Below are 115,343 nucleotides of genomic sequence, written 5' to 3' on the forward strand. Positions count from 1 at the left end.
GCGCCTGACGCCGACCGGGGTCACCGCCATCTCCGTGCTGTTCGCGGTGGCCGCGGCGGTGCTGTTTGGCGTCGGCGGCCGGCCCGCGCTGGTCGCCGGCGCGGTGCTGCTGTACCTCGGCTTCATGCTGGACTGCGTGGACGGGCAGCTCGCCCGCTACACCCGGCACTTCAGCGCGTGGGGTGGCTGGCTGGACACCATGGCCGACCGGGCCAAGGAGTACGTGGTGTACGCCGGCCTCGGCTACGGGGCGACGGCCGCCGGCTACCGGTACGGCTGGGCGCTGGCCATCGCCGCGATGACGTTGCAGACCGTCCGGCACATGACCGACACCTGGTACGGGGTGCTGCACGACGAGGCGGCCCGCCGGCCGAAGACCGCAGGCGCGGGCGGCGGCGGGATCGGCGACAAGCTGAACGCCGCGTCGACCCGGGTGCAGGCCGACACGGGGTCGCTGTCGTACTGGCTGAAGCGGACGGTGGTGTTCCCGATCGGGGAGCGGTGGGCGCTGATCGCGCTGGCCGTGGCGCTGTTCAACCCGCTGGTCGCCCTGGTCGCGGTGCTGACCTGGGGGGTGCTGGCGTTCGCGTACACGGGTGCGCTGCGTACCCTGCGGGCCCGCTGGATGCGGGTGCCGGTGCTGGACACGGTCGACGCCACCCTGCACCGCGACGACGGCCCGCTCGCGGCCCGGTTCCCGGCGCTGCGCCCGGTGGGCCCGCTGACGCTGGCGGTGATCGGCGTCCTCGGCCCGGCGGCGCTGCTGGTCGCGGCCCTGCTGCGGGCGGGTGGGGACGGCGACCCGGCCGGGCTGCGCTGGGCGGTGCCGGCGGCCCTGCTGGTGCTGCTGGTCGCCGGCCTGGGGGCCGGGGCGGCGCACGACGGCCCGCTGGACTGGCTGGTCCCGGCCGCGCTGCGGGCCGGCGAGTACGTGTTCGCCGTCGCGGTCGGCGTGGTCGCCGGGGTGCCGGCGTGGGCGGTCTTCGGGTACGTCTTCGTGCTCACCCTGCACCACTACGACCTCACGGCCCGGCTGGAGAAGCGGCAGGCGGCCCCGCCGCTGCACCCGTGGACGCTGGGCTGGGAGGGGCGTTCGGTGCTGCTGGCCATCGCGGCGATCGTCGGATTCGCGGCTGTTGTGATGGTTACACTCAGTGCGTACCTGTTCATGGTTTTCGTCGGGAGCGTGGTCCTGGCCTGGGTCGTCCTGCCCGCCCGCGCCCGGCGGGCCGCGGGCGTCCCGGCGCGCGGAGGTGTCCGCCAGCCGGGCTGACGTGGGGGGCCGGTCGATGGCGCTGATCAGCTTCGTCGTACCGGCCTACCGGGTGCAGGCGTACCTGAGCGAGTGTCTCGACTCGATCCTCGGCCAGCCGTTCGACGACGTCGAGGTGATCGGCGTCGATGACCACTCGCCGGACGGCAGCGGCGACATCCTGGCCGACTACGCGGCCCGGGACCACCGGGTCCGCGCCGTCCGGCTGGCCGAGAACATCGGCCTGGGTCCGGCCCGCAACGCCGGGCTGGACCTGGCCGGCGGCGAGTACGTGTGGTTCGTCGACGGCGACGACTGGCTGGCCCCGGACTGCCTGGCGGAGGTGGCCGCCCGGCTCCGGGCCACCCGCCCGGACGTGCTGCTCGTCGACCACGTCCGGGTGCGCTGGGACAACCGGCCCACCCACAGCGCGATGCGGGAGGTCTTCCCCGAGCCGCCCGGACCGGCCACCTTCCGGCTGCGCGAGCGGCCGGAGACGCTGCGGCTGCTGCACACCGCGTGGAACCGGCTGGTCCGCCGGGAGTTCCTGGTCGACCTCGGGCTGCGCTTCGAGCCCGGCTGGTACGAGGACGTGCCGTTCAGCTTCCCGGTGCTGATGGCCGCCGAGCGGATCGGCGTGCTGGACCGGGTCTGCGTCAACTACCGGCAGCGTCGGGCCGGCGCGATCACCCGGACCCGGGGGGACCGGCACTTCGAGGTGTTCGTCCAGTGGCACCGGGTGTTCCGGCTGATGGACCGGTGGACGCCGACCGTCGACGACCTGCGCCCGGCGCTCTTCGAGCGGATGATCTGGCACTACCTGACCGTGCTCGGCAACGGCGAGCGGATCGCTCCCGAGCTGCGGTCCGCCTTCTTCGCCCAGATCACCGCCGACCACGCCCGCTTCCGACCGCCCGGGGGCTACCCGGTGCCGGACGGGGTGGAGGGGCTCAAGCACCGGCTGGCCGCCGCCGGCCGGTGGTGGACGTTCAGCGCCCTGCGGGCGGCCAACCACACCCGGGACGCCGCCCGCCGGCAGGTCCGCCGGGCGAGGCCGGTGGTCCGCCGGGCCGCCCGACTGGGCCGCGACGCGCTGCTGCGCGAGTACTACCGGGCCGAGCTGCGCAGACCGCTCGACCCGACGCTGGCCGTCTACGCGGCGTACTGGTACCGCGGGTACGCCTGCAATCCGGCGGCGATCTACGAGGCGGCCCGCCGGCTGGCCCCGCAGGTGCGCGGTGTGTGGGTGGTCCGGCGGGACCGGGTCGGCTCCCTCCCGAGCGGGGTGGAGTTCGTGGTGGCCGGCAGCCGTGAGTACCACCGGGCGCTGGCCCGGGCCAGCTGGCTGGTCAACAACGTGAACTTCCCCGACTTCGTGCGCAAGCGGCCCGGCTCGGTGCACGTGCAGACCCACCACGGCACCCCGGTCAAGGTGATGGGGCTGGACCAGCAGCGCTACCCGGCCGGCGCGATGGGGATGGACTTCGCGAAGCTGCTCCGCCGGGTGGACCGGTGGGACTACAGCGTCTCCGCGAACAGCTTCTCCACCCAGATGTGGGAGCGGGCGTACCCGGCCACGTACACGACGCTGGAGGTCGGGTACCCACGCAACGACCGGCTGGCCACCGCCACCCCCGGCGAGGTGCGCGAGGTGCGTGCCCGGCTCGGCCTCGCCCCCGGCGACCGGGTGGTGCTCTACGCCCCGACCCACCGCGAGCACCTGCCCGGGTACCGCCCGCCGTTCGACCCGGACCTGCTGCTCGACGCGCTCGGCCCGGCCGGCCGGCTGCTGATCCGCAGCCACTACTTCCACGACCGGGACCGCCGGCCGTCGGGGTCGGTCGGGCCGGTCCTCGGCCCGGGCGGCGCCCGGATCCGGGACGTCAGCGGCCACGACCGGGTCGAGGACCTCTACCTCGCCGCCGACGTGCTGGTCACCGACTACTCGTCGGCGATGTTCGACTACGCCGTGCTGGACCGGCCGATCGTCGTGTACGCGCCGGACTGGACGGCGTACCGGCTGGCCCGGGGCGTCTACCTGGACCTGCTCGCCGAGCCGCCCGGCGCCGTGACCACCAGCTTCCCCGGTCTGCTCGACCTGTTCCGCTCCGGCGCGGTCGACGCCCCGGCCGCGACCGCGGCCCGTGAGCGGTTCCGGGCCCGGTTCTGCGCTTTGGACGACGGCCACGCCGCCGAGCGGGTCGTTCGCCGGGCTTTTCTCGGCGAACCGGGCTGAATCTGCTGGCCCATGTAATAGGCCTGTCACGAGCCGAACATGGCACGTTTACCCGATGCGCGGATTCGATGATCCTGGTCACATTCATTCGGGGTTCGGCCGACGAACTGGGGGAGGAGACGGTGACAACCGTCGCGCTCAAGGATGTGACCAAGGTCTTCCAGGACGGGACGGTCGCCGTAGACAAGATCAACCTGGATGTCAACGACGGTGAGTTCATGGTCCTGCTCGGGCCGTCCGGGTGCGGGAAGTCCACCGTGCTGCGGATGGTGGCCGGGCTGGAGGACCCGAGCTCCGGGGCGGTCCTGCTCGACGGCGAGCTGGCGAACGACCTGCAGCCCCGGGACCGGAAGATCGCCATGGTCTTCCAGGACTTCGCCCTCTACCCGCACATGACGGTGGGGGAGAACATCGCCTTCCCGCTGCGGCTGGCCGGGGTCGACCCCTCGCCGCGCGACGAGCGGGTCGCCGACGTGGCCAGCGCGTTGGGCATCGGCGACGTGCTGGGCCGCAGGCCCAGCCAGCTCTCCGGCGGGCAGCGCCAGCGGGTCGCGATGGGCCGGGCCATCGTCCGCCGACCGGGGCTCTTCCTGATGGACGAGCCGCTGTCCAACCTCGACAGCGGGCTGCGGGCGGAGCTGCGGGCGGAGATCTCCGGCCTGACCCGCGAGCTGGGCGTCACCACCATCTACGTCACCCACGACCAGGCCGAGGCCCTGACCATGGCCGACCGGGTGGCCATCATGCGCAAGGGCGTGCTCCAGGACGTGGGCACCCCCACCCAGGTGTACGGCCGCCCGGCCACCCTCTACGTGGCCGCGTTCCTCGGCAGCCCCCGGATGAACCTGCTGGAGGCGTCGGTCTACGTCCACCTCGACCGGTACGTCGCGCTGAGAATCGGCGAGCAGTCGCTCTACCTGCCCTGGACCGACATCCGCAGCCGGGCCGTCGCGCACTACCACGGCGAGCGGATCGTCGTCGGGATGCGGGCCGAGGCGCTCACCCCGGTCGCCCCGGACGCCCCCGGCGACGTGCTCCGGGGCCGGATCCGCTACCTGGAGCACCACGGCCACGAGTCGCTGGCCTTCCTCGACATCGGCGCCACCGCCATCGTGGTGGACGAGATGGGCAGCCGGCCCGGGGACGCCGACGGCGGCCAGCGCGGCCGGCGCCGGCTCGGGCAGGTCATGCAGCGGCTCACCGGCCGGGGTGCCGCGCCGGCACCGACTCCCGACGAGACCGTCGGGGGCAACCGGGCCAGCGTGCTCAGCGACCAGGGCCGGCACCACCGCCGCCCGGCGGAGCTGGGAGTCCGGCTCGCGCCCTACCCGGCGGTCTCCGCCGGCCACCCGCTGGCCGTCTCGGTGCGCATGGACGCGCTGCACTTCTTCGACGAGCGCGGCGACCGGATCGACGTGGGCTGGCGCTGACCGCCGGACGGGGTGGCGGGCGGGTAGGTCGGTGCCCTACGGTCAGCGGACTTCGTCCACAGAGCACGGTGTGAGAAAGGGGTCCGCCAGTGTCGGCTGACCGTCCCAGCCCGCTCGTCATCGAGCGCATCCTGCGCGACCGGCAGGGCATCTGGCAGCAGATCGTGGACGACCGGGACCTCACCGGCCTCACCCTGCGGATGCTGGCCGGCTCCGGCATCGCCCTCGCCTGCTACGGCGCGGTGCTCGGCGCGTTCCACAGCGTGCTGATGGCGCTGACCTCGGCGGTCAAGCTGCCGCTGCTGTTCCTGGTCACCCTCGCCATCTGCCTGCCCACGCTCTACCTGTTCAACCTGGTCTTCGGGGCCCGGCTGTCGGTGCGACAGTCGCTGGCGCTGGTGATGGTGGCGATCACCGTCACCTCGATGCTGGCCGTGGCGTTCGCGCCGATCAGCCTCTTCTTCCTGATCACCGCGCCCGACTACGGCTTCTTCAAGCTGCTCAACGTCGCCATCCTGACGCTGAGCGCGGTGGTCGGGCTGCGCTTCCTGACCGGCGGCATGCAGGTGCTCAACGCCGCTGGCCTGCTCGCCCCGGCCCCTGCTCCCGTCGCTGTGGCCCCGGCCGCTGTGGCTCCGGCTCCCGTGCCGGTCGCGGTCGGCGCTACGTCGGCACCGGCTTCCGTGCCGGTCGCGGTCGGCGCCAACGGAGCCGCCGTCGAGGCCGCGGCCCAGCCCGCGCCCGCCCCGGCGGTCGCGGCCCCCGCCCCGGTGGCCGTCGTGCCCGGGGCCGTCGTGCCCGGGGCTGTCGTGCCCGGTCACCCTGGGCCGGGGCTGCTTCCCGCCGGGTACCCGCCGGCGCAGTACCGCCACTGGCCCGAGCCGGCGGCCCGTCGACCGGCTGCCGAGCGCCCGGCGAGCATGACCCTGCTGTACGTGTGGATCCTGCTCTTCGGCTTCGTCGGCACCCAGCTCGCCTGGACGCTGCGGCCGTTCTTCGGCAGCCCTGGTGAGAATTTTGCCCTGTTCCGCAGCATCGAGGGCAACTTCTACGCCGAGATCATCCGCACCATCGGCCACCTCCTCTAGTTGTAATGCCCAGCACCGTTGTTGACGCGGGTGATGGGTGGTTTGCTGCCCCCTGTGCAACGTGCGCGGTGCGCGGCGTTCCCTGCCGTCCTTCGTCGCCCCGCCCCGCCCCGCACGCTTCCTCATGGGCCGCGCCTTGATCGTCTGCTGGTCACCGGCGCGACACGCCGGGTGGGACGCCGGTACGTGACAGACGATCTTTGTGGCTGACCGTCGGGCACCGTCGGCGTCGGCAGCGCAGCACCCGCGGGGCGGGGGCGGCAGGGTTGAAGGGCGGCGGCTAGCTGTAGCGGCCATGAGCGTTGTTGACGGCGTGGCGGCTTGAAACGAGGTGAGACCTCCGGCGAGGTGTGAGGTGCTGACGCCCACAACCGGACCAGAGGTCTCATGGCCCACCGTGATGCCCGTCTGACAGTGCACGGCCGGCGGCTGTTGACCCCGCGTGTCGTCGACGAGGGCCGACCCGTGGCCCACATCGTGAAAGAACTGGATTGTTCCCGCACCACCGGCTACAAGTGGTTGACCCGGTGGCGCGCTGAGGGAGATCAAGGACTACAAGACCGACCCAACACCGCTCACCATCTGCCCCACAAGACTCCAACCACGGTCGAGACGATTTGTCCACCACGCCAGAACCGCAAACCCGGACCTCGCCGGATCACACCGCTACTCGGCATACCGGCCTCCACGGTGCACGCGATGTTGACCCGCCCCGGCCTACACCGCCTGGCCTGGCTGGACCGGCCCCACACCCTCCTCAACGAATGGGCCTACCAACAGCCCTACACCAACAACCAACACCACACCGACGCCCCACCAACCCGAATCCACACCTACAACCACCACCGCAACCACACCTCACTCGGCGGCAAACCACCCATCACCCACGTCAACAACGGTGCCTGCTGGGCATTACACCTAGCGGGACCTTCCACCCTCCGGGGTGCTGTGAGGGGTCACACCATGATCGTCTGCTGACCTGTGAGACGACGCGTTGCGCGAGTTCTCCAGTCAGCAAACGATCATGGAAAGCCTGGCTCGACCCTGCTTACGGCGAGCAGGGCCACCGGCTTCGCCCCGATCACGAACGCCTGGGTCAACGCACTGTCGGTGCCGACCGGACAAAGCACTCCTAACCGATGTGCCACTTCTGATTTTCTCTGCCGTTGCAGTCCCAGATGTTGAGCCAGGCACCGTTGGTGGAGTCGCCGCCGGGCAGATCGACGCATTTGGCCGGGACCGTGCCGAGAGTGACCAGGTCGCCCGCGCTGTTCAGGTCGAAACGCTGCTTCGCGCTGCCCGTGCAGGTGGCGATCCGGAGGTGTGGGCCGTTGCTGGGGTCTGTGATCTCAAGGCACTTGCCGATCACCCGAAGCGTGCGGTCCGCGGCGAGGGTGAATTTCTCCCCGGCGGCGCCGTGGCATTCCCATGCCTGGATCTTGGCCGTTGTGTTCGGGTTGCTGTCCGGTACGTCGATGCACGTGCCGCTGCCGTTGTTGACGATGCGTTGGTTGGTGAACCGGGGCTTTGCCAGTGTGCCGCTCTTGGCGGGCTTCGGTGACGTGAGCGGGGTGACGCTGGCGCGAGGCGAGGGCGAAGCGCTCCTGCTCGGTTTGGCGGACGTCGACGCTCCACCCGGTGCTGCCTGGGCCTGCAGCGCGCGGAAGCTTCCCATGATCAGTGAAAGAGCGTCCTGCCCGGCCTCCCACGCATCGTCCGGTGTGGTCCATTCGATCGCGTATGCCTGGCCGTTCTCGGCGACGAAGGTGCGGCTGAGGGTGTGCATCCGCCTCCCACCGGCGCCGACATATGTCCATTCGCGGTCCACCGCGCGCGCCCGGTAGTTCACCTTGCGAAGGTGAACCGATTCGTAGTCCGGATATCTCCCGGTCTTGTGGTCCGCTGCCTCTGTGGCCCGGGCGTCCGCCAGGAGATCGGCCCTCGGCGCGCCGAGGGCGTCGATGGCCAGCACGCGACGGCTGTCCAGTTCGTGGAACTCGACGCGGGTGCCGTCGCGGAGCTGCTGCGAGCCGTCCGGCACCGGTATCGAGAAGCCGGGATCCTGGGTGTGGTAGTGCCATCCGGCCATCGGCGCGGGGGCCGGTGAAGCCGTCGTGCCGAGCACCGGATCGGGCTTGGCCTCGTCGGCCAGGGCGTTGCTGAAGAGCGGTTGAGCCGCGATGACGCCGACCAGGCCCACGGCCACGACGGCGGCGATCAGCCAGCGCTTTCGCCTCGTGGCGGCGGTGGCGCTCGTGGCGGTGATCGGCGTCTGGGTCGGCTCGTCCGGCGGGGCCGTGGTGGCGGACGGCTTCCGGGCTGGCTCCTCCTGCGTCGTCGCTGCCGTCGTGCCCGCCGCCGTCGCTGCCGCTGCCGTCGTGCCCGCCGCCGTCGCTGCCGCTGCCGTCGTGTCCGCTGCTGTCGTGCCCGCCGCCGTCGTGTCCGCTGCCGTCGTGCCCGTCGCCGCCGGCCTCGCCGACGCCTGCGAGTGCGTGTGTGCCCGGGACGGTTGCTCGGGTATCGCCTGACGCAGGAGTCGCTCGGCCTCCTCGGCGTCGATCCGCAGGCTCGGGTCCTTGCGCAGCAGCCCTTCGAGGGCCGGGGTCAGCGCCCCCGCGCGCTGGGGCGGGGTCGGCGGATCGGTCGCGATGGCGGTCAACGTCGCGATCGCCGACGACCGCGCGTACGGCGACTTCCCCTCCACGGCCGCGTAGAGCGTCGCGCCGAGCGACCACAGGTCGGCGGCAGGGCCGGGCACGCAGTCGGTGAGTCGTTCCGGCGCGAGGTACGAGGGCGACCCGAGCACGATCCCGGTTCGGGTCACGCTCGGGTCGTCAGGTGCGGTGGCCAGCCCGAAGTCGGTCAGCACCACCCGGCCGTCATTGGCGAGCAGCACGTTTGCCGGCTTGACATCCCGGTGCAGCAGCTCGGCCCGGTGGGCGGCGCGCAGCGCGGCGAGCAGGGCCAGGCCGATCCGCGCCACCTGGGCCGGAGCGAGCGGGCCGTTCTCGGTCAGCACCGCCTGAAGCGACCGGGATGGGACGTACTCCATCACGATCCATGGCTCGCCGTCGGCATGCAGCACGTCGAAGATCCGTACCACGTTGGTCTGGTCGAGCCGCGCGATCGCCCGCGCCTCGCGCATGGACCGCTCGCGCATCTCCCGTCGCTCGTCGTCCGTCAGACCCGGTGGCGGCACCAATTCCTTGATCGCCACATCCCGGCGCAGCGTCTCGTCGCGGGCGAGCCAGACCCGTCCCATGCCGCCCTGCCCGAGGGGACTGACAAGCCGGTACCGACCGGCGATCGAACGTTGTGGAGTGTCGAACACAAACAGGACCGTACCTGCACGGCATTCGACTTCATGCTCTGGCGGTCGCCTGAAAAGGCGACAGTCAGGCACATCACCTGTGGGGCGCAGCGGCGTGTGGGGCGTGGCGCGACAGCGGAGTACGTCAGTTGCCAGCAGGAGCGACCAGCATCTCAACGGAGCCGCAGGTCTCAGGTGCGTTCTTGAACTGTTCACCGTCGATGACGTAGCGACGCCACGCCACGATGAACACCTCGGCCACGAGATCTTGGGCATCCTCACCGCCCAGCCGGTCTGTGGCGTATGCGTAGATGGCGTCACCGTGGTGCCGGAACAAGTCGGTGAGGCGTTGCCGGTCCACAGCCGTCCTCCGGGCGTCCGGCACCGTTCCTCCAGGTGGTGGTGTCACACCAGCACTTGTCGCCGAGCGCCGACTTTCTTACCGCTTCTGATCGTCAGGTACGGGGTGCCACCAGCCCCGCTTCGTACGCGATGATGACCAGGTTCACCCGGTCGCGGGCGTTCAACTTGGCGAGCAGCCGGGTGACGTAGGTCTTGACGGTGGTGACGCTGATGAACATCTCGGCCGCGATCTCGGTGTTCGACAGGCCACGTCCGACGAGGGTCAGCAGCTCGCGTTCCCGTCCAGTGATCCCGTCGATCATCGGGAGCCGGTGAGGGGTGGGTTCGGGGCGTTCGACGAGGTGTTGAATCAGGCGGCGGGTGACGCTGGGCGCGATGAGGGCGTCGCCGGCGGCGACGACGCGGATCGCGTCGAGGATGTCGTCGAGGGCCATGTCCTTGACGAGGAATCCGGACGCGCCGGCGCGCAGGGCGGCGTACACGTGCTCGTCGTGGTCGAAGGTGGTCAGCACGATGACGCGGACTGCCGCCGTGCGCGGGTCGGTGGCGAGGAGCCGGGTGGCTTCGATGCCGTCGGTGCCGGGCATGCGGATGTCCATCACAACGACGTCGGGTTGCAGGTCGGTGGCGAGTTGGACGGCTTCGGCACCCGTGCTGGCCTCGCCGGCGACGTCGAGGTCGGCGGCGTCGGCGATGACCATCCTGAGGGCGGTACGCACGAGGGGCTGGTCGTCGGCGAGAACGACGCGGACGGTCATCGGTGCGCCGCCAGTACCGGTAGGCGGGCGGTGACGCGGAAGCCGCCCTCCGGGCGAGGGCCGGCGTGGAAGTGCCCGTGCAGCAGCTCGGTGCGTTCGCGCATGCCGGCGATGCCGTGGCCGGTCCCTCGGCGCTGGCCGTGACCCCGCCCGTCGTCGTCGACGGTGATGGCGATTTCGCCGTCCCGTTGGTCGATGGTTACCCGACAGGCGGTGGTGGCGGCGTGGCGTACGACGTTGGTGATCGACTCCTGGACGATGCGGTACGCGGAGATGTCGATATCGGTGGGCAGCGGCCGGTGGTCGCCCAGCCATCGCAGCTGGACCTGAACGCCGGCGGCGCCGGTCGCCGCCGCCAGCCGCTCGACGTCGGCCAGGCCGGGCGGCGGATCGAACGCCAGCGCGTCCTGAGGCTCGTCGGCGTGGCGGAGGATGCCGAGCATCCGGCGCAGCTCCGACAGCGTCTGCCGGCTGGCGGTCTCGACGGCGGTCATCGCGGACCGGGCGGCAGTGGGTTGGGTGTCGATGACCCGGCTGGCCGCGCCGGCCTGCAGGGCGATGATGCTCATGTTGTGCGCGACGCTGTCGTGCAGCTCGCGGGAGATCCGTAGGCGCTCGGCGGTGACCGCTTGGGCGGTGGCCTGGGCGGCCATCCGGTCGGCGTGGTCGCGGGACTGCCGAACCGAGTTGCCGATCAGCCAGGCGATGATCGCGCTGAGCGCGACGGTCAACTGGGTCGAGGTGCCGATCGGGTATCCGAGCAGCACTCGCACCGCCGAGTGGCCGGCCAGCACGGACAGCGCCATGGCGGTAGCCACGATCGAGGTTCGCCGGGCCTGGGCGGCCGCGAGGAAACCCAGGGCCACATCGGCCGCCAGGAACTGCAGGAACGCGATCCGGGTCGAGTTGAGCGCCATCGCCGCGGCGACCGACCCGGCCAGCAGCAGCGCGACGGCCAGCAGCGGCCGGCGGCGCAGCAGGACGCTGCCGGCCAGCGCCAGGGCGGTGGCGATGGCCAGGTACCACCATGAGGTGACGAAAAAGGGGTCCCACGGATCCCGGACCGGATTGACGGGTACCTCGCCCGGCAACCGGATGGACATGACGATCGGGTATGCCGTTCCGACACACCAGGTCAGCGCCGTCCACACCCCCGGTGGCACAGCCCTGAGCAGCGGCAACCTCGTCGTGGTGGGCATCTGCCGATCGTAATCTCGCCCGCTGTGCCGGGCATCGACCGGCGGTTGTACAACCAGGGTCGACAGCCGAGCGGGCGATTGTCACCGGCGGTGCGATGCGGCGCGGCCCCTTGCCGGGCGAGCGTTGACGGCATGATCGAAGTCAACCAACTGACCAGGCGCTACCGGAAGGTCACGGCAGTCGACGGCCTGTCGTTCAGCGTGCGCCCGGGGCAGGTGACCGGGTTCCTCGGCCCGAACGGGGCCGGCAAGTCCACCACGCTACGCATGATCCTCGGCCTGACCGAGCCCACCAGCGGCACGGCCACCATCGACGGGCGCCGGTTTCGCGACCTGCCCCGCGGGTTGCGGCACGTCGGCGCGCTGCTCGACGCCGGCGACGTCCACGGTGGCCGCAGCGCCAGATCCCACCTGTGGGCCCTGGCCGCGAGCAACGGCCTGCCACGCCGGCGGGTCGACGAGGTTCTGGCTGAGGTGGGGCTCAGCAGCGCGGCCCGTCGGCGCGTCGGCGGGTTCTCGCTCGGCATGAAGCAGCGGCTCGGCATCGCCACCGCCCTGCTCGGTGACCCGCCGGTGCTGCTGTTCGACGAACCGATCAACGGCCTGGACCCCGAAGGCGTGCTGTGGGTCCGCGGCCTGTTTCAGCGGCTGGCCGCCGAGGGTCGCACCGTGTTCGTCTCCAGCCACCTGATGAGCGAGATGGAGAACACGGCCGACCAGCTCATCGTCATCGGCCGGGGCCGGCTGATCGCCGCCGAACCGCTGGCTGACTTCACCGCCCGCAGCGCGAAACAGCAGGTGATCGTCCGTACCCCCGACACGGCGACGCTGACGGCCCTGCTGACCGCCGAGGGAGCCATGGTCAGCACGCACCGCGATGGCAGTTGCGCCGTGACCGGGCTGACGGCAGCCCGCATCGGTCAACTCGCCTTCGACCACCGGATCATGCTGCACGAGGTCACCACCCAGACCAGCTCTCTGGAAGAAGTGTTCATGGAACTGACCGCCGGCAGCGTCGAGTACCTCGCAGGAGACCAGCGATGACCACCACCGACACCCGCGCCCGGTTCCGCGACCTGCTCGCCGCCGAATGGATCAAGCTGTGGTCGCTTCGCTCGACCTACGGCGTGCTCGCGGCCGGCGCGTTGATCTGCGTCGGGATCACCACGAACTCCGCCCGCTCCAACGTCGCGTTGATCGCGCGGAGCACATCACCGTTGCAGCGCACGGCCCTCGATCCGATGAGCGCCGCCTTCCTGGATGAGGCCTTTCAGATCCTTGGGATCGTCGCCTGCAGCGTGGGTGCCATCACGGTCTTCGGCGAGTACGCGAGCGGCCTGATCCGCACCACGTTCACCGCCGTGCCGGCCCGCCGGCCGGTGGTGTTGGCCAAGGTGGTCGTGGTGACGGCGATCATGTTGGTCTTCGGCGCGATCGTCTCGGCCACCTCGTTCGGCGCCACCCAGGCCATCTACCACCAGGAGCACATCGGCCTGTCGATCACCGCACCCGGAGCGCTCCGCGCCGTAGCTGGGTCCGCGCTGCTCGCCCCGCTGTGCGCGCTGGTCGGCATGGCGCTCGGCGGGGTCATCCGGCATGCCGCCGGCACGATCGTCGCCGCCGTCGGGCTGCTGCTGTTCCTACCGGCGCTCTTTCAGGGCGAGACGTACCGCTGGGTCAAGGAGATCGGGAACGCCATGGTGTTCCCGGCGTGGCAGGCCCTGGTCAAGAACTCGGCGCATCAGATCCCAAGCATTCCTGGACGCCCGACCCCCGGCGTCGACAAGTACCCGGTGACCCTTACCGAAGCATGGATCGTCTTCGCGGCCTGGGCCGTCGCGGCCGTCGTCGTCGCCGTGGCGTCGGTGACTCGCCGCGACCCGTGAGGCCACGCCGGCCGCCGGGATCGCCGGCCGCCGTCGAGGTCTACGGCGGGTCTACGGCCCGCCGGCGGTACGGCCCCCAGGCCACGAACCGGGCGAACAGTTCGCCAGGGGCGGGTCCGTCGTCGGGGTTGAGTCGGTACAGGTCCCGGAGCGCCTCGTAGTACATCCCGCTCAGGTAGATCGACAGGCCGATCGGGTTGTCCTCGTAGTCCGCCTTGAGCAGCAGGCGGGCCAGCGGGCACGGCCAGGGCTGCCCGCAGGCGCGGCAGCACCAGATGGGGCGCAGCGGCGTGTGGGGCCTGGCGTGCGCCGGGTGCGCCCGGGGGCGGTCCGCGGCTGGCCCGTCGCCGGGCTGCGGGAGCTGGTGGCTGATCACGCGGGTCTCCTTCGTCGGTGGGAGGGGCCCGCCCCACCAGGGGGATTGGCGGGGGGCCGTGCGGTCGCGCCGCGTTCCCGGGGGTGGAAGCGGCAGCGGCTCCGCTGCGTGACAGTGTGCTGATCGCGGGACTACTGTCGGAAGCCGTTCCGCCCCTACCGGCCCAGCCGTCCGACTCGGCCGACGTGTGTGTGCAGAGGTGTGCAGATGAACCGGGTGCCCATGCTGGAACTGTTCGCCGGGGAGTTGCGCCGCCTGCGGGACGGCGCGGCGCTGTCGCAGGAGGCCCTCGGCGAGCGGGTCAACTACTCCGCCTCGCTGGTCGCGGCGGTCGAGCAGTGCCGCCGCCCGCCCCGGGAGGAGTTCACCCGGCGCTGCGACGACGTGCTGGGGGCCGAGGGGCTGCTGGTCCGGATCCGGGACACCCTGGTCAGGGAGAGCCTGCTGCCGTGGTTCCGCGAGTGGGTGACGATCGAGCAGCAGGCGACCGCGCTGCGCAGCTTCGAGCCGCTGGTCGTGCCGGGCCTGCTCCAGACCGAGGGGTACGCCCGGGCGCTGCACGAGGGGGCCAGCCAGCTCATCGGCGACGAGATGGAGCAGCAGGTCGCCGCCCGAGTGGCCCGGCAGGCGGTGCTCGACCGGCCGGCCCCGCCGCAGTTCGTGGCGGTGCTCGACTACACCGTGCTGGAGCGCCCGGTCGGCGGCCCCGACATGATGGGCGAGCAGTTGCGGCACATGGTCGAGGTAGGCCGCCGCCCCCGGGTGCACCTGCACCTGGTGCCGCGCGGCACGGGCGCCTACCCGGGGCTCAACGGCGCGTTCGTGCTCGCCACCCCGCCCGACGGCGACGATGTCGGCTACCTCGACAACCAGTTGCAGGGCACCATCGTGGAGCGCACGGCGGACGTACACTCGCTGCGGCAGGTGTGGGAGTCCGTGCGGGCCGAGGCGCTGCCGCATGGAGCCACCCTCACAGCGATCTCGGAGGCGGCAGAGGCATGGACCTGACCGGCGCGCTCTGGCGCAAGAGCACCCGCAGCAGCGGCAACTCCGGCAACTGCGTCGAGGTGGCCGACAACCTCCCGGGGGCGGTCGGGGTGCGGGACAGCAAGGATCGGCGGGGGCCGGCGCTGGTGTTCGCCCCGGCTGACTGGTCGGCGTTCGTCGCGTACGCGAAGCGCCGCTGAGGGCCCCCGGCCCCGGCACGCGCCGACGCCGGGTGACCGCGCCGCCTTCCGGCGGCCCGCCTTGCCCCGCAAGTTACCGGAGAGTAGCGTTCGGGCATGAGCATCGACTCTCGCCAGGTGGCCGCCGGCATGCTGGAGGCCGTGCCCTTCGCCCGTACGCTCGGCGTCGAATTCGTCGAGGTGGCCCCCGAGGCGGAGGGCGGCGTGCGCGCCGTGGTCCGGTTGCCCGACTCGCCGGCCACCCACAACCACGTCGGCGGTCCGCACGCCGGGGCGATGTTCACCCTCGGCGAGACCGCCTCCGGCGCGGTCGTGCTGGCCGCGTTCGGCCAACTCCTCGACCGCGCGGTGCCGCTGGCCGTGCGCGCGGAGATCGCGTACCGGAAGCTGGCGATGGGGCCGGTGCTGGCCACCGCGCGGCTCGGCCGGGTGGCGGCCGAGGTGATCGCCGAGCTGGACGCCGGCCGGCGACCCGAGTTCCCCGTCGAGGTCGAGATCGCCACCGAGGACGGCACGCCGACCTCGGCGATGACCGTGGTCTGGACGCTGCGCCCGAACCGCTGAGCGTGTCGCCACCCGGCTCCCCGCGCGTCGTGGGGTGAAACCGGTTTGCCGGGTCCGGCCGGTGGATAGATTCGTATTGTGCTGGGCCTGCCTGATCATGTGACCGCCTGTCTCTTCGATCTGGACGGCGTGCTGACCCAGACCGCCCGGGTGCACAACGCGGCGTGGACGCAGACGTTCGACGCGTTCCTCCAACGGCACTCGGCGGCCACCGGTGAGCCGTACCGGCCGTTCGACCCGGGACCCGACTACAACCGGTACGTCGACGGCCGGCCCCGGGCCGACGGGGTGCGCACCTTCCTGGCCTCCCGGGGGATCATCCTGCCCGAGGGCGTGCCCGACGACCTGCCGGAGGCGGACACCGTCAACGGGGTGGGCAACCGGAAGAACGTCGTCCTGCTGGAGCGCATCCGCACCGACGGGGTCGAGGTCTATCCGGGCTCGGTGACGTACCTGGAGGCGACGGTCGACGCCGGCCTGCGCCGCGCGGTCGTCTCGGCGAGCGCCAACTGCCGGCAGGTGGTCGTCGCCGCCGGGCTGGAGCCGCTGCTGGAGGCCCGGGTGGACGGGGTGGTCGCCCGCGAGCGAGGGCTGCGCGGCAAGCCGCACCCGGACACCTTCCTGGCCGGGGCGGCGCTGCTCGGGGTCGAGCCGGCCCAGGCGGCCGTCTTCGAGGACGCGCTGGCCGGCGTCGCCGCCGGCCGGGCCGGCGGGTTCGGCTACGTGGTGGGCGTGGACCGGGTGGGCCAGGCCGAAGAGTTACGCGCGCACGGGGCGGACGTCGTGGTGACGGACCTCGGCGACCTGATCGACAGGGGGACACCCGCATGATCCGTGAACGCGCCTATCCGGTGGAGCCCTGGCACATCCGGGAGACCCGCCTCGACCTGGACGTGCTGGCCCAGTCCGAGTCGGTCTTCGCGCTCTCCAACGGGCACATCGGCCTGCGCGGCAACCTGGACGAGGGGGAGCCCCACGGCCTGCCCGGCACCTACCTGAACTCCTTCTACGAGCTGCGCCCCTTGCCGTACGCCGAGGCGGGCTTCGGCTTCCCCGAGTCCGGCCAGACCATCGTCAACGTCACCAACGGCAAGCTGATCCGGCTGCTGGTCGACGACGAGCCGCTCGACGTCCGGTACGGCGAGCTGCTCGCCCACGAGCGGATCCTCGACCTGCGGGCCGGCACCCTGCACCGGGAGCTGCACTGGCGTTCCCCGGCGGGCCGGGAGGTCAAGGTCCGCAGCACCCGGCTGGTGTCGTTCACCCAGCGGGCGCTCGCCGCCATCAGCTACGAGGTGGAGGCGGTCGACGGGCCCATCCGGCTCATCCTCCAGTCCGAGCTGGTGGCCAACGAGACCCTCCCCGCCCAGAGCCGCGACCCCCGGGTGGCGGCGGTGCTGGAATCGCCCTTGGTGGCCGAGGAGGAGCTGACCACCAAGGACGGCGGGCTGCTGATCCACCGGACCAAGGTCAGCGGCCTGCGGGTGGCCGCCGCCATGGACCATGACGTGCACGGCCCGGAGCGCACCACCGTCGGGTCGGAGGGGTACGAGGACTGGGTCCGTACCACCGTCGGGTGCGTGCTCAAGCCCGGCGAGACGCTGCGGGTGATCAAGTACCTGACGTACGGCTGGTCGAGCAAGCGGTCGCTGCCGGCGCTGCGCGACCAGGTCGGCGGGGCCCTCGCCGCGGCCCGCCTCGACGGCTGGGACGGGCTGCGCCGCGAGCAGCGGGAGTACCTGGACGAGTTCTGGGACGCCGCCGACGTGCGGGTCGAGGGCGACCCGGAGGTGCAGCAGGCGGTGCGGTTCGGCCTGTTCCACGTGCTCCAGGCCGGTGCCCGGGCCGAGCGGCGGCCGATCTCCGCGAAGGGCCTGACCGGCCCCGGGTACGACGGGCACGCGTTCTGGGACACCGAGATGTTCGTGCTGCCGGTGCTCACCTATACCCAGCCGGGCGCGGTCCGCGACGCCCTGTACTGGCGGCACTCCACCCTGGAACAGGCGCAGGACCGGGCCCGGACGCTGAACCTCGCCGGCGCGGCCTTCCCATGGCGCACCATCGAGGGGCCGGAGTCGTCGGCGTACTGGCCGGCGGGGACGGCCGCGTTCCACATCGCCGCCGACGTCGCCGACGCACTGCGCCGGTACCTGATGGTCACCGACGACGAGGAGTTGGCCCGGGAGATCGGCCTGGAACTGCTGGTCGAGACAGCCCGGCTGTGGCGTTCGCTCGGGCACCACGACCGGAACGGCCGGTTCCACATCGACGGGGTGACCGGCCCGGACGAGTACACCGCGGTGAAGAACGACAACATCTACACCAACCTGATGGCGCAGCGGAACCTGCTCACCGCCGCCGAGTACGCGATGCGGTTCCGGGACGAGGCGATCGAGCTGGGGGTGACCGAGGAGGAGGCGGCGGCCTGGCGGGACGCGGCGAACGCGATGTGCGTCCCGTACGACGACGAGGTCGACGTGCACGAGCAGGTGGACGGGTTCACCCTGCTCCAGGATTGGGACTTCGCGCACACCCCCGCCGAGAAGTACCCGCTGCTGCTGCACTACCCGTACTTCGACCTGTACCGCAAGCAGGTGGTCAAGCAGGCCGACCTGGTGCTCGCCATGCACTGGCGGGGGGACGCGTTCAGCGACGACGAGAAGCTGCGCAACTTCCTCTACTACGAGCGGCGGACGGTACGCGACTCGTCCCTGTCGGCGTGCACCCAGGCGGTGATGGCGGCCGAGATCGGCTACCTGGAGCTGGCCCACCGGTACCTGCGCGAGGCCGCGCTGATGGACCTGCACGACCTGAACGAGAACACCCGCGACGGGGTGCACATGGCGTCCCTCGCCGGGGCGTGGATCGCCCTGGTCGCCGGGTTCGGCGGGCTGCGCGACCACGAAGGGCTGCTGACGTTCGCGCCCCGGCTGCCCAGCCGGCTCACCCGGCTGGAGTTCTCGTTGCAGTGGCGGGGCAAGCGGCTGCGGGTCGACGTCCGGCCGCACCAGACCACGTACGCGCTGCGGCACGGCTGCACCGACGACGTGGTGGAGCTGCGACACCACGGCGAGAAGGTGCGGGTCACCTGCGCCGAGCCGGTCACCGTGCCGGTGCCGCCGTTCGACCCGCCCGGCCCCGAGCCGGAGCAGCCGCCCGGCCGGGCGCCCCTCCTGCACCTGCCCGAGAAGGTCAACTAGCCGACGGCGGAGGGCCCCCGGTCGGGCGGGCGGCGCGCACCCGCCCGACCGGAGGGCTCAGAACTGCCGCCCGTTGGAGGGGCGGCCGGCCGCGTCGCGTGGGGGGACCGTCCGCGGGTCGTCGGAGGTGCGGGCCTGCGCCGCCTCGTCCGCCCAGTCCCGGCCGCGTTCGGCGTCCCGTTCCCGTCCTTCGTCCCGCTCGGCGGTCTGCTGCCTGGACCTGTCCTGCTGTCGGGCCATGACGATCCTCGCGATCCGTCGGGGCGCGGCTGCGCCGGTGCTGCGGTCACCCCGGGCCTTCCCGGTCGGCCGAAGCGCAAACGACGGCAGCGCGGCGCTCACTGCTCCAGGTGACGGGCGAAGCTGAGCCGCAGGTGGTTCTTCGGTCGGGCCCCGACGGTCGAGCCGACCACCTCGCCGCCCCGGAACACCAGCAGGGTCGGCATCGACATCACCCCGTACGCCCTGGTGGTCGCCGGGTTCTCGTCCGTGTTGACGGTGACCACGCGCAGCCGGTCCCCGAACTCCCCGGCCAGCTCGGCGAGGCTCCGCGAGACCGCCAGGCAGGGCGGGCACCACTCGGCCCAGAAGTCGACGACCACGGGCCGGTCGGCGGCCAGCACCGTCTCGGCGAACGTGGCATCGGTGACGGCGGTCAGCGGGGAAGTCCCCGTTTCCTGAAGCATGTTTCCTCCCGGTACGCGATGGCCTGGGTGAGCTGGTCGTGCAACTGCCGCCGTACCGCGCCCAGCCGGTCGAGGTAGGCATCCACCTCGGCGAGCTTGCGACGCAGCACGGCCACGGAGTCCGGGCAGACGTCGCCGGAGGAGTGGCCGGCCCGCAGGCAGGCCACGAACGGCCGGATGTCGTCCAGGCCGAACCCCACGGCCAGCAGGGCACGGATCTCGTGCACCACCCGCAGCTCCGCCTCGTCGTAGACGCGGTAGCCGTTGGCCGAGCGCTCGGGCCGGACCAGCCCCTGCGTCTCGTAGTACCGCAGCGTCCGGGTGCTCGTACCGGCGCGTTCCGCCAGTTCGCCGATCCGCATCCGACCCTCCTTCGCCCGCCCTGTCCGTCACGCTAGACCTTGTCGCCGGTGTCAAGGCAACGACGAATTCCGGCCGCCGGGGTGGGTAACCGGGCGGGACGAGGAACGGGAAGGGGTGGGCGGATGGCGGCGCGCGGAAAGGCTGGTACGACGACCCGGGGCGGCGAGGTCACGATCCCGGTGGGGGACGCCGGGCTGCCGGCCGACGTGCTGGTCCCGGACGGGGCGGTCGGGGTGGTGCTCTTCGCGCACGGCAGCGGCAGCTCGCGGCACAGCCCCCGGAACACGGCCGTCGCGGGCGTGCTGCGCGAGCGGACGCTCGGCACGGTGCTGGTCGACCTGCTCACCCCGGAGGAGGACCGGGTCGACGCCCGGACGGCCGAGCTGCGCTTCGACATCGGGCTGCTCGCCGACCGGTTGGCCGCGATCGTGGACTGGATGGCAGACGATCCGGCCCTGAGCCGGCTGCCGGTGGGCCTGTTCGGGGCGAGCACCGGCGCCGCCGCCGCACTGGTGGCCGCGGCGGCCCGGCCCGAGCGGGTCCGGGCGGTGGTGTCCCGGGGCGGCCGGCCCGACCTGGCCGGTCCCGCCCTGTCCCGGGTGCACGCCCCGACGCTGCTGCTGGTCGGCGGCCTGGACGAGCAGGTGATCGCGCTGAACGAGGAGGCGGCAGCCGACCTCGGCGAGGTGGCCGAGCTGCGGGTGGTGCCCGGCGCGACCCACCTGTTCGAGGAACCGGGCACGCTGGAGCAGGTCGCCGACGCGGCGGCGGGCTGGTTCGCCGCCCACCTGCGCGCCGGGGCCTGACTCAGTCGGTGGTGGTGGATCGCCCGGCGGCGTCCTGCCGGTGTCGCTGCACGGTGTCGATCACCCGGTACGCGACCGCGGTGATCGGCACCGAGACGAACGCCCCGGCGATCCCGGCGATCAGCGTGCCGGCCGTCACCGCCACCAGGATCACCGCCGGGTGCAGTTTGACCTGACGCTTCATCACCAGCGGCTCCAGCAGGTTCCCCTCGATCTGCTGCACGGCGACCACGGCGGCCAGGGCGAGTAGGGCGACGGTGGGCCCCTTGGCGGCGAGGGCCACCAGCACCGCCACCGCCCCGGCCACGGTGGCCCCGATGATCGGCACGAACCCGCCGAGGAAGGTGATCAGGGCCAGCGGCAGGGCGAGTGGCACCCGAAGCAGCATCAGGGACACGCCGATCCCGATCGCGTCGATCGCCGCGATCAACATCGTCCCCCGGCTGTACGCCCCGAGCGTCCGCCAGCCCACCCGGCCGGCCTCGGCGGTGACGTCCCGGTTCGGCCCGGTCATCCGGCGCAGCACCCAGTGCCACATCGTCCGGCCGTCCTTGAGCAGGAAGAACAGCAACACCAGGGAGAGCAGGACCGAGCCGAAGATCTCGGTGACCGTCCGGGCCCCGCCGACCGGGTCGGGGGCGGTGCCGCCCAGCCCGTCCCGGGCCTGCTGGACCAGCTTGTCGAGCTGGGCATCGGTGACCGGGAGCGTGGAGGTGACGAAGTCCCGGCTCCGCTGGAGGCCCTGGTCGAGTTCCTGGGTCAGCTCGCCGAACTGGCTCGCCGTCAGGTTCCACACCAGCACCCCGACGCCGACCAGGACGCCCAGCAGGAACAGCACGGTGAGCAGGGCGGCCAGCGCCGCCGGCAGCCGGAGCCGGCGCAGCAGGAGCAGCACCGGGTCGAGCAGCGCGGTGAGGAAGAAGGTCACGGCCAGCGCGATGGCCAACGGCGCCAGCAGCACGGCGATCTTCCCGACCAGGTACAGCCCGGCGACGACCACCACCAGGCAGGCGCTCCACAGCACCGCCGAGCGGACCAGCCAGGGCAGCCCGGCCCACGCCTGCCGCGTTCCCGCCCCGGCCTTTGGCGCGACCGTCCCGGCAGCCCCGGCAGTCTCGGCCGTCCCGGTACCCGGCGCGACCGTGCCGGCAGCCTCGGCAATCCCGGCAGTTCCGGTCACCGTAGGCCCCGGACGCGCCGTGGGGTTCCCGTCGTCCGTCGTCCCCTCGGGCGTCCGCCCGGCACCGTCCTCGACCACGTCGGTCCTCCTCGGTCTCGGCGACGTCCCTACCCGTCCGGCAGCTCCCCGACACCCCAACGTCCGCGCTCGGATCCCGACGGTGTCGCCTCCGGCGGGTCGGTATCCGGCCGGGCGGCGCCGGTTTGCGGCCGGCGGCCCGGGGAAGCCTCCGCGAGGACCGAGTGGAGGGGGAACGACGTGAGCAACTCTATGGGCAAGGCCAAGGCCCTGGTCGACAAGCACGAGAAGCAGGTCGACCAGGGCCTCGACCAGGCCGGCGACCAGGCCGACCAGCGCACCGGCGGAAAGTACGACAAGCAGATCGACAAGGGCGTCGACGCCGCCCAGCGGCGCACTGGAGAGGGCGACACCTCACCACGCTGACCGACGCCGGTCGCGGCCCGAGCGCCCGCGCCCAGCGCTGCCTTCCGGGGCCGCCGTTGCCGACGGCGGCCCCGGAAGTGACGTTTCCGCCCACCGCCGGCCGGTCCGGGCGGCCTTCACCCCTTCAGGGTACGAATCCATCCCGGCCACTGGCCGAGGATCGACCTCTCTCGCTACCATCCGCATTCGGGGCATGACTCACCGTGGAGTCGCGCCCAGCGGTCGGCGGCCCGACGGCGGGGCCGTGGAGGAGAGGAAGTCATCCGGTGGCCGACACATCCGAGGCGACGATCGAGCGCTACCCGTTCAGTGATCCCGACCGGCTCAATCTCGACCCGCGTTACGCCCTGCTGCGCCGCGACGAGCCGCTGATCCGGGTGCGGCTTCCCTACGGGGAGCCGGCGTGGCTGGCCACCCGCCACGCCGACGTGCGTACGGTGCTCGGCGACGCCCGCTTCAGCCGGGCGGCGGCCGTCGGCCGGGACGAGCCCCGCAACAGCCCTCGCCAGATCCAGGGCGGCATCCTGACCATGGACCCGCCCGACCACACCCGGCTGCGTCGACTCGTCGCCCGGGCCTTCACGGCGCGCCGGGTCGAGGAGCTGCGCCCGCGCACCCGGCAGGTCGCCGACGAGCTGGTCGACGGCCTGCTCGCCGCCGGGCCGCCGGCCGACCTGGTGGCCCACCTGGCCACCCCGCTGCCGATCCGGGTCATCTGTGACCTGCTCGGCGTGCCGGTCGCCGACCAGGACAAGTTCCACACCTGGTCGGAGGCGATCGTCTCGACCACCGCGCTGAGCGTCGAGCAGGCCCAGCGGTACATCGACAACCTGTTCGCGTACATGGGCGGGCTGATCGCGCAGCGCCGCCAGGAGCCCACGGACGACCTGATCGGGGCTATGGTCCGGGCCCGCGACGCCGACGACCGGCTCAGCGAGGAGGAGGTGGTGCAGCTCGCCGCGGGGCTGCTCGCCGCCGGCCACGAGACCACCGTCACCCAGATCCCCAACTTCGTGTACGTGCTGCTGAACCATCCCGACGAGTGGGCCCGGCTGCGGGCGGACCGGAGCCTGGTGCCGCACGCCGTCGAGGAGCTGATGCGGTTCGTCCCACTCGGCGTGACCGCCGCCTTCGCCCGCTACGCCAAGGAGGACGTCGAGATCGGCGGGGTGCTGGTCCACGCCGGTGAGCCGGTCCTCGTGTCGATCCCGTCGGCCAACCGCGACGAGACCGTCTTCCCGGACGCCGACCGGCTCGACCTGGGCCGGGAGATCAACCCGCACCTGGGCTTCGGGCACGGAGTGCACCACTGCGTCGGCGCGCAGCTCGCCCGGATGGAGCTACAGGTGGTGCTGGACGTCCTGCTCGACCGGGCCCCGGGGCTGCGGCTGGCGGTGCCCGAGGCGGAGCTGCCCTGGAAGAGCGGCCTGCTGGTGCGCGGCCTGACCGCGATGCCGGTGGCCTGGTGACGGGAAGGGGAGCCAGGTGAACGCGGAGGAGAAGACGACCGGCTCCGGGTGGCGGTTGCACGTGGACCCGACCCGGTGCATCGGCTCGGGGATCTGCGCCGGGACGGCGCCCGGGCACTTCACGCTGGTCGAGGGCCTGTCCCGTCCGTTGGCCGAGCGAGTGACACCCGCACAGGAGGTGATCGACGCCGCCGACTCCTGCCCGATGGAGGCGATCGTGGTCTCCGACGTGGAGAGCCGCCGGCAGATCGCGCCGGGGGCCTGACCCGACGGGATGTGGCGTACGCCGGCTGTCAGGCCCCGCGACGGGGGCGCGGCAGCCGGCGGCCGGCTGCGGCGCGTACCCGAAAGGGCCGGCCCCGGGTGGGGGCCGGCCCTGGTGGGTCGTGCCGGGTCAGGAGCTGTAGCCGCGGCCCGCGATCCAGTTGGCCAGCTCGGCGGCGTCCATCCAGTACTCCTGGATGGCCGGGTCCGCCGGGTCGGCGATCTTCACCGTGTTGCCGTCGTCCTTGTACTCCACCACGGTCAGGTAGTGGCCCGGGTAGCTGTGCTCCCGGCCCTCGGTGTCCACCGCGCCGCCGAGGATGTTGGCGACCACCGGCTCACCCGCGTCCACCGCGGCCTTCACGTCCACCCGCAGCCGCTCGATCTGCTCCTTGGACGCGACGTCCGAGCTGATCTCGGTGGTCTTGTACCTGCCGTCGGTGTACTCGTTCAGCACCCGGGTGATGTCGACGGCCGAGTCGGTGCCGTTCTCGGTCGTGCCGAGCTTGGCGGCCAGCTCGTCCTGGCTGACGCTCTTGCCCTCGGCCGACAGGGCGATCCGGGCCGAGGCCGGGCCGCAGTAGTAGAAGTTCGGCTGGGCCTGGTACTCGTAGCTGGCCCGGCGCTCGCCCTTGTCGTCCTTGCTGGTCTTGTCGTCCTTGCTGGTCTTGCTGGTCTTGTTGGCCTTGTCGACGCGGAGCGCGCCGGTGGGCCCGGTCTCGGCCGGGGCCGCGTACGCCGCCAGCGCGGGGCCGGCGACGGCACCACCGGTCATCAGCAGACCGGCGACGGACAGCATGCTCTTGCGCAGGATCGTGTTCATGTGTCGAAGCTCCGTTCGGGGGATTGCGGCCTCCGGCACCCGGAGGCACAAGGCACCGGGAAGGGTGCTCGGCTGTCACCGTCGGGGGGCCACAACGCCCCGGCCCTCGCCCGGCATGCCGGGGGGCGTCCACCCCGCCAGGGGTGGTCCTGCACGGTCGTACGGGAGGTTCAACGCGCCGTCGGTCGCTCCGATTCCGGCCCCGGGCCACCCCCGCTTCGGCGTCCCTCCCGGCTCGGGCGCGGAACTTGGACAGTTTCCGTTCCAGGCGGACGGCAGCTGTCCAAGATCCATGTTCTGGACGCGGCGGCGGCCGGTCGGTGGGCGCCGCAGCGGCGGCGGGGCGCGCGGCGAACCGGTCAAACGGCTACAGGCCGCCCAGGAGCGGGGGTGTGGTGATTTCGCTCTGAAGACCGTTCAGGCGGGGGTGTGGTGATCTCGGGGTAAACCGCTGCGGAACGGGACGCGGGGCGCGGTAGCGCTCGGTGCCGCGTTCGGCCTCGACGACCGTCGCCGGTGACGGAGTGGACCGGACCGTAGCCCGGCCCCTTACGGGGTCACAGGTCACACGGCACGTTCTGACGTGGGGCGGCCCGGTCAGGGAACCGGGCGTCGGGTCTTCTCGTCCCGGGGCTCCGGCTGGCCGGGCAGTCGCCGCTCGGCGGCGCGGCGCTGCTGGACGAGCCGGCCCAGGTAGATCAGGGCACCGGCGAGCACCCCGATGTCGTCCAGGTAGATCGGGTCGGGCAGCACGTCGATCGGGAAGATCGTGTAGGCCAACGCGCCCCAGAAGGCGACCTTGCCCCCCACGCCCAGCGTGCCGAGCATCTTGCGGGTGCGTACCACCCGCACGGCGAGCAGGATGGCGCCGGCCAGCGTCGCCACGACGACCAGGGCGGCGAGCGCCAGCAGCCAGTAGTGCTCGTTCATGCCGCCACGCTAGTCGACATAGCAAGATCACGCTCGATCGCGGGAACAGGGCAACCGCGTGGCCGGGGGGACCACTGCTTCCCGGTGGGACCGGTGCGTCAGACGTGGGCGGTGGTGCGGCCCTGGGCGGTGTCCCGGCCCCGGGCGGTGGCCCGACCCCGGGCGGTGGTGCGGCCTCGGGCGGTGGCGCGGTCCCGGGTCACGACGGCACGTCCCCGGGCCACGATCGGCAGGCCCCGGGCCATGGTCGGCAGGTCTTGGGTGGCGGTCGGCTGGTCCTGGGTCGCGGTTGGCAGGTCTTGGGTGGCGGTCGGCTGGTCCTGGGTCGCGGTTGGCAGGTCTTGGGTGGCGGTCGGCTGGTCCTGGGTCGCGGTTGGCAGGTCCCGGGCCATAGTCGGCAGGTCTCGGGCCATGGCCGGCAGGTCCTGGGTGGCGGTCGGCGTCTCACGGACGAGCACCGGCATTTCGCGGGTCTGTTCGGCGGCCGGCGACCGCCCGTCGGTCACCCCGGGCAGCAGTGGCTGCTCCTGCTCGGCGGGGGCGGCGGCGGCGAACGCTTCCTCCCGGAGGCTGCGTGCGGCGAGGACGGCCTGCTCGGCGGCCCGCCAGGCGGCCTGCTCCCGCTCCTGGGCCGTCTGCTGCCGGGTGCGCAGATGGTTCCGCACCGCGCGGCGCAGCACCAGTTCCTGCTCGACCGGGTGTAGCCGGGGATCCCAACCGTCGCGGTGCGCGAAGACGTCGCTGAGCTGCTCCTCCGACAGCTCCCGACGCCAGTATGCGTTTAGCGCGGCCCGGTGCAGGTAGCGCTCGCGGTCGACGTACTCGGAGGGGGTGCGCTCGGTATTCGGCTGGGGGAGGCCGGCGGCGGCTGCCAACCGGCGGACGTCGGCCTCCGCGACCTCGACCGCCTGCCAGACGGTCTCCACCTCCTCCTGGGCGGACAGCCACTCGGCCCGCAGCCGTTGGGCGGTGGCCGCCGCCCGCTCCGCTGCGGTCGCCATCTCGCCCGCGCAGCGGTGCCGTTCCTGGTCCTCCGCCGCCTGTTCCAGCCGGCTCGGCATGGCGGCCTCGCGGAAGCGCCCGCCGATCACGGAGCGGAACAGGTTCGGCCGGACGACCAGGGTGGTCACCGCGACGGCGACGACGCCGAGGAGGGCCAGCCAGATCGCGGCGGCCTGGGGCACGTCGAGCAGGACGGAGGAGAGCGCGGTCTGCATGGGGAGCACCTCGGGTGGGACGACGTGGACTGACGGTCGGGCCCGCTGTGCGGGCGGTGGGCCGCGTGTGGACCGGTGCCGGACGGGACCTCGCCGGAGTCGTCAGCGCTGCGGTTGACAGTGGGCGTGGTCGTCAGCGGCGCGGGCGGGCGCGGCCGTCGGCGGGCTCGCGTAGAGCGATGCGATGCCGGTGCCGATGCGATGCCCGTGCGGTGCCGGTGCCGGTGTGGTGCCCGTGTGGTGCCCGTGCGGTGCCCGTGCGGCCCGGATCGGTGCCTGATCGGCCCGGGTCAGTGCCGGGGCGGGCCGCGCCGGACGACGGTGCCGCCGGTCGGGTCCACGGCGGGGCGGTTGACCGGAACGGTCGCCGTTGCGGTCGCCGCCGGGGCGGTCGCCGATCGCCGGGCATCGTCGGGGGCCGGCCGGGCGGCTGGCTCGGTGCGCAGCTCGACGGCCGGGCCGGGCCCGGTGCGTAGCTCGGCCACCCGGCTGGTCACCACGGCGGGGCGGGCCAGCTCGGCGGCGAATGCGGGGGCGGCGGCAGTCAGGGCGGACACCCCGCCGAGGCCGAACGTGAGGACCAGGGCGGTCAGCGCGAGGCGGCCCAGCTCCCGGATGCGGCGCAGCTTTGCCTGCCACGACGGGTGTGCCCCGCGCAGCGTCACCGGCCGGGAGGGGCGGGCGAACGCTAGGGACTGCACGGGACCAATCTATCCCCGTTCCGGCCCACCCGCAGCCTCGGCCGAACGCCGTAGGGGTGAGCCGGGCCACGAACCGGCGTTGTGGACAGACGGGCACCGCTGGAACCCGACGGCCGAGGGGCCTGCGAATCCATCGACGAAGTCGATCCCGTCGACGGTTCACCGCAGGCCCCTCGTGCCGTCGGCCCGGCTCACTAGGCCCGGCTCACTAGGCCCGGCTCACTAGGCCCGGCTCATTCGGCCCGCAGGCCGTCGGGGCGGGTCAGCCGCCAGAGCACCGGCAGGCTCGCGCCGGTGACCAGCAGCACCACCCCACCGCCGAGACCGGCCCCCAGCGCGACCGCCGACCAGCTCACCGTGACCGGCGCGCCGACCATGCGCAGCAGGACCGCCCCGAGGCCCAGCCCGAACCCGACCGCGAGGCCGAGACCGACCAGCACCGGCACGGCCGCCTGCCAGAACACCGACCAGCTCAGTGCGTGGCGCGGGGTGCCGACGGCGACCAACATGGCCAGCAGGCGACGGCGCTCCCGCAGTTGCTCCAGCACCCCGACCAGCATGCTCGTCCCGAGCAGCAGCAGGGTCACCACGACGCCGACGGCCAGGCCGCGCTTGACGTTGACGAACTGCTTCGACCGGGTGACCTCGGTCAGCGCACTGACGTGGGCGCGCAGGTCCACCTCGGCGGCGGCGTTACGCACCCGCTCCAACGCGTCCGGGTCGCCCTGATCGATGCTGATCAGCGTTTCCGCGAGCAGCCCCGCCCACCGGGAGGCGTCGGCCGCGCCGGGGGTGACCAGCAGGCCGCCCCGTACCCAGCCGACCGGGTCCGGGATCGCGGGAACCGTACGGGTCCGGGCCGGCACGGTCCAGGGGACCTCGTTCGCGCCCACGTTCAGCCGGGTCCCTGGGACGGGCCCGGGGCCGGACTGCTCGCCGGCCGGCTCCTCGGCGAGGAAGACGTCCCCGTCCGCGCAGGAGCCGAGCCGGGCGAACTCGGCCAGCGTGGCGCAGTCGCCGATTCGCACCTCGGTGAACGGGGGTGCGTCCGCGCCGGGCTTCTGCTCCCCGGTCGCCCCCGTGGCCAGCGTTCCCACGCTGCGGGTGACGCCGGGGGTGGCGGCCAGCCGGGTCAGCGCGGCGCCGGGGTCGGGCGGGTCGACGAACAAGACGTGCACCTGGGCCCGCGAGGGGTCCTGGCCGGTCTGCGTCGTGAACCGGTTCTCCACCCCGGCGACCAACATCTGAAGGCCGATGCTGCCGGCCACCGCCACGGCGACGCCGTTGACCAGGCGGGCGGAGGTGGCGCTGTCCAGTTGCAACCGGCGCACCGCGAGTTGCCACGGGACCGGGCCGCCGCGTAGCCGGCCCACCACCAGGTCGATCAGCCAGGGCAGCAGGGTGACCGTGCCGATCAGCACCAGCACCGCGCCGGCCGCCACCTGGTAGTCGTCGCTGCCGGCAGTGCGCTCGCCGACGCCGGTCAGCGGGTACAGCAGCGCCAGGCCGGCGGCCGGCAGCAGCAGTCGCCACCACAGGCGGCGGCGGACCATCGTCCCCTGCCGGCTCACCCCGAGCGGTTCGACCACCACCCGGCGCTGGGCGACGAGCGCCACCAGCACCGCGAGCACCGGGACCGCGACCGCGACCGCCGCCACCAGCGGCAGGGACGGTCGCAGGTCCGACGCGTACACGCTGATGTCCTGGAGGGTGAGCAGCGGGGCGATCTGGCGGCCGGCGGCGAAGAGCGCGCCGCCGACGGCGAGGCCGAGCACCGCGCCGGCCGCCGCCTCCCCGGCGGCGATCCGTCGGATCATCCCGGCGTCGGCGCCGAGCAGGCGCAGGGCGGCCAGCCGGCGGTCCCGGCGGTCGCCGCCGAAGCGGACCGCCGCGCCGACGAAGACCACGACCGGCAGCAGCAGCACCACGAAGACGACCACGACGAGGACCATCAGGACGGGCGAGAACTCCTCGCCGGGCGGCCCGCCGCCGAAGTGGTCGATCCGTTGCGCCTGGTCCCTGGTCAGGGTGTCGCTGCCCAGGTAGAAGGCCAGCTGGTGCGGGCCGGTGAGGCCCTGTGCCGCGATGGTGCCGGTGACCCGGGCGCCGCCGAGCCGGGGTGCGAACAGCGGGCCGTCGGGCGAGTCGAGCAGTTCCCGCAGGGCCGGGGAGACGACCACCTCGCCGGTCGCCGGCAGCCGGGTCAATCCCGGTGGCACCGGCGCGGCCGGCCCCTCGGGCCGGAGGATCCGGCCGCGCACCGACCGCTCCCGGAATTCGGTGAAGACGGGTGCCACCAGCAGGGTGTTCGCCGCCGCGGCCAGCTCCGCGCGGTTCCCGACGTCCGCGAGGGCGTCGCTGCGCGCCGCCTGGGCGGCGAGCGCGCCCGGCACCGCCGCGGCGAGCAGCAGCATGGCGACCCCGATCCCGACCCCGAGCGCGGTCAGCGCGGCCCGGGTCCACCCGTCCCGGCCGCCCGTCACGGCCATCCGCGCACCCATCAACAGGTCGGCCAGCGCCCCGCGCAGTCGGCCGGCCGCACGTCCCGGCGTCTCCGGCCCGGTCACGTCGTCACGCGTCGCCGGCCCGACCACGTCATCACGCGTCCGTGGCCCGGTCATGCCGCCCGCTCCAGGTTCCGGGTCCGGCCGTCCCGGACCACCACCTCCCGATCCGAGTACGCGGCCACCCGCGCCTCGTGGGTCACCAGCACCACGGCCGCGCCGGTTTCCCGGGCCGCCCCGGTGAGCAGGCGCATCACCCGCTCCCCGTTGAGCGAGTCGAGCGCGCCGGTCGGCTCGTCGGCGAAGACCACCCGGGGGACGGTCACCAGCGCCCGGGCCACCGCGACCCGCTGTCCCTGCCCGCCCGAGACCTCCCCGGGGCGCTTGCCGGCCACCTCGGCGACCTCCAGCCGACCGAGCCAGTCGGTGGCCCGCCGCTCGGCCTCACGCCGGGCGACCCGCGCCAGCCGCAGCGGCAGGGCCACGTTCTCCAGGCAGGTCAGCTCGGGCACGAGCTGGCCGAACTGGAACACGAAGCCGAACTGCCCCCGGCGTAGGGCGCTGCGCTCCCGGTCGGACATGGCGCTCAGGTCCGACCCCCGGTAGATCACCCGGCCGGAGTCGGGCCGGACGATGCCGGCGAGGCAGTGCAGCAGGGTCGACTTGCCGGAGCCGGACGGCCCCATCACCGCCACCACCTCACCGGCCCGTACGGCCAGCGACGCCCCGACCAGCGCCGGTGTCGGGCCGAAGGCGCGGTGCAGGTCCTCGGCGGCCAGCAGCTCTGCTCCGGTCGGGCCCTGTTCGGTTGTGGCCCCGCCGGTCGCGGCCCCGCCGGTCGCGGCCCCGCCGGTCGCGGCCCCGCCGGTCGCGGCCCCGCCGGTCGCGGCCCCGCCGGTCGCGGCCCCGCCGGTCGCGGCCCCGCCGGTCGCGGCCCCGCCGGGGGCGGTCGCCGCGCTCACCGCTGCACCGTCGCGGTCAGCTCGTCCAGCCGGGCGGCGGTCAGCTCCAGCCAGCGCAGGTCGGCTTCCAGGTGAAACAGGGCGTGGTCGCAGATGAGCTGGTCGGCGAGGTCCCCGTCGGTCTTGCGCTGGGTCAGCTCGCGCATCAGCCGCAGGTGCTCGGCGCGCTGGGTGTCCAGCAGGTCGGTGGCGGAGCGGCCGGTCAGCAGCGCCAGCACCACCTTGGTGTAGAGGGTGCTGTGCAGGTACGACTCCGGCTTCTCCGGCTGGGACAGCCAGCGCTGCACGTCGGTCACCCCGGCCTCGGTGATCGCGTACCGCTTGCGTTCCGGGCCCTCGCCGGCCTCGACCGAGTCGACCTCGACGAGGCCGTTGCGCAGCAGCCGGGACAGGGTGGCGTAGACCTGGCCGAAGTGCAGCGGACGGGCGTGGCCGAACCGTTCGTCGTAGGCACGTTTCAGGTCGTAGCCGTGGCGGGGGCTGGCCTCGAGGAGCCCGAGGATGGTCTGACCGATTGACATGGCGCGACTATACACACCAGGTATACACATGATGGATAGCCAGGTCAGAAAAAGCGCGGGGCCCTCCAGATGGAGGGCCCCGCGCTGTACGGGTGAAGAGGGCGGGTCAGCTCGCCCCGAGCACCGGCGGGGCGCCGGTGTCGTCGTTCCCCCACACCATCTCGTCCTCGGTCAGCCAGGTCAGCCGCTCGTCGGACTGGTCCTCGCCGGGTCGCCCCTGCCCGCCGAGGACGCCTCCCCGGCTGCCGGAACTCCCGTTCGCGCCGCCCCGGCCCATGCCCGTGGCGGCGCGTTGCTCGACTCCCCCCAGGCCGCCGGTCGGCCGCGCCGTCCCCGCCGCTCCGCCGCGAGCCGACCCGGCCAGCGAGCCGGTGCCGCCGCCGAGCGCGCCGTTGAGCACACCGCCGGCCGGTGAGCCGGTGGGCGTCCCGAAGAGCGACCCCGCCCCGGGTCCAGCCGTCGCAACCGAAGTCCCGCCGCTGCCCGTGCCCGCCGGGCCGCCGGCCAGCTGCACCCCACCGAGCGAGGGATCGGCGCCGGCGAGCGACGTCCCGGTGCCCGGACCGTCGACGACCGTGCCGACGCCGCCAGGCGTCGACCCGCCGTGCTCTCCGCCCGACGGCGTAGACCCGCCGACCGTGCCGACGCCGCCGGGCGTCGACCCGCCATGCTCCCCGCCCGGCGTCGACCCGATGCCCGGCACGTGCCCAGGGCTACCCGGGGCGGACACCGTCTTGTGGCCGGTGCTCGGGTTGCCGTTGCCGGGGCCCGGTGCGGCCCCCGGGACGCTGGCCCCGGGGCCGGCGGACGGCGTCGACGTGGAGGTGTTCGGGTCGAACGGCAGGTCCCGATGCGGATCCCGCGGTTGGACCAGCCGACCGTACGCGGACAGGTCGTAGCCGGCGGCCAGCTCGGCCACCACCTGCACCATCCGCCGGTGGGCCTTCTTCTTCTCAGCCTTGTCCTGGTTGTGGCCCATGAAGCCGCCGATGATCGCGCCGGCCGGGCCGAGGGCCGCGCCCTTGACCGCCCCGGAGATCGCCTTGTCGTGATCGTCGCTCTCGTCTGGGCTCTCCGCGTCCTTCTTGGCGGTGCGCAGGTGGGTGGCCATCAGCGTGAGGCCCTGGCGGACGTCGGCCATTCCCTCGGAGAGGGTGGTCGAGTGGTCGACGACCAGCGACAGCCGGCGCTGGAACTCCCGCCCGGCGTTTCCCGTCCAACCGTTGGCCAGCTTGTCGAGGTCGCTCTGCAGGTCGCGGGAGAGGCCGTCGAGCGTGCCCTTCATCGAGTCCCACTTGGCGGCCAGCCCGTCGATCTGGGCCGGGTCGCCGGCCTTCACGGCCTCGTACAGCGTCTCGTGGCTGACGTGCTCGTAGCGCGCGGTGTACTCAGACACGACGGTCCTCCTACCTGTCCAGCGCGTCGTCGACTCCGCCGAGGGCGGCGGCGATGTCAGCGGAGTTGGCCGCGTTGCGCGCCTCGGTGGTCTTGTAGTTGGTCAGGATCGTGCCGGTCGCGCTCTGCGCGGCCCGCACCGCGTCGCGCAGCCGCTCGACCTGCTGGACGTAGTTCGTGTGCATTTTGGAGTAGCGCCCGGAGTTGCTCGTCGCGTCGGCGAAATTGCCCAGCTCAGGAGGATGGCACTGCGTCTCGGTCTTGAGCTTCCTGAGCACGGCCTCGGCCTCGGTGAGCCGACCGGCCAACCGCGAATGAAAGTCCTCTAGAGAGAGTACGTCGACTGTAGTGCGCCCGGTCATGGCAGCATCCCCGTCGTCCTCGTCGATAACCGTTGGCGAGAACCAGGTTAATGGATGGAGGCCAACCTGGGCGACCCACGGAAGCGTCGGCGACGCGTTTTCGACCCGGCCAATGTGGTCACCCGACGGTGGCCGGCGCCCCGGTCGCCCCTGCAGATTCGCCCTCGGCGGCCTGGCTCGGCTCGCCGCTCGCCTCCCGGTCCGGCGTGCTGCTCGCACCCCCGCTGGGCGGCCGACCTGCTTCTTTGGTCGGCGTGGTGCCGCTCGCGGGGGCCGGGGCGCTGCCGCTCGCGGGGCTCGGGGCGAAGTACGCGAGCGCGTCCTCCCGCTCGAGGGCGGGGCCCGTCGGCACCAGTGACAGCAACGACGCGGGCACCGCCAGCGGGGTCACGCCGCCGTACCCGAGGGCGGTCAGCGCGTCGCCCGACCGGGTGCCCAGCGGGTAGCGCACCCCCTGGGTGCCGATCAGGTAGACCGTCGAGCCCGGCGTGCCCGCGCCAGCATCTCCGGCACCCTGGGCAGCCTGGACCAGCACACCCTTTCCGCCCGGCAGCAGGACCTGTTCGGCGGTGCGGACCGCGTCCCGGGTGCCCTGCCGGACCGGGGTGGCTGGGCTGCTCAGCTCGGTCGGCACCCGGTCGAAGACCTCCAGCGTGGTGGTGGGCGGCGCGTCCACGGCCCCCTTCCGGTAGGTGGCGCAGAGCACCGTCCGGCCCGCCTGGACCGGGTGCAGCACCGGCAGCGTCCGTGGCGTCCCCTCCGGCTCGACCCGTTCCCGGGTCAGCAGCCGGCCGGCCTGGTCCGGGGTGATGTCGGTGACCCGCCCGCCGTCGCGCAGCAGCAGCAGGGCGGTGACCTCGCCGACCGTGGCCAGCCCCTCCCGGGTCAGCACATAGTGCTGCTCGGCGGCCCGGAACACGTCGCCGACCCGGGCCGGACCGTCGCCCACGGTCAGCCGGCTGGACTCCCCCTCGCCCTCGATGTCGGGCTCGCGGAGCATCGGACCCGCCGGCACGGCGTTGAGCAACTGCTCGCCGACGGTGACCGTGGGGGCGCCGGCCATCCGCAGCGCCGCGGTCGCCTGGTCCCCGCCCGCGATCTGCAGCCGGGCGTCGCCGGTGAGCAGGTACCGCCCGCCGTCGACGGTGACCAGCACCGCTCGGTCGCCGAGCGGCACGCCGCCGGAGAGCGGCCGGTCGATCACCACGTGGGTGGTGGAGCGGCGCGGGTCGGCCGGGTCGGGCACGTCGCAGACCGACCAGGGCAGCCCGATCAGCGACTTCCGGTCGGGCAGCGCGTCGGGGGCGCCGACGATCCCGACGGTACGCCCGCGCGGTCGGTCGGCGATCGACGCCTGCGACATGGTCCGCACCGCCGGTTCCGCCTCGTTGAGGATCAGCCGGGCCGAGGCGTAGTTCAGGGTCGGGTGCAGCAGGCCGTCCACGTAGACGTACGTCGCCCCGGTCTCCCGCTCGATCACCAGCGTGTTCGCCTCCAGCGGCGCGGCGTTGCCGGTGAGCTGGCCGTACGCGCCGACGCCGCCGAGCACCACCGCCGCGGCCACCACGCTGCCGATCACCGCGAGGCCGAGCCGCCGCATCGGCAGGTTCGTGGTCTCCGGATCGCCGGACAGCAGCGCGGAGACGATCCGGCGGGTGACGAAGCGGTACGCCTGCACCTGGTCGCGGCGGGTCCGCATGACTTACCTCCGGCGGGATGGGTCCGCGGCGATCAGGTCAGAGCTCCGCCGCGGGCTTCCCTACGATAAGGGGCCGCCGGCCGGGGAACGGGACCACCGCCCACCCCGTACCGGCTCAGGAAGCCGCCCGTCCAGAAGGGACGCCACCGATGCCCCAGGTCCAGGCGCCACCCGGCCGTACGGCCACCGGCTCGGTCGACCCGCCCGCGCTGCCGGCGCCGCCCGACCGCGCGGTCGTCCCGGCCGACCGGCGCAGCCGGGGCCGGCTCGGTCCGGTCGTCGTCGGACAATTCGTCGTGGCGGAGCTCGGCGCCCTCGCCGTGTACTCCGCCCTCGGCGGCCCCGGCTGGCTGGTCGGGGTCGTCGCCGCCCTCGCGGCGGCGGCGGTCGTCGCCACCTTCGCCCGCCGCGGCGGGCGCTGGTGGTACGAGGACCTGCTGCTGCGTCGCCGGCTGCGGCGCCGCCGGGAGCGGGCCCGGGCGGCGGTGACCGCGGGTGGCCCCGGCGACTCGCTGCTGGTCGCCCTCGCCCCGGAGCTGACCGTGATCGAGTTGACCGAGCGGGGCACCCGGCTCGGCATCGGCCAGGACGGCCAGGGCTGGTTCGCCGCCGTGGCGCTGGACCCGCGCCCCGGAGCGCCAGCCGGTTCCGTCGAGGCGGCGGTGGTGGACCGGGCGCTGGCCGTCCTGGCCGACTTCTCAGCCCCGGTCTCCCTCGCCCAGGTCGTCTCGCACACCCTGGTCTGGTATCCGGCTCCGGGCGCTCCCCCGGCCGCCCACCGCACCGTGTGGATGGCCGTTCGGCTGTCCGTCCGGGACGCTCGGAACGAGGCGGTGACCCGGGGCGGCGGGATGGTGGGCGTGCACCGGACCGTGTCCGCCGCAGTCGGCCGGCTCGGCAAGGCGCTGCACGCCGCCGGCCTGAGCCATCGCGTCCTCGGCCGGGACGAGTTGCGCGCCGCGGTCGTCTCGGCGGCCGGCATGGACCTGGCGCCCGCGCCGCAGGCGGAGACCTGGACCGGGCTGCGCGGTGGCGGCTGGACCCAGCGCTGCCTGGCCCTGCGCGCCCGCTCCGGGGTTCCCTGGGGCGCCCTGGTGGACGCGGTCACCGCGACCTCCGCCCCGTCCCACACGCTCGCCGCCGTGGTCCGCCCCGGCGGCCGGTCGACCCCGCCACTGCTGCGCGTCGCGGCCCCCGCCGACCACGTCGAGGCGCTGGTCAAGGCGGTCCGGGACGTCGCCCGGCGGGGCGGGGTCCGGGCCCGGCCGCTGGACGGCGAGCACGGCCCCGGCGTCTACGCCACCGCCCCGGTCGCCCTGCGCGTCATCGACCACCGCGCCGAGTGAGGCCGTCAGGGGCGGAGGTTGACGATCCAGCCGTACAGGCCGCAGACCCAGGCCGCGAGCGGGACCAGCGAGATGATCAGCATGATCTCGACGATGTCCAGGAGCCGGCCCCAGACCGGCGAGATCCGCTTGCCCGCCACGGTCAGCCCGTAGATCAGGCTGATCACGGCCACCACGACCAGGCCGCCGAGGACCACGCCGAGCCGGAGGGCCGTGGAACCGGCGGCGAAGGTGGCCGCCGCCGTCAGGCCGAGCCCGAGGGTGCCGGCCAGGAGTACCGGGGCGCGCTGGGCGCGGCCGATGAACGGCCGGGCGCGCAGCAGCGACAGCAGGGCCAGCACCAGGCAGAGCAGCGTCGACGGCAGCCGGCCGTCGAGGGCGAGGACGACCTCCCCGCCCAGCACCAGCAGCGCCACCGTCCACAGCAGGCCGGTGAGGAACGCGTCGGCCCGCTCGCTGAGCCGCAGCACCTGGCGGCCGTCGACAGTCTCGGTGTCGGTCTTCAGGTCGTCCGGGCCGGTCGGGATGGACGGGACGGGCAGCCGGGCCAGCCGGTAGGACGCCATGGGCAGGGCTGGCAGGAACCCGAACGCGACCGTGGCGACCACCGCGGCGGCGGCCGGGGCGCCGACGGAGAACGCCAGGCTCACCACCGCGCCGAGGCCCACCGCCGCGCCGACGGCGGTCGCGCCGAAGAAGAGCGGGAGCCGGTCGCCGACCGCCAGCGCCGCGACCGCACCGAACACCACCACGGCGGTCGCCGCGAGCAGCACGTGCGGGCTGGCCAGCTCGGTCAGCGCCCGGTCACCGGCCAGCACCAGCAGGCCGCCGATCGCGGCGTGCCCGATGCCGGCCAGGGCGAGCACCGAGCCGGTCCGGCTGTCACCGGCAGCCCGGGACAGCACCGCGGCGCTGACCACCAGGGCAACCGCGACCAGCAGGGCGGCGATCGCGCCGGGAAGCTGCGGCGGGCCGGCGAACAGCGCCGCCAGCGCTCCTGCGGACAGCGCCGCCGCGGCGAAGAGCACCGAGAACGAGCGGGTGGTGCCCACCTGCCAGCTACCCGGACGCTGGTTGGTCGCGGTGGCCACCGCGTCCACCACGTCGTCGAAGACGATCTCCGGGGCCGCTGCGGCGCGGGGGGTGAAGTAGAGCACCTCGCCGTCGCGGAGGCCGAGCTGCGCGGCGGTCCGGCCACCGTCGAGCGGCTGCCCACCGAGCCGGGCGAGGCTCCAGCCGCCGTGCCGGACCCCATCGTCGGCGAGGTCCTCACCGGCGTGCCGGAGCAGGGTCGGCAGCAGGTCGGCCAGCGGCACGTCGGTGGGGAGGGCGAGATCCATCCTGGTCCGGGGCGCCACGATGGTGATCCGGCTCAGACCACCGGTCGCCGTCTTCGTCGCCACTGTGGCCTCCTCGCGCTCGCCTACGCTCCACCCCACCGGGGCGGCACCGCCCCGTGGGTCCACGACGCCCACGGGAGATTACCTACGATGGCGTCCACGTACGATGCCCACCCGACGGCCCGCAGTCGGTCGTCGTGCCCCCCGGCCGCACCTCGCGTCGCGCCGGTCGGTGTCCGGGCCGCTTCTGGGGGAGGAGACAGCCGTGAGCACCGTGGTGTTCCGCCGGCTTCCGCGCCAATCGGGGCCCGCCCTGCCACGTGGCGAGGTGCTGCTGGAGTCCCCGCCCGAGCTGCCCGAACAGACCCCTCGGGGGATGGGGCAGCTGCTGATGATCCTGCCGATGGTCTGCGGCGCCGGCGCGATGGCGTTCCTCTACGCCGGCCGGGGCGGCGGCATGATGACGTACGTCGTCGGTGGGCTGTTCGGCGTCTCGATGCTCGGCATGGCGCTCGGGTCGATGGGCAACGGCGGCAACGACAAGGCCGAGCTGAACGCCGAGCGGCGCGACTACATGCGCTACCTCGCCCAGATGCGCAAGCGCACCCGGCGCGCGGCCGAGCAGCAGCGGGCCGCGATGGCCTGGCGGCACCCGGAGCCCGACGCGCTCTGGTCGATCGCCGCGTCCCGCCGGCTCTGGGAGCGGCGGGTCACCGAGGACGACTTCGGCGAGGCCCGGGTCGCGGTCGGCCCGCAGCGGCTGGCGGTGGAGATCGTTCCGCCGGAGACCAAACCGGTGGAGGACCTGGAGCCGATGAGCGCGATCGCGCTGCGGCGGTTCGTCCGGGCCCACTCGACGGTGCCGGGCCTGCCCACCGCGCTGTCCGTGCGGGCGTTCTCCCGGGTGGCGCTGCGGGGCGAGCGGGAGCCCGTGCTCGACCTGGCCCGGGCGATGCTGGGCCAGCTCGTCACCTTCCACGCCCCGGACGACATCGTCGTCGCGGTGGTGGCCGCCCCGGAGCGGCAGCCGGCCTGGGACTGGGTGAAGTGGCTGCCGCACGCCCAGCACCCCGGCCGCACCGACGCGGCGGGCGCCCGCCGGTTGGTCTTCGCCACCCTCGCCGAGGCCGAGGAGTCCCTCGCCGACGAGCTGGCCGGCCGGCCCCGGTTCTCCCCGGAGGCGAAGCCGCTGACCACCGCGCCGCACGTGGTGGTGCTGATCGACGGCGGCGAGGTCGCCGCAACCTGCCACCTGACCGGCCCGAGCCTGCTGGGCACCACCGTCGTCGACCTGTCCGGCACCGTCCCCCGGGACGCCGGCCGCTGGCTGCTCTGCCTGGACGTCGGCGACGGCGACACGCTCGACCTGGTCCGGGGGACGTCGGTGACGCGGCTGGGCCAGCCGGACCGGCTCACCGCAGCCGCGGCCGAGGGACTGGCCCGGCAGATCGCCCCCTACCGGCTCTCCCAGCAGCAGGCCAGCGCCGAGGAGCCGCTGGCCCGCAGCACGGAGCTGCCCGACCTGCTCGGCATCGGCGACGCCGCCACGGTCGACACCCAGCGGACCTGGCGCCCGCGCAGCCAACGGGACCGACTGCGCATCCCGCTCGGCGTGGGCCCGGACGGCAACGTCGTCGAGCTGGACTTCAAGGAGTCCGCGCACGAGGGCATGGGCCCGCACGGCCTGGTCATCGGCGCGACCGGCTCCGGCAAGAGCGAGTTGCTCCGTACGGTGGTCGCCGCGCTCGCGGTCACCCACTCGTCGGAGGAGCTGAACTTCGTCCTGGTCGACTTCAAGGGCGGCGCGACGTTCGCCTCGCTCGACGCGCTGCCGCACACCAGCGCGGTGATCACCAACCTCTCCGACGAGCTGCCCCTGGTCGACCGGATGCGCGACGCCCTGGCCGGCGAGATGAACCGCCGCCAAGAGGTGCTGCGCGCCGCCGGCAACTACGTCTCCCGGTTCGAGTACGAGAAGGCGCGCGCCGCCGGTGAGCCGCTGGACCCGATGCCCAGCCTGCTCATCATCTGCGACGAGTTCAGCGAGCTGCTCGCCGCGAAGCCGGACTTCATCGACCTGTTCGTGATGATCGGCCGGCTCGGCCGGTCGCTCGGCGTGCACCTGCTCCTGGCCAGCCAGCGGCTGGAGGAGGGCAAGCTGCGCGGCCTGGACACCCACCTGTCGTACCGGATCGGCCTGCGTACCTTCTCGGCGGTGGAGAGCCGGATCGTGCTCGGCGTGCCGGACGCGTACGAGCTGCCCAGCGCCCCGGGTCACGGGTACCTGAAGACCGACACCACCACCATGCTGCGGTTCCGGGCCGCGTACGTGTCCGGGCCGTACCGGGCGGCGGGGGAGCAGAAGTCGTCGCAGGCGCTGGTGCAGCGCCGGATCGTGCCGTACGGCACGGACTTCGTGCCGGTGCGCGCCCCGGAGCTGACGGTGGAGCCCGTGGCCGAGCCTGAGCAGCAGGCGGACGGCAAGGCCGTGGCGATGCTCGACGTGCTGATCGACCAGCTCGCCGGCCGGGGTCGCCCGGCCCACCAGGTCTGGCTGCCGCCGCTGTCCGAGCCGCCGAGCCTGCTCGACCTGCTCAGCCCGCTCGCCGTCGACAAGACGCACGGCCTGACCAACTCGGGCTGGCAGGGCCGGGGCCGGCTCACCGTCCCCGTCGGCGTGGTCGACCGCCCGTACGAGCAGCGGCGCGACCCGATGATGGTGGAGCTGGCCGGCGCGGGCGGCAACGTGGTCATCGTCGGCGCCTCGCTCAGCGGCAAGAGCACCATGCTGCGGTCGATGCTGGCCTCACTGGCGCTCACCCACACCCCGCGTGAGGCGCAGTTCTTCTGCCTCGACTTCGGCGGCGGCGCGCTGCGCAGCCTGGAGGGGCTGCCGCACATGGCCGGCGTGGCCGGCCGGCGCGACGCCGAGGCGGTCCGCCGGACGGTCGCCGAGGTGGTCGGGATCATCGACGAGCGCGAGCAGCGGTTCGCCCAGAACGGCATCGACTCGGTGGCCGGCTACCGCCGCCGTCGGGCGGCCGGCGAGTTCGCCGACGACCCGTTCGGCGACGTCTTCCTCGTGGTGGACGGCTGGAACACGCTGCGCCAGGAGTACGAGGAGCTGGAGCAGACCATTACGAACCTGGCCAACCGGGGGCTGGGTTTCGGGGTGCACGTGGTGGTCACGGCGGTGCGCTGGGCGGAGATCCGGATGAGCATGCGGGACCTGCTCGGCACCAAGCTGGAGCTGCGGCTCGGCGACCCGACCGAGTCCGAGATCGACCGCCGGGCCTCGCAGAACGTCCCGGAGAGGACCCCGGGCCGCGGTCTGACCCGCGACAAGCTGCACTTCATGGCTGCGGTGTCCCGGATCGACGGCCGCCGGGACGTCGACGACCTGACCGAGGCGTCGGTCGCGTTGGCCGGGCATGTGGCGCGGGCGTGGCCGGGCACGCCGGCCCCGAAGGTCCGGCTGTTGCCGCGCCGGCTGCCGCTGCACGAGCTGGCCCGGGTCGTCGACCGGTCGGCACCCGGCCTGCCGATCGGTGTCAACGAGTCGGCGCTCGCTCCGGTGTACCTGGACCTGGCGAACGAGCCGCACCTGACGGTCTTCGGCGACGCCGAGTGCGGCAAGACCAACCTGCTGCGGGTCATCGCGAAGGGAATCGTCGAGCGGTACACCCCGGCGCAGGCGCGGCTGGTCATCGCCGACTACCGGCGCGGCCTGCTGGGCGCGGTGGAGGGCGAGCACCTGCTCGACTACGCGCCGTCCAACCAGGCATTCGGTCAGGGGCTCGGGTCGATCCGCAGCGCCCTGTCGAACCGGCTGCCCGGGCCGGACGTCACCACCGCCCAGCTGCGCGACCGGAGCTGGTGGAAGGGGCCGGACCTCTACATCCTGGTGGACGACTACGACCTGGTCGCCTCCGGCGGCAGCAACCCGCTCACTGCGTTGCAGGAGCTGCTGCCGCAGGCCCGCGACATCGGCCTGCACCTGATCATCACCCGCCGCGTGGGCGGCGTGGCGCGGGCGCTGTACGAGCCGGTGCTGCAACGCCTCCGCGAGCTGGACTCCCCGGGCCTGCTGATGTCCGGCAACCGGGAGGAGGGGGCGGTCTTCGGCACGCTGCGTCCCAGTCCGCAGCCGCCGGGCCGGGGCACCCTGGTGCGCCGCCGCGACGGTCAGCAGCTCATCCAGACGGCCTGGTCCGAGCCGGCCTAGGGACGGACGTCGGGCCACTCCTCAGGCAGCGTCGAGCCGATCGTCGCTTGTCAAGAAAGGGCCGTGATGAGCACTGCGCGGGGTTATGGGGGCGCTGTGGAGACATGCTGCGCCAGGCGCAGGAGCAGCGGCGTCGGCTGGCCCTGGTCGCCCAACTGGCCCGGGTGACCTGGGCCAAGCGGGCCAGCGAGGTCGTGCTCTGAAATCCGGGGCTGCGCTGGATTGACGAAATCGGTTACGGTCTGACTGGAGTGTCCGTCGGCGGGGTCGGTGCCTTGCCGCGGGGGAAGGCGCGGCAGAGTCCGGCCGCCACAACGATGACGGAAGGGTGTGAAGCATGGCGTTCGAGGTCGAAGCATCGACTCTTCATACCGCGGCGAATGACGTGCGGTCCACGCGTAGCGAGGTCGACGGCGAGCTGAAGAAGCTGCTGGGCGTGGTCGACGACCTGGCGATCGCCTGGAAGGGGCAGGCGTCCGGGGGCTTCCAGATCCTCATGAAGCGCTGGAACGAGGACACCAGGGTGCTGTTGACGGCGATGGACGACATCGCCGACCTGCTCGACAAGTCCGGCACGACCCACCAGGTCAACGACGAAGAGCAGCAGCAGATGCTGGACAAGTTCCACTCTGCTCTGAACCCGTGACCGGCAGTCAGGCGCAGAGGAGGAAATCGTGACGATCAAGGTTGACTACGCTGTCCTCGAGAGCAGCAACCAGCAGATGACGGCCATCGCGCGGACTCTCGACGAGAAGCTCGACACGCTGCGGGCCATGCTGACCAGGCTCCAGTGGGAGGGCGAGGACCGCGTCGCCTACCAGCAGCACCAGGCAAAGTGGGACACCGCCGTCCGGGACATCAACAAGATCCTGAACGAGATCGGCGGCGCCGTAGGAATCGCCCGCGCGAACTACGTCACCACCGAGATGAGCAATTCCAAGGTCTGGGGCTGAGATAGTTACCGGCACGGCTCCGGTCCGGCTCGACCGGACCGGAGCCGTTCTGTGTGACGGGTCGACGAGGGTCCTGGGGGAGCGATGCGTACGGGGAAGCACCGCCGGCCGCTGCTGCGGTCCGCTGCCGCCGTGTTGGCGCTGATAACCGCCGCCGGAGCCGGCCTGCTGGCCGGGCCCGCGCCGGCCCGCGCCGCCGACACGGTGCGCGGCCTCCAGTGGTACCTCGACACGTTGCGTATTCCCGAGGCGCACAAGCTGACCAAGGGCAAGGGCGTGACGGTCGCCGTCGTCGACGGCGGGGTGTACGCCGCGCATCCCGATCTGTTGGGTCAGGTCCTGCCGGGCACCTCCTTCTCGAAGGACGTGCCGGCCGACGGTCGTTCCGACCCGGACCGCGAGAACGGCCACGGCACCAAGATGGCCGGCATCATCGCCGGGCGGGGCGGCGGGTCCATGCACCAGTTGGGCATCGCCCCGGAGGCGAAGATCCTGCCGGTAGCCCTCGGCCCGACGCGCGACTGGGACCTCGCGAGCGGCATCCGCTGGGCTGCCGACCACGGCGCGGACGTGATCAACCTGTCCGTCGGCTACACCGGCAGCGATCCGCAGGTCACCGAGGCCGTGCGGTACGCGCTCGGCAAGGGAGCGGTGCTGGTGGCCGCCGCCGGCAACCGCCGGGTCGACCGGGCCGTGCCGCTGCCGGGCAACATCCCCGGCGTCCTCGCCGTCGGTGCCACCGGGAAGACCGGGTCCCTCTGGAGCGGGTCGGTGACCGGCCCGGAGGTGGGGCTGGCCGCGCCCGGTGTGCGGATCATCGGCCCGGTGCCGCCACCGGTCTCGCCGAACGGCTACGGCGTGACCGACGGGACCAGCGACGCGACGGCGGTGGTATCCGGGATCGCCGCGCTGGTGCGGTCCCGCTATCCCGATCTCGATGCCGCCGACGTGGTGAACCGGCTGATCCGCACCGCACGGGACCAGGGCGCCCGGGGCCGCGACCCGGAGTACGGCTTCGGCTCGGTCGACGTGCTGGCCGCGTTGACCCGCTCGGTGCCGAAGGTCGACGCGAACCCGCTGCTGACCGGCGCCTCGCCGACGCCCCCGGCGGCCTCGGACGGGGGCGGCGAGGACGGCGACGACCGGCCGGCGATCTCCGTCGGGCTGGCCGACAACGCACCGATCCAGCTCGGGCTCTGCCTGCTCGCGGTGCTCCTCGTGGGCGCGGTGGTCGTGGTGCTGATCGTGGTGAACCGACGGGCGGCGCGACGCCGCGTACCGCAGGCCCCGGTGGGCGGCCCACCGCCGCCACCCGGGCTGGCGCCACCGGGCCACGGCCCCTGGCCGGGCCAGCAGCACCCGCAGCAGCCGCGACCGCTCGGGCAGCCGACGGCCCCGCACCCGTATGGGCAGCAGGGCCCACATCCGTACGGCCCGGCGGGGCGGCCGGGCCCGCAGCCGGGCGGCGGGCAGACCGGGGCTCCCCCGGCGGGCCCGCAGCCGCGTTGACACCGACACCTGAGATGCGGGGCCAGGGGAGGGCACCATGAGCGACGATGACAACGATCCGGACCGGGTGAACGTCGATTTCCCCATTCCGATGCCGAACCCGATGTTTCCCGGCGTGGGCGACATCCGGGGGATCAGCTTCGACCGGATCGGCGTGGACCAGGCCGAGACGCCGTCCGGGCTGGTCGCCGGGAGCTGCGAGCGGGGCGTCGCGACGGAGTGGGACGCCAGCAGCCTCGACTCGGCCATCACCTGGCTCGAGACGCACGCCGGCTACCTCCATCGGCTCTCCTACGACATGGTCGACATCAAGGAGAAGCTCGGTGGCGACCAGGCCATAACGGGCAAGGGGCCGCTCGGCGGCTTCCAGTACGCCAAGCAGCTGGCCCAGCAGCACCAGCAGACGTACAGCAGCACGGAGAGTGGGCTGCGCACCCTGTCGGCGAACCTGTACACGGCCGCCGAGGCGCTCCGCACGGTCAAGCAGAACTTCGAGACCGCCGAGGGCGCGAACGCCATGACGGCCCAGGAGATGCAGCAGGCCTTCACCGACGCCGCTCCCGGCGGCGGCAGGTAGAGCGGGGGTAACGGGACATGGGGAAGAGCTGGGAGGACATGGCCCGCGAGGTGCTCGTCGAGGGCCAGCCGGCCTACGTGCAGAGCGCCGCGCTGGGCTGGAAGGAGCTGATCAAGAACCTCGATCAGGTCCGGGAGAGCCTGGAGACGAACGTCAAGGACATCGGCGTGGCCTGGAAGGGCCCGGCGTACGAGTCGTTCAAGACGCACATCGAAGGGCTGGCGAAGAGCGCGAAAACCATCATCGACGACGTCGACAACCCCGGCCGGGGCAAGGTCAGCATCGTGACCACCCTGGAGACCGCCGCCCGCCAACTGGAGCAGGCGCAGATCAAGATGCCGATCCCGGCGGCCTGTGTCGGTGATGTCATGGCGGCCCGCAACGGCGAGGTCACCCTTGGGATCGGGCTCTTCGAGACCCGGGTCAAGGCGGACCTGATGGGTAGCTGGCCCGTCGAGCAGCTCGGCAAGCTCGGCGACTGGGTGACCGGCTGGTTCTCCGACCAGGAGGGCGAGGCCCGCGAGGTCTACAACGAGGTGAACGACAACTTCAAGGACCGGACGATGGAGGCCCCGACCTCGGGCAGCGGGCCCCTCCGTACGGAACTCCCGCCGGAAACACCCGACCTTAAGGGTGGCCCGGACGTCGGTGGTGGCGGCGGGGTGCCGAAGGTCGGCGGGATGCCGGGCACCGGCGGGATCGGCGGTGCTCCCTCGGCCGACGTCGGCGGGATGCCGGACCTCGGCGGCAGCCCGGACCTCGGCGGTAGCCCGGATCTCGGCGGCAGCCCGGACCTCGGGTCGACCGCCCACCCCGACCTGTCCACTCCGGGCACCGGCACGGGGAACATCCCCGACACCAAATACCCGGGCTCCGGCGGGCTGGACGACGGCTACGGCACCGGGCTGGCCGGTGCCGGCGCACCGACCACCACCGGCCTCGGTCCGGGCGGCGGGCTGGGTGGTTCGGGGCTCGGCGGTGGCAGCGGCGCGGGCCTGTCCGGCGGCGGCGTGGGCGGCGGCATTCCCGGCGGCGGTGGGCTCGGCAAGGCGGTCAGCCCGGGGCTGCCGCCGATGATGGGCGGCGGGATGGCCGGCGCGGGCGGAAAGAGCGCGGGCGGAAAGAGCGCGGGCGGCCGGCTCGGCGGCAAGGCCGGCATGGGCGGCATGATGTCCCCCGGCATGGGTGGCGGTGCCGGTGGCCGGGGCGCGGGCGGCAAGGCTGCGGCCGGGGCTGGTAGACCTGGTGGCGCGACGGCTGGCCGGGGCGGCATGGCCGGGGCGGGCCACGGCGGTGCCGGCTACGCCGAGGAGGAGCAGGTCCGCAACACCTGGCTGGAGGAGGACGAGGACGTCTGGGGCGCGGGCGGCGACGACAGCCCCGGCATCCTTCGTTAACCCCCCGGCCCACGTCCGGAGTTGAGCATGACGGTGCCGGCCCACGCTTCGGCGTCGGCCGGCATCGTCATGCTCAACGGGACGAGGCGGGGGTGGGCCGGCGTCCCGGGCGCCAGCCGCGTCGCCGGCCCCGGGCCAGGATCGGCTTGGCGGCGAGCAGCACGCCGGCCAGCAACGCGCCCACCACGGCCACCCAGACCGCCACGGACCGTTGCCAGCCCAGCGGGTCCTCGGGCGGGGCCGGCGCGGCGAGCGCCCCCGGCGGCGGGTCGGTGCGCGTGCCGAGCAGGTTGGTGACGGCCCGGTACGGGTTCACCATCCCGTACCCGACCTGGGCGTTGTGCCCGTCCGGCGGGTTGTCCGCCGTGCGGGTGAGCCGGGCTGCGACCTGTTCCGGGGCGAGACCCGGGTACGCGGCGCGGACCAGCGCGGCTGCGCCGGAGACGTACGCGGCGGCGAAGCTGGTGCCGCCCTGCGGCTCGGCGAGGTACCCCTGGCCTCGGGGCGCGGGGCCGAGGATGTTCAGCCCCGGCGCGGCGATGTCCACATAGTCGCCGCTGACCGAGCTGTCGACGTGGCCGCCCTGCTCGTCGACCCCGGCGACGGCGATGACCCCCGGGTAGGCCGCCGGGTACGCGGGCAGGTCCTGCTGCTGCTCCTGCCGGTTGCCGGCGGCGGCCACCACGACGACCTTGTTCTTCAGGGCGTACTCGACGGCGGCGGCCAGCTCCGGGCGGGGCCGCGTGACCAGCGACAGGTTGATCACGTCGGCACCCTGGTCGACGGCCCAGCGGATGGCCTGGGCGATCTGCGCCGGCAGCTGCTCGTCGTTGGTGCGCTCGGTGCTGGGCAGCACGCGTACGGGCAGGATGCGGGCGGCCGGGGCGATGCCGGTGAACGGCGAGCCGGTGCCCTCCCGGCCGGCGATGATGCCGGCGACCATGGTGCCGTGCCCTGCCTGGTCGCACTGGCCCTGGAACGCGGGCAGGTTGTTGAAGTCCCGCCCGGGGCGCACCTTCCCGCGCAGCAGCGGGTGGGTGGCCGAGACGCCGGAGTCGATGACCGCCACGGTGACCCGCTCGCCGCGGGTGATCCGCCACGCCGCGGCCGGGTCCAACCGGGACAGCGCCCAGGGGGTCTCGGTAGGTGCGGGGTTCCCACTCGGCCCGCAGGCCGGGGCGGCCGAGGCCGGCCCGGGAGGCGGGACTGCGATGCCGAGCAGCGCCGCCGCGAGCCCACACAGGACCGCGGACCGCGCCGGCCCGGTACGCCCGTTCACTGCCATCCCCCTGGCCGGGTAGCTCCCGCGCATCGGCAGAGAGTACCGCCGGGCCGCCTCGGGCGGGGAGCACGGCCCTCCGGCGGCTCAGGAGCCGGCGGCCTCCTCGGTCTGCTCCCCGGTAAAGAGGGCGAGCAGGTCGCCGACCTGACGGTCCGACTCGGCCGGGTGGCGGAAGTGGCCGCGCGGATTGACCGTGTACTCGTTGCGCCGGCCCACCCGGGTGCGCCGGAGGTAGCCCCCGGTCTCCAGGTCCGCCACGATCGCCTGGGCGGCCCGTTCTGTGACGCCCACCTCGTCCGCGACGTCGCGCAGCCGGGCGGTCGGGTTCCGGGCGATGGCGAGCAGCACGTGCGCGTGGTTGGTGAGGAACGTCCAGTTCCGGGTGCTCCCGCTCGCGCCAGCCGTCGTCGTCATGTCCGACATGCTATGGCGGAGCCGTCCCGCGCACTCTCCTGGGCGGCCGACTGCCACTGCGGTCCCCGCCGGATCGGGGCGCGGGGACGGGCCTCGGCGCGCTACTGCGGCATCGGACCCGCGCACAAGAGCTTCCCAACGTATGAAATGCGTATCACGTAACGCTTGACGTGCCTTTAGCTGCGTGTGACGGTGGAGGAACTGGTCGTGCGGCCGAAGGGCGAGGTGATGGGGCATGAATCATTTGGGCATGTCGATGTCCGAGGCGGGGTTGGGGCGGGTCGACCCGTCGCCGGCCGCTCGCCCGGGCGATCTCGGCCCGCTTGCTCCGGACCGGGCTCTCGCGCCGCTTGCTCCGGACCGGGCTCTCGCGGAGTTGCACGCCGGAAACCACCGGTTCGTCACCGGCGTGCCGCGTCACCCGAACCAGGACGCCAGCCACCGGGCGGCCGTCGCCGACGGCCAACACCCGTTCGCGGTGATCGTCGGCTGCTCCGACTCCCGGCTGGCCGCCGAGATCATCTTTGACCGGGGGCTGGGCGACCTCTTCGTGGTCCGCACCGCCGGGCACACCGTCGGTCCCGAGGTGCTGGGCAGCGTGGAGTACGCGGTGACCGTGCTGGGCACCCCGCTGGTGGTGGTGCTCGGCCACGACTCCTGCGGTGCCGTGCAGGCGGCCCGGGCGGCGGCCAGCACCGGAACCCCGCCCATCGGCCACCTGCGGGCCGTGGTGGACGCCGTGGTGCCCAGCCTTCGCCGGGCCGCCGAGCGCGGGGTCGAGGACATCAACGGGATCGTCGACATCCACATCGCGCAGACCGTCGAGGCGATGCTCGCCAACTCGTCCGTGCTGGCCGCCGAGGTCACCGCCGGGCGATGCGCGGTGGTCGGGATGTCGTACCGGCTCAGCGCGGGCGAGGCGCGGACGGTGGCCGCAGTGCCAGCAGGCTCCGCCCTGCCCATCACCTCGGCCCCGGGTGACCCGGCAGCCACCTCGGCCCCCGGAGGGCCGGTCGTCACTCCGGCCCCGAGCGACCCGGCCGTCACGTCGGCCGCCACCTCGGCCCCCGGAGGGCCGGCCGTCACCCCGGTCCCGGGCGAGCCGGCCGCCGCCGCCCCGGTGGTCCAGGACGCGCCCGCCCCGCCCCCGGGAGTCGCCGCGGCCACTCTGGTGGCCCCGGCCGCCGCCTGAGACGCTCGTGGGGCCACGAAACGGCGAGGGCCGCCCCGCAGGTGTGCGGGGCGGCCCTCGATCGCGTGGGGACGTCGTCAGAGCAGCGACATGTGCACGTGGTCGGTGTGGTCGGAGGGCCCGCTGTAGGACTTCCAACCGGTAGCCGGGAACCAGATCTGCCGGTTCCAGATGACGTAGTAGATGCCGAGCCGGTCGGCGTTGCGGATGAGGAACGCGGCGAGGTTGTTGCCGTACATCCGGGTGTCGTTGTTGTGCCAGGGGGCGAAACCGCTCTTCTGCAGCGACCAGTCGCAGGCCCGGCCCTTGGGGTGCTCCCACGGCCCGCCCGGGCGGTAGCAGCCGACGAACCGGTGGAAACCGGCCTTCTTAGTCTCTTTGTACGCGTGCAGCGTGCGCGACGTGATGCATCCGGAGGTGGTCGGATCGTTCTCGCTGCACGATTCGGCGGGCCAGTCGCCGTCCGAGCCCCGGCCCGGCGCGATCTTCGCGACCGGTGACGTGGCGTTGACCAGTCCGCCGGTGAAGCCCTTGCCGCCGACCAGCGCGAGGGACTTCTCGGCGTCGTGCTTCTTCTTCGCCATGATCGCGGTCTGCTTCTGCTGCTCGCGGATCTCGGCGTCGACCGCGATCTTGGCCTGTTCCGCGAGTTCCTTGGCGTCGTTGACCTCGCCCAGCTTCCGAGCGTTGATCATATTGAGCTGGTCGAGGGCGGTGGCGCGCTCGACGAACGAGTCGGGGGAACCGCTCTCCAGCAGCACCGCCATCGGGCCGACCCGCCCGGTCCGGTACGACTGGGCGGCCATCTCGCTGATCTGTGGGGCGAGCGCTTCCAGCTGCTGTTCGGCCCGCTTCACCTCCAGAGCGAGCTGGAGCTGCCGCTTCTTGGACTTGTCGAGCTTCGCCTTGGCCTGGGTGAAGTCCCGGTTGGCGGCCTCGATGACGTCGGTGATCAGCTTGGGCTCGTCGTCCTCCTCGTGCCCCGAGGGTTTGGGGGTGGAGGGCGCGGCCAGCGCCGGGATGGCCGGCCCGGCGAGGATCGCCAGCGCGGCGAACACGGCCGCCACGGGTGCCAGCCAGCGGCGCAGGGGTGCCGTCACAGTGTTCCCTTCCATCGACCGCCGACCGGGTTAGCTGACGGGTTCGGGGCGGAAGTGGCCCCTACCGCTGTCGCGGATTCACCCCAGGTACCTGGATCCCCGGCTCGCCTCGCGGCGATTGGGCGGCGGCACCGCAGGCGCCGCTGCGCGCCTTCGGCGGTGACCGGCAGCGAGGTTACCCGACAGTCCTCGTGGGGATCTACGCCCGGATGCCGACTAAAAGCGTCATTTTGTAATTGCTTTCGGTAGTCAGTGACGCGGTTCTCACGCGTGACGCCACTCGCGGTCACGCTGCGGAGTGTCACCATGCGCTGTCCGTGCTCCCTTCTCGGCCGGCCCACCGGGCCGGGGGATCGGTGAGGCGGGCCGGCCCGCCGGGAAACCGGTCGTCGGGCCGCCCACCGCTGGGCGCCTCCAACGCGAGGTCCCGCTCCGCCGGGCGCCGGTCGGTGCCGGGGGGCACGCGAGGCCGGCACGCCCCCGTCGTCGCCCGGTCGGCCGGGTCCGACCGCGACAGCCCGGCCCGCCGCGGTGACCACCGCGGGCAGCCCGGTCGTCAGCGGCACGGCGGCGATCAGACCCAGGGTGGCGACGGCTCTGCGGACGATCTCCTGAGCCATGAACTCGGTGGTCAGGATCTCGGTCACCGTGGCCGCCTGGGTGACCGTGACGTCGTCGAGCACCCCGAGCGAGCCGATGATGATGCCGGCCAGCAGCAGGCCGTGCAGGTCCACGTCGCCCCGGAACATCGACAGGGTGGTGGCGTCCTCGCTGAGGTCTGCGCGCTCACCCCGTGAGTGAGATACAACACCACGAACATGATCAGCGCCGAGCCGACGACGGCGATCAGCAGCGGTGACCCGCCGGCACCGATCCCGGGCAGCACGAACGTCAGCAGGATGGCGAAGCTGGTGGCCAGGCCGGCCAGCCCCCGCCAACCGCCGAACGCGACGATCGCCAGCGCGAACACCACCGCCAGCCACACCAGCGGGGTGCCGCGCTGGTGCTCGGCGATGTTGTAGGCGCTCGCCGACGGGTGCGCGGGGCGGGTGATGCGGAATCCGGACGACCATCGCCCGGAATGGTAGCCATCCCCACCTGGGAACGCAGGTCGTGCGTCGGTCGGCCCGCCGGAACATGCCCCGACTGGCCTCCGGGTCGATCGTCCTGCCCCGGGTGCGGGGGCGGTCACCGCGCCGGCCGGGCCCGGATGGGCGCCGGTGCGGCCGCCCGTGGCGTGTTAGGCCCGGGCGTCCCGCCGGACCGGCTAGCGTGGACCGGGTGCGGACGGCGACGGTGCTGACTGCCGGGCGGTGGGCCCGGCTCGCGCTGCTGGTCTGCACCCTGGTCGGGCTGGCCGCGATGCACACCCTCGGCCACGGCGCACACGGCGGCGGGGGCCACGGCGGTCACGACTTGGCCGGGCCTCCCGACGTGCACCCGGCAGCCTCCTCCCACACCGCCGCGACGGGCGACGCTTCCGCCCTGACCGACGTGATCGGCGCTGTCCTCCCCATGACCGACGTGATCGGCGCTGTCCTCGCCATGACCGACGCGACCGGCGCTGTCCTCCCCATGGTCGACCTGGTCGGCGCGGTGCGGGTGTTGCCCGAGGGCTGTCCGATGGCGGGGTGCCCGTCCGCGCGGCTGCTGCCCGCCGGCGATCCCGGTGCCGGCACGCCCGGCTGGAGCATCTGTCTGGCTGTGCTCGGCGCGCTCGCCGTGGCGCTGTTCGTGGCCGTGCTCCTGCTCAGCGGGGTGCGGGCGGTCGGCCCGTCTGCCCGTCGGCTCGGCGGCGAGCCGCCCGCCGGTCCGCGTGCCCCACCGCCCCGGCCGATCGGCCTGCGGCTGACCGAGACCTCGGTGTCGCGCAGGTAGGACGTCCCGACACGGGCACCCGGCCCCTGTTGCCGGTGACCCGTGTCCCCGTCCTGCCCGCGTACGCACTCGACACCGAAGGATCCAGACCGTGACCACTCGTACCATCGCGCGCCGTGTCGCCCTGGCCGGCGGGGCGCTCGCCGCCGCCCTGGCCCTGACCGCCTGCGGTTCCGACGACCACGCCTCACCCGGCCACGACACGCCGTCCGCCGCGACCGGCGGCGCACCGGCCAGCGGATCGGCCACGTTCGGCGACGCCGACGTGATGTTCGCCCAGATGATGGTCCCGCACCACCGGCAGGCGGTGGAGATGGCCGAGTTGGCCGACACCCGGGCCGCCGACGCCGAGGTCAAGCACCTCGCCGTCCAGATCAAGGGTGCCCAGGGGCCGGAGATCGCGACCATGACCGGCTGGCTCACCGGGTGGGGCCGCCCCGTCCCGCCGGACGGGCCCGGGCACGGCATGCCGGGGATGGACCACGGCATGCCCGGGATGATGTCCGACGTGGACCTGACCAAACTGGCGGGCGCGACCGGCGCCGAGTTCGACCGGCAGTTCCTGACCATGATGATCGCCCACCACGAGGGTGCGATCACCATGGCGCGGGAGGAGCTGGCGAAGGGCGCGAACGCCGACGCCAAGGCGATGGCCCAGCGGATCGTCACCGCCCAGCAGGGCGAGATCGACGCCATGAACAAGATCCTCGCCCGGCTCTGACGTCGGCGGCCTGGTAGGTGGGGGACGGGTCTCTACGGCCCGTCCCCGGCCACGGGCTGGAGCGGACCCGGCGGCGAAAGCGGGACCGGGCGACGTGGGTCGGCGGGCGCGGTCAGCCGCGCTTCATGAGGCGGCCGACGGCGGCCATCATCTCGGTGGCCATCTCGTTGGCCCGGCCCTCGGCTGCGCCCTCGTGCATGCAGTGCCGGGCGTGCCCGTCGAGCAGGCCGAGGGCGACCTTGTCGAGGGCGGCCTGGATCGCGGAGATCTGGGTGAGCACGTCGATGCAGTAGCGGTCCTCGTCGACCATCTTCTCGATGCCGCGGACCTGGCCCTCCACGCGACGCAGTCGCGCGAGCAGTTGGTCCTTGCTGGCGGTGTACCCGCGGGTCGGGGCGGGCGTCGGTGCGGTCATGGCACCGAGGATAACCTACCCCTGGGGGGTATGCTACGGTCCTTGGCGACAGCGATACCCCCCACGGGTATCGGATGCCGGAGACGGCAGTGGTCCGCCTCACGATTACCCCCCGGGGGTAACGTGGGCCGGGAGAGGAGAATTGCGATGGTCACCACGACATACCAGGTGCAGGGGATGACCTGCGGGCACTGCGTCAGCTCGGTCAGCGCCGAGGTCGGCGGGATCGAGGGCGTCAGCGACGTCCAGGTGGAACTGGCCTCCGGGCGGGTCACCGTCACCAGCGAGGGCCCGCTGGACACCGACACCGTGCGCGCCGCCGTCGACGAGGCCGGTTACGACCTCGTCGGCGCGTGACGCCGCCCGCACAGAACCGAGGTATCCGATGAACACGGCGACGAAGCTGAGCGGTTTCGCCCTCGGCATCGCGGCGGTGTTCGGCGCGGCGTACGGGGTCGGCCGGGTGGCCGGCCCCGTCGCCCCGGCCGCCGAGACCCGCCACGCCGCCGGTGACCCCACCCACGGCAGCGCCGCGCAGCCCACCGGCGGCGCGCACTCCGCCACCGACGATCCCGCGGCCCACCTGCCGGGCGGGCTGCTCGTCTCCGACCAGGGCTACACCCTCGCCCCGGTGGCCGCCCCGGCCGGCGAGTTCGCCTTCCGGATCACCGGCCCCGACAATGCCCCCGTCACCCGTTACGACGTCGCGCACGACAAGCGGATGCACCTGATCGTCGCGCGGCGGGACCTCTCCGGCTTCCGGCACGTCCACCCGGAGCTGGCTCCGGACGGCACCTGGCGGGTCGCTTCCCCGCTCGGCGGCCCGGGCGTCTGGCGCGCGTTCGCGGACTTCACCCCCACCGGGGGCCCGGCGCTGACCCTCGGTGCCGACGTCACCGTGCCCGGCCCGGTCGACGCCCGGCCGCTGCCAGCGCCGGCGACCAGTGCCACGGCCGACGGCTACACCGTCACCCTGGCCGGCTCGCCGCAGCCGGGCCGCGCCACCGAGCTGACCCTGACCGTGAGCCGGGACGGCACGCCGGTCACCGACCTGCAGCCCTACCTCGGCGCCTACGGGCACCTGGTGGCGCTACGTCAGGGGGACCTCGCGTACCTGCACGTGCATCCCGAGCGCGCACCCGGGGACGGGCGGACCCCGGCCGGGCCGGCGGTGACGTTCTCCGCGGAGTTCCCCTCGGCCGGCGCGTACCGGCTCTACCTCGACTTCCGACACGGCGAGGCGGTGCACACGGCCGAGTTCACGGTCGTCGTGGGCGCCCCCGCCGTGCCCGGCGGCCCGGCGACGAGCACACCCGCCACCACCAGCCCGACCGGCACCGCCCCGACCGCCACCGGCGCCCCGAGCGCCGGTGCCGAACACGGGGTTCCCGGGCACGGGCACGACTGACAGGAGGGCTGAGATGACCTCGCCCACGCGGCCGTTGCAGGTCGCAGCGAACCGGATCGAGCTGGCGATCGGCGGGATGACCTGCGCGTCCTGCGCCGCCCGGATCGAGAAGAAGCTCAACCGGATGGACGGCGTGACCGCCACGGTCAACTACGCCACCGAGAAGGCCACCGTCTCGTACGCCGAAGACATCACCCCGGACGATCTGATCGCCACGGTGGAGAAGACCGGCTACACCGCCGTCGTGCCGCCCCCGCCCACCCGGGCCGGCGCGGAGCCCACCGCCGAGCCGGTCGACGAGCTACGCGGGCTGCGTACCCGGCTGTGGGTGTCGGTCGCGCTGGCCGTGCCGGTGATCGTGCTCGCCATGGTCCCGGCCTGGCAGTTCGACTACTGGCAGTGGCTGTCGCTGACCCTGGCCGCCCCGGTCGTGGTCTACGGCGGACTGCCCTTCCACCGGGCCGCGCTCGTCAACCTGCGGCACGGCGCGGCGACCATGGACACCCTGGTCTCGCTGGGCACCCTGGCTGCGTTCGGCTGGTCGCTGTGGGCGCTGTTCCTCGGCGACGCCGGGATGCCCGGCATGACCCACCCGTTCCGGCTCGACATCACCCGCACCGACGGCGCCGGCAACATCTACCTGGAGGCCGCCGCCGGGGTGACCGCGTTCCTCCTCGCCGGCCGGTACTTCGAGGCCCGGTCCAAGCGGACCGCCGGGGCGGCGCTGCGCGCCCTGCTGGAGCTGGGCGTCAGGGACGTCGCCGTGCTGCGCGACGGGGTGGAGACCCGCGTCCCGGTGGACCAGCTCGCGGTGGGGGACCGGTTCGTGGTCCGCCCCGGCGAGAAGATCGCCACCGACGGGGTGGTCGAGGACGGCACGTCGGCCGTCGACGCCAGCATGCTCACCGGCGAGTCCGTCCCGGTCGAGGTCGGCCCCGGCGACACCGTGGTCGGCGCGACCGTGAACGCCGGCGGCCGGCTGGTGGTCACCGCGACCCGGATCGGCGGCGACACCCAGTTGGCCCAGATGGCGAGGCTGGTCGAGCAGGCCCAGACCGGCAAGGCGGCCGTGCAGCGGCTGGCCGACCGGATCTCCGGGGTGTTCGTCCCGATCGTGATCGCGCTGGCCGCCGGCACGCTGGGCTGGTGGCTCGGCTCCGGTGCCGGCCCCACCGCCGCGTTCACCGCCGCCGTGGCGGTGCTGATCATCGCCTGCCCGTGCGCCCTCGGCCTGGCCACGCCGACGGCGCTGCTGGTCGGCACCGGGCGGGGCGCCCAGCTCGGCATCCTGATCAAGGGTCCGGAGGTGCTGGAGTCCACCCGGCAGGTGGACACCGTGGTGCTGGACAAGACCGGCACCGTCACCACCGGGCGGATGACCCTGGTCGACGTGCTCCCCGCCGACGGCGGGGACCCCGCCGAGCTGTTGCGGCTGGCCGGGGCGCTGGAGGTCGCCAGCGAGCACCCGATCGCCCGGGCCGTCGCCGCAGGTGCCGCCGACGCGGGGCCGCTCGCCCCGGTCACCGGTTTCGCCAACGTCGAGGGGCTCGGCGTCACCGGGACCGTCGAGGGCCGCGAGGTGATCGTCGGCCGGCTGCGGCTGCTGCGGGAGCGCGGACTCGACGTACCGGAGGAGGTCGAACGGGCGGTGACCGGCGCGGAGGCCGCCGGCCGGACGGCCGTGCTGGCCGGCTGGGACGGGCGGGCCCGGGGCGTGCTCGCGGTGGCCGACGCGGTCAAGCCGACCAGCGCGGCGGCGGTCGCCGGGCTGCGCGCCCTCGGCCTGACCCCGGTGCTGCTCACCGGCGACAACGCCACGGTGGCGAAGGCGGTGGCCGCCGAGGTCGGCATCGCCGAGGTGACCGCCGAGGTGCTGCCCGCCGACAAGGTGGACGTGGTGAAGCGGCTCCAGGCCGAGGGCCGGACCGTGGCCATGATCGGCGACGGGATCAACGACGCCGCCGCCCTGGCCCAGGCGGACCTGGGCCTGGCCATGGGCACCGGCACCGACGTGGCGATCGAGGCGAGCGACCTGACGCTGGTCCGGGGCGACCTGACCGCCGCCGTGGACGCGATCCGGCTCTCCCGCCGCACTCTGGCGATCATCAAGGGCAACCTGTTCTGGGCCTTCGCCTACAACGTGGCCGCCCTGCCGCTGGCCGCCGCCGGCCTGCTCAACCCGATGATCGCCGGCGCCGCGATGGCCTTCTCCTCGGTCTTCGTGGTGGCCAACAGCCTCCGCCTGCGCCGCTTCCGGCCGGCGCACCCCACCCACCCCTGAACCGGCCGGTCCGGCCCCCGGAGCGCCGTCGACTCCGCAGCCGACCGGCGGGGCCGCAGTCGTCGAGTCCGTCACAGTGGGTGAGTTCTGCCGGCCGGGGATGGTTGGGCGACCGAACGGCGGGGTACATCCAGGGCGTCGAAGGAACAGGCAAAACCGCAACGCTGGAGGTTCGCATGGGTATCGACGACAAGATCGCCAACACGTCCGAGAACGCGGCCGGAAAGCTGAAGGAAGGCGCCGGGCGGGCCACCGACAACGAGCGGCTGGAGGCCGAGGGTCGCAACGACCAGGCCGGCGCCAAGCTGAAGCAGGCGGGCGAGAAGATCAAGGATGCCTTCAAGAGCTGAACCAGCTCGTACCCGCGCCGGGCCGGCCATCGCCGGCCCGGCGTGCTGCGTGCCGATGGCCGGGTCCCGCGCGGGTGGCCGGGTCCCGCAGCCGGCCGGTGGGCGCCCCCCGTGCCGGTGAGCACGGTCCGTGACATCGTCCGGCATCTGGGACGGTCCACGGCCGAACGGGGAGAACCTGTCTCGTCCTGCCGTGACCGCCCTCGGGCGGATCAGCGGCGGGCGGGCCGGGCGGGCCGGTGACCGGCGGCGGGCAGCGGCCGGGACGGGCGACCGGCCGGGTCCAGCGATGCCCGGTCGGCGGCTGAGGTGCCGGAGGACCAGCCCTCCTCGTCGGCGACCGTGAGTCGTTTGCTGGTGACCCCCGGGAAGAGGTCGTCCAGCCGTTCCCGCACCGCCTCCGTGCGGGACGCGAGCACCGGCAGCAGCCGCTCCGCCCCCTGCTCCCGGGCCGCCTCCCGGCTCGCCTCGTCGGTGGCGGAGCGCAGCCGTTCGCCGATCCGCAGCGCGAACGCGTTGAGGAACGACTCGTCGTACGCCTTCGTCCGCCGGCTGCCGCCCGTGGACCGGCGCTCGGTCCGGCCACGCAGCATCGCGGCGGTGGCCTGCACCAGCAGCGACGTGTAGATCAGCTCGGCGGCGGCCAGGTCGGCCGGGAAGCCGAGCACGGTGGCGAATTCCAGGTCGTCGGACCAGACGGACTCGCACCGGTTCGCCGCCGCCACCTCCTGCACCAGCAGCGCCTTCGCCCCCGGGTACGGCGGCTCCGTGCCGAGCCGTACGCCGCCGGGCACGTCGGCCCGCTCGGCGGCCGCGGCGACCAGGGCGGCGTCGAGGCTGTGCCGGGTCATCAGCTCCTGCGCCTTGCCGGTCAGCGCCTCCGCCTCCGCCGGGAAGGTGGTCGACTCGGCCTTGGCGAGCAGGGCCCGCACCCGGTCGAGCATCCGCGACCCGCTGCCACCGGCCGGGACGGCCGCCGCGGCGGCGGCGGTGCCGGGCGGCGGGCGGAGCACCGCGATCGGTGGCAGCCCCTCGACCAACGCCAGCACATCCACCGCGTCGCGCAGGGCGGCGATCCGGTCGGTGCCTTCGCGGGCGGCCCAGGACGTCAGGTACCGACGGTCGTCGTCCCACCACACGACCGCGTCGAGGCCGGCGAGCTGGTCGTCCCACCAGCCGGGGACCGGGCCGGGCAGATCCCGGCGGTCGGCGGCGGCCAGGTCGACCACCAGCCGCCCGGCCGGCGGGCCGAGCCGGCGGGCCGCGATCCGGGCCAGGTCCGCCGGCTGCCAGCCCCGGGGCCAGAGCCGGCCCACGCCGCGCACCAGGCGGGCCGTCAGGGCGGCGTCCACCGCCGCCGGGCCGTCCGCGACGCCCGCGCCGACCACCAGCCGGTCGAGCTGCCGCTCCGCCGCGCGTACGTCGGTGCCGCGCGCCGCCGCGAGGGCGTCGGCGACCAGCTCGGCGGGGTCCGGCACGGTGTCCTCCGTCAGTTCGGGTCCCCGGTGTTCGGCCGGCGGCTCGGGGGCGGGCCGGGTGCCGGTCCGCTCCGGAAACCGTACCGCCGGGCCGGGCCGGGCCGCGCCGGACCGGGCGTGAGCGCCGCCACGTCGGGGCTCGGATCCCCCGGGGTCGGTCGTCGCGCCGCCTGCCGCCCGTGGTCACCCGGTTCCGGCGAAGACGGTGGGATGGAGCCGAAGACCCTGCTCACCGCCCTACCGGCCGGTACGGCGGCCCGTGCCGGCCGGCTGGCGCGCGGCCCCGGGAGGGGCCATCGATCAGAGTGCCGGCTATCCTGGTGCGAACGAGCCGGCGCCCGCCTTCTGCCACGAGGGATCGCTGCCGGTCACCGACCAGGGGGAGTGGTTCGTTGAGCCCCGCCACGCCGATGGCCGTTCCGTGGTCGATGCCCAGTCACCTGTCGATCACCCCGCTCGCGGTCACCGAGGGTCGAGGGCTGCTCGTCGTGATCGGCGAGATCGACCTGGCGACCTCCGGTGAGCTGGCGGCGGCCCTGGCCGACGCCCTGGGCGGCCCGCCGCTGAGCGCGTTGGAGGTCGATTTCGCCGGGGTCCGGTTCCTGGACTCGTCCGGCATCCTGGTCCTGCTGCGCGCCCATGCCCGCGCCGCCGGGCAGGGCTGCCGGCTCACCGTCACCGACGTCCGGCCCGCGGTGCGCCGGGTCCTGGAGATCACCGGCGTGTTGGCCACGCTGGGCCTGGGCAGCACGTCCCCGGCCTGCTGACGGCCACCCGCCGCCCGCCGGTCAGCTCACCGCCCGTCGCCCTGAGCCTCCCCACGGGGGAAGGACGCCCAGATGTGCTTCGTGCCCTCCGTGGCGTACCAGCCGACATCCAGGGAGAAGGCCCGGGCGAGCTGGAGGCCACGACCGCCGGTGCCCAGCGGGAGGGTGTCGGCCAGCTCGGGCACGCTGGTCAGGTCGTGGTCGGTGACGTCGAGGATGAACACGTCCTCGTCCCGAAGCAGCCGGACCGTGGTCGGTGGCAGCCCGTGCAGCAGGGCGTTGGTGGCCAGCTCCGTGGCGACCAGTACGACCCGCTCGGGGACGCCGTCGAGTTCCTCGCCCTCGGCGAGGGCGTACCCGGTGAACGCCTTGTGCAAAGACGCGCGGAGGCCGCGCAGCTCCGCTCCGGTGGACAGGGTCCAGCAGTGCAGCTCCGTGGCGCGGGGCGGTGGCGGCGACGTACGCAATCCCATCATCCCGGTTTACCCGCGTCGGACGTCGCTAACACGGCCTCCGGCGGTCCACCGCCGGTCAGGCCAGCGGCTTGCCGCCGGTCACCCCGAGCACCTCGCCCGTGACGTAGCTGGACTCCTGGGAGGCGAAGAAGACGTACGCCGGGGCCAGCTCGGCCGGCTGCCCGGCCCGGCCCAGCGGCACGTCCGCGCCGAACGACTCGACCTTCTCCGGGGGCATGGTCGCCGGGATCAGCGGGGTCCAGACGGGGCCGGGCGCCACACAGTTGACCCGAATGCCCCTGTCCGCCAGGTTCTGCGCCAGCCCCTTGGTGAAGTTGACGATGCCCGCCTTCGTGGTGGCGTAGTCCAACAGGTCGGGGGAGGGCTGGTACGCCTGGATCGACCCCGTGTTGATGATCGTCGCGCCGGGTGCCAGGTGCGGCACCGCCGCCTTGCAGAGCCAGAACATCGCGTACAAATTGGTCTTGAGCACCCGGTCGAACTGCTCGGTGCTGATGTCGGTGATCCCGCCGGCCTGCGACATCTGGTGGGCGGCGTTGTTCACCAGGATGTCCAGGCCGCCGAGCTCGTCGACGGCCCGCCGGATGATCTCCTGGCAGTGCGCCTCCTCGCGGATGTCGCCCGCCACGGTCACCACCGTGCGACCGGCGTCGCGTACCAGCCGGGCCGTCTCCTCGGCGTCGGGCTTCTCCTCCGGCAGGTGGGTGATCAGCACGTCCGCGCCCTCGCGGGCGAAGGCGAGGGCGACGGCCCGGCCGATGCCGGAGTCGCCGCCGGTGACGACGGCCCTCCTCCCGGTCAGCCGGCCGGTGCCCCGGTAACTGTCCTCGCCGTGGTCGGGGGCGTCGGGCATCTTCCAGGTCTTCCCGGGGGCGGACTGCCGTCCGCCGGTCTGCTCGTCCGGGGTGCGGAACTGCTCCTGGGGGTCCTGCTGGTCGTGCTGGTCGTGGCTCACGGTTCCATCCCTCCTCGCCGCTGGTGCGCGGTACTGATCAGTGGTTCCCCCACCGGGCCCGCCCAACCGGGTCCGGCCGCGAAGCGCCTGCCGGGTCGCTGACCAGCCCCGCCGGGACGGTCACGGTGCGGGGCGGCAGGGGGCGGCTGGGGTACGGTCCGGCAGGTGACCGTCCTCCGTTCGCTGCTGTTGTTCGCCCTCGCCGCGATCGCCGAGATCGGCGGCGCGTGGCTGGTGTGGCAGGGCTGGCGCGAACACCGGGGCCTGTGGTGGGTCGCCGCCGGCGTGATCGCCCTCGGCGCCTACGGCTTCGTGGCCACCTTCCAACCCGACCCGAACTTCGGCCGAATCCTGGCCGCCTACGGTGGGGTGTTCGTGGCCGGCTCGCTCGCCTGGGGCATGTTCGTGGACGGGTTCCGCCCCGACCGGTGGGACCTGACCGGCGCGGCCATCTGCCTGCTCGGCGTCGCCGTCATCATGTACGCCCCGCGCGACGCCTGACCGGTCGACCGCCCCCGGCCAGCCGGGCGGGTGACGGTGGGTGACGGTGCGCTCGCCGAGCTCGGCGGGGCCGCGCCGACCGGCCGGTAAGGTGGCGCGGTGCGTATCTGGCGAGGCGTCTCGGACGTACCTTCCGATGTGGGCCCGTGCGTTCTTGTCGTGAGCGACGGATCGCAGCTCGGCGGCGACCGGCTGGTGTGGAGCGGCGTCGCGGAGGCCCGTCGCCTCGGGGTGGCCTGCGTGCTGCTGCTCCTGGCGCCCTCGCCGGCCGAGGCCACCGCCGTCGAGGACGCCGGGCGACCGCTCGCGGGCCTCGGCGTCGACGCGATCTGTGTGCAGCCGCTCGCCGGCCCGCCGGCAGGCGGCGGCTGGGACGAGTCGACGGTCGCCACCCTCGTGGCGAGGTTGCCGGCGGTGGCGTTGGTGCTCGACTCGGCGGCCGTCGTCGGCGGCGGGGGCGACCCGGCTGAGCTGGGCCGGCGTACCGGGGTGGCCGTGCGTGCCGTCGACCCGTCCGGGCAGCGGCAGCCGGACCGGCTGTCCGCCGCGTACGTCAGGGAACGCCTGCTGGCGGGTGACGTGGCTGCGGCGACGGAGGCGGTGGGCTGCCCGCACCGGCTGGCAGGGGTGGTCGTGCACGGCGAGGGCCGGGGGAGGGGTCTCGGCTTTCCCACGGCGAACCTCGCCCTCGCCGAGCATTCGGTGGTGCCCGGCGACGGCATCTATGCGGGCTGGTTCACGGTGGTGGACAGGAGTTGGTCCGACGGGGACATGACCGGGGGCGTCCGCTATCCCGCCGCGATCTCGATCAGCCGGAACCCCACCTTCGCGGGCCGCCAACGCACCGTGGAGCCGTACGTGCTCGACGTTTCCGCCGACCTCTACGGCCAGGCGGTGACCACCGACTTCGTCGAGCGGGTACGCGTTCCCGAGCGCTTCGACTCGATCGAAGAGTTGATCGCCACCATGCGGCGGGACGTCGAGGACGTTCGATCGGTGTTACGTGCTGCGCGGGGATCCCGGCGCCTCGGCTAGCCTGCGGGGATGGTTGTGCGATCGTCGCGCCGTGACGCCGGCCGGTGGCGGGCGCCGGTGAAGCCGAAGCCGCCGCCGTCGCTGGAACTGGCGACCGCGGAGAGCGCCGCCGTCGAGGACGATGCCACGTTCAGCCGGTGGGGATTCTTCGATCTCGACCTGTCGGGGCGATCGGCGGACGGGGTCGAGTTCGCGCAGTGCCGGTTCAAAGGCACGGACCTGAGCGGTGCCCGGCTGGAGGGGGCGAGGTTCGCCGACTGCCTGTTCGAGAGCACGAACCTGGCGAACCTGCGGGCGGAGAAGTCGTCGTTGCTGCGGGTGCGGCTGTCGACGGCGCGGATGACCGGCGTGCAGTGGATCAACGGCGCGGTGCGGGACGTGACGATCTCGGACTGCCGGCTGGACCTGTCGTCGTGGCGGTTCACGGACTTCTCCAGCGTGGCGTTCGAGGGGTGCAACCTGACCCGGGCGGACTTCCAGAACGGGGACCTGCGCGGGGCCCGGTTCACCGACTGCGACCTGACCGGGGCGCAGTTCTCCCAGGCGACGATGACGGGCACCCGGTTCGCCAACTGCGTCCTGGCCGGGATCGGCGGGGTGACGAGCATGGCCGGGGCGATCGTCGCGCAGCAGGACCTCGCCGCCCTGTCGTACACCCTGGCGGGCGCGTTGGGGATCAGCATCGAGGACGCCGGCGGGGAGTGAGCCCGGCCGGGGCACCTGGGCGGTTGCGAGGCCGGTGGGCAGGAGACGTTATCGAAACGAGGGCTTGACGGGCCGGGATGTTTGACATTTGATAAAACCTGTCCACGCAGGAGGTCACATGTCAGGTCGTAACCGTCTCGTCGCGGCTGTCGCCGCGGCGGCGCTCGCACTCACCGTCTCCGGCTGTGGTGACTCGGAGAAGACCGATTCCCCCGATGCCGCCTCCGTCACCTACCTGACCTCCTTCGGGACGTTCGGTCGGGACTCGTACGCCTACGTCGCCCTGGAGAAGGGCTACTTCAAGGAGGCCGGGCTCAACGTCACCATCAAGCCCGGCACCGGCACCGTCGACGTCATGAAGCTGATCGGGTCGGGGCAGGCCGACTACGGCACCGGCGACCTCTCCGGGGTCATCACCACCATGGCCAAGGAGAAGATGCCAGTGCGCGCGGTGGCCGCCGTCCACCAGCGGTCCATGGCCGGCATCGCCTCGCTGGACAAGGCGATCGACTCGCCGGAGAAGCTGCCCGGCTCCAGCATCGCGGACAGCTCCGGCTCCACCAACATGATCATCTTCCCGGCGTACGCCAAGGCGGCCGGCATCGACCCCGAGTCGGTGAAGTTCGTCCCGTCCTCGCCGCAGTCGCTGCCGCAGCTGCTCGCCGCCGGCTCGGTGGACGCGATCGGCCAGTTCGCCGCAGGCAAGCCGCTGCTGGAGAAGGCGGCCGGCGGCAAGACCGTCACCATGCTGCCGTACGCGGACAAGCTGCCCGACCTGTACGGCAACGGCCTGCTGGTCTCCGCCACGAAGCTGGACAGCGACCGCGCCCAGGTCGAGAAGTTCACGGCGGCGCTGGTCAAGGGCCTGGTCTACGCGGTGGAACACCCCGAGGAAGCCGCCCAGCTGCTCAAGAAGCACGACCGGACGGCCGACGAGAAGGTCGCCGCCGCCGAGCTCACCGAGATGCGGCCGTACGTCCTGGTCGACGGCGGGTCGGCCGGAAAGCTCGACCGGACGCGGGTCGAGGCAATGATCAAGCTGCTCGCCGGCACCGGCACCCTCAAGTCGACGCCGAGCGCCGACGACCTCGGCGTCTACGACATCGCAAAGCCGTAACTTCCTCTTCGACGGCGGTGTGCGCGGCCCGTTTTGCCGCGCGCACCGCGAGGGGCGAGACCATGATCGGAATTCGTAACGTTTCGCAGATCTACCGCACCCGCGCCGGTGAGGTGGAGGCCCTGCGCGAGGTGTCGCTGGAGGTCGCCGACGGCGAGTTCGTGGCGATCGTCGGGCGGTCCGGCTGCGGCAAATCCACCCTGCTGCGGCTGGTGGCGGGCCTCCAATCGGCCACCTCCGGCGAGATAACCGTCGCCGGCACCCCGATCAACGGGCCCCGGCGGGACGTCGGCTTCATGTTCCAGCGCCCGGCGCTGCTGCCGTGGCGGTCGGTCATCGACAACGTGTTGCTGCCGACCCAGGTGTTCAAACTGGACCGGCGGGACGCCCGGGCCCGCGCGCACGAGCTGCTCGAACTGGTCGGGCTGAACGGCTTCGAGAAGCGCCTGCCGCACGAGCTCTCCGGCGGCATGCAGCAGCGGGTCTCGCTGTGCCGGGCCCTCATCCAGCAGCCCCGGGTGCTGCTGATGGACGAGCCGTTCTCCGCACTCGACGCGCTCACCCGCGCCGACCTCACGGTGGAACTCCAGCGCCTCCAGATGAAGCACGCCTCGACGGTGCTGTTCGTGACGCACTCGGTCGACGAGGCCGTGCTGCTCGCCGACCGGGTCGTCGTGCTCAGCCCGCGACCGGGCCGGCTGCGGCAGATCGTCGACATCGACATCGCCCGTCCCCGTTCGCTGGGGCACGACGGCCACTCCGCCGAACTCGGCGAACTGCGCGCCCGCCTGCACGACCTGCTCATGACCCCCGAGGAGGTGGCACGGTGACGGTCACCGAGTCCCGCCGTACCCGCCCCGACAAACCGCGTGCGGACGCCCGCTGGCTCCAGCACCTTCCGCCCGTCCTCGGCGTCGTGGCCGCCGTCGCCCTGTGGTGGGCGATCACGGTCGTCTTCGAGGTGGAGAGCTTCATCCTGCCGTCCCCGGTGCAGGTGGGGCAAGCCATGGTCGAGCAGGCCGACTACCTGTGGGACAACACCCTGGTCACCCTCGCCGAGACGCTGCTGGGCTTCCTGCTGGCCATCGCGGTCGGGGTGCCGCTGGCGCTGATCGTCACCGCCTCGCGGATGCTGGAGCGGACGGTCTACCCGCTGCTGCTGATGCTCAACGCCGTACCGAAGGTGGCCGTCGCGCCGCTGCTGGTGGTGTGGATGGGCTTCGGCCAGTTCCCCAAGGTCTTCCTGGTCTTCCTGGTCTGCTTCTTCCCGATCGTCATCTCCACCGCCGCCGGGCTCAGCTCCACCCCGGCCGACCTGGTGGAGCTGGGCCGGTCGCTGAAGACCAACTGGTGGCAGACGTTCCACATGATCCGGATGCCGGCGGCCGTCCCGCAGCTCTTCGTCGGTCTCAAGCTCGCCATCACCCTCGCCGTCATCGGCGCGGTGATCGCCGAGTTCGTCGGCGCCACCGAGGGGCTGGGCTACGCGATCGTCGCCTCCGGCGCGAGCGCCGACACCGCACTGGCCTTCGCCGCGATGATCCTGCTCGGGGTGCTGAGCGTCGCGCTGTTCTACCTGCTCGCCGCAGTCGAGCGGTTCTTCGTGCCGTGGGCGGGCCGGTCATGAGCGCGCCCGACGTCCCGCCGACGGTCCCGGTCCGGTGGCTCACCGACGCCGTCGCCTCGGTCTTCGGTGCGCTCGGCTTCTCCGCGCACGCGGCCGACCTGGTCGCCGGCTCCCTGGTGGACGCCGACATGCGGGGAATCGGCTCGCACGGCGTGATGCTGCTGCCGATGTACGTCGACCGGATCAGGGCCGGCTCGGTCAGCCGGGCCGAGCGGGCCGAGGTGGTTCGGGACAAGGGCGCCATCGCGGTGCTCGACGCCGGCCACGCGCTGGGGCAGCTCACCGGCGACCAGGCGATGCGGCTGGCGGTGGCGAAGGCCCAGACGTACGGCGTCGGCGTGGTCACCGTCCGCCGGGCGTTCCACTTCGGTGGGGCGTTCCGCTACGTGGATTTCGCCGCCCGCAACGGCTGTGTCGGCATCGCCGCGGCCAACACCCGTCCGCTGATGCCCGCCCCGGGCGGCGCCTCGGCGGTCGTCGGCAACAACCCGCTCGCGGTGGGCGTACCCCGCGCGGGCGGCAAGCCGGTGATCCTCGACGTGGCGCTGTCCGAGGCCGCGCTCGGCAAGATCCGGCTGGCCGCCGGCGCGGGCCGCGAGATCCCCGTGAGCTGGGCGACCGACGCGCAGGGGCGGCCCACCACCGACCCGGCCGCCGCGCTCAAGGGGCTGCTGCTGCCGTCCGGCGCCCACAAGGGATACGGGCTCGCCCTCATGGTCGACGTGCTCACCGGGGTGCTCTCCGGCGGGGCGTACGGCCGGGGGGTCCAGGGCCTCTACGCCGACGTGTCGGTGCCCAACGACTGCGCGCACTTCTTCCTCGCCCTGGACGCCGAGGCGTTCGCCGAGGACGCGGAGGAGATCGCCCGCCGGGTGGACGACCTGGCCGGCCAGGTGCTCGGCTCCGCGCTGGCACCCGGCGCGGAACAGGTCCACCTGCCCGGCGACATCGAAGCCGGCCGGTACGACCGGGCGGCGCGCGAGGGCGTGGCGCTCCAGCCGTCGGTCTTCGCCGGGCTGGTGGAGGTCGCCGCCGGGCTGGGCGTGCCGCTCACCGCACCGGACAGCGCCGGCTGAGCCGGCCCGGTCCGAGGAAGGAGGAGGAAGTCATGCAGGCCAGTTTCGACGCCACCGGCGAGGTGCTCGTGGTCACCGGCGGCGCCAACGGGATTGGCGCCGCCCTAGCCCACGCGTACGCCGACGCGGGCGGCACGGCCGTGGTGTTCGACGTGACACCCGGCCGACCCCACCCCGACGGGCGGGTGCACGAGCACCGGGTGGACGTGTCCGACCGGGACGCGGTGCAGTCCGCCGTGGCCCGGGTGCTCGCCGAGCACGGCCGGATCGACGCCCTGGTGGCCGGCGCGGCGGTGCAGCCCCGCTGCGACGTGGTCGACATGGACCCCGAGCAGTGGCGCCGCACGATGGCGGTGAACCTCGACGGGGTCGTCTGGTGTGCGCAGGCGGTCCTGCCGGACATGATCGCCCGCCGCTCGGGCGCGATCCTGGTCTTCGCCTCGGGCCTGGCCACCGCAGGTCGGGCGCAGGCATCGGCCTACGCGGCGAGCAAGGGGGCGTTGGTCGCCTTCGCCAAGTCGCTCGCCGCCGAGGTGGCCGAGCACCGGATCCGGGTGAACACCGTCTTCCCCGGCGTGGTGGACACCCCGCAGTTCCAGCAGGCCAACCCGACCGGCGGCGAACGGGAGCACTGGCAGCGGGCCACCGGCATCGGCGCACCGGTCGATGTGGTGGGCCCGCTGATGTTCCTGCTCTCGCCAGCCGCGACCATGACCGGATCAACCCTTACCCGGGACCGGGCGTACCCGAGGAGCGAGGCGAAATGAGCGACACGACCGAGCAGTTGCCGGTGGGAATCGTCGGTGCCGGGCCGGTCGGCCTGGTCACCGCGTTGGGCCTGGCCCACTACGGCGTACCGGTGGTCATCTTCGAGGAGGACGAGCGGCTGTCGCTGGACACCAAGGCCGGCACCGTCCTCACCCGCACCCTGGAGGTGCTGCACCGGTACGGCGCCCTGGACGACGTGCTGGCCGGGTCGCTGCGCATCGACGAGATCGGCGAGCTGGACCGGGCCACCAACACCCAGACGCTCAGCGTCCGGACCGGCGACCTGACCGAGGACACCCGGTTCCCGTTCATCATCAACATCCCGCAGCACGAGCTGGAGCCGATCCTGCGGCAGCGGCTGGACGCCACCGCCCCCGGCGCGCTGCACATGGGGCACCGGCTGCTCGACTTCGTCCAGCACCCGGACCGGGTGGACCTGCGGCTGCGTACCGCCGAGGGGGAGCGGACCGTGCCGGTGCGGTACCTGCTGGCCTGCGACGGCGGCCGGTCCGTCGTCCGGGAGCAGATCGGCGCGGTGGTCGAGGGCGAGACGTACCAGGAGCGGTACATGCTGGTCGACCTGAAGGTCGACCTGGACGTGGAGAACCCCCGCGACTACCCGTACCTGGCCTACTTCGGTGACCCGAAGGAATGGATGATCCTGGTCCGCCAGCCGCACTGCTGGCGCTTCCTCTACCCGCTGCCGGCCGGGCAGGCCGAGCCGAGCCGGGAGGAACTGGTCGACAAGGCACGCCGGTTCATCGGGGACACCAAGACCCTGGAGATCGTCGGCACCAACATCTACAACGTCCACCAGCGGGTGGCCGACCGGTGGCAGGACGGGCGGGTCTTCCTGCTCGGGGACGCCGCGCACCTGATCACGCCGATGTGGGCGCTGGGCCTGAACACCGGGGTCCTGGACGCCTCCAACCTGCCCTGGCGGATGGCCTGGGTGCTGCGCGGCTGGGCCGAGGAGAGCCTGCTCGACGGCTACCAGGTCGAGCAGGAGCCGGTCGCCACCAAGGGCTCCGCGTCGATGGCCGCCGCCGCGCGGGCCTACATGGCCCGGCGGGCGGACGACCCGGGCGTGATGACCGCCGGCAACTGGGGCAACGCGTTCACCCGGGCCATGCTCGGGGTACGTCTCGACGTGGACGGCACGGGCGACTGGTCGATGGTCGCCGCCGGGGACGAGCCGCTGCCGGTGCTGGCCGGGGCGCGCAGCCCCGACCTGCCGCTGTTCGGCCAGTCCGGCACGGTGCACCTGCACGACCTGGTCGCCGACGCCTTCGTGGCGCTGTACTTCACCGACCCGCGCCGAGGGCCGGCGCTGCCGCCGCAGGACTCGCCCGCGCTGCGGCACCACGTGGTGAGCCGGTGGGACGCGCCGCACGACTCCGGGCTGCGGGACCGGGCGCTGTTCGACCCGGGCGACCGGGTGCGCCGCCGGTTCGGGGTCGCCGACGACACCCTGGTGCTGGTCCGCCCGGACGGGCACGTCGCGGCGATCGTCCCGTTCGACCCGGCCACCGGCGTCGACACGGCCGCCCAGCTCTACGCCCGGATCACCGGCTGCCCACCGCCCCGTGACCCGGCCTGACCACCTCCCCGCCTGCGAAAGGGACGACAATGAGTAACTACGGTCACGCGACCGCTCCGGACGGAAGCCAGGTCGAGCTGGGCGCCGTCGGCCAACGGGTGGTCTTCGAGAACGACCAGGTGCGGGTCTGGGAGATCAGCCTGGAGCCCGGCGAGCAGCAGCCCTGGCACCACCACCTCAACCCGTACCTGGTGATCGCGCTGGCGGCCGCCGACAACCGGATCGACGCGCTGGCCGGCGGCGACCCGCGGCTGGTGCACGAGGCCGTCGGCGGGGTGGTCTACCGCGCGCCGGGGGAGGTCCACATGCTCACCAACCACGGCACGACCCGCTACCACAGCCGGCTCGTCGAGCTGAAGTGCCTCGGGGAGAACCTCGTGGCCGGTCAGGGCGACCAGTGAGCGACCTGCCCCCGCTCGTGCCGGCCCCGCCGGTGCCGGCCGGCGTCGACCCGCAGGAGTGGGCCAACAACCTCTCCGAGCCGTCCAACTACGGCGGCGAGGCGGCCGACCGGTCGCGGGAGGAACTGGTGCCCGCCCCGGGTGGCGTGGTGCTGGCCCGGTTCCGCGAGATCCTGCTCCAGACCGACGAGCTGGACTGGGCGGACAAGACGCTCGCCGGCCTCTCGCACAAGGCGCTGTGGCGCGACGACGAGACCGAGGCGTCCATCTCGCTGATCCGGTTCCGCGAGGGGGCCGGCATCCCGCTGCGCCACTCGCACGCGTCCAACCAGTTCATGTTCTGCCTCAGCGGCCGGTACACCTACGTGCCCACCGGGCTGACCCTCACCCCGGGCTCCTTCTACTGGAACCCGAAGGGCAGCCTGCACGGGCCCACGCTCGCCGAAGAGGAGAGCGTCCTGCTGGAGATCTACGACGGGCCGCACTACCCGACGCAGCCGCAGTGGTACACCGATCCGGCGGACGCCCACTAGCTCCACCCTCGTAAAGAGAGGATGACCATGCCCAAGCAGCAGATCGTTTCCCCCGAGCTGGCCGTCCCGAACGGTCACTTCGCCCAGGCCACCCAGATCAGGGCGCGGGGCCGGATGGTGTTCGTGTCCGGCATGACCGCCCGCAACCGCTCCGGCGGGGTCACCGGCGTCGGCGACATCACCGCCCAGACGCACCAGGTCTGCCAGAACCTGCGCGCCGCGATGACGGCCGCCGGCGGAACGCTGGAGGACATCGTGCGGGTGGACGTCTACGTCCGCAACATGGAGGACTTCAACGCCATCCACGAGGTGCGCCGGCAGTACTTCACGGGTGAGCCGCCGGCCTCGACGATGGTGGAGGTCTCCAAGTTCGTGAACAAGGACTACCTCATCGAGATCAACGCGATCGGCGTGATCGACGACGGGCAGGACGCCTGATGAGGCTCGCCAGCGTGCTCACCGAGGGCGGCCGGCGGATCGGGGTGGTGCACGGCGACACCGTCGCCGTGCTCCCCGCCGAGTTGGGCGAGCTCGACGAGGCGATCCGGGGTGGCGCGGACGCGTTGGACGCGGTCCGCGTCGCCGCGCGGCAGGTCGCGGCGGTGCCGCTGACCGGGGTCCGGCTCGACGCGCCGCTGCGCCGGTTCAACCGGGACATCCTCTGCACGGGCTGGAACTACTGGGACCACTTCGAGGAGTCGCGCGGCAAGCGGGAGGGGCAGGACCCCGCGGAACCCCCCAAGCACCCGACCTTCTTCACCAAGGGCCCGGACACGGTCGTCGGCCCGTACGACGACATCGCCTACGACCCGCGGATCTCCGCCAAGTGGGACTACGAGGCGGAGGTGGCGCTGGTCATCGGCGCGGACTGCCGCTCGGTGAGCGAGGCGGACGCGATGTCGCACGTGGCGGCGTTCTGCGTCGCCAACGACGTGTCGCAGCGTGACCTGCAACGCGCGCACGGCGGTCAGTGGCTCAAGGGCAAGAGCATCGACGCCACCATGCCGCTCGGGCCGTGGCTGACCACCGCCGACGAGGTGCCGGACCCGGCGGACCTGCGCATCCGGTGCGAGGTGAACGGCGTGGTGCTCCAGGACGCGTCGACCGCCCAGATGGCTTTCCCATTCGCACGGATCATCGCCGAACTGAGCTGGGGGATGACCCTGCGGGCCGGCGACGTGGTGCTCACCGGAACGCCGAGCGGCATCGGGAACGCCCGCGATCCGCAGGTGTTCCTGAACGACGGCGACCTGGTGGTGACCCGGGTGGAAGGGCTCGGTGAGCTGCGCAACCGAGTACGGCTCACGAAGCTGCACTGATCCCTGGCGGGTACGGGGCGGCGCAACGTGGCACCGCCCCGTACCATTCCGCCGCGGCGAAATTGGTACCATTTCCAAAGCGCGCCGGTGCGTTTGTGGGATCACCCCGAAACACCCATGAACCAGGATCATGGCCCGCATGTTCCCGACGACGACGGGACGCGGACGGCATCCACCAGCGGCTTTACCCGGAGGCACACCGTGGCAGCAACGCATCGTAGAACCGTCCTGGGTGACGCCGACGATGACGGTCGGGTCGGTGCCGGTGGAGCCGACGGGCAGCACCGCACCCTCGCCGACTCGGCGACCGCGGTCCTGCACGAGGCGATCCTCACCGGTCGGCTGCCGGCCGGCACCCCGCTGCGGCTCAACGAGATGGCCGACCTGCTCGGCATGAGCATGAGCCCGGTCCGGGAGTCGATCCGGCGGTTGGCCGCGATCGGCCTGGTCGAGGTGGTCCAGCACAAGGGCGCCTGGGTCATGCCGCTGACCGTCGAGGACGCGGTCGACACCCACGAGGCCCGGATCGCCATGGAGACGGCGCTGGTCGAGCGGGCGGCGACCCGGTTCACCGCCGCGGACGCCCGGCGGGCCGAGGCGGCACTCGACGAGCACGTCGCCGCGTCCGAGCGCGGCGACGCCACGGCTGCCCGCCGGGCGCACACCGATTTCCACTTCACCATCTACCGGGCTGCCGGCTCGCGCTGGCTGCTGCGCGGCCTGGAGCCGGTCTGGGAGAACAGCGAGCGGTACCGGTTCGCCACGGTCACCCCGACCGGGCAGAACGAGGAGCGGGTCCGGGAGCACCGGGCCATCCTCGACGCGTGCGTGGCGGGGGACGTGGCGGCGGCGGTGGCCGCCGTGCGGGTCCACATCCAGCACGCGGCCGACCGGGTGATCGGCAAGATGAACACCGACGCCGCGGAGGTGCCCGCGGCCCGGGAGCCGGGGCGCGCGCGTACCGGCAGATGACCACCGGCCCCGGTCGACCCAACCGTTAAGGAAGCCCAGTGTCCGGCATCGACATGCACGCCCACCTCGCCCCCGACCTGCGTTCCGCCGAACTTCCCGGGGTCGCGGTCGACGGCGACGGCGCGGCCCTGCTCGGCGGCAAACGGGTCGGCCCGACCGACCTCTACCACCCGGACCGGCTCGAGAGCCACCTGGACCGGGCCGGGCTGGACGAGGCGATCGTCAGCGTGCCCCCGCCCTTCTACCGCCAGCGGTTGTCCGCGCCGGAGGCGACCGCGTGGGTCCGAGCGGTCAACGACGGCCTGCTGGCCGTGGTCGCCGACCGGCCCCGACTCACCCCGCTGGTGTACCTGCCGTTCGAACACCCCGAGGTGGCGCTCGCCGAGTATGACCGGATCGCCGTCGACGACCGCTGGGCCGGGGTGGTCGGTGCCGCCGGCGGAGACGCCGGACCGCTGGACGGCCCGGCGCTGCGCCCGCTGTGGCAGCGTCTCGACGCGGACCGGCGCACCCTGCAACTGCATCCCGCGCACTCGGCGGATCCCCGGTTGGAGCCCTACTACCTGGCCAACCTGCTGGGGAACCCGGTCGAGACGACGGTGGCGGTGGCCCAGCTCGTCTTCGGTGGGGTGCTCGGCGAGCACCCGGGGATCCGGTTCGTGCTGGTGCACTGCGGCGGTTGCGTGCCGGCGGTGGTCGGTCGCTGGGAGCGCGGGCACACCACCACCCGGCCGGGCGTACCGGTGCTGTCGCCCACCCCGGCCGAGGCGGTGCGCAGCCTGTACGTCGACAACCTGGCCCATGACCCGGCGGTGGTCGACCTGGCGGTGTCGGTCTTCGGCGCGGACCGGCTGGTGCTCGGCAGTGACTGGCCGTTCCCGATGGGCGCCGCCGACCCGGCCGCCACGGTGACCCACCGGGGCGGGGACTACGCCCGGCAGGTGGCCACCGACAATGCGGCGCGGGCCCTGGGACGGGCACCCTGGTGATTGTGTGGCCGCGCCGAAGGGTGTGATCGGATACGCCGACAGGTCGAGATGGCAAGCGCTGGCGCTGCCACGGAGGAGGCGTACCGGTGGACGAGACGACGCTGCTGGTCGGTCGCGGCCTGACCAAGCGGTACGACGGGGTGACCGCGTTGGCGGACGTGTCGTTCGAGCTGCGAGCCGGGGAGATCCTCGGGCTGGTCGGGCCGAACTCAGCCGGCAAGACGACGCTGGTGGACCTGATCTCCGGTGCGCAACCGGCCACCGCCGGTGAGCTGCTGCTGCGTGGGCAGCGGCTCACCGGACCGGCCTCCCGCCGAACCCGGGTCGGGCTCGGCCGCACCTTCCAGCACCCGCAGTTGGAGCTGCGCCTGAGCGTCCTGGACAACCTGCTGCTCGGTCGGCACGCGCAACGGCACAACACGCCGTGGCGGAAGATCGCCGGCACGTTCACCGGTGGGGCGCGGCCGCACCGGGCGGCCGACCGCGAGGGCGTCCGCCAGTTGGCGAATGAACTGGGCATCGGGGGCCTCGACCGCGAGGCAGGCGACCTGGCCCCGAGCGAGCAACGACTCGTCGAGGTCGGTCGGGCACTGGGCCAGGACCCGGTGGTGCTGCTGCTCGACGAGCCCTTCGCCGGCTCCGACGCGCAGGGCGTGGCCGCTGTCGCCAAGGCGATCCGGAAGGTCCAGCGGCGGGGCCACGGGGTGATCCTGGTCGACCACAACGTGGAACTGGTCGCCCGACTGGCCGACCGGGTGCTGCTGCTCGACCGGGGCCGGGTCGCCTTCGACGGCGATCCCCGGGAGTGCCTGGCGAGCCCGCAGATGCGGCAGGTCTACCTCGGCTCGACCGACGCCGACTGATCACGCCGGGTGACCACACCGACGTCGAGGACCGAGTGGCGGCCGGTGCCGTGACCAACGACGCGCCGGCGGAGCCGACGCCCTGGCGCTGTCCGACGATGACGTGCCACGCCAGGGGAGGCCAGGGCCCCGGCCAGGTCGTGACGGTCTCCGGCTTGGCAGGCTCCAGGGGAGGCGTGCTGCCGACATCATCGGCTCCTGCCGGGTTGGCCTTCGCCGGGTCGGCTCCTGCCGGGTCGGCCTACCCTCCGTTGGCCCCTATGGAGCTGCCCCGTTTGTGCTACCGATGGAGCGGGCGCGTAGACGGGGCAGCTCCATAGGGGCCGAAGGGCAGGTGCCGGCCCATTCGTCAGGCCGCCAACCGACCGTCCGGCGTACGGGGCGGCATGACACGGCATGGCACGGCATCGGGCGGCATAGGGGCGACCTCCCGGGGCATTCGCGGGAGCCTGCTCGCCACCTCCGTGGCGGCGGGGAGCCGACCGCGCTGGGCCGTCCTCGGCAGCCCTCGGCGACGGATCAGAACGTCGGAGCCAGGTAGAGGAGCCAGTTGGGTGAGCCGGCGCCCGGGTTGAGCACCGCTGGGTTGGCGACGCCGAACAGGAAGCTCGTCACCTGGGCCGGCGTCCACGTCGGGTAGTTGCTCAGCACCCGGGCCGCCGCCCCGGCCACGTGCGGCGCGGCGTGTGAGGTGCCGCTCAGCGACTGCACCGCCGTGGTCGAGTTGATCCAGGTGGACATGATGCCCACGCCAGGGGCGAAGATGTCCACGCAGGGGCCGTAGTTCGAGAAGCTGGCCCGACTGTCGTTCGACTGCGTCGCGGCCACGGTCAGCACGGTCGGCACCGACCCGGGTGAGAAGTTGCAGGCGTTGGCGTTCGAGTTACCGGCAGGGACCGTCACGGTGATGCCGTCGGCGACGGCGTTGGCCACTGCGGTGTTGAGCGCGTTGTTGAGGGTGGACTGGATCCCGATGTTCGCGACGGCGGGCTGTCCTGCCTGGTGGTCGACGACCATCCAGTTGATGCCGCTGATCAGGATCGACAGGGTGCTGGGCAGGACGCAGTCGAACACCTTGACCGCGACCAGCACGACGTCCTTGGCCACCCCGTACGTCGTCCCGCCGACGGTTCCGGCGGCATGGGTGCCGTGCCCGCTGCAGTCGTCCGCCGGCAACATGCCGTCGACCGCGTCATAGCCGTAGATCGCCTGACCGCCGAAATTCTGGTGCGCGATGTTGATCCCGGAGTCGACGATGTACGCCCTGACTCCGGTGCCCTGGCTGGCGTAACTGTAGGTGCCGCTGAGCCCCAGCGGCGCGTCGATCCGGTCGAGGTTCCATGGCGCGTTCTGTTGCGTGGTGGCCAACGTGGTCAACCGGTCCTGCTCGACGTGGGCCACCGCCCGGTCGGCGGCCAGCCGGCGGGCGACCGCCTCCGACGTCCGCACCGAGAAGCCGTTCAGGGCGTCGCCCCAGACCTGGTCCGGGTTCACGCCGTATCGGCCGGCCAGGCCGCCGACCACGCCGGACACCGTGGTCCGGTCGCCGACCGCGCTCTCCTTGAGCGTGACGATGTAGCTGCCGGGAACCGCCGTCGCGCTGCCGGCGCCCAGGATCTCACCGATCGCACCTGATGCCGGCCCGGCCGCGGCTGCCGGAGACGCCGGACCGGCGAGCATGGCGGCGGCCAGGGTGGTGGTGGCGAGGACGGCCATGGCGGCCAGCCCGGGTCGACGGGTGTGGGTGGAGATCGCCCTGTGGCGGAGTCTCATCTCTGCGCCATCCCTCTGCTCCGGCCAGTCCATCGTGCTCGTGACGCCGATGGAATGGTCTGATCGGTTTCCGGGATCGTACTGCCCGATTGACCGGATGGCGATTGACTGAATGCGTCTACCAATTGACGGAGTTCTTTTTAGCGTGGGTTGATAATTATTGTTCCCGCGTGTATCAGGAGGTCGTATGAGGGCTCGCGCTCCTGATCAACGAGATTCGGCCGGCCCTCGCATCTCCAGCACCCCAGGTACGGCAACGCGGACCGATCTGCGGTGGGGACAGGAGCGCATCCCCGAAGCAGATCGGCCCGCGGCCGGTCGACTCAGCTGACGGTGACGGGGACGGTCTTCGGCGGCTGTTGCAGCTGACCGTAGTTGTCGGTTCCCCTGACCGAGACGGTGTAGGCGCCCGCCGGGATCACCGGTGACGTGTACGCGAAGTTCGACCCCGGGGATCCCGGGCTGGTGAGGAAGACCGAGATCCACGGGAAGTTGCCCGGGACGGACGGCGTGCTGAACACGCCGGCGGCGTTCATCCCCTGGCCCGCGCCGTTGACGATCTGGACGTCCACCCGAAGCATCCCGACGTCGTCCACGGCACGTCCGGTGACGACGATCCGCGAGTCCGTGTAGACCTCGCCGTTCTGCGGGGTGAGGCTCGGCTCCAGCTGTGGGTCGAGATCGCCCGGATACACGAGGTACCGGGCGGTGGCGCCGGAGGTCGAACCGTCCTGCTGGCCCGCCGTGTCGACGGCCCACGCCTCGACGCTGTACTCACCCTTCGTCGGCAAATCGATCGACAGGGTGAACGTGGTGCTCGTCGCGCCCGGCGAGGCGAGGGTGGCGTTCACCGTGGCGAAGCTCGCCGCCATGGTGCCGTTCGGCTGCACGTACCGGCCGGTGTCGAGGTCGCGCAGCGCCACCCGCACGCTCTGCACGCCAATGTTGTCGGTCGCGGTGCCGGCCAGGTTGAGGTGCAACTGCTCGATGTTCTGGTCGACACCGGTGAAGTTCAACAGGCCGTTCGGGAAGGCGTCACCGGGCACCTGGGCGGTGACGGTGAGCCGGCCCAGGTTGGCGTTCGTCGTGGTCAGGCCCAGGTTGTCGGTGGCCCGCACCCGGAAGTCGTACACCCCGGGCGTGAGCGGCACGGTGGTGTAGGACCAGTTGTACGACGCGGCGTTCAGGTTCGTCGGTGAGACCCGGTGGTAGGCCGCGACCGAGTCGGCGCTCCACGTGCCGTCGGCGGCCAGCGCCTCGCGCGTGGTGTTGTTGCGCAGGTAGATCTCAACCGACTTCAGGGCGCCGTCGTCGCTGGCGGTCCCCGAGAACGTGATCGAGCCGCCCGGCGCGACGGTGAGCGGTGCGGCGGCGGTGGGCGGCGTCATCGGCGTGGGGGCGCTGATGGCCACCGACGGCGCGACGCCGCTCGCCGAGATGATCCAGTCCCGGGTGTCGCCGCGCAGGTCGCTCTGACCGGCGTTGTCGATGGCGGTGGCCGTCATCTTCCAGTCGCCCTCGGTGGGGAGGGTCACCTCGACCTGCCAGGTGGTCGACAGCGCGCCGATGACGTCCGGCTCGCCCCGGAACGTGTTGTAGACCGGTGCGGCCGTCCCGTCGTCCTGGAGGTAATAGTTGTCCGACCTGCGGAACGAGTACGTCATCGCGCTGACGCCCTTGTCGTCGCTCGCGGTGCCGGTCGCGATGAAGCTCTGAGCGGCGACCAAACCGCTGGGCGGCGAGGTGATCTTCGTCGTCGGCGGCAGGTCGTCGAAGCTGAAGGTCTCGATCTTCTTGACGGCCTTCGAGGCATCGCTCTGGCCGCTGTTACCGAACGTCTTCGCCTGGACCTGGTATTCGCCGACGGGCAGCGACACCGTGAGGGACCACGAGGTCGAGGCGGTGTTCACCGCTGCCACTACCGCGTTGATGCTGTTGGCGGCGCCCCACGTCGTCAGGTCGTCCTGCAGGTACTTCTTGGAACCCCGGTTCTGGATCTCGATCCCGACCTTGGTGACGCCGGCCGGGGAGGTCGCCTGACCGCCGAGCGCGAACGGCGCGTTGGCCTGCTTGACCGCCCCCTCGATGGGCGTGACGATCGTCGTGTCGACCGGCGAGGGCGCCGGTGCCTGGGTGAGGTCGAAGAAGCCGACCCGCCCCGCCGGCAGGCCGCCCTTGGTGTTGCCGTCACCACCGACGAAGAGGCCGCGCGGGGTGGCCAGCATCGCCTTCTCCCCCTCGTACGAGCTGGAGCCCGGGTTCCACTCGATGGCCGTGCCCGTGGCCGGGTCGAGTGCGCCGAGGTGGTCACGGCGGACCACCTGGTCGCCGAGACCGTAGCCGCTCAGGCCCTGGCCCGTGCCGTACCCGACGTTGTCCAGGCCGGGCCACGGGACGTTGGAGGTCGGCGATTCCTGCCAACTGAAGTGCCCGCCGACGTACACGGCCGTCTCGGTGATGGCGACCGAGTAGATGCTGTCGAAGTGACGCGACACCCAGATCGGCTCGACGTGGTCGGCGCCGGTCACCGGGAACGCGATCGCCGTGTCGTTGATCGGCGGGCGGTCGCCTCCGGAACCGCTGGTGACGACGAAGTAGGAGTCGTCCGGCGCGACGTCACCGGCGAAGACCCGCTGGATGCCGCCGACGAAGGAGAGGTTGTCCTCCCACAGGCGGGTGCGCCACGGCAGGAGGGCCTTGGTGGCGGTGTCGACGAGACCGACGCCGTAGCGGTCCTGGCCGTTGATCTGACGACCGGTGTGGATGACCAGCAGCCTGCTGCCGTCGTGCGTCAGCTTGAGCTGCTGCACGGTGAGCATGCCGCCGACGCCGATGCCGCCGGACAGGGGCAGGTTGAACCCGCTGTCGACCGCCCCCGTCGTCGGGTTGAGCGCGACCAGCCCGCTGCGGTTCACGTTGTTCACCTTCGTGAACTGGCCGCCCACGTACACCGCGGTGCTGCTCACGGCCAGAGCGGTCCCGCGCCCGTTCCCCTGCGCGGTGAACGCCGCGATCGGGGCGCCGGTGACCGGGTCGAGCCGTACGATCTTGCGCTTCGTCAGGCCACCGACCGTGTTGAACGAGCCGGCGACATAGAGCGACGAGCCGTCCGGCGAGGCCTCGACGGCCTCGACGGATCCGTCGAACGTCGGCTGGAAGCCGGTGTCGACCAGGCCCGTGTCGATGTTGTACGAAGCCAGCGACGGCTGCGCCACCGGCGTCCCGCCGACGTTGGCGATCGCGCTGAAGGAGCCGGCGACGAAGACCCGGTTGCCGATCACCTCGATGTCGGTGATCTCGCCGTCGGTGATCCTCGGCACGTCATTGCGCGGCGTAGTGGGAACCAGCCCGGTGTGCCCCGGCACCGATTGGGCCGAGGCCGTGCGGACGGCCGTGCGAGCCGCATCGCCGCCGATCGTTTTCGTGGCGGCGCGAGCACTGGCGCTCGCGACGTCGTCGGCGGCACTTCCCGGCACAGTGCCCGCAGTCGCCGGTTGGCCTGTCAACAGCACAGCCCCGGCGACCAGACCCGCGATGGCGCGGCTCCGAACGTGCATCGAGACAACCCCCTGTAAACGCCTGAATCGCGCCACCGGGTCGATTCCCGGCAGCGTCCATCCCCTGGCGTGCCGGGAGTCACCGTAGGAGGTCGTAGTCCAATGTGCACTGAGGCTCGTCGGAAACCCGACCGATCGACATCCGTTCCGGCCCTACCGGCCGGGTCCGCCGCCCTTGGCTCCAAACCCGCTCCACCAATCGGATCGGATCGGTGCGGCGGAGGAATCGACGAGGCCTCAGCACCACGGTCCCGACACGCCCGGACTCGACATGTGGGGTGTGACAACGCCGCAGTCCCTATATATGGTGTTGACCGTAGCTGGTTCGGCCGCTCCTCCGGGGCGTCCGAGGCAAGAGGGAACCCGGTGGAAATCCGGGACTGCCCCGCAGCGGTGAGTGGGAACGACCGCCGTCATCAGCACTGGGCCGCCTGCGGCCTGGGAAGCGACGGCCAGTAGAAGACCGGTGAGCCCGGTCACGCCCGCGAGTCCGAAGACCTGCCAGCGCGCCGCGTACCCATACCGGGGTGGGCGGCGGTCCGAGGCCGCGTGGGACGGCCGACGCCACCTGACCCGCGCCCCGCCGGCGTGACGTCCGCCGGTGTCTGTCTCCACGCGTCCGAAGGCCATCAGGTCTCGATCCCGCGAGGAGTGAGTGGTGGCAGTCACCGAGGTTGTCCCGGCCGACGGCATGGTGGCCGACGAGGCAGCCCTACCGGGCCCGCGGCGGACGCAGATGCGCGTCCGTAAGCGCGACGGCGGCACCGAACCGGTCGATGTCAACCGGATCGTCCGAGCGGTCGAGCGGTGGACGGCCGGCCTCGCCGACGTCGACCCGCTGCGGGTGGCGACGCGGACGATCAGCGGCCTGTACGACGGCGCGACGACCGCCGAGCTGGACCGGCTGTCCATCCAGACCGCGGCCGAGATGATCGGTGAGGAGCCGCAGTACTCGCGGCTGGCCGCCCGCCTGCTGGCCGGCTACATCGACAAGGAGGTCCGCAGGCAGGGCATCGGCTCGTTCAGCGAGGCGATCCGACGGGGACACGTCGAGGGGCTCATCGGCGACGACACCGCCGCGTTCGTCGCCGCCCATGCCACGCAGCTCGATGACGCCGTCGACCCCCACGGTGACCTGCGGTTCGAGTATTTCGGGTTGCGCACGGTCCACGACCGGTACCTGCTGCGCCACCCGACGAGCCGGCTGGTGGCGGAGACCCCGCAGTACTGGCTGCTGCGGGTGGCCTGCGGCCTGTCCCACGCCCCGGACGAGGTGATCGAGTTCTACCGGTTGATGTCGAGCCTGGCGTACCTGCCGAGTTCGCCGACGCTGTTCAACTCCGGCACCCGGCACACCCAGATGTCCTCCTGCTACCTGGTCGACTCCCCGCGCGACGAGCTGGACTCGATCTACCAGCGGTACGCGCAGGTGGCGAACCTGTCGAAGTTCGCCGGCGGCATCGGCATCGCGTTCTCCCGGGTCCGGTCGCGCGGTGCGCTGATCCGGGGCACCAACGGGCAGTCCAACGGGATCGTGCCGTGGCTGCGGACGCTGGACGCCTCGGTGGCGGCGGTCAACCAGGGCGGCCGGCGCAAGGGCGCGGCCTGCGTCTACCTGGAGCCGTGGCATCCGGACATCGAGGAGTTCCTGCAACTGCGGGACAACACCGGTGAGGACGCCCGGCGCACCCACAACCTGAACCTGGCCAACTGGGTCCCGGACGAGTTCATGCGCCGGGTGGAGGCCGACGGGATGTGGTCGCTGTTCGACCCGGACGTGGTGCCGGAACTGCCGGACCTGTGGGGCGAGGAGTTCGACGCCGCGTACCGGGCGGCCGAGGCGCAGGGCCGGTTCGTGCGGCAGGTGCCGGCGCGGGAGCTGTACGGGCGGATGATGCGGACCCTCGCGCAGACCGGCAACGGGTGGATGACGTTCAAGGACGCCGCGAACCGGTTGTGCAACCAGACCGCCGAGCCGGGCAACGTGGTGCACCTGTCCAACCTGTGCACCGAGATCATCGAGGTGTCCAGCGACGCCGAGACGGCCGTGTGCAACCTCGGCTCGGTCAACCTCGCCGCCCACCTCACCGACGGCGGCATCGACTGGGAGCGGCTGCGCGCCACCGTCCGTACCGCCGTGACGTTCCTCGACCGGGTCATCGACATCAACTACTACCCGACCCCGCAGGCCGCGGCGAGCAACCCCCGCTGGCGGCCCGTCGGCCTCGGCCTGATGGGCCTGCAGGACGTGTTCTTCGCCCTGCGGCTGCCGTTCGACTCCCCGCAGGCCCGGGAGCTGTCCACCCGGATCGGCGAGGAGCTGTACCTGACCGCCCTGGAGACCTCCGCCGACCTGGCGGAACGCCTCGGCGCCCATCCGGCGTTCGCCGAGACCCGGGCGGCGCGAGGCCAGCTCCAGCCGGACCTGTGGGGCGTGACGGGCAGCCAGGCGCAGCGCTGGGGGGCGCTGCGGGAGCGCGTCGCCGCGCACGGCCTGCGCAACTCGCTGCTGGTGGCGATCGCACCGACCGCCACCATCGCCTCCATCGCCGGCTGCTACGAGTGCATCGAGCCGCAGGTGTCGAACCTGTTCAAGCGCGAGACGCTGTCCGGGGAGTTCCTCCAGGTCAACACCGCTCTCGTACGCGAGCTGAAGGCCCTCGGCCTGTGGACCGACCAGGTCCGCTCGGCGATCAAGCGCGCCGACGGATCGGTGCAGGACATCGCGGAACTGCCGGCGGAGGCCCGGCGGTTGTTCCGCACGGCCTGGGAGTTGCCGCAGCGGGCGCTGATCGACCTGGCCGCCGCCCGCGCCCCGTTCATCGACCAGTCACAGTCGCTGAACCTGTTCCTCGCCGCCCCGACGATCGGCAAGCTCTCCTCGATGTACCTGTACGCCTGGAAGGCCGGGCTGAAGAGCACCTACTACCTGCGGTCCCGCCCCGCCACCCGGATCCAGCAGGCCACCGTCGCCCCCGCCGGACCGGTGAGTCCCGTCGGTGCCGCCGGTGCTGCCGGTGTCGTCGCGCCGGCCGTGACCGTGGACGAGGCGGTGGCCTGCTCCCTGGAGAACCCCGAGTCGTGCGAGGCCTGCCAGTGACCGTTCCGACCGACTCCACCGCCAACGACCCGAGGACCACACACATGCTGCTCGACCCGGGGATGGATCTCACCCTCCGCCCGATGCGCTACCCGCACTTCTTCGACCGGTTCCGCGACGCCATCCGCAACACCTGGACCGTGGAGGAGGTCGACCTGCACGCCGACCTCGCCGACCTCGACCGGCTCTCCCCGGCGGAGCGGCACCTGGTGAGCCGCCTCGTCGCGTTCTTCGCCACCGGCGACACCATCGTCGCCAACAACCTGGTGCTGAACCTCTACCAGCACGTGAACTCGCCGGAGGGCCGGCTCTACCTGTCGCGGCAACTGTTCGAGGAGGCCGTGCACGTCCAGTTCTACCTGAACCTGCTCGACACGTACGTGCCCGACGAGGCCGAGCGGTTCGCCGCGTTCGACGCCATCGAGAACATTCCCTCGATCCGGCGTAAGGCCGACTTCTGCTTCCGCTGGATCGACTCCCTCCAGGGCCTGCACGAGCTGCGGTCGAAGCAGGACCGGCGGGTGTTCCTGCTCAACCTGATCTGTTTCGCCGCCTGCATCGAGGGGCTGTTCTTCTACGGCGCCTTCGCCTACGTCTACTTCCTGCGCTCCCGGGGGCTGCTGCACGGCCTGGCCTCCGGCACCAACTGGGTGTTCCGCGACGAGTCCATGCACATGGCCTTCGCCTTCGACGTGGTCGAGACGGTCCGCCGCGAGGAACCGGACCTGTTCGACGACGACCTCGCGGACCAGGTGCGGCTGATGCTCACCGAGGCCGTCGAGTGCGAGGTCCAGTTCGCCGAGGACCTGCTCGGCCAGGGCGTGTCCGGGATGTCCCTGGCCGACATGCGCCAGTACCTCCAGCACGTCGCCGACCGGCGGCTCGCGCAGCTCGGCATCCCCGTCCACTACGGGTCGGCCAACCCGTTCGCGTTCATGGAGTTGCAGGACGTGCAGGAACTGTCCAACTTCTTCGAGCGGCGGGTGTCGGCGTACCAGGTCGGGGTGACCGGCACCGTCGGCTTCGACGACGACTTCTGAGCCGACCGTGACAGGCGAATCCCCAGCAGATGTCGGCGATCTCGCTTCCGCGTCGTGGCCACGTCTGCGGGGGTTCGGATGTTAGTCGATGGTGGGACGGAAGATGATCGCGACGCCGAGGGCTTCGCTGGCCGGTACGACGATCTCGTCCGGTCGGGGCGTGCGGTACGACACCCCTGCGGTCCGTAGATGATGCTCGGTCTGGGCGATGTCGTGTACCGCGACCGTGTACCCCACGAAAGCGGGCAGGGCCGGCGGGCGCTCGCCGGGCAGGACGTCGGGCAGCGCGGACTCGGCGACGACGATCACTGAGGCGTCGCCGAGGTCGAAGGTCCGGGTGGAGCCGTTGCGGTGGGCGGCGCGGCCGAGGTATGTCTCGTAGCGGCGCTCGACATCGGGCAGGGCGTCGTCGGGTACGCACAGCAGGCATCCGATCAGGTCGACGGCGCCGTTGGCGTGTTTCGGGTGCTGCTGCCCCTCGACGGCGGTGTTCTCGGCGATGCCGACCCTGCCCTCGGGCAGCCGGCCGCGTGGCGCGTCCGTCTCGTCGCTGTTGATCTCCAGGTAGCGGGTCGGGACCATCCGGGTGCCGTCAGCGGTTTCGATCGGGCGCTGCACCGCGTGTACGCCGCCGTGCCCGGCGCCTGCGGCGTCTAGCCGCGCGGCGGCGGAGTCGAGGTCCGCGGAGTCGACGACGAGGATGTGCACGCCTTGGAATCGGTCCAGGAAGGCGGCGAGGTTGGCGGCGGTGCCACGGACGGCGGCCAGGAGCCCGGGCAGTCTGTCGTCGGGAACGTCGAGCGGGATCAGGTGGGCGTCGCCGGGGATCGGCTGCCCATCGTCGACGACGGTCACGATCTCGACGAAGTTGCGACGCAGGTAGATGTGGGTGTTCGCCGCGCCGACCGGACGGGGGAGTGCTCCGGGGGCGGTGGGCAAGGTTGGATAGGCCGGCGGTGGCAGGGTGAAGCCAAGCCGCCGGTAGGTCTCGATCGCCGCTGTCATGTCTCGCACGACGAGGCCCACGTGGTGCAGGTCGCTGATGTCCTTGCCCATGCTGGTCACCTCTTTTCGGTTGCTGTGCCGTAGGTGGCGCGGCGGTAGTCGTCGACGTGCCGGTCGAAGACGGCGATGACCCGTGGCGCGGCGGTGGCGAACCGCGCCGGCGGTGGCGGCTTCGCCGGTTCGAACGCGTGGCGCAGGGTGTCGGCCAGTTGGTCGGCCTTGTCCACGAGGGGCAGTGCAACCTCGGGAGCAAGGAGCGGGTCGATGCCGAAGAAGCCGAACATGACTGCGGGCAGGGTGTAGTCCAGATCCTCCGGGCGCAGCCTGGCCCGCAGCAGGCCGTCGTCGGCGAGCACGCCGAGGTACTCACGGGAGGCCAGCAACTTGGCGCTCTGCAGCGGTCGGCGGGCCGGGCTGGACAGAAAACGGTCCAGCACCTCGGCGTCCCGGGTGAAGATCGCGCGCAGCACCGGCCGTGACATCGCTTCCAGGAAGAACCGGCGCATGTACCGGTGCAGCGCGATCTCCTGCGGGTCGTGGCGCATCGCGGTCACCACCTCGCCGAGCATCGCGACTGCCTCCCGGGCGCCGACAGCGAAGAACAGCTGCTCGCGGCTGCGCCAGTGCAGATAGACGGTGCCCTTGCCGACACCGGCGCGTCGGGCGATCTCGTCGATGGTCGCCCGACGGTATCCCCAGCGCAGCAGCAGTTCCTTCGCCGCGTCGAGGATCCGGTCGGCACGCTCGATCTGATCGGTGGGCTGCTGGTCAACCATGACCCCTCCTTGTGACTGATGACCAGATTAGCGCTTTGGTCATCAGTCACAAGGAGGGGGGCTGGCGGCCGTCGCCGACAGGCAGGCGCAGGAGGTGGCGCTGCGGGCGGCAGGCGCTGGCTTCGTCGCCGTAGCGGCGGGCGTGGCGCGGGTGCAAAACGCGATCACGGGCATCCAGGGCGGCCTGGGTGGGCTCGCCGGTTCGATCGGTGAGGCGACGAAGGCCACCACGGCCGTGCCCCACCAAGCCACCCCGCAGGAGACAATCGCCGGGCTGGCGCCTGTGCAGAGCGCCGTGCGCGGCGCCCGCGATGTGGCGGCCGGGGCCATCACCCAGGTCGATGAGGCGCGGCAGCTCGTCACCATGATCCTGCAGGGTGGGCAGCCCGGGCCGCTGCTACAGGCCCTGGACAGCATCAAGCAGGTCCTGGTGCTGGTCGTTGCGCGCACCGGCGGCGCCCGGCAGTCCATCGAAGCGGCGATCGCCGAGGCGCGGCAGTTGGGGTCGTCGGGAAACTGACGAGGGCCGGCGGTCGTCCACCGACCAGCCCCGCCCCGGCTATTACCGGCGGCCCACCCTCGACGGCCCCGACCCTGGACGGTGCCGCTTCCACGGACCCTGACGGAGGAACCCCGTGGAGCAGGCGTCCCACCGGCGGCCCTGGCGGATCGGTCGGCTCAGTTCCGCGATGGCGGCAGGCCGATCGCCGGCTCGGGGTAGTCCGGCAGCTCGATGTTGTTGCTGCGGTCCTCGGCCGTCCTGAGCATCATGGCCATGAGGAGCGGCCGGTTGAGGAGTCCGTTGCGCATCCGCGCCGCCACGGCGGTGTGTGGCGCGAAGAACTTGCCTGTGGTGTCGCCGCCCTTCTGGCAGCGCCGGGCGAAGTCGGCGAGCAGCCGTTCGTAGCGCGGGAACGCGACGGTGTGGTCGCCGTCGGCGGCGGCCAGTTCGCCGGCAAGGACGTACGCCGCGACCACCGCGGTGCCGGTGCCCATCCCGCCGATCGTGGCTCCGCAGGCGGCGTCACCGATTACGGCGATCCGGCCGCTGGACCACGGCGAGATGTCCACCCGGCAGATCGAGTCGAAGTAGAAGTCGGTCGCCTCCTCCAGCGCGTCGAGGAGCCGTGGCACCTTCCAGCCCAGCCCGGCGAACCGCTCGCGGACGATGCCGCGCTGCTGGTCGGAGTCGTGCCGGTCGTAGTCGATCCGGGGCGCGGCGAACACCACGAAGGCGCCCGCCCTGGACGGATCGCGGTGATCGCCACCGATGCTGGCCATCCGGCCGGGGGCGTTGTACAACAACGAGTGTCGGTCGAGTCCGAACTCGTTCGGCAGCCCCCAGGTCGCCACGTAGTAGCCGAGGTGCCGGACGAAGCGCTCCTCCGGCCCGAAGGTCAGCCGGCGTACGGCCGAGTGCACCCCGTCGGCGCCGATCACCAGGTCGAAGGTGCGGCGCGTGCCGCTGGTGAAGGTGACGTCCACGCCCTGCGGCGTGTCGGTCATGGTCGCGATGCTGTCACCGAACAGGTACTCGGTGCTGTCGCGGCTCCGCTCGTAGAGCACCCGGGACAGGTCGAAGCGCGGCACTTCGATGTCGCCGCCGGCGAAGTCGGCCGGCACTTCCATCAGCTTGCGGCCGGTGGCGTCGACGAAGCGCATCGCGGTGCCGCCGGTCTGTACCTCGCGCAGGTCATCGAGTACGCCCATCCGGTCCAGCACGCCCAGGTGGGTCCGGCCGCGGAAGTCGACGCGGTTGCCGCCGGCCCGCAGGCCAGGCGCGATCTCGACGACGGTCGGCCGGAAGCCGTACCGGCCCAGCCAGTACGCCAGCGCCGGCCCCGCAATGCTGGCGCCGGAGATCAGCACGGTCGAATTCTTCATGGCAAGCCCTCCAACAAAAAACAGTGTCCGACGGACACGATTGCTACTGTGTACCATGGAAACAGATTTCGGACAACAACCAGACGCGTGGAGGCCAGGTGCCGAGCGACTTCCTGTGGGAAGGCCGGGCGCAACCGACCCGAGGACCCAAACCCGCCCTGAGCCTCGAACACATCGCCGACGCGGGGATCGCGATCGCCGACGCGGAAGGCCTCGCGGCGGTGACCATGCAGCGGGTGGCCGCCGACCGGGGGTTCACCAAGATGTCCCTCTACCGGTACGTGGCGGGCAAGGGGGAACTCGTGGCGCTCATGGTCGAGCGCGCGATCGGTGTGCCCCCGGCCATCGACCCGGCCGACTGGCGGGCCGCCCTGAAGCAGTGGTCCCACCATCTGCTCGACGCGTACGTGCGACACCCCTGGACGGTGGAGGCGATCCTCGGTCCCCGGGCCATCGGCCCCAATGAACTGAGCTGGATGGAGTGCGCGGTCGGCATCCTGCCGTCCACCGGGCTGACCGGGAGTGAGCGCCTCGACGCGATCGGGGTGCTGGCCAGCCATGTCCGCGCGATCGCCCAGCAGACCATGGTGGGCCGGCAACCCGAAGCGGACCTCACCGCCGAGATCGCCGAGCAGTTGCGCCGCCATGGCGACCGCTTTCCGGCACTGGTCGCGACGATGGCGGCGGCGGCCGCCGACGGCGGGCACGACCAGGCGTTCGAGTTCGGCCTGGACCGGATCCTCGACGGTCTCGATCTCCTGGTCGGCCGGCGCGGCGGCTGAGCGACCAGCGTGGAGGAGGTTGCAGAGATGGCTGTCGAGTTCAGGTTTGCCCTGGCGGGCAACCTCCCCGTGGAACATGTAACCGATCTCGTGGCTGCGGACACCGCCGAGAGGCCGAGGCCGACCGACACCAACCCGCGGTTGTTTAGTGCTCGGCTCTACGAGACGTGCGGATACGCCCTGAGCGTCTACTCGGGAAGCCGCGGCTATTTCGATGCTGAGGACGACAACGGTTCCCGCTGGGAATGGGAGCCGGAGACCTACGTCGACATCGACTACACCGACTCAACGAGGAGCGATAGCCAGTCCGCCACAACGACCGAATCGTTGCCATGCGCCACGGCGTCCTGGCCGGTAGTGGGTCTGTGGAGGTGAAGGTGTTTCCGGCCTGACCCGCCAGGAGTTGTGCCTGGTGAGGATGGTGCCTTCGCCATCACCTTCAGCGACCGCTTCCCAGCCGCTGAAACCTACTAACCAAGATCGCCGGAAACACCCTTAGCGGGACAGGCCTCAACCTGGCGACGAACATCCCAAGCCCGAGCCCGCCGGTCCCACTACCAGCGCAGACAGGCGAAGTGGCGTTGGAGTACTAGTGGGCACAGCCGTGCGTGAAGAACCGGCAATCCGTACTGCTTACGGGTGGGACGGCCCGGTGCCGTTGAGGTCGGCCGCCACGAACAGGGCGACCGCTCGTGTACCCACCCTCAGTTTCCGCCGGGGGCGTGCCGCCCCGATCGGCGGAACCCGGCGCCCCCGCACGATCACCCCGATCACCGCGGCCGGTCGAAGCACCGAAGCGACGGCGGTAAGCATTCCGTACAGGCCTCGACCGGCATGATCGCCGGTCCACTCCGTCTGTTCGCCGTACGGGACGTCGGTCACGACGAGATCCGGTTCGCTGCCTCCGACCGCTGAGGCCAGCGCCGTCGGGTCGAAGACGTCGGCCTGCCGAACGGCATACGGCAGGGGCCCGCCAGCAGCCTCGAGCCGTCGGCTCAACCGTTCCGCCGCGGCCGCGGCCTCGGCGTAGCCGGGCTTGCCGAAGCGTTGAGCCCGCTCGGTCAACTGCGCAGCCCGTGCCGCCAGGCCGCCGTCGGCGAGCAGACCCATATTGGCTTCCGCCAATGTCAATGCCGCGTCGGCGTCGATGTCCGAGGCCAGCAGTTTCGCGATCGACCGCCGGTGCAGAATCCCAAGCACGGTCAGCAGGTAACCGCTGCCGCAGCACGGATCCCACAGGACCACCGGGTCGGTGCCGCCGCGCACGTCGAGCGCGTGCTGGAACACCTCGGACGCGAGCCGCACGGGGAAGGCGGGAAAGCCCGGAGCGGAACGGAGAACCGCCCCGCTTGCGAAATCACCGTAGTCGTCCCGTGTCGTCTCGTACCGATAGCCCACCCTGCTCCGATCTCTCCGCACGCCAGGGTAGCAATCAGTGTGGCGGGTGGTGCAGCTCCTCTACCTACCCGCCAGAAACGGCACGACTACCTTGAAACTGACTATCTGGTCATACCTCGACCCTGCAACCGCCCTGGGCCTTGATCCACTGGTAGGCCCTGGTGATTCCCTCGGCGAGGGCTGTCCGAGCGGTCCAGTTCAACTCCCGGCCGGCCCGGGTCACATCGAGGGCGGAATGCTGAAGCTCGCCGAGGCGGGCGGCCGCGAACACCGGCTGGACTGCCCGGTCGGCCGTCGCGGCGATCACCTCCAGCAACTCGAGGATGCTGGTGGAGGTGCCGGTGCCGATGTTCCACACGCCCGCACCGCCGTGGTCGGCCGTGATCAGGAACGCGTCGACCACGTCGTCCACGTAGACGTAGTCGCGGGTCTGCTTACCGTCGCCGAAGATCGTGGGCCGGCGGCCGGAGAGCAGGTTTCCGCAGAAGATGGAAACCACGCCTGCCTCGCCGGCGGGATCCTGGCGAGGGCCGTAGACGTTGCCGAGTCGCAGGACCGCGTGGGCGGTGCCGTACAGACGGTTGTAGAGGGCCAGGTACTGCTCCGCGCAGTACTTGGCCGCGCCGTACGGCGCCGCCGGTTCCGGGCGGGCGTCCTCGGGGGACGGGATCGCGTTGATCGCCCCGTACAGGGCTCCGCCGGTGGAGGCGAACACCACCCGGGCCCCGACGATCCGGGCCGCCTCCAGCACGTTGACGGTGCCGAGGACGTTGACCCCGGTGTCGCCACTGGCATCCGCGACCGAGGTACGGACGTCGGCTTGCGCGGCGAGGTGGCAGATCAGGTCCGGACGGGCGTCCGCCACGAGTGCGGCGAGAGCCTTCCCGTCGGTGATGGACTCCTGATGGAAGGCGGCACGGATGGCCAGCCGGTCGCCCCGGCCGGTGGAGAGGTCGTCGACCACGGTGACGGTGTCGCCGCGCTCCAGCAGGGCGTCAACCAGGTGCGAGCCGATGAAGCCGGCGCCACCTGTCACGAGGACGCGCATGGACGGCGATCCGTGGCGGAGAACGGGGGCGTCGCCGCAAGAGCCGGCCGGACTTCATGCGCGGCGGCCATGACGCCCAGGTGGCCAGTGGTCCGCCCGGCGATCGCGAGGGGCGTCGGTCCAAAAGAAATTGACTTCGTTGGCCCTGCGATAAACAGTATCTTCACGAGGCCCTCCGTGTGTGTCCGCCGAATGTATATGGAAACGGGTCGCCGGCACAGGCCGGAAACGGTCCCGCATTGAAGCTCGAGTGATACGCCTAGACTTCACCGCCACCGGCTACTGGATGGCGCTACGCTAACCGGTACCCACACATTCGCGGGCCACATGTGCGTTGGCGTCGTTCCCGACCGTCAGCCACGCAATGGTGGTTTCGGTCGTGCGTACGTGACCAGGGCCGGAATAGCGCAAAAGGAAGCGGGCGATGGCTACAGACACGGCGAATTCGTCGGTGGCGGGAGACCTGCGGGCACCGATCACACCGGAAGGCCGCACTATGGTCGACCTGCTGACCGGCGTACTCCCGCAGATCCGGTCGGAGGCCGGTGACAACGACCGGGACGGCACGTTCCCGGTCGAGGTGTTCGGACAGCTGGCCAAGCTCGGCCTGATGGGCGCGACCGTGCCTACCGCGCTCGGCGGGCTCGGGGTCCACCGGTTGTACGACGTCGCCGTCGCCCTGATGCGCCTGGCCCAGGCGGACGCCTCCACCGCCCTGGCCCTGCACGTCCAGCTCAGCCGCGGGCTCACCCTGACCTACGAATGGCTGCACGGCTCCCCGCCGGTACGGGCGCTGGCCGAGCGGTTGCTGCGGGCCATGGCGACGGGGGAGGCCGCCGTCTGCGGGGCCCTGAAGGACGCGCCGGGCGTCGTCACCGAACTGACCGCCGACGGTTCCGGCGGCTGGTTGCTCAACGGCCGCAAGATCCTGGTCAGCATGGCACCGATCGGTACCCACTTCTTCGTGCACGCCCAGCGCCGTGACGCCGACGGCAACGTGTTGCTGTCCGTTCCGATAGTGCGACGCGACGCGCCTGGGCTGACCGTCGGCACGCACTGGGACGGCCTCGGCATGCGGGCCTCCGGCACCCTCGACGTCAGCTTCCACGACTGTCCGGTCGCCGCCGACCACGTTCTCGACCGCGGACCGGCCGGCGCGCGTCGTGACGCCGTCCTGGCCGGGCAGACGGTCAGCTCGATCACCATGCTCGGGATCTACGCCGGTGTCGCGCAGGCCGCGCGGGACCTCGCCGTCGAGATGTGCGCGCGCCGTCGATCGCAGCCGGCGGCCGCCGTCCTCGCCCTGGTGGCCGGCATCGACACGCGGCTGTACACGCTCCGGGCCGTCGCCGGCACCGCGCTGCTCAACGCGGACCTCCTGGCCGCGGACCTGACCGGCGATCTCGACGAGCGCGGGCGCGGGATGATGACCCCGTTCCAGTACGCGAAGATGACCGTCAACGAACTGGCCCCGGCGGTCGTCGACGACTGCCTCTCACTGGTCGGCGGCCAGGCGTACGCCGGGCAGCACCCGTTGGCACGGCTCTACCGCGACGTCCGGGCCGGTGGCTTCATGCAGCCCTACAGCTATGTGGATGGCGTCGACTACCTGAGCGGCCAGGCGCTGGGTGCAAACCGGGACAACGACTACATGAGCGTTCGGGCGCTCCGCTCCCCAACTCCGGCGGGAGAAAGGTGAACATGACCATCCGAGTGTGGGACTATCTGCCGGAATACGAGAAGGAACGGGCCGACCTGCTCGACGCGGTGGAGACGGTCTTCGGGTCGGGCAACCTCGTGCTCGGCCGCAGCGTGCGCGGCTTCGAAAGCGAGTTCGCCGCGTACCACGACGTGGCGCACTGCGTCACGGTGGACAACGGCACCAACGCGATCAAGCTGGCCCTGCAGGCGTTGGGCGTGGGGCCCGGCGACGAGGTGGTCACTGTCGCCAACACGGCGGCGCCGACCGTGCTGGCGATCGACGCCGTCGGCGCGATCCCGGTCTTCGTGGACATCCGGCCGGACGACTACCTGATGGACACCACCCAGGTGGCCGACGTGATCACGCCCGCGACCAAGGCTCTGCTGCCCGTCCACCTGTACGGCCAATGCGTGGAGATGGCACCGCTGGAGCGGCTGGCCCGCGAGCACGGGCTGCTGGTGCTGGAGGACTGCGCGCAGTCGCACGGCGCGCGGCACGCAGGGCGGCTCGCCGGGACCATGGGCGACGCGGCGGCCTTCTCCTTCTATCCGACCAAGGTGCTGGGCGCATACGGTGACGGCGGCGCCGTGCTCACCGGTAGTGAGACCGTGGACCGTGACCTGCGCCAACTGCGCTACTACGGCATGGAGAGCGTGTACTACGTCGTGCAGACGCCCGGTCACAACAGCCGGCTGGACGAGGTGCAGGCGGAGATACTCCGGCGCAAGCTGGGCCGGCTCGACGAGTACATCGCCGGGCGCCGCGCGGTGGCCGAGCGCTACGCCGCCGGGCTGGGCGACATCGCCGACGCGACGGGGCTCGTCCTACCCACCCTCGCCGACGCCAACGACCACGTCTTCTACCTTTACGTCGTCCGTCATCCGCAACGGGACGCGATCCTGGATCAACTGAACCGGCGTGGGATCACGCTGAACATCAGTTACCCGTGGCCGGTGCACACCATGACCGGCTTCTCGAAGCTCGGCTATGCCGCCGGATCGCTGCCGGTCACCGAACGGGTCGCCGACGAGATCTTCTCCCTGCCCATGTACCCGTCACTGCCGGTCGATGTGCAGGAAACGGTGATAGGTGCATTGCGCGACGTACTCACGACGCTCTGAGCCGCCGGTAGCACTGGAGGAAAGCCACCCATGATCAGCCCAGCCGACCGGGCACGGCCACGAGCCACCTGCCGTGCCTGCGGTGGAACTGTCGTGCAGTTCCTCGACCTCGGCCGCCAGCCACTGTCCGACCGCTTCCTGACTGAACAGGAGATCCAGCAGGAGTACTTCTTCCATCTCGCCGTCGGCGCCTGCGAGACGTGCACGATGGTGCAGCTCATGCAGGATGTCCCCCGGGAGCGGATGTTCCACGAGGACTATCCGTACTACTCGTCCGGTTCCGCGGTCATGCAGAAGCACTTCGCGGACACCGCCCGGCAACTGTTGGAGACGGAGGCCGCCGGCCCGGATCCGTTCGTGGTCGAGATCGGCTGCAACGACGGGGTGATGCTGCGGACCGTGCACGAGGCTGGCGTCCGGCACCTGGGCTTCGAACCGTCGGGCAAGGTCGCGGAAGCGGCAAGGGCCAAGGGCCTTCGGGTACGCGGGGACTTCTTCGAGGAGTCCACCGCCCGTGAGGTACGCGAGAGCGACGGCCCCGCGGATGTGATCTTCGCGGCGAACACCATCTGCCACATCCCGTACCTTGATTCGATCCTGCGGGGTGTCGACGCGCTGCTCGGGCCGGACGGCGTCTTCGTCTTCGAGGACCCGTACCTGGGCGACATTCTGTCGAAGACGTCGTTCGACCAGATCTACGACGAGCACTTCTTCCTGTTCTCGGCGCGCTCCGTGCAGGCGTTGGCCGCGTCGTCCGGGTTCGAGCTGGTCGACGTGGACCGGCTGGCCGTGCATGGCGGCGAGGTCCGGTACACGCTGGCCCGCGCGGGTGCGCGCCGCCCAGCGGACCGGGTGGCCGCACTGATCGCCGAGGAGGACGCGGGCGGTGTCGCGACGCTGGCCCGGCTGGACCAGTTCGCCGCCCAGGTCGGCCGGATCCGCGACGACCTGCGGGCGTTGCTCGAACGGTTGACGGCGGAGGGCAAACGGGTGGTCGCCTACGGGGCGACCGCCAAGAGTGCGACCGTGACGAACTTCTGCGGCATCGGCCCGGACCTGGTGTCACGGGTGTACGACACGACGCCCGCCAAACAGGGCCGCCTGACCCCGGGCACGCACATCCCGGTTCGGGCGGCGGACGAGTTCTCGGCCGACCCGGCGGACTACGCGCTGCTCTTCGCATGGAACCACGCCGATGAAATCATGGCGAGAGAGCAGGCGTTCCGGCAGGCCGGCGGGGCCTGGATCCTGTACGTCCCGCACGTACACGTGCGGGATTGAGCGATCCGTGCAGGTAGCAGCCGAACTGGCCGTCAAGGGCGCATACGTCTTCACCCCGCGTGTCTTTCCCGACACGCGGGGGGTCTTCCTGTCCCCGTACCTGGAATCGACCTTCACCGAGACACTCGGATATCCGTTGTTCCCCGTGGCGCAGACCAGTTACAGCGTCTCCCGCCGCGGCGTCGTCCGCGGGCTGCACTACACCACGACGCCGCCCGGCGCGGCCAAGTTCGTCTCGTGCCCGTATGGCCGGGTCCTCGACGTGGTGCTCGACGTCCGGGTCGGGTCGCCGACCTTCGGGCGCTGGGACAGCGTGGTCCTCGACTCTCAGGACTTCAGGTCGCTGTACCTGCCGACGGGGGTGGCGCACATGTTCGTCGCGCTGGTGGACGACACGGTGATGTCGTACCTGCTCTCCACGGAGTACGTCTTCGAGAACGAGCGGGCGTTGTCACCGCTCGACGACACGCTCGGCCTACCCGTTCCCGCCGACATCGAGCCGATCCTGTCGGACCGGGACCGAACCGCGATCACCTTCGCCCAGGCCCACGCGGCCGGGGTGCTTCCTCGATACGAGATCTGCGCCGAGATCGAGGCGCGTCTTGCTCAGTGACCGCACGGTCCGGCGTAGACCGTGCAGAAGACCCACCCGGGCATGCCATCCGGTCAGGGCGGTGAACGCGGATGCGTCGACCACCAGACTGTGGAAGTCGGTCTGCCGGGCACTGGCGGGCGGCGCGACGGAAACGACCGGCACCGGCGGACGCCCCGTCTCCTCCGCGACCAGTGCGGCGATCGCACGGAAAAGGTCGCCGACCGGTTCGCCGTGGCGGTTGCCGAGCGGCCAGTGCCGGCCGACGAGCGCATCGGCATGGTCGAGGGCGGCGACGAAGGCGGTCGCCGCGTCGTCCACGTAGAGCAGCTCTCGCTGGATGGTGCCGTCGTGCCACATGGTCAGGGGTTCACCGGCGAGCGCACGGCGGATCATCGTCGACACGACCCCACGGTCGTCGCCGCCACTCGGCCGGGCCGGCCCGAAGACCGTGGGCAGGCGCAGCGTGACTCCGCGTAGGATGCCATCGGCAGAGGCCTGGTCGAGCAGCGCTTCGGCGGCCACCTTCTGCCGGTCGTATCCGGTTTCCGGGTGGTCGGGTTCGGTGCCGTCGATGGGCGTCCGGTGCGCCCGGCCAACCTGCGATGCCGAGCCGGCGAAGACGACCACCGGTGGCCCGGTCCCGGCCCGCGCACCCTCGACCAGGTCACGGACCACGCCGACGTTCACCCGCGCCGCGGTGCTGTCGCCGTCGGCGCCGCGCCACCCGGCGGTGTTGAGCACCAGGTTGATCACGGCGTCCGCGCCCTCAACTGCCGCCGCGACCGCGCCTGCCTCGGTGAGGTCGGCGGTGACCACCTCGAAATCAGCGGCGACCGACTTCGGTACCACAGCGGATCGGCGGGACACCGCCCGAACGGTGACCGGGCGGTCGGCCAGCGCGGTCAGGACGGCCGATCCCACGAACCCGGAGGCGCCGAGCACCGCGATCAGCGGGCGGTCCGTCATCGCCCGGCAGCTCCGGACCGGTACAGCGCCTGCCAGTAGAAGCTCCACGGGACGGCCCTCGCATCGGCGAGCAGCACCCAGTCGCGGTCCGGCCGATAGGCGTCGATGAACCGGCGGGACTGCGCCGCAACGGCGCCGTCGTCGAAGATGTCCACGATGTCCCGCAGCGGGCCGGTCCGCAGCGCGAGCTGGACGACCGCATCGCCCTGCGAGTGCCCGTCCAGGCTCTTGTCGAGGTACTTGCCGACCGGGTTGTTGACGTACAGGTGGTCGGCATGGGTAGCGATGAGGTTTAGGTAGGCGCCGACGGTGTCGGGGGTCATCTCCGCGAACGAGTCGATGTTGATGGCCAGGTCGAACCGGAGCTCACGCAGGGCACCGGCGGCCTCCGCCTGGTCGACGCAGTGAAGATGGACCTTGGCAAGCTGCTCGTCGGTCAGCACCACTCCGAGGTAGCGGCTGGCCAGATCGAGCGAATTCTCCAGATCGACGATGTGGTACGCGGCGATCTCGTGGTTGGACAGCAGCGCGTGGCAGGTCCGCCCGTAGCCGGCACCGATCTCCAGGATGCTCGCACCGTCGAGGGTCATTCGGCTCTCGATGAACTCCACCTCGAGCACCGCCTGCAGGTAGTCCATGCAGACCGCTTCGCCGTCGTAGGTGATCGAGAACGGATCGCCGACCTCGCGGTTGGCGATGCGGCGCAGCCGGGCCCAGTTGGCCGGGCTGAAACCCGCCGCGAGGGTGAAGATGAGCGTTTTCAGGTATCGCACACCGTTGACCCGCGGGTCCCAGAGTGCCAGCTTGTAATTGACCTCGCTGGACTTGAAGTTGCTCAGATCGCCGACAGCCTCCCTGGTGACCTGGGTGTTGTTGTAGAGCTCCCAGAGCGGGCTGCGGCCGTACGTCTGGCTCATGTGCTCCCCTGCCGGATCGAATCACCGATGGTGACCGTACCGGCTATTTGTTAGCGGTTCGCCTAGAGCCGCCTTTCAAGATCATGGTTGACGTTCGAGGTTGCGGCGGCGTGTGTGGTGGGGTCGTCGGAGGACGTCTGATTCACGTATTTCGCCGGTTATGCGGGTTTAGTTGTATCGATAGGTTGGGGTGGTTTCGGCGGTGAGTCGTTTGGCGAAGTTGTCGATCATGGCGATGATGATCAAGCTGGCGGAGTTGTCGGGTCGGGCTTCGTAGTCGCATTGCAGATTCCGTCTGACGTAGGACCGGCTACGTCACGGCGATTAGCGTCGAGACCGTCCGTCGTGTCCTGCACGAACGTGGCGTGTCGTGGCAGGCTACCAAGACGTGGAAGGCCAACACCTACCCTGACCTCACCACCAAGATGCGTCGTATCCTCGACCTCTACGACCACCCGCCCGCCGACGGCAGGGTGCTCTGCGTGGACGAGCTTGGGCCACTGAACCTGCAACCCCGCCCCGGCCGGGCCTGGCGCCCCCAGGGCCCACCAGTTCGGCTACGGGCCACCTACACCCGTGACCAGGGTGTACGGCACCTGATCGCCGCCTTGGACCTGGCCACCGGAAAGCTGCACTACCGCATCCGGGACCGCAAACGCTGGCGCGAGCTTCTGGCCTTCCTCAAGACCCTGCGCCGCCGCTGGCCCGACCAAGCTGTACCTCATCGTGGACAACTTCTCCCCACACAAGCACCCCGAGGTCCGCACCTGGTGCGCCACCAACCAGGTCGACCTGGTCTTCCTGCCCACGTACGCGTCGTGGCTGAACTGGATCGAGGCGGAGTTCGCCGCAGTGCGGTACTTCGCCCTCAACGGCACCGACCACCGCACCCACGCCGAACAGGACGCCGCCAACGCCGCCTACATCCGCTGGCGCAACCAACGCGCCACACCGAAAGCCGGATTCGCCACCGGATCCAAGATCCGCCACACGGATTACCCGTTCAAGGCTGCATGACGAGGCACTAGTGAGCTCCCTATATTGCATTCGAGAAGGGTGATTCCTGCCTTATCTTCGAGTACCGTGAGCCACGGCAACGAGACATGACTTTCCTCGGGGCAACCCGGTAGTTCGCCATCCTTCGACGCGATCACATCGAGGGTTGGTCACAGGGGCTGGAGATTATCCTGACTAGGCGAGCGCTGATCACAGGGATTACCGGTCAGGACGGTACCTATCTTGCGCGGCACCTCCTGGCCGCTGGATATGACGTCTATGGAATGGTGCGGGGCCAGAATTCGCCGAGCGCGCGCTGCGGTCGGCAAGTGCACCCGGAAGTCAGGCTTGTCAACGGCGACCTGATGGACCAGTCGAGCCTGATCTCGGCGGTGGAGAAGGTTCAACCGGACGAGATCTACAACCTCGGTGCGCTGTCCTACGTCCCTACCTCGTGGCAGCAGCCCACCACCACTGCGGAGATCACCGGGATGGGCGTGCTGCGCATGCTCGAAGCCGTCCGGATCGTTGCGGGTATCACCAGCTCGCGTACCCCCGGCCCGGGTCAGACACGCTTTTATCAGGCCTCGTCGTCGGAGATGTTCGGCAAGGTGTCGGAGACTCCCCAAAATGAGCTGACGCCCTTTCATCCACGCAGTCCGTATGGCGTCGCTAAAGCGTTCGGTCACTACACGGTGCAGAACTACCGCGAGTCGTACGGCATATTCGCGGTTTCCGGCATGCTTTTCAACCATGAATCACCCATCCGCGGACCGGAGTTCGTGACGCGAAAGGTGTCGCTGGGCGCGGCGGCCGTGAAACTGGGGCTACGGGACTCGTTGCGACTGGGCAATCTGAAGGCCGAGCGAGATTGGGGTTTCGCCGGCGACTACGTCCGCGGCATGACGCTGATGCTCGCCCAGGACGAGCCTGACGACTACGTCCTGGGTACGGGAATCGCGCACAGCGTGCGTGAACTGGTCGAGCTGGCCTTCGCCCATGTCGATCTGGACTGGCGTGACCACGTCGTTCTCGACGAGGCGCTCGAGCGTCCGGCCGAGGTCGACCTGCTCTGCGCCGACGCGACGAAGGCCCAGCAGCGGCTCGGCTGGAAACCGACGGTCTACTTCGAGGAGCTGGTCGCGATGATGGTCGACAGCGATCTCAGTCTGCTGTCAAGTCCGCAGTGCAGTGGAGGCGGCGTCATTCGCGAGCTGGCCGATCTGTGGTGAGCGAGCTGCCCGCGTTGTCCGAGGGCAAGCTGATGACGTCGGCGGAAGACCCGATGGAGTGGTTGGAGCCGGCGGCGGGCGGTGTGAGCCCCGCCTTCCGGTCCTGGTTCGCCGAACGGTCGACGATGACCTCCTGCCGGGTGGAACGAACGCCGCTGGACGAACTGCGCGGTTGGTCGTTCGACGAAACCACCGGCAACCTGGCGCACGAGAGCGGCCGATTCTTCGTGGTCGAGGGCGTGCACGTGCGAACGACGTACGGTGCGGTGGCGGAGTGGTACCAGCCGATCATCAACCAGCCGGAGATCGGCATTCTCGGCATGTTGATGAAGTTCGTCGACGGCGTCCCGCACTGCTTGTTGCAGGCGAAGGTCGAGCCGGGCAACATCAACATGATACAACTGTCGCCCACCGTCCAGGCGACCCGCAGCAACTACACGCGGGTCCACGGGGGAGGCGGCACGAGATATCTCGAATACTTCACCCGGCCGGGCGCCGGGCGGGTCCTGGTCGACGTGTTGCAGTCCGAGCAGGGCTCCTGGTTCCTGCACAAACGGAACCGCAACATGGTCGTTCTGGCTGACGACGTGCCGCCCTCCGACTACCACTACTGGCTGCCGCTGCACGAGGTTCGGCGACTCCTGCGGGTCGACGCTTTGGTCAACATGGACACCCGCACGGTGCTGTCCTGCCTGCCGTCCACCTTTTTCGCCGGTTCGGGGGTGACCCCCGTGAACGACGCCATGGCCGCCGCGCTGGCCCGGTCCGCCAGTGGTGACGGTCCGTCGTACCACGCCACGGAGGCGGTGCTGAGCTGGTTCACCGAGGCCAAGAGTCGGCACGAGCTGGCGGTGAGCCGGATCCCGCTCCGCGATCTGCGCGGCTGGCGGCGCACGCCGTATGAGATCTCCCGCGAGGACGGGCAACACTTCAGCATCGTCGGGGTCACCGTACGCATCAACAACCGTGAGGTCACCGAGTGGAGTCAACCACTGCTGCATCCGCGGCAGCGGGGGATCGCCGCATTCGCACTCAAGGTCATCAATGGGGTGGCGCACGTGCTGGTGCACGCCCGGTTCCAGGTGGGGCTGCTGGATGCCATGGAGATGGGGCCCACGGTCCAGTGCACGCCGAATTCGGGTGCCGATCAGCGGCCCCCTTTCCTCGACCTGATACTCAACGCTCCGAGCGAGCGGATCCTGTTCGACACCGTACTCGCGGAGGAGGGCGGCCGGTTCTACCGCGCGGAGAACCGCTACATGTTGGTGGAGGTCGACGACGACATCCCGGTGGTGCCGGACACCTTCTGCTGGGTCGCCGTCCATCAGCTCGCCACGCTGTTGCGGCATGGCTACTACCTCAACGTCGAAGCACGCAGTCTGCTTGCCTGCCTGCACAGTCTGTGGTGAGCGAGGTGCCCGAGCGAGCAGTGGTGAACGATCCGATCCGGTTCGGCGTACTGGGATGTGCCGACATCGCACGGCGGCGGACCCTGCCGGCGATCGTGCGCGAGCCGATGACCGAACTGGTCGCCGTCGCGGCCCGGGAACAGGCGAAGGCCCGCGCGTTCGCCGGTCAATTCGGCTGCGAGGCGGCCGCCGATTACCGCTCGCTGCTGAGCCGGCCGGACGTGGACGCGGTATATATTCCCTTGCCCGCCGGGTTGCACCACGAATGGGTCGGCCGAGCGCTTGAGGCCGGTAAGCATGTCCTGGTGGAGAAGCCATTGACCACGCGGTACGCCCACACCGTGGCGATGGTGGAGAGCGCCCGGTCCCTCGGCCTTGCTCTGATGGAGAATCTGACCTTTCTCCGGCATGGTCTGCACAGCGCCGTCCGGGAGCTGCTGGAGGGCGGCGAGATCGGTGAACTGCGGGAGATCAACGCCGCGTTCGGATTCCCTCCACTCGGCCCGGATGACATCCGGTACCGGCCGGATCTGGGCGGTGGGGCATTGCTCGACACCGGCATGTATCCGCTGAGCGCCGCCCGTCTCTTTCTCGGTCCCGAGCTGGAGGTGGTCGGCGCGACGCTGAAACTGGATCCCGAACGCGGTGTCGATGTGTCGGGTAGCGCCCTGCTGTGCACTCCGGACGGCCGGACCGCCCAGTTGACCTTCGGCTTCGAGCACGCGTACCGGTCAGACTATGTGCTATGGGGCAGTGAGGGGCGAATCGTTGTCGAACGTGCCTATACGCCCCCTGCTATGCGGCGACCCGTGATCCGGTTGGAGCACGAGGAGGTCATTCGGGAACTGACCCTTCCGCCGGAGGATCAATTCGCCAACACGCTGCGTGCCTTCGTCGGTGCCGTTGCCGCCGCGGCTCAACGGGCCGCTGAGACGGTGGAGATCTGTGCCCGGGCCCGGTTGATCGACGAAATTCGGGTGAAAGCAGGGCAATCGCGCGTGCGGCTGCCCTACGAGGTCTGAATCGCAACGAGACGACGGCCGCATCGGAGGCGCCCCGCCTCGGCCGGCGGCTGGCTCCCTGGTGGGGATCCCGCAGACCGGGCGAAACGTTCGGACGGTTCGAAAGCCGTCTTACCCTTCTAGCGGGCGAGAATGGCGAAAGCGCCTCATTTAACGAACGGCCGGAGTGCCGGAGACTAAGGGCTTCACTAAGTCTCGACATGATCTCAGCGTTACGGTCCAGATGCGGATCGTAGTGATCGGCCCATCTAGGGCTCCGTCGACGAGACGGCCGAACCACCACACACGTGGCTCCGAGCAGGGCGTATCCCGGGGGCCTGGGCGTCGATGAGCGTCCATCGGTCGACTCTGCGCCGGGCGTCGCAATCGTCGATTCCCCACCCGATCGGCCGAACGCCACTTGCGACATCCGGTTACACTACTGACACGTTCGGTCAGCTCTGGGAGTGGCCGAATAGGTGACCTATGTATCGATCGCCGACAAAGCAGGGGGTGCGACGGGTGTTACGGGATGTTCGCTGTCAGGTAACTTATCTGACACCTTGATGTCAACTCCACCGGCGTGTGAGCGGGTTGCGCCGGACTTGCCGCGCCCGGCACCCACTCGTCTCGGAATCCGCTGGTCGCGCGACGCTTTCTGTCGAACATCGGGCCCCAGCGTCGCGTCACGTCGGTTAGGCCGCCTGCTTCGGCGATCTCCATCGGGTTGAGCACGCCTGCGTCCGGCTGGTTCGTCCTGGCACAAGCTATGGAATGACAACGCCGTGGATCAGTGCGCCGTCCCATCGATGCATCCTGCGAATCATGTCATGGTAGGGATTGGAGATGAAATTGTGGGTCTGAAGCTGCCGCTCTCCGAGTTGGATGCCCGCATCATCGAAAGTATCGCAGCGGGTGAGCGCACCGTGCACATCGCGAACAAAGTATATCTGAGCCGCCAAGGCGTCGAATACCATGTCAGCAAGTTGTTGCAGCGGCTACGTGTGCCTAATCGGCCCGCGCTCATCGCCAAGGTGTATTCGCTGGGCATTCTGGCGGTCGGGACCTGGCCCCCGGAGGTTTGCCGGGAAAGGCTCGATTGAGCGGAACAGGAATCAAGCCGTGTAACCCGATGACCATCGCCAGGGACGATTCGAGGCCTCATGGAAACGAAGGAAACAGGGCCCTCCGACCACCCGATGGTAGTGGCGATATGTGCTTTCCACGTCGACAACGTGCGCAAGCACCTACACCACAACCTGGCCCAGCTGTCCGGTGACGAGTACTTCGTGCAGTTGGACAGGCCGAGCACTCCGGAGGCGGAGTCGGTCGCGGCCGAGGTGGATGCCGCCGGCGGAACGATGCACGTTCTCGGTGCCACCGGCGGCCTGTCCGCCTCGCGGAATCTCATGATGGCTCGGTGGCCGAATCACCACGTGATGTTCGTCGACGACGACGTACGGCTGGACGCCAAGGCCGTCACGGCGGTCCGCGAAAGCCTGCGTGCGGGCGCGCACGTCGTCGGCACTCGTCTCGCCCGCCCACCACGCCCCCTGCCGTGGTACGTGACGTCCGGCCAGTTCCACCTACTCGGCTGGCACCGGGACGATCGCGAGATCAAGATCTGGGGTGCCTGTATGGCAGTGGACACCGCCTTCGCCCACGCCAACGGCCTCGACTTCGACCTCGCGTTGAGCCGGACGGGTGGCAACCTCCAGTCCGGCGAGGACACCACGTTCATCAAACTCATGAAGGACGCGGGGGCCCGGGAGCAACTCCTACCGGACTGCTCCGTGACGCATGACGTGGATCCCGCCCGGCTGACCCTGCGCTACCTACGGCGGCGGGCGTACTGGCAGGGTCGGTGCGAGTCACGGCGTAACCAGGCGTGGGCGGGGTTGCGGAAGGAATGGGACCGGCATCGAACCGCACCGGAGTCCCGCCTGCGCCTGCCGCTGGCGTGCCTCTACGGTGCCGTGACCGCGTGGGGCGTCCTTCATGATCTGCTTCTGCGGAGGTGGGGGCACGATCATCGCTCGGCGGCAGTCTGATGTTCGATTGTGTGTTGCCAGCATTCACGTACGCCGTCCGTCAGACCGATTCTGGCCTTCCAGCCGAGGGTCGCGTGTGCCAGCGAAGAGTCTAGCCAGTTGCCACCTCTGTCGAACTGGCGACCGCCTTCCCAGATCACCTCGATCCGCTGGTCAACCACGGTCGATACCACCGCAAGCAGATCGGCCAGGGAGGTGGGTGCCCCTGAGCCGACGTTCAACACGGTCGGGATTCCTTCCGGACCGGTGGTGGCGGTACGGCGGTGTACGGCTTTGAGGATCTCGGCGACGTCGTCCACGTGCACGTAGTCGCGGACCACCTCCGGATCACCGAAGACCCGGATCGGTTGCCTCCTGGCCGCGGCGTCCAGCCAGTGCGACAGTACGCCGTAGCCGTGCGCCGGGCGCTGACCGGGCCCATAGACGTTACTGAGTCGCAGGATCACGGGACGGACATGGTCGGTGTGGCCCAACAGTTCGCGTTCCAGCCCAAGCTTGGCGCGGCCGTACGCCGACGTCGGCCTGGTCAACGCCGATTCGCTGTACGGCGGCCACGCGTCCGGCGAATACACCGTGCCGCCTGAACTGGCCAGTACGAACACCGGGAACCGGGCGGAGTGCCGCAAGGCCGTCAGGACGTCGATGAGCAACCTGCGCTCGGCGATGATCTGTTCCGGATGGCGCTCGGCAAGTGCCGGGCTCAACCGCGCGGCGAGGAACAGTACGATCTCGGCGTCGCAGAGGCCGGCAGCCGGGCGCCCGTCGACCACCGGCGGGTGCGCCTGGTTGAAGCGCGCGACCGGGTGCCCCGCGCGGGTCAGTTCGGTCACGAGCCGGGACCCGATGAACCCGGTGGCTCCGATCACGGCCGTCGGGCATCTCCTTACCTGAACTGCTGTCACGACGACTCGGTGCGAGTGACCGGGCGCAGGCCCGTGGCCGAGGAACGACCCAGGGCCGCCAGAGTGGTGACGACGAACACCCGTTCGTCGTCACCGGCCGGCGGCGCGGTCCGGATGGCGCGGAGCGACGTGTATGCCCGTACCAGATCGGGGTGGACGCCGGACGGCGGCCGGTAGCCAGGATCCGCGCGGACGAAGGCGACCGGGCAGCCGAGCGCTCGCGCCGGCAGGACGTCGTGGTCGTGCCGGTTGCCGACGACCAGCAGGTCGGCGGGGGCGACGCCGAGGTGTTTCAGAGCGAGTCCCAGCAGCGCCGGATCGGGCTTGGCGACGCCGACGAGCGAATCGAGAAAGACCGCCGCGCAAGCGTCTGTCAATCCCCAGGCATCCAGTACCCGCGCGCATTCCGGTGGCTGGTTGGCGACGACCACCGTCGGGACCTCGCGGGCCAACGTCACCGCCGCCCGGACCGCGCCCGGCATCTCTTGGGCGAGTTCGTGCCAGGCCCGGCGAATCTGCGCCCAGCCTCGCGCGGCGGCCGGCGAATGCAACAGCGTCCGGCCGGCGGATCCGTCGTTCGGGGAGCGGTAGAAGCGCTCGATGTGCTCGATGAAAACGGACCGGGTGATCGCCGGGTCGTCAGATCGGAGCAGATCGTACGTCGTTTGCAGCCACGCCAGCTCGAACGGCTCATCGTAATAGATGACCCCACCGACATCCAGCGCCATGGCGCCGTATTCGGTCATCTCAATGACTCCCGTGTCGTCGACAGCATCCGGGTGATCCTCGCACGGTCCATCGTGACCGATCGAGCCTTCGGCGGCCGATCCGACATCTCACCGGCGAATTCTAGGTTTTCCCCTATTTGTCGATGGTCCGCGGCCGGCCGGTGCCCGGCTGTTCAGTCCCACGACCTTTGTCGCAGATGATGTCCCGGTTCCTGTGTCAGAAGATCACCTCGATGGTCTTCTGGATCGGCCGTGTCGCCCGCTGCCCAGACCCAGGGCGCGTCTACACCAACCACCTCAAGCCGGGCGCCCGCACGACTGTGCGGGAGTCCTGTCCTGTTCGCCTCGCTGAAGGCCCTGCCGAGGGCGTGCCACGAAATGTCTAGGTGAAGTTCTATATGAATACCATATCGACCGTTTGTAGAGTTCGTTGGATCGCCGTATGGGATATGGAGTCTGATGCTTGCGCACACCTGATCTGCACGAATGTGCCGGGAGCACATTCGACCTCGCCGAGACTGCGTCCGAACCGGCGGTCGAACGTGGCCCGTACCCCGCCTCATCCGATCCCGGCGACCAGGTCGCGATGCTCGGTGCGGCGCCCGGCGTCGCGGTGCCCTGCCCGGTCGCGGCAGTCCTCGATGCACTGCGGGCGTGACCCGCCCGAGGTGGTGTCCCGCCCGACCGTCCGTTCAGGCAATCGACAACAGGGGATGTTCGTGGAACCGAAAGCAATCAAGTCGCTCGCGGGGGCCCCTCAATCGGTCGCGGTCATTGGCATCGGTTGCCGGTTCCCCGGCGACGTCAATTCCCCGGACGATTTCTGGGACCTGCTCGCCGGCGGGCACAACACCACCGGCGAAGTGCCGGCCACCCGGTGGGAGCCGTACCGAGACCTGGGGCCCGAGTTCGAGAACGCCGTACGGCGGGCGAACCGTTCGGGCAGCTTCCTGAATGAGATCGACGGCTTCGATGCCGAATTCTTCGGCATCTCGCCACGCGAGGCCGAGCTGATGGATCCCCAGCAGCGACTGCTGCTGGAGGTGGCCTGGCAGGCCCTGGAGCACGCGGGCATCGCACCGCGCGAGCTGGCCGGCACGGACACCGGTTTCTTCGCCGGTGCCTGCACCTACGACTACGGTGCCCACCAGCTCGAGAACCTGCCGTACATCGACGCCTGGACCGGGATCGGCGCCGCCGCCTGCGCGCTCTCCAACCGCATCTCACACGTCCTGGACCTGCGCGGGCCGAGTCTGACAGTGGACACCGCATGCTCGGCCTCGCTGGTGGCCCTGCACCTCGCCGCGCAGAGTCTGCGGCTGGGCGAGAGCACGGTGGCGCTGGCCGGCGGCGTCAATCTCATCGTCTCTCCAGGCCAGTCGATCACCCTCGGCGCCGCGGGTGCACTGGCCCCGGACGGGCGGAGCAAGTCCTTCGACGCCACCGCCGACGGGTACGGCCGCGGCGAGGGCTGCGGCGTCGTCGTGCTGAAGCTTCTGGCCGATGCCGAGCGCGACGGAGACCGGGTGTTGGCGGTGCTGCGCGGTAGCGCCGTGAACCAGGACGGTCGCACCAACGGGATCATGGCCCCGTGCGGGCAGGCCCAGGAGCACGTGATGGAACGGGCCCTGCGGTACGGCGGAATAGAGCCGGGCTCGGTCGACTACATCGAGGCACACGGCACGGGCACCCCGCTCGGCGACCCGATGGAGGCCTCCGCGATCGGTGCCGTGTACGGGCGCGGTCGCGCCGACGGCGAGCCTTGCCTGATCGGTTCGGTCAAGGCCAACATCGGCCACCTGGAAGGCGCTGCGGGCATCGCCGGAATGATCAAGGCGGTGCTCGCCCTGAACCGCGCCGAGATACCGGCCACCCCGGTCGTCACCGAAGTCGATCCGGCCATCGCCTGGGACGCACTGAACGTCCGCGTGGTGACCCGTCATCAGTCCTGGCCCGAACGCGAGAGGCCGCGCCGGGCCGGCGTGTCCGGCTTCGGGTACGGCGGGACGGTGGCCCACGTCGTGCTCGAGCAGGCGCCACCGCGCACGCCACGGGAGAGCAGCCCGCTGACCGGTGAATCCCTGTACCCGATCTCCGCGTCCTCCGCGGCGGCGTTGGGCGATCAGGCGCTGGCGCTCGCCGGATGGCTGTCCCAGGACGCCGACCTGGCCTCCGTGGGACACACGCTGGCGATGCGGCGCTCGCACCTCGCGTACCGGGCGGTTGCCGTGGCCGCCGACGCGAACGGTCTCGGTGCCGCGCTACGCGGCCTGGCCGCGGGCGAACCGGTCGACGGCGTGGTCACCGGATCGCCGCTCGGGGACGATCCGAAGCTCCTCTGGGTCTTTTCCGGCCACGGTTCCCAGTGGGCGGGGATGGGCCGGGAACTGCTCGTCACCGAACCGGCGTTCGCGCGGGTGATCGACTCCCTGGAAGCCGTCTTCCTGGAGGAGATCGGCTTCTCGCCACGGCAGGCATTGCTGGACGGCGTGTTCGACGCGGTCGACCGGATCCAGACGATGATCTTCGTCATGCAGTTGGGACTGGCCGCGATGTGGCGGTCGCGAGGCGTGACCCCGGACGCCGTGATCGGCCACTCCGTCGGCGAGATCGCCGCCGCGGTCACCGCCGGCCTGTTGACGGTGGAGGACGGCGCCCGGTTGATCTGCCGGCGATCGGCGCTGCTGCGACGCGTCGCGGGCCAGGGCGCGATGGCCATGGTGTCGTTGCCGTTCGAGGAGGTCGCCGAGCGGTTGGCCGGTCGGAGCGACGTGGTGGCGGCCATCGAGTCGTCGCCGTCGTCGACGGTGGTTTCCGGCGATCCCGCGGCCCTGGATGCGCTGGTCGCCCAGTGGAATGCCGAGAGGCTGGTGACCCGCAAGGTGGCCTCCGACGTGGCGTTCCACAGCCCGCACATGGATCCGCTGCTCGATGAGCTGACCGCTGCCGTCGACTTCATGCCGCACAGCCCGCGAATCCGGGTGTACTCCACCGCTCTGGGCGACCCGCGTGCGGCGATGACGGCCGACGGAGCCTACTGGGCCGGGAACCTGCGCAACCCGGTGCGGCTCGCCGCCGCCGTCACCGCGGCGTTCGCCGATGGCTTCCGTGCGTTCGTGGAGGTGTCACCGCATCCGGTGGTCACCCACTCGATCCACGAGACGTTGGCCGGATCCGACGAGGATGATGCGTATGTCGGCGTCACGCTTCGCCGCGATCAGTCCGAGGTACGCAGCTTCCTGACCGCGCTCGCCGGGATGCACTGCACCGGGGTGGCCATCGACTGGGCGGCTCTGCACCCACGGGGAGAGCTGGCCGCACTGCCGGTCTACCGGTGGCGGCACCGCAGCCACTGGCACTATCCCGCTCCGGTCTCCCGGACCGGGGGGCGCGGTCACGACCCGGATTCGCACACCCTGCTCGGTGCACGGCGCAGCCTGGCGGGGAGCACGGTGCGGGTGTGGGAGACCGGCCTGGACGACACCAACCGGCCCTACCCGGGCAGTCACAGCCTCAACGGCGTCGAGATCGTGCCCGCCGCCGTACTCGTGGTGACATTCCTGGCGGCGGCCGAGCGGGATGGCGTGCCACCGGTCCTGGTCGACGTGGCGATGCGGCACCCGCTGATGACATCGGACCTGCGGGAGATCCAGGTCATCCAGGAGGCCGATGCCGTCCGGCTCGCGTCCCGGGCCACCGGCAGGGATGCCGGCGAGGATCCGCCGTGGCTGGTCCACGCCGACGCGACCGTGACCGACGGTGATCCGGCGGCGCTCACGGGACGGACACTCGTGGACCCCGAACAGTACCGGCTGGAGCCGGCCGACCCTGGGTCGATCCATCGCCGGCTCTCTGAGGTCGGTGTCCCGTCGACCGGTTTCGGTTGGTCGGTGGATCAGCTACTGTCCGGGTACGGCGTCCTACGGGCCCGCGTCCGCACCGCCGAAACATCCACCTGGGCGTCGGTGCTGGACGCGGTGATGTCGATCGCGCCGGCGGCGTATCCCGGCATCCCGCAGTTGCGGATGGTGGTGCAGATCGACGAGGTGGCCACGAGTGGCCTGCCGCCCGAAACCGTCCTCGTCGAGGTGCAGCTCGACGAGGGCCGCCCCGACACGGTGGACGCCATCGTCGCTACCGAGGACGGCCGAGTCCTGGCCGCTCTGCCCGGCCTGCGCTATCCGGTGATCGACCAGCCGCCCGCTCCGGCCAGCGACGAGGAGACGAGCCTCGCGGAGCCGGCGATGTCCTTCGCTGACCTGCCGCCGGGCGAGCTGCGGGAACGGGTGCTGGAGGAGGTTCGTCGCCAGATCGCGACCGAAATGCGGCTCGCGGTGGACGACCTGCATCCGAGGCGCCCGCTCGCGGAACAGGGCCTGGACTCCGTGATGACGGTGGTGATCCGGCGTCGGCTGGAGAAACGACTCGGGCTGGGACTACCAACCACCGTCTTCTGGCAACAACCCACCGTGACGGCCATTGCCGATCACGTGACCGGGCTGCTCTCGTCGAGGGACTAGTAGTGTTTTGTCGCGATTAGCTATAGGGTCGGTGCTTCTGTGCTGGTCGGGCCGTCGAGTCGAGCATGGACGGCGAGGTGCAAGGCCTTCACGATGACTTGTCCGAGTTCACCGCTGATGTCTTCGGCTCGTTGACGCGGGTGGGATGGCAGCAGCGGGCAGGGCAGTATCTGCGCGGATTGATGCTGGACGGGCGGCGTAAGTCGATCCAGCCGATGGCCGCACGGCTGCCAGGGGTCCATGTTCAGGCGGGACTCAGGACACTAGACAAACCGACGTGACATCGGCCGCGGCAGAGTCGGTCTGCCGCGGCCGATATGGGTACGTGCACAGCACGTGCCGCACAGATTCGCGGAAGCACTCTGTGGGGTCGGCGCGGCGGCGGTTCCCGCTACCGGCTGACCGCTACCGGCACAGAGCCGTCGGCCCGGTCGCCTGTCGGGCCGCTTGGAACAGCAACGGACCGAGCCGCCGCGGGACACCGCAGACAGCATCCGCGTCCGACCGGTCAGGACGAAAGGCTCGGCAATGAGATCGCGGGATTCGCGAACTCGATGACGATGGTTCGGCGCCACCGGTCGGTAGGGTTCGAACCCGAGCCGTGCACGAGCCGGACATCGTGCACGATCACATCGCCCACCTCTGACGGGACAGGCGTCCGGGGCCCACCGTCACGGACCTCCAGGACGTCGATGTCGCCGGGCAGCAGATGGGAGCCCGGAACACCTTCCAGACAGCCATTCTGCGGGCCCGCGGTGTCCAGGCAGACGCTCAGGTTGCAGACCGTGTGCGGTGCGACGTTGGCCCGGTCGCGATGCCACGGAACACCTGCTGCCCTCTTCGGCTCCTTCAGGACCAGGGCGAAGGCGGTAGGCACGACCGGTGACCCGACGAACGCGGCGGCCAGTTCCGACAGTTCCTGGCGGAACAGCAGCTCGCGCCCGGCCCAGTCCTGCTTCTCCAGGTTGTGGATCCGGTAGAGCACCGGAGCCTCATGTTCGACGTCGTAGTTCCAGTAGTCGTCCGAGACGTAGCCGTGATCGGTGAAGCGGGAGATCAGGTCGATGGCACCGGCCTTGAGCCGGGCCACCGTGTCGTCGGCGAAGATCGGACCGGCGTTGACGAAGCCGTCCTCCCGGAATCGGCGGATCTGCGCACCCAGCCGGGTCCGGCCGACCACGACGATGTCGCAGACCTCTGCCGATTTGCGCTCGTGCAGCACCTCGACCTCGGTGAACCCGGCGTTCTCCAAGGCCGCGAACAGCGAGGCCCGGTCCAGCCAGCGCACGTCCACGCTCAGCCCGCGGGCCTGAGGCTCCGGGTGCTCCTCACGGACGTGCTTGACGGAATATCCGTCGAGCGTCTCCAGCCCGTCGGAGCTGCCCCAGTAGTGGGTCGAGAGGTAGATCCCGGCGGAAGCCCGGGCGATGTTCTTGAGCAGGGCCCAGGGCTCCCGGACGTGATACATCAGGCCGGCGCAGAGGACGGCGTCGAACCGGCCCAGGGTAGCTAAATCGAGCGTCTCCACGTCGGCGACCCGCAGTTCCACATTGGTGATGCCATGCACCTCCATCACGAACTCGGCACGGCGCAGATTCTCCTCGCGGCCCTCGAGCCCGAGAATGCTGGTACCGGGCTGTCGGGCCAGCGCGAGCGTATCCGCACCCTCGAGCGCACCGAGCTCCAGGATCCGGGTCGCACCGGGAAACGCCGTGTAGAACGCTCGCGCGCGATCGGCTGGATCCTGGCTCAGGAGATATCCGTGGTCGGGGCCCTCCGCATAACGAAATCCCTCGTACTCGAATCCGTTCACCCACGGCTCGAGTTCCTTCGCGCGACGCTGAATTTCCCTACGGTCCATGGATTCCAAGCCTAGTGTTCGGGTGTGCACTGGAGACTGGTGTTTTCACCACTGTCAGGGAGGCGCCGATCCCAGACGCTTTTCGACATGCCGCGCCCACTCCGGAACCTGGTGGCCACCGATCTCGATGTCGAACGACGATCGCAGTTCCGTCGGCCCCACACTGGCCGCCCACGTCGCGGTCCGGGCCAATCCGTCCGCCAGCGGGGTGTCCGGCCAGTCGCCGAAGACCTTCCGGGCGTCGTCGGTCGCGGTGTACGCCACCCGGACCTCGTCCCGCGCGGGCAGGTGCACGATCGGATGATCCGGAACGCCGGCCGCCACCCGGACCGCCTCCGCGAGTTCCAACACGGTGTTGGTGCTGGCCGCGCCCACGTTGAAGCTTCGGCCCCAGGCCTCCTCGACATCGGGCGCCTGGCACACCACGTCCACGACGTCGCCCACATACGTGAACGCCCGCACCTGGCCGCCGTCGCCGTAGACCGTGATCGGCTCGCCACGCAGGATCTGGTTGAAGAAGATCGCCACCGCATTCCGGTACGGGTCTCGCATATTTTGCCACTCGCCGTAGACGTTGTGCATGCGGAAAGCGGTGAACGGAAGCCCCTGCGTCCGTGCCGTCACCGCGAGTTCACGCTCGATGACGAGCTTGGCGTTGCCGTAGCTGTCTGCCGGCACCGGGATGGAGGTTTCTCGCATCGGCGTGTCACCGTGACCATAGACGGCGACCGAGGAGGCGAAGCAGAAAAACGATACCCCGGTCTGCAACGACGCGTTGATGAGATTGATGCTGCCCATCACATTGGTGCCGTAGTTGAGCTTTTTGACCGAGTGGCTGATCGCCTCGGCGGCGAAGGCCGCGAAGTGGAAGACCCGGTCGAAGCGGTGCTCGGCGAAGACCTGATCCACCAGGTCGGCGTCGGTCACCGAGCCGACGATCAAATCGGCACCCGCGGGTACGCGGGAAGAGTTACCGCCGCTGAGATCGTCGAGCACGGTGACCCGGCGCCCGTCACGGATCAACCGTCCCGCCAGGTGCGAACCGATGAAACCGGCGCCACCCGTCACCAGGCAGTGAGCCATACCGGGCTCCTTCGAAGGTTGGGCGAGAAGATGGACAATTGTGGGTGACGCACCGTCAGCCGTGAGGGACGTCGTCGAGTTGTTTCCGCAGCGGCCCCCACCAATGCCGGTTCGCGTGGTACCAGGCGACCGTCTCGGCCAGGCCGTCGGCGAAGGGGACACGTGGGGCGTAGCCCAGGGCCCGGAGCTTCGCGTCGGAAAGCGAATAGCGGCGGTCGTGGCCCTTACGGTCGGGAACCCTCTCGACGGCGTCCCAGCTACCGCCGACCGCGTCCAGCAGGTGCTGGGTGAGTTCCAGGTTGGTCAATTCCGCCGTCCCGGCGATGTGGTAGACCTCGCCGGGCGCACCGTACTCGACCACCGTCTGGATGCCACGGCAGTGGTCGGCCACGTGGATCCAGTCGCGGACGTTGCGCCCGTCGCCGTAGAGCGGGACCGACCGACCGTCCATCAGGCGGGTGAGGAAGAGCGGGATCACCTTCTCGGGAAACTGGTACGGACCGTAGTTGTTACCGCACCTGGTGATGCGGACCGGCAGTCCGTACGTCCGCGCATACGCCAGGGCTATCAGGTCACCGCTCGCCTTGGCCGCGGCGTACGGCGAGTTCGGTGCCAGCGGCGCGTCCTCGCTCCAGGATCCGGCTTCGATGCTGCCGTACACCTCGTCGGTGGAGACCTGGACGATCGTCGGCACTCCGGCGGTCAGGCACGCCTGCATGAGCGACTGGACGCCCTGTACGTTGGTCCGCAGGAACTCCGCTGAGTCGACGATGGACCGGTCGACGTGGGTCTCAGCCGCGAAGTTCAGCACCACGTCGTGGCCGGGCACGACCTCAGCGAGCAGTCGGCCGTCGCAGATGTCACCGCGGACGAAGGTGATGTCGCCCCGCACCCCGTCGAGATTCGCGAGATTTCCCGCATAGGTGAGGCTGTCGAACACCGTGACCTCGCAGCCCCGCCACCCGGGGTACGACCCGGCGACGAGCTCCCGGACGTAGTGTGAGCCGATGAAGCCGGCGCCACCGGCCACGAACACCCTCGGCACTACACACTCACCCGTACTTCACTGTGGTCACCGAGGACGAAGCGGTAGGTCTTCGGCACGCGCGGGCCCGTAATCAGGCGTGCCTCCCGGCCGATCATCGACCACTCGATCCCGCCGACGCCGTCGATGAAGGCACCGCGGAGCACGATGGACTGCTCGATCTCGCTGTTGATGATCGTGCAGTCGCAATCGACCGACGTAAACGGGCCAAGTAGCGAGTTACGAATGATCGAGCCGGCCCCGACCACGACGGGCCCGACGATCCGCGACCCGGAGATGACCGCCCCGGGCCCGATCACGACCCGACCGGTCATCTCGGTATCCGCACTGACGTCGCCGCGCACCTCGGAATCGAGGCTCTCCAGGACGAACCGGTTCATCTCCAGCATGTCCGCGAGGCTGCCGGTGTCCTTCCAGAATCCGGTGATTATGGTGGACTCGATACGCCTACCGTGGTCGATCAACCATTGGATGGCGTCGGTGATCTCCAGTTCGTTGCGCCACGACGGCTTCAGTTCGGCTATCGCCTCGTGCACGGCCGGGCTGAAGACGTACACGCCTACCAGAGCGAGGTCGCTCTTGGGATACCGGGGCTTCTCCTCGACACCGATGACCTGACCGTCCGGGCCCATCTCCGCGATGCCGAAGGCGTGCGGATCCTTGACCCTGGTCAGCATCAGTTGGGCGTGCGGCTGTTCCCGGCGGAACCGCTGGACCGCGTCGCTGATGCCACCGACGACAAAGTTGTCGCCCAGGTACATCACGAAATCGTCCTCGCCGAGGAAGTCCCGGGCGATCAGGACCGCGTGTCCCAGACCGCGCGGG

100 protein-coding genes, 7 pseudogenes and 2 riboswitches (2 of these 109 running past the window's edge) are annotated in these 115,343 nt (G+C 71.5%); of the genes and pseudogenes, 64 read left to right on the forward strand and 43 right to left on the reverse strand.

Annotated elements, in window-relative coordinates:
- The 5 genes and pseudogenes from GVV04_RS18090 to GVV04_RS18110 form a co-directional block, all read left to right on the forward strand.
- On the forward strand, positions 1-1,273 hold the 3' portion of the coding sequence (locus tag GVV04_RS18090; RefSeq protein WP_161689178.1) for a DUF5941 domain-containing protein. It extends 725 nt beyond the left edge of the window; 1,273 of the gene's 1,998 nt are visible here — the last part of the coding sequence; the start codon falls outside the window, past its left edge; the stop codon is at positions 1,271-1,273.
- A 16-nt stretch (positions 1,274-1,289) separates the two neighbouring features.
- Positions 1,290-3,488, forward strand: coding sequence for a bifunctional glycosyltransferase/CDP-glycerol:glycerophosphate glycerophosphotransferase (locus tag GVV04_RS18095; protein ID WP_161689179.1), 2,199 nt, complete (start codon positions 1,290-1,292; stop codon positions 3,486-3,488).
- 122 nt (positions 3,489-3,610) lie between these two features.
- Positions 3,611-4,918 (forward strand): ABC transporter ATP-binding protein, encoded by a 1,308-nt coding sequence (locus GVV04_RS18100; protein WP_161689180.1) that lies wholly within the window; start codon positions 3,611-3,613, stop codon positions 4,916-4,918.
- Between the two features lie 89 nt (positions 4,919-5,007).
- A complete protein-coding gene (locus GVV04_RS18105) occupies positions 5,008-6,006 on the forward strand; it encodes a hypothetical protein (RefSeq protein WP_161689181.1) in 999 nt (332 codons plus the stop codon).
- Positions 6,007-6,393: 387 nt separating this feature from the next.
- Positions 6,394-6,909: pseudogene (locus tag GVV04_RS18110) on the forward strand (leucine zipper domain-containing protein); the annotation flags it as partial.
- Positions 6,910-7,138: 229 nt separating this feature from the next.
- Here the strand turns inward: GVV04_RS18110 and GVV04_RS34810 are convergent.
- The 4 genes from GVV04_RS34810 to GVV04_RS18130 all read right to left on the reverse strand — a co-directional run bounded on the left by GVV04_RS34810 (position 7,139) and on the right by GVV04_RS18130 (position 11,636).
- Entirely contained in the window at positions 7,139-9,337 is a 2,199-nt protein-coding gene (locus tag GVV04_RS34810) for a protein kinase domain-containing protein (protein ID WP_407938818.1), read from the reverse strand.
- 124 nt (positions 9,338-9,461) lie between these two features.
- Positions 9,462-9,677 carry an RNA polymerase sigma factor gene (locus tag GVV04_RS33210; RefSeq protein ID WP_235966255.1) on the reverse strand — a complete coding sequence of 72 codons (216 nt, stop codon included), beginning with the start codon at positions 9,675-9,677 and terminating at the stop codon, positions 9,462-9,464.
- Between the two features lie 94 nt (positions 9,678-9,771).
- Positions 9,772-10,437 (reverse strand): response regulator, encoded by a 666-nt coding sequence (locus GVV04_RS18125; protein ID WP_161689184.1) that lies wholly within the window; start codon positions 10,435-10,437, stop codon positions 9,772-9,774.
- Complete coding sequence (locus tag GVV04_RS18130; RefSeq protein ID WP_201753590.1) at positions 10,434-11,636, reverse strand: sensor histidine kinase; 1,203 nt, start codon at positions 11,634-11,636, stop codon at positions 10,434-10,436. The genes GVV04_RS18125 and GVV04_RS18130 overlap by 4 nt, the downstream gene beginning before the upstream one ends.
- Before the next feature lie 132 nt (positions 11,637-11,768).
- Here GVV04_RS18130 and GVV04_RS18135 point away from each other — a divergent pair, with 132 nt between their 5' ends.
- Positions 11,769-12,680, forward strand: a complete 912-nt coding sequence (locus GVV04_RS18135) for an ABC transporter ATP-binding protein (RefSeq protein WP_161689185.1) — start codon at positions 11,769-11,771, stop codon at positions 12,678-12,680.
- The gene (locus GVV04_RS18140; RefSeq protein WP_161689186.1) at positions 12,677-13,522 is read left to right on the forward strand and encodes an ABC transporter permease; all 846 of its coding nucleotides are present in this window, start codon (positions 12,677-12,679) and stop codon (positions 13,520-13,522) included. Before GVV04_RS18135 ends, GVV04_RS18140 begins: the two co-directional genes overlap by 4 nt.
- A gap of 40 nt (positions 13,523-13,562) precedes the next feature.
- On the opposite strand, the gene GVV04_RS18145 is transcribed toward GVV04_RS18140, so the two are convergent.
- Positions 13,563-13,898, reverse strand: a complete 336-nt coding sequence (locus tag GVV04_RS18145) for a hypothetical protein (RefSeq protein WP_161689187.1) — start codon at positions 13,896-13,898, stop codon at positions 13,563-13,565.
- A 207-nt stretch (positions 13,899-14,105) separates the two neighbouring features.
- On the opposite strand from GVV04_RS18145, the gene GVV04_RS18150 reads away from it, so the two are divergent.
- From GVV04_RS18150 to GVV04_RS18170, 5 genes are all read left to right on the forward strand, one after another.
- A complete protein-coding gene (locus GVV04_RS18150; RefSeq protein ID WP_161689188.1) occupies positions 14,106-14,906 on the forward strand; it encodes a helix-turn-helix domain-containing protein in 801 nt (266 codons plus the stop codon).
- Positions 14,897-15,085 carry a DUF397 domain-containing protein gene (locus tag GVV04_RS18155; protein WP_161689189.1) on the forward strand — a complete coding sequence of 63 codons (189 nt, stop codon included), beginning with the start codon at positions 14,897-14,899 and terminating at the stop codon, positions 15,083-15,085. The genes GVV04_RS18150 and GVV04_RS18155 overlap by 10 nt, the downstream gene beginning before the upstream one ends.
- Positions 15,086-15,181: 96 nt before the next feature.
- The gene (locus GVV04_RS18160) at positions 15,182-15,649 is read left to right on the forward strand and encodes a DUF4442 domain-containing protein (RefSeq protein WP_161689190.1); all 468 of its coding nucleotides are present in this window, start codon (positions 15,182-15,184) and stop codon (positions 15,647-15,649) included.
- A 78-nt stretch (positions 15,650-15,727) separates the two neighbouring features.
- Positions 15,728-16,480, forward strand: coding sequence for a beta-phosphoglucomutase family hydrolase (locus tag GVV04_RS18165; RefSeq protein ID WP_161689191.1), 753 nt, complete (start codon positions 15,728-15,730; stop codon positions 16,478-16,480).
- Positions 16,477-18,849 (forward strand): glycoside hydrolase family 65 protein, encoded by a 2,373-nt coding sequence (locus GVV04_RS18170; protein ID WP_161689192.1) that lies wholly within the window; start codon positions 16,477-16,479, stop codon positions 18,847-18,849. Before GVV04_RS18165 ends, GVV04_RS18170 begins: the two co-directional genes overlap by 4 nt.
- A 57-nt stretch (positions 18,850-18,906) precedes the next feature.
- On the opposite strand, the gene GVV04_RS18175 is transcribed toward GVV04_RS18170, so the two are convergent.
- The 3 genes from GVV04_RS18175 to GVV04_RS18185 all read right to left on the reverse strand — a co-directional run bounded on the left by GVV04_RS18175 (position 18,907) and on the right by GVV04_RS18185 (position 19,897).
- Positions 18,907-19,089: a hypothetical protein gene (locus GVV04_RS18175; RefSeq protein ID WP_161689193.1), complete on the reverse strand. Its 183-nt coding sequence runs from the start codon at positions 19,087-19,089 to the stop codon at positions 18,907-18,909.
- A 98-nt stretch (positions 19,090-19,187) separates the two neighbouring features.
- Complete coding sequence (gene trxA / locus GVV04_RS18180) at positions 19,188-19,535, reverse strand: thioredoxin (protein ID WP_161689194.1); 348 nt, start codon at positions 19,533-19,535, stop codon at positions 19,188-19,190.
- Positions 19,505-19,897, reverse strand: a complete 393-nt coding sequence (locus tag GVV04_RS18185) for a MerR family transcriptional regulator (RefSeq protein ID WP_161689195.1) — start codon at positions 19,895-19,897, stop codon at positions 19,505-19,507. The genes trxA and GVV04_RS18185 overlap by 31 nt, the downstream gene beginning before the upstream one ends.
- Positions 19,898-20,020: 123 nt before the next feature.
- On the opposite strand from GVV04_RS18185, the gene GVV04_RS18190 reads away from it, so the two are divergent.
- Positions 20,021-20,704 carry a dienelactone hydrolase family protein gene (locus GVV04_RS18190; protein WP_161689196.1) on the forward strand — a complete coding sequence of 228 codons (684 nt, stop codon included), beginning with the start codon at positions 20,021-20,023 and terminating at the stop codon, positions 20,702-20,704.
- Position 20,705: 1 nt separating this feature from the next.
- On the opposite strand, the gene GVV04_RS18195 is transcribed toward GVV04_RS18190, so the two are convergent.
- Positions 20,706-21,962: an AI-2E family transporter gene (locus GVV04_RS18195; protein WP_328822437.1), complete on the reverse strand. Its 1,257-nt coding sequence runs from the start codon at positions 21,960-21,962 to the stop codon at positions 20,706-20,708.
- 192 nt (positions 21,963-22,154) lie between these two features.
- Between GVV04_RS18195 and GVV04_RS18200 the strand changes: the two genes are divergently transcribed.
- The 3 genes from GVV04_RS18200 to GVV04_RS18210 all read left to right on the forward strand — a co-directional run bounded on the left by GVV04_RS18200 (position 22,155) and on the right by GVV04_RS18210 (position 24,062).
- A complete protein-coding gene (locus GVV04_RS18200) occupies positions 22,155-22,328 on the forward strand; it encodes an antitoxin (RefSeq protein WP_201753776.1) in 174 nt (57 codons plus the stop codon).
- Between the two features lie 266 nt (positions 22,329-22,594).
- The gene (locus tag GVV04_RS18205) at positions 22,595-23,797 is read left to right on the forward strand and encodes a cytochrome P450 (protein WP_161689198.1); all 1,203 of its coding nucleotides are present in this window, start codon (positions 22,595-22,597) and stop codon (positions 23,795-23,797) included.
- Positions 23,798-23,813: 16 nt separating this feature from the next.
- Complete coding sequence (locus GVV04_RS18210; RefSeq protein ID WP_161689199.1) at positions 23,814-24,062, forward strand: ferredoxin; 249 nt, start codon at positions 23,814-23,816, stop codon at positions 24,060-24,062.
- A 129-nt stretch (positions 24,063-24,191) separates the two neighbouring features.
- Here GVV04_RS18210 and GVV04_RS18215 read toward each other — a convergent pair whose 3' ends face one another.
- From GVV04_RS18215 to eccB, 10 genes are all read right to left on the reverse strand, one after another.
- Positions 24,192-24,884: a C39 family peptidase gene (locus GVV04_RS18215; RefSeq protein WP_161689200.1), complete on the reverse strand. Its 693-nt coding sequence runs from the start codon at positions 24,882-24,884 to the stop codon at positions 24,192-24,194.
- A gap of 597 nt (positions 24,885-25,481) precedes the next feature.
- Positions 25,482-25,814: a YkvA family protein gene (locus GVV04_RS18220; RefSeq protein WP_161689201.1), complete on the reverse strand. Its 333-nt coding sequence runs from the start codon at positions 25,812-25,814 to the stop codon at positions 25,482-25,484.
- A 98-nt stretch (positions 25,815-25,912) separates the two neighbouring features.
- Positions 25,913-27,031, reverse strand: coding sequence for a hypothetical protein (locus GVV04_RS18225; RefSeq protein WP_201753591.1), 1,119 nt, complete (start codon positions 27,029-27,031; stop codon positions 25,913-25,915).
- 290 nt (positions 27,032-27,321) lie between these two features.
- Positions 27,322-27,732 carry a hypothetical protein gene (locus GVV04_RS18230; protein ID WP_161689202.1) on the reverse strand — a complete coding sequence of 137 codons (411 nt, stop codon included), beginning with the start codon at positions 27,730-27,732 and terminating at the stop codon, positions 27,322-27,324.
- Positions 27,733-27,965: 233 nt separating this feature from the next.
- Positions 27,966-30,353 (reverse strand): ABC transporter permease, encoded by a 2,388-nt coding sequence (locus tag GVV04_RS18235; RefSeq protein ID WP_201753592.1) that lies wholly within the window; start codon positions 30,351-30,353, stop codon positions 27,966-27,968.
- Positions 30,350-31,018, reverse strand: a complete 669-nt coding sequence (locus GVV04_RS18240) for an ABC transporter ATP-binding protein (protein ID WP_161689457.1) — start codon at positions 31,016-31,018, stop codon at positions 30,350-30,352. Before GVV04_RS18240 ends, GVV04_RS18235 begins: the two co-directional genes overlap by 4 nt.
- 176 nt (positions 31,019-31,194) lie before the next feature.
- Positions 31,195-31,719 carry a PadR family transcriptional regulator gene (locus tag GVV04_RS18245; protein WP_161689203.1) on the reverse strand — a complete coding sequence of 175 codons (525 nt, stop codon included), beginning with the start codon at positions 31,717-31,719 and terminating at the stop codon, positions 31,195-31,197.
- 106 nt (positions 31,720-31,825) lie between these two features.
- Complete coding sequence (locus GVV04_RS18250; protein WP_161689204.1) at positions 31,826-33,115, reverse strand: WXG100 family type VII secretion target; 1,290 nt, start codon at positions 33,113-33,115, stop codon at positions 31,826-31,828.
- A 10-nt stretch (positions 33,116-33,125) separates the two neighbouring features.
- Positions 33,126-33,476: a hypothetical protein gene (locus GVV04_RS18255; protein WP_161689205.1), complete on the reverse strand. Its 351-nt coding sequence runs from the start codon at positions 33,474-33,476 to the stop codon at positions 33,126-33,128.
- 118 nt (positions 33,477-33,594) lie between these two features.
- Complete coding sequence (eccB, locus tag GVV04_RS18260; protein WP_161689206.1) at positions 33,595-35,175, reverse strand: type VII secretion protein EccB; 1,581 nt, start codon at positions 35,173-35,175, stop codon at positions 33,595-33,597.
- Positions 35,176-35,324: 149 nt separating this feature from the next.
- On the opposite strand from eccB, the gene GVV04_RS18265 reads away from it, so the two are divergent.
- Positions 35,325-36,521, forward strand: a complete 1,197-nt coding sequence (locus GVV04_RS18265) for a type VII secretion protein EccE (protein WP_161689207.1) — start codon at positions 35,325-35,327, stop codon at positions 36,519-36,521.
- A 5-nt stretch (positions 36,522-36,526) separates the two neighbouring features.
- Here GVV04_RS18265 and eccD read toward each other — a convergent pair whose 3' ends face one another.
- On the reverse strand, positions 36,527-37,924 hold the full coding sequence (eccD, locus tag GVV04_RS18270; protein ID WP_161689208.1) for a type VII secretion integral membrane protein EccD: 1,398 nt from the start codon (positions 37,922-37,924) through the stop codon (positions 36,527-36,529).
- 202 nt (positions 37,925-38,126) lie between these two features.
- Here eccD and eccCa point away from each other — a divergent pair, with 202 nt between their 5' ends.
- From eccCa to GVV04_RS18300, 6 genes are all read left to right on the forward strand, one after another.
- Complete coding sequence (gene eccCa / locus GVV04_RS18275) at positions 38,127-42,086, forward strand: type VII secretion protein EccCa (RefSeq protein ID WP_161689209.1); 3,960 nt, start codon at positions 38,127-38,129, stop codon at positions 42,084-42,086.
- 337 nt (positions 42,087-42,423) lie between these two features.
- Complete coding sequence (locus GVV04_RS18280; RefSeq protein ID WP_161689210.1) at positions 42,424-42,732, forward strand: WXG100 family type VII secretion target; 309 nt, start codon at positions 42,424-42,426, stop codon at positions 42,730-42,732.
- A gap of 28 nt (positions 42,733-42,760) precedes the next feature.
- Positions 42,761-43,039, forward strand: coding sequence for a WXG100 family type VII secretion target (locus GVV04_RS18285; protein ID WP_161689211.1), 279 nt, complete (start codon positions 42,761-42,763; stop codon positions 43,037-43,039).
- 84 nt (positions 43,040-43,123) lie between these two features.
- Positions 43,124-44,548: a S8 family serine peptidase gene (locus GVV04_RS33990; protein WP_161689212.1), complete on the forward strand. Its 1,425-nt coding sequence runs from the start codon at positions 43,124-43,126 to the stop codon at positions 44,546-44,548.
- Positions 44,549-44,585: 37 nt separating this feature from the next.
- Positions 44,586-45,125, forward strand: coding sequence for a hypothetical protein (locus GVV04_RS18295; protein WP_161689213.1), 540 nt, complete (start codon positions 44,586-44,588; stop codon positions 45,123-45,125).
- Between the two features lie 17 nt (positions 45,126-45,142).
- Complete coding sequence (locus GVV04_RS18300) at positions 45,143-46,522, forward strand: WXG100 family type VII secretion target (protein WP_161689214.1); 1,380 nt, start codon at positions 45,143-45,145, stop codon at positions 46,520-46,522.
- Between the two features lie 73 nt (positions 46,523-46,595).
- Here GVV04_RS18300 and mycP read toward each other — a convergent pair whose 3' ends face one another.
- On the reverse strand, positions 46,596-47,834 hold the full coding sequence (mycP, locus tag GVV04_RS18305) for a type VII secretion-associated serine protease mycosin (RefSeq protein ID WP_235966257.1): 1,239 nt from the start codon (positions 47,832-47,834) through the stop codon (positions 46,596-46,598).
- A gap of 54 nt (positions 47,835-47,888) precedes the next feature.
- Positions 47,889-48,227, reverse strand: coding sequence for a helix-turn-helix transcriptional regulator (locus tag GVV04_RS18310; RefSeq protein ID WP_407938810.1), 339 nt, complete (start codon positions 48,225-48,227; stop codon positions 47,889-47,891).
- A gap of 247 nt (positions 48,228-48,474) precedes the next feature.
- Here GVV04_RS18310 and GVV04_RS18315 point away from each other — a divergent pair.
- Positions 48,475-49,206, forward strand: a pseudogene (locus GVV04_RS18315) (carbonic anhydrase); the annotation flags it as partial.
- 281 nt (positions 49,207-49,487) lie between these two features.
- Here GVV04_RS18315 and GVV04_RS18320 read toward each other — a convergent pair.
- Complete coding sequence (locus tag GVV04_RS18320) at positions 49,488-50,510, reverse strand: coiled-coil domain-containing protein (protein WP_161689216.1); 1,023 nt, start codon at positions 50,508-50,510, stop codon at positions 49,488-49,490.
- A 4-nt stretch (positions 50,511-50,514) separates the two neighbouring features.
- A riboswitch (cyclic di-AMP (ydaO/yuaA leader) is annotated at positions 50,515-50,645 on the reverse strand.
- A 263-nt stretch (positions 50,646-50,908) separates the two neighbouring features.
- Positions 50,909-51,717 (reverse strand): annotated as a pseudogene (locus GVV04_RS32225) (YibE/F family protein); the annotation flags it as partial.
- 74 nt (positions 51,718-51,791) lie between these two features.
- Between GVV04_RS32225 and GVV04_RS32230 the strand changes: the two are divergent.
- Both GVV04_RS32230 and GVV04_RS18335 read left to right on the forward strand, forming a co-directional pair.
- Entirely contained in the window at positions 51,792-52,388 is a 597-nt protein-coding gene (locus GVV04_RS32230) for a hypothetical protein (RefSeq protein WP_201753595.1), read from the forward strand.
- Positions 52,389-52,479: 91 nt separating this feature from the next.
- Positions 52,480-53,109 carry a DUF305 domain-containing protein gene (locus GVV04_RS18335; protein ID WP_328822438.1) on the forward strand — a complete coding sequence of 210 codons (630 nt, stop codon included), beginning with the start codon at positions 52,480-52,482 and terminating at the stop codon, positions 53,107-53,109.
- Between the two features lie 112 nt (positions 53,110-53,221).
- Here the strand turns inward: GVV04_RS18335 and GVV04_RS18340 are convergent, their stop codons facing one another.
- On the reverse strand, positions 53,222-53,524 hold the full coding sequence (locus GVV04_RS18340; RefSeq protein ID WP_161689218.1) for a metal-sensitive transcriptional regulator: 303 nt from the start codon (positions 53,522-53,524) through the stop codon (positions 53,222-53,224).
- Between the two features lie 147 nt (positions 53,525-53,671).
- Here GVV04_RS18340 and GVV04_RS18345 point away from each other — a divergent pair, with 147 nt between their 5' ends.
- The 4 genes from GVV04_RS18345 to GVV04_RS18360 all read left to right on the forward strand — a co-directional run bounded on the left by GVV04_RS18345 (position 53,672) and on the right by GVV04_RS18360 (position 57,563).
- Positions 53,672-53,881, forward strand: a complete 210-nt coding sequence (locus GVV04_RS18345; protein ID WP_161689219.1) for a heavy-metal-associated domain-containing protein — start codon at positions 53,672-53,674, stop codon at positions 53,879-53,881.
- Positions 53,882-53,909: 28 nt separating this feature from the next.
- Entirely contained in the window at positions 53,910-54,932 is a 1,023-nt protein-coding gene (locus tag GVV04_RS18350; RefSeq protein WP_161689220.1) for a DUF748 domain-containing protein, read from the forward strand.
- A gap of 13 nt (positions 54,933-54,945) precedes the next feature.
- Positions 54,946-57,213 carry a heavy metal translocating P-type ATPase gene (locus GVV04_RS18355; RefSeq protein ID WP_161689221.1) on the forward strand — a complete coding sequence of 756 codons (2,268 nt, stop codon included), beginning with the start codon at positions 54,946-54,948 and terminating at the stop codon, positions 57,211-57,213.
- A gap of 176 nt (positions 57,214-57,389) precedes the next feature.
- Positions 57,390-57,563, forward strand: a complete 174-nt coding sequence (locus tag GVV04_RS18360; protein WP_161689222.1) for a CsbD family protein — start codon at positions 57,390-57,392, stop codon at positions 57,561-57,563.
- 212 nt (positions 57,564-57,775) lie between these two features.
- Here the strand turns inward: GVV04_RS18360 and GVV04_RS18365 are convergent, their stop codons facing one another.
- On the reverse strand, positions 57,776-59,041 hold the full coding sequence (locus tag GVV04_RS18365; protein WP_161689223.1) for a DUF2786 domain-containing protein: 1,266 nt from the start codon (positions 59,039-59,041) through the stop codon (positions 57,776-57,778).
- 392 nt (positions 59,042-59,433) lie between these two features.
- Between GVV04_RS18365 and GVV04_RS18370 the strand changes: the two genes are divergently transcribed.
- Positions 59,434-59,808: an STAS domain-containing protein gene (locus GVV04_RS18370; RefSeq protein ID WP_161689224.1), complete on the forward strand. Its 375-nt coding sequence runs from the start codon at positions 59,434-59,436 to the stop codon at positions 59,806-59,808.
- Between the two features lie 26 nt (positions 59,809-59,834).
- On the opposite strand, the gene GVV04_RS18375 is transcribed toward GVV04_RS18370, so the two are convergent.
- Both GVV04_RS18375 and GVV04_RS18380 read right to left on the reverse strand, forming a co-directional pair.
- Entirely contained in the window at positions 59,835-60,281 is a 447-nt protein-coding gene (locus GVV04_RS18375; RefSeq protein ID WP_328822439.1) for an ATP-binding protein, read from the reverse strand.
- 58 nt (positions 60,282-60,339) lie between these two features.
- Positions 60,340-61,239: an SDR family oxidoreductase gene (locus GVV04_RS18380; RefSeq protein ID WP_161689226.1), complete on the reverse strand. Its 900-nt coding sequence runs from the start codon at positions 61,237-61,239 to the stop codon at positions 60,340-60,342.
- A gap of 165 nt (positions 61,240-61,404) precedes the next feature.
- On the opposite strand from GVV04_RS18380, the gene GVV04_RS18385 reads away from it, so the two are divergent.
- The 16 genes from GVV04_RS18385 to GVV04_RS18460 all read left to right on the forward strand — a co-directional run bounded on the left by GVV04_RS18385 (position 61,405) and on the right by GVV04_RS18460 (position 74,745).
- On the forward strand, positions 61,405-61,740 hold the full coding sequence (locus GVV04_RS18385; protein WP_161689227.1) for a YnfA family protein: 336 nt from the start codon (positions 61,405-61,407) through the stop codon (positions 61,738-61,740).
- A gap of 159 nt (positions 61,741-61,899) precedes the next feature.
- Positions 61,900-62,775, forward strand: a complete 876-nt coding sequence (locus GVV04_RS18390) for a riboflavin kinase (RefSeq protein WP_161689228.1) — start codon at positions 61,900-61,902, stop codon at positions 62,773-62,775.
- A gap of 9 nt (positions 62,776-62,784) precedes the next feature.
- Positions 62,785-63,480: a pentapeptide repeat-containing protein gene (locus GVV04_RS18395; protein ID WP_161689229.1), complete on the forward strand. Its 696-nt coding sequence runs from the start codon at positions 62,785-62,787 to the stop codon at positions 63,478-63,480.
- A 118-nt stretch (positions 63,481-63,598) separates the two neighbouring features.
- Positions 63,599-64,597 (forward strand): ABC transporter substrate-binding protein, encoded by a 999-nt coding sequence (locus GVV04_RS18400; protein ID WP_161689230.1) that lies wholly within the window; start codon positions 63,599-63,601, stop codon positions 64,595-64,597.
- A gap of 62 nt (positions 64,598-64,659) precedes the next feature.
- Entirely contained in the window at positions 64,660-65,427 is a 768-nt protein-coding gene (locus GVV04_RS18405; protein ID WP_161689231.1) for an ABC transporter ATP-binding protein, read from the forward strand.
- Positions 65,424-66,224: an ABC transporter permease gene (locus tag GVV04_RS18410; RefSeq protein WP_161689232.1), complete on the forward strand. Its 801-nt coding sequence runs from the start codon at positions 65,424-65,426 to the stop codon at positions 66,222-66,224. Before GVV04_RS18405 ends, GVV04_RS18410 begins: the two co-directional genes overlap by 4 nt.
- Entirely contained in the window at positions 66,221-67,300 is a 1,080-nt protein-coding gene (locus tag GVV04_RS18415; protein ID WP_161689233.1) for an Ldh family oxidoreductase, read from the forward strand. The genes GVV04_RS18410 and GVV04_RS18415 overlap by 4 nt, the downstream gene beginning before the upstream one ends.
- A 32-nt stretch (positions 67,301-67,332) precedes the next feature.
- Positions 67,333-68,067, forward strand: coding sequence for an SDR family NAD(P)-dependent oxidoreductase (locus tag GVV04_RS18420; RefSeq protein ID WP_161689235.1), 735 nt, complete (start codon positions 67,333-67,335; stop codon positions 68,065-68,067).
- Entirely contained in the window at positions 68,064-69,668 is a 1,605-nt protein-coding gene (locus GVV04_RS18425) for an FAD-dependent monooxygenase (protein WP_161689237.1), read from the forward strand. The genes GVV04_RS18420 and GVV04_RS18425 overlap by 4 nt, the downstream gene beginning before the upstream one ends.
- Positions 69,669-69,697: 29 nt before the next feature.
- Entirely contained in the window at positions 69,698-70,069 is a 372-nt protein-coding gene (locus GVV04_RS18430) for a cupin domain-containing protein (protein ID WP_161689239.1), read from the forward strand.
- Complete coding sequence (locus GVV04_RS32235; protein WP_201753597.1) at positions 70,066-70,602, forward strand: cupin domain-containing protein; 537 nt, start codon at positions 70,066-70,068, stop codon at positions 70,600-70,602. The genes GVV04_RS18430 and GVV04_RS32235 overlap by 4 nt, the downstream gene beginning before the upstream one ends.
- Before the next feature lie 27 nt (positions 70,603-70,629).
- Positions 70,630-71,040 carry a RidA family protein gene (locus tag GVV04_RS18440; protein WP_161689241.1) on the forward strand — a complete coding sequence of 137 codons (411 nt, stop codon included), beginning with the start codon at positions 70,630-70,632 and terminating at the stop codon, positions 71,038-71,040.
- Entirely contained in the window at positions 71,040-71,921 is an 882-nt protein-coding gene (locus GVV04_RS18445) for a fumarylacetoacetate hydrolase family protein (RefSeq protein ID WP_161689243.1), read from the forward strand. Before GVV04_RS18440 ends, GVV04_RS18445 begins: the two co-directional genes overlap by 1 nt.
- 201 nt (positions 71,922-72,122) lie before the next feature.
- Complete coding sequence (locus GVV04_RS18450) at positions 72,123-72,893, forward strand: GntR family transcriptional regulator (RefSeq protein WP_201753598.1); 771 nt, start codon at positions 72,123-72,125, stop codon at positions 72,891-72,893.
- 38 nt (positions 72,894-72,931) lie between these two features.
- The gene (locus tag GVV04_RS18455) at positions 72,932-73,882 is read left to right on the forward strand and encodes an amidohydrolase family protein (RefSeq protein WP_161689245.1); all 951 of its coding nucleotides are present in this window, start codon (positions 72,932-72,934) and stop codon (positions 73,880-73,882) included.
- Positions 73,883-73,968: 86 nt separating this feature from the next.
- A complete protein-coding gene (locus GVV04_RS18460; RefSeq protein WP_201753599.1) occupies positions 73,969-74,745 on the forward strand; it encodes an ABC transporter ATP-binding protein in 777 nt (258 codons plus the stop codon).
- A 519-nt stretch (positions 74,746-75,264) separates the two neighbouring features.
- Here the strand turns inward: GVV04_RS18460 and GVV04_RS18465 are convergent.
- Together GVV04_RS18465 and GVV04_RS18470 are read right to left on the reverse strand one after the other, a co-directional pair.
- A complete protein-coding gene (locus tag GVV04_RS18465; protein WP_161689247.1) occupies positions 75,265-76,518 on the reverse strand; it encodes a S8 family peptidase in 1,254 nt (417 codons plus the stop codon).
- A gap of 323 nt (positions 76,519-76,841) precedes the next feature.
- The gene (locus GVV04_RS18470; protein ID WP_328822440.1) at positions 76,842-80,111 is read right to left on the reverse strand and encodes a phage tail protein; all 3,270 of its coding nucleotides are present in this window, start codon (positions 80,109-80,111) and stop codon (positions 76,842-76,844) included.
- 268 nt (positions 80,112-80,379) lie between these two features.
- Positions 80,380-80,595, forward strand: a riboswitch (cobalamin riboswitch).
- A 171-nt stretch (positions 80,596-80,766) separates the two neighbouring features.
- Here GVV04_RS18470 and GVV04_RS18475 point away from each other — a divergent pair.
- Both GVV04_RS18475 and GVV04_RS18480 read left to right on the forward strand, forming a co-directional pair.
- Complete coding sequence (locus tag GVV04_RS18475) at positions 80,767-83,175, forward strand: ribonucleoside-diphosphate reductase subunit alpha (protein WP_161689463.1); 2,409 nt, start codon at positions 80,767-80,769, stop codon at positions 83,173-83,175.
- A gap of 44 nt (positions 83,176-83,219) precedes the next feature.
- The gene (locus GVV04_RS18480) at positions 83,220-84,215 is read left to right on the forward strand and encodes a ribonucleotide-diphosphate reductase subunit beta (protein WP_161689464.1); all 996 of its coding nucleotides are present in this window, start codon (positions 83,220-83,222) and stop codon (positions 84,213-84,215) included.
- An 81-nt stretch (positions 84,216-84,296) separates the two neighbouring features.
- Here GVV04_RS18480 and GVV04_RS18485 read toward each other — a convergent pair whose 3' ends face one another.
- Together GVV04_RS18485 and GVV04_RS18490 are read right to left on the reverse strand one after the other, a co-directional pair.
- A complete protein-coding gene (locus GVV04_RS18485; RefSeq protein ID WP_201753600.1) occupies positions 84,297-85,271 on the reverse strand; it encodes a VOC family protein in 975 nt (324 codons plus the stop codon).
- Between the two features lie 5 nt (positions 85,272-85,276).
- Entirely contained in the window at positions 85,277-85,996 is a 720-nt protein-coding gene (locus tag GVV04_RS18490; protein WP_161689251.1) for a TetR/AcrR family transcriptional regulator, read from the reverse strand.
- 58 nt (positions 85,997-86,054) lie between these two features.
- On the opposite strand from GVV04_RS18490, the pseudogene GVV04_RS18495 reads away from it, so the two are divergent.
- Positions 86,055-86,516, forward strand: a pseudogene (locus GVV04_RS18495) (DUF6244 family protein); the annotation flags it as partial.
- Between the two features lie 158 nt (positions 86,517-86,674).
- Here GVV04_RS18495 and GVV04_RS18500 read toward each other — a convergent pair.
- On the reverse strand, positions 86,675-87,880 hold the full coding sequence (locus tag GVV04_RS18500; RefSeq protein WP_161689252.1) for an FAD-dependent monooxygenase: 1,206 nt from the start codon (positions 87,878-87,880) through the stop codon (positions 86,675-86,677).
- A 98-nt stretch (positions 87,881-87,978) separates the two neighbouring features.
- On the opposite strand from GVV04_RS18500, the gene GVV04_RS18505 reads away from it, so the two are divergent.
- Both GVV04_RS18505 and GVV04_RS18510 read left to right on the forward strand, forming a co-directional pair.
- Positions 87,979-88,662 carry a TetR/AcrR family transcriptional regulator gene (locus GVV04_RS18505; protein WP_161689254.1) on the forward strand — a complete coding sequence of 228 codons (684 nt, stop codon included), beginning with the start codon at positions 87,979-87,981 and terminating at the stop codon, positions 88,660-88,662.
- 27 nt (positions 88,663-88,689) lie between these two features.
- Positions 88,690-88,962 (forward strand): annotated as a pseudogene (locus tag GVV04_RS18510) (SitI3 family protein); the annotation flags it as partial.
- A 333-nt stretch (positions 88,963-89,295) separates the two neighbouring features.
- Here GVV04_RS18510 and GVV04_RS18515 read toward each other — a convergent pair.
- A complete protein-coding gene (locus GVV04_RS18515; protein WP_161689255.1) occupies positions 89,296-90,060 on the reverse strand; it encodes an rRNA methyltransferase in 765 nt (254 codons plus the stop codon).
- Positions 90,061-90,169: 109 nt separating this feature from the next.
- The gene (locus tag GVV04_RS18520; RefSeq protein WP_161689257.1) at positions 90,170-91,108 is read right to left on the reverse strand and encodes an NAD-dependent epimerase/dehydratase family protein; all 939 of its coding nucleotides are present in this window, start codon (positions 91,106-91,108) and stop codon (positions 90,170-90,172) included.
- 424 nt (positions 91,109-91,532) lie between these two features.
- Between GVV04_RS18520 and evdC the strand changes: the two genes are divergently transcribed.
- From evdC to GVV04_RS33220, 4 genes and pseudogenes are all read left to right on the forward strand, one after another.
- Positions 91,533-92,807 carry an L-evernosamine nitrososynthase gene (evdC, locus tag GVV04_RS18525; protein ID WP_161689259.1) on the forward strand — a complete coding sequence of 425 codons (1,275 nt, stop codon included), beginning with the start codon at positions 91,533-91,535 and terminating at the stop codon, positions 92,805-92,807.
- Positions 92,808-92,809: 2 nt separating this feature from the next.
- A complete protein-coding gene (locus GVV04_RS18530; protein ID WP_161689261.1) occupies positions 92,810-93,931 on the forward strand; it encodes a DegT/DnrJ/EryC1/StrS family aminotransferase in 1,122 nt (373 codons plus the stop codon).
- A gap of 30 nt (positions 93,932-93,961) precedes the next feature.
- On the forward strand, positions 93,962-95,212 hold the full coding sequence (locus GVV04_RS18535; RefSeq protein ID WP_161689262.1) for a class I SAM-dependent methyltransferase: 1,251 nt from the start codon (positions 93,962-93,964) through the stop codon (positions 95,210-95,212).
- Positions 95,127-95,693, forward strand: a pseudogene (locus GVV04_RS33220) (dTDP-4-dehydrorhamnose 3,5-epimerase family protein); the annotation flags it as partial. The gene GVV04_RS18535 and the pseudogene GVV04_RS33220, both read left to right, overlap by 86 nt.
- On the opposite strand, the gene GVV04_RS18545 reads toward GVV04_RS33220, so the two are convergent.
- Entirely contained in the window at positions 95,688-96,773 is a 1,086-nt protein-coding gene (locus GVV04_RS18545; protein ID WP_161689263.1) for an NAD-dependent epimerase/dehydratase family protein, read from the reverse strand. The pseudogene GVV04_RS33220 and the gene GVV04_RS18545 sit on opposite strands and share 6 nt — an antisense overlap.
- Complete coding sequence (locus tag GVV04_RS18550) at positions 96,770-97,690, reverse strand: putative sugar O-methyltransferase (protein WP_161689264.1); 921 nt, start codon at positions 97,688-97,690, stop codon at positions 96,770-96,772. The genes GVV04_RS18545 and GVV04_RS18550 overlap by 4 nt, the downstream gene beginning before the upstream one ends.
- 726 nt (positions 97,691-98,416) lie before the next feature.
- On the opposite strand from GVV04_RS18550, the gene GVV04_RS18555 reads away from it, so the two are divergent.
- The 6 genes from GVV04_RS18555 to GVV04_RS18580 all read left to right on the forward strand — a co-directional run bounded on the left by GVV04_RS18555 (position 98,417) and on the right by GVV04_RS18580 (position 104,379).
- Positions 98,417-98,707 (forward strand): transposase, encoded by a 291-nt coding sequence (locus GVV04_RS18555; RefSeq protein ID WP_328822441.1) that lies wholly within the window; start codon positions 98,417-98,419, stop codon positions 98,705-98,707.
- A gap of 188 nt (positions 98,708-98,895) precedes the next feature.
- A complete protein-coding gene (locus GVV04_RS18560) occupies positions 98,896-99,918 on the forward strand; it encodes a GDP-mannose 4,6-dehydratase (protein ID WP_328822460.1) in 1,023 nt (340 codons plus the stop codon).
- Positions 99,915-101,327, forward strand: coding sequence for an NDP-hexose 2,3-dehydratase family protein (locus GVV04_RS18565; protein ID WP_328822442.1), 1,413 nt, complete (start codon positions 99,915-99,917; stop codon positions 101,325-101,327). The genes GVV04_RS18560 and GVV04_RS18565 overlap by 4 nt, the downstream gene beginning before the upstream one ends.
- On the forward strand, positions 101,324-102,349 hold the full coding sequence (locus tag GVV04_RS18570; RefSeq protein WP_328822443.1) for a Gfo/Idh/MocA family protein: 1,026 nt from the start codon (positions 101,324-101,326) through the stop codon (positions 102,347-102,349). The genes GVV04_RS18565 and GVV04_RS18570 overlap by 4 nt, the downstream gene beginning before the upstream one ends.
- 833 nt (positions 102,350-103,182) lie before the next feature.
- A complete protein-coding gene (locus GVV04_RS18575) occupies positions 103,183-103,431 on the forward strand; it encodes a LuxR C-terminal-related transcriptional regulator (protein ID WP_161689265.1) in 249 nt (82 codons plus the stop codon).
- Positions 103,432-103,491: 60 nt separating this feature from the next.
- Positions 103,492-104,379, forward strand: coding sequence for a glycosyl hydrolase (locus GVV04_RS18580; protein WP_235966258.1), 888 nt, complete (start codon positions 103,492-103,494; stop codon positions 104,377-104,379).
- Here GVV04_RS18580 and GVV04_RS18585 read toward each other — a convergent pair.
- On the reverse strand, positions 104,358-105,281 hold the full coding sequence (locus tag GVV04_RS18585) for an NAD-dependent epimerase/dehydratase family protein (RefSeq protein WP_161689266.1): 924 nt from the start codon (positions 105,279-105,281) through the stop codon (positions 104,358-104,360). The two genes, GVV04_RS18580 and GVV04_RS18585, sit on opposite strands and share 22 nt — an antisense overlap.
- A complete protein-coding gene (locus GVV04_RS18590; RefSeq protein WP_161689267.1) occupies positions 105,278-106,027 on the reverse strand; it encodes an HAD family hydrolase in 750 nt (249 codons plus the stop codon). The genes GVV04_RS18585 and GVV04_RS18590 overlap by 4 nt, the downstream gene beginning before the upstream one ends.
- 368 nt (positions 106,028-106,395) lie before the next feature.
- On the opposite strand from GVV04_RS18590, the gene GVV04_RS18595 reads away from it, so the two are divergent.
- A complete protein-coding gene (locus GVV04_RS18595; protein WP_328822444.1) occupies positions 106,396-110,529 on the forward strand; it encodes a type I polyketide synthase in 4,134 nt (1,377 codons plus the stop codon).
- A gap of 65 nt (positions 110,530-110,594) precedes the next feature.
- Positions 110,595-110,780 (forward strand): annotated as a pseudogene (locus tag GVV04_RS18600) (transposase); the annotation flags it as partial.
- A gap of 257 nt (positions 110,781-111,037) precedes the next feature.
- On the opposite strand, the gene GVV04_RS33225 reads toward GVV04_RS18600, so the two are convergent.
- The 4 genes from GVV04_RS33225 to GVV04_RS18620 all read right to left on the reverse strand — a co-directional run.
- Positions 111,038-112,342, reverse strand: a complete 1,305-nt coding sequence (locus GVV04_RS33225; RefSeq protein ID WP_328822445.1) for a phytanoyl-CoA dioxygenase family protein — start codon at positions 112,340-112,342, stop codon at positions 111,038-111,040.
- Between the two features lie 102 nt (positions 112,343-112,444).
- Positions 112,445-113,473, reverse strand: a complete 1,029-nt coding sequence (locus tag GVV04_RS18610; protein WP_161689268.1) for an NAD-dependent epimerase/dehydratase family protein — start codon at positions 113,471-113,473, stop codon at positions 112,445-112,447.
- A 55-nt stretch (positions 113,474-113,528) separates the two neighbouring features.
- Positions 113,529-114,518 (reverse strand): dTDP-glucose 4,6-dehydratase, encoded by a 990-nt coding sequence (rfbB, locus tag GVV04_RS18615; protein WP_328822446.1) that lies wholly within the window; start codon positions 114,516-114,518, stop codon positions 113,529-113,531.
- A protein-coding gene (locus GVV04_RS18620) for a glucose-1-phosphate thymidylyltransferase (protein ID WP_161689269.1) crosses the window boundary here: on the reverse strand, positions 114,518-115,343 show its 3' portion. The gene runs 242 nt beyond the window's last position; only the last 826 of its 1,068 coding nucleotides appear in the window; its start codon lies off the right edge, out of view; its stop codon occupies positions 114,518-114,520. Before GVV04_RS18620 ends, rfbB begins: the two co-directional genes overlap by 1 nt.

It is taken from the genome of Micromonospora rubida, assembly GCF_009908295.1.
In the GTDB taxonomy this organism is placed as follows: Bacteria; Actinomycetota; Actinomycetes; order Mycobacteriales; family Micromonosporaceae; genus Micromonospora; species Micromonospora rubida.

Bases quoted from the DNA above. Each gene is read 5' to 3' on its own strand.
- GVV04_RS18095 (WP_161689179.1), top strand. From the start codon at position 1,290: ATGGCGCTGATCAGCTTCGTCGTACCGGCCTACCGGGTGCAGGCGTAC.
- GVV04_RS18125 (WP_161689184.1), bottom strand. From the start codon at position 10,437: ATGACCGTCCGCGTCGTTCTCGCCGACGACCAGCCCCTCGTGCGTACC.
- GVV04_RS18130 (WP_201753590.1), bottom strand. From the start codon at position 11,636: ATGCCCACCACGACGAGGTTGCCGCTGCTCAGGGCTGTGCCACCGGGG.
- GVV04_RS18135 (WP_161689185.1), top strand. From the start codon at position 11,769: ATGATCGAAGTCAACCAACTGACCAGGCGCTACCGGAAGGTCACGGCA.
- GVV04_RS18140 (WP_161689186.1), top strand. From the start codon at position 12,677: ATGACCACCACCGACACCCGCGCCCGGTTCCGCGACCTGCTCGCCGCC.
- GVV04_RS18150 (WP_161689188.1), top strand. From the start codon at position 14,106: ATGAACCGGGTGCCCATGCTGGAACTGTTCGCCGGGGAGTTGCGCCGC.
- GVV04_RS18155 (WP_161689189.1), top strand. From the start codon at position 14,897: ATGGACCTGACCGGCGCGCTCTGGCGCAAGAGCACCCGCAGCAGCGGC.
- GVV04_RS18160 (WP_161689190.1), top strand. From the start codon at position 15,182: ATGAGCATCGACTCTCGCCAGGTGGCCGCCGGCATGCTGGAGGCCGTG.
- GVV04_RS18170 (WP_161689192.1), top strand. From the start codon at position 16,477: ATGATCCGTGAACGCGCCTATCCGGTGGAGCCCTGGCACATCCGGGAG.
- GVV04_RS18175 (WP_161689193.1), bottom strand. From the start codon at position 19,089: ATGGCCCGACAGCAGGACAGGTCCAGGCAGCAGACCGCCGAGCGGGAC.
- trxA (WP_161689194.1), bottom strand. From the start codon at position 19,535: ATGCTTCAGGAAACGGGGACTTCCCCGCTGACCGCCGTCACCGATGCC.
- GVV04_RS18185 (WP_161689195.1), bottom strand. From the start codon at position 19,897: ATGCGGATCGGCGAACTGGCGGAACGCGCCGGTACGAGCACCCGGACG.
- GVV04_RS18190 (WP_161689196.1), top strand. From the start codon at position 20,021: ATGGCGGCGCGCGGAAAGGCTGGTACGACGACCCGGGGCGGCGAGGTC.
- GVV04_RS18200 (WP_201753776.1), top strand. From the start codon at position 22,155: ATGGGCAAGGCCAAGGCCCTGGTCGACAAGCACGAGAAGCAGGTCGAC.
- GVV04_RS18215 (WP_161689200.1), bottom strand. From the start codon at position 24,884: ATGAACACGATCCTGCGCAAGAGCATGCTGTCCGTCGCCGGTCTGCTG.
- GVV04_RS18220 (WP_161689201.1), bottom strand. From the start codon at position 25,814: ATGAACGAGCACTACTGGCTGCTGGCGCTCGCCGCCCTGGTCGTCGTG.
- GVV04_RS18225 (WP_201753591.1), bottom strand. From the start codon at position 27,031: ATGCAGACCGCGCTCTCCTCCGTCCTGCTCGACGTGCCCCAGGCCGCC.
- GVV04_RS18235 (WP_201753592.1), bottom strand. From the start codon at position 30,353: ATGACCGGGCCACGGACGCGTGATGACGTGGTCGGGCCGGCGACGCGT.
- GVV04_RS18245 (WP_161689203.1), bottom strand. From the start codon at position 31,719: ATGTCAATCGGTCAGACCATCCTCGGGCTCCTCGAGGCCAGCCCCCGC.
- GVV04_RS18255 (WP_161689205.1), bottom strand. From the start codon at position 33,476: ATGACCGGGCGCACTACAGTCGACGTACTCTCTCTAGAGGACTTTCAT.
- eccB (WP_161689206.1), bottom strand. From the start codon at position 35,175: ATGCGGACCCGCCGCGACCAGGTGCAGGCGTACCGCTTCGTCACCCGC.
- GVV04_RS18265 (WP_161689207.1), top strand. From the start codon at position 35,325: ATGCCCCAGGTCCAGGCGCCACCCGGCCGTACGGCCACCGGCTCGGTC.
- GVV04_RS18280 (WP_161689210.1), top strand. From the start codon at position 42,424: ATGGCGTTCGAGGTCGAAGCATCGACTCTTCATACCGCGGCGAATGAC.
- GVV04_RS33990 (WP_161689212.1), top strand. From the start codon at position 43,124: ATGCGTACGGGGAAGCACCGCCGGCCGCTGCTGCGGTCCGCTGCCGCC.
- GVV04_RS18295 (WP_161689213.1), top strand. From the start codon at position 44,586: ATGAGCGACGATGACAACGATCCGGACCGGGTGAACGTCGATTTCCCC.
- GVV04_RS18300 (WP_161689214.1), top strand. From the start codon at position 45,143: ATGGGGAAGAGCTGGGAGGACATGGCCCGCGAGGTGCTCGTCGAGGGC.
- mycP (WP_235966257.1), bottom strand. From the start codon at position 47,834: ATGCGCGGGAGCTACCCGGCCAGGGGGATGGCAGTGAACGGGCGTACC.
- GVV04_RS18310 (WP_407938810.1), bottom strand. From the start codon at position 48,227: ATGTCGGACATGACGACGACGGCTGGCGCGAGCGGGAGCACCCGGAAC.
- GVV04_RS18340 (WP_161689218.1), bottom strand. From the start codon at position 53,524: ATGACCGCACCGACGCCCGCCCCGACCCGCGGGTACACCGCCAGCAAG.
- GVV04_RS18345 (WP_161689219.1), top strand. From the start codon at position 53,672: ATGGTCACCACGACATACCAGGTGCAGGGGATGACCTGCGGGCACTGC.
- GVV04_RS18350 (WP_161689220.1), top strand. From the start codon at position 53,910: ATGAACACGGCGACGAAGCTGAGCGGTTTCGCCCTCGGCATCGCGGCG.
- GVV04_RS18355 (WP_161689221.1), top strand. From the start codon at position 54,946: ATGACCTCGCCCACGCGGCCGTTGCAGGTCGCAGCGAACCGGATCGAG.
- GVV04_RS18360 (WP_161689222.1), top strand. From the start codon at position 57,390: ATGGGTATCGACGACAAGATCGCCAACACGTCCGAGAACGCGGCCGGA.
- GVV04_RS18375 (WP_328822439.1), bottom strand. From the start codon at position 60,281: ATGGGATTGCGTACGTCGCCGCCACCGCCCCGCGCCACGGAGCTGCAC.
- GVV04_RS18395 (WP_161689229.1), top strand. From the start codon at position 62,785: ATGGTTGTGCGATCGTCGCGCCGTGACGCCGGCCGGTGGCGGGCGCCG.
- GVV04_RS18400 (WP_161689230.1), top strand. From the start codon at position 63,599: ATGTCAGGTCGTAACCGTCTCGTCGCGGCTGTCGCCGCGGCGGCGCTC.
- GVV04_RS18405 (WP_161689231.1), top strand. From the start codon at position 64,660: ATGATCGGAATTCGTAACGTTTCGCAGATCTACCGCACCCGCGCCGGT.
- GVV04_RS18415 (WP_161689233.1), top strand. From the start codon at position 66,221: ATGAGCGCGCCCGACGTCCCGCCGACGGTCCCGGTCCGGTGGCTCACC.
- GVV04_RS18420 (WP_161689235.1), top strand. From the start codon at position 67,333: ATGCAGGCCAGTTTCGACGCCACCGGCGAGGTGCTCGTGGTCACCGGC.
- GVV04_RS18425 (WP_161689237.1), top strand. From the start codon at position 68,064: ATGAGCGACACGACCGAGCAGTTGCCGGTGGGAATCGTCGGTGCCGGG.
- GVV04_RS18430 (WP_161689239.1), top strand. From the start codon at position 69,698: ATGAGTAACTACGGTCACGCGACCGCTCCGGACGGAAGCCAGGTCGAG.
- GVV04_RS18440 (WP_161689241.1), top strand. From the start codon at position 70,630: ATGCCCAAGCAGCAGATCGTTTCCCCCGAGCTGGCCGTCCCGAACGGT.
- GVV04_RS18445 (WP_161689243.1), top strand. From the start codon at position 71,040: ATGAGGCTCGCCAGCGTGCTCACCGAGGGCGGCCGGCGGATCGGGGTG.
- GVV04_RS18465 (WP_161689247.1), bottom strand. From the start codon at position 76,518: ATGAGACTCCGCCACAGGGCGATCTCCACCCACACCCGTCGACCCGGG.
- GVV04_RS18475 (WP_161689463.1), top strand. From the start codon at position 80,767: ATGGTGGCCGACGAGGCAGCCCTACCGGGCCCGCGGCGGACGCAGATG.
- GVV04_RS18480 (WP_161689464.1), top strand. From the start codon at position 83,220: ATGCTGCTCGACCCGGGGATGGATCTCACCCTCCGCCCGATGCGCTAC.
- GVV04_RS18485 (WP_201753600.1), bottom strand. From the start codon at position 85,271: ATGGGCAAGGACATCAGCGACCTGCACCACGTGGGCCTCGTCGTGCGA.
- GVV04_RS18490 (WP_161689251.1), bottom strand. From the start codon at position 85,996: ATGGTTGACCAGCAGCCCACCGATCAGATCGAGCGTGCCGACCGGATC.
- GVV04_RS18500 (WP_161689252.1), bottom strand. From the start codon at position 87,880: ATGAAGAATTCGACCGTGCTGATCTCCGGCGCCAGCATTGCGGGGCCG.
- GVV04_RS18520 (WP_161689257.1), bottom strand. From the start codon at position 91,108: ATGCGCGTCCTCGTGACAGGTGGCGCCGGCTTCATCGGCTCGCACCTG.
- evdC (WP_161689259.1), top strand. From the start codon at position 91,533: ATGGCTACAGACACGGCGAATTCGTCGGTGGCGGGAGACCTGCGGGCA.
- GVV04_RS18530 (WP_161689261.1), top strand. From the start codon at position 92,810: ATGACCATCCGAGTGTGGGACTATCTGCCGGAATACGAGAAGGAACGG.
- GVV04_RS18535 (WP_161689262.1), top strand. From the start codon at position 93,962: ATGATCAGCCCAGCCGACCGGGCACGGCCACGAGCCACCTGCCGTGCC.
- GVV04_RS18545 (WP_161689263.1), bottom strand. From the start codon at position 96,773: ATGACGGACCGCCCGCTGATCGCGGTGCTCGGCGCCTCCGGGTTCGTG.
- GVV04_RS18550 (WP_161689264.1), bottom strand. From the start codon at position 97,690: ATGAGCCAGACGTACGGCCGCAGCCCGCTCTGGGAGCTCTACAACAAC.
- GVV04_RS18580 (WP_235966258.1), top strand. From the start codon at position 103,492: ATGGAAACGAAGGAAACAGGGCCCTCCGACCACCCGATGGTAGTGGCG.
- GVV04_RS18590 (WP_161689267.1), bottom strand. From the start codon at position 106,027: ATGACCGAATACGGCGCCATGGCGCTGGATGTCGGTGGGGTCATCTAT.
- GVV04_RS18610 (WP_161689268.1), bottom strand. From the start codon at position 113,473: ATGGCTCACTGCCTGGTGACGGGTGGCGCCGGTTTCATCGGTTCGCAC.